At 43.3% G+C, this 84,740-nt stretch carries 83 protein-coding genes; all 83 read left to right on the top strand.

Annotation, left to right across the window (positions count from 1 at the left end; translation table 11 throughout):
• Window positions 1-156: 156 nt before the first annotated feature.
• The 83 genes from smc to J7I80_RS10035 all read left to right on the top strand — a co-directional run bounded on the left by smc (window position 157) and on the right by J7I80_RS10035 (window position 84,582).
• The gene (smc, locus tag J7I80_RS10445; RefSeq protein ID WP_214738217.1) at window positions 157-3,723 is read left to right on the top strand and encodes a chromosome segregation protein SMC; all 3,567 of its coding nucleotides are present in this window, start codon (window positions 157-159) and stop codon (window positions 3,721-3,723) included.
• Between the two features lie 396 nt (window positions 3,724-4,119).
• Entirely contained in the window at window positions 4,120-5,124 is a 1,005-nt protein-coding gene (gene ftsY / locus J7I80_RS10440) for a signal recognition particle-docking protein FtsY (protein WP_214738225.1), read from the top strand.
• 100 nt (window positions 5,125-5,224) lie between these two features.
• Window positions 5,225-5,554, top strand: a complete 330-nt coding sequence (locus J7I80_RS10435; RefSeq protein WP_214738215.1) for a putative DNA-binding protein — start codon at window positions 5,225-5,227, stop codon at window positions 5,552-5,554.
• Between the two features lie 13 nt (window positions 5,555-5,567).
• A complete protein-coding gene (gene ffh / locus J7I80_RS10430) occupies window positions 5,568-6,920 on the top strand; it encodes a signal recognition particle protein (protein ID WP_214738213.1) in 1,353 nt (450 codons plus the stop codon).
• 109 nt (window positions 6,921-7,029) lie between these two features.
• The gene (gene rpsP, locus J7I80_RS10425) at window positions 7,030-7,302 is read left to right on the top strand and encodes a 30S ribosomal protein S16 (protein WP_192470315.1); all 273 of its coding nucleotides are present in this window, start codon (window positions 7,030-7,032) and stop codon (window positions 7,300-7,302) included.
• 14 nt (window positions 7,303-7,316) lie between these two features.
• The gene (locus tag J7I80_RS10420) at window positions 7,317-7,547 is read left to right on the top strand and encodes a KH domain-containing protein (protein WP_023614919.1); all 231 of its coding nucleotides are present in this window, start codon (window positions 7,317-7,319) and stop codon (window positions 7,545-7,547) included.
• Between the two features lie 406 nt (window positions 7,548-7,953).
• Window positions 7,954-8,346: a YlqD family protein gene (locus tag J7I80_RS10415; RefSeq protein WP_214738211.1), complete on the top strand. Its 393-nt coding sequence runs from the start codon at window positions 7,954-7,956 to the stop codon at window positions 8,344-8,346.
• 7 nt (window positions 8,347-8,353) lie between these two features.
• Window positions 8,354-8,872: a ribosome maturation factor RimM gene (gene rimM / locus J7I80_RS10410; protein ID WP_214738209.1), complete on the top strand. Its 519-nt coding sequence runs from the start codon at window positions 8,354-8,356 to the stop codon at window positions 8,870-8,872.
• A complete protein-coding gene (gene trmD / locus J7I80_RS10405) occupies window positions 8,872-9,612 on the top strand; it encodes a tRNA (guanosine(37)-N1)-methyltransferase TrmD (protein ID WP_214738223.1) in 741 nt (246 codons plus the stop codon). Before rimM ends, trmD begins: the two co-directional genes overlap by 1 nt.
• Before the next feature lie 130 nt (window positions 9,613-9,742).
• Window positions 9,743-10,087: a 50S ribosomal protein L19 gene (gene rplS / locus J7I80_RS10400; RefSeq protein WP_041964491.1), complete on the top strand. Its 345-nt coding sequence runs from the start codon at window positions 9,743-9,745 to the stop codon at window positions 10,085-10,087.
• 310 nt (window positions 10,088-10,397) lie between these two features.
• On the top strand, window positions 10,398-10,952 hold the full coding sequence (gene lepB / locus J7I80_RS10395; RefSeq protein WP_214738207.1) for a signal peptidase I: 555 nt from the start codon (window positions 10,398-10,400) through the stop codon (window positions 10,950-10,952).
• 60 nt (window positions 10,953-11,012) lie between these two features.
• Window positions 11,013-11,888: a ribosome biogenesis GTPase YlqF gene (ylqF, locus tag J7I80_RS10390; protein ID WP_214738205.1), complete on the top strand. Its 876-nt coding sequence runs from the start codon at window positions 11,013-11,015 to the stop codon at window positions 11,886-11,888.
• 91 nt (window positions 11,889-11,979) lie between these two features.
• Window positions 11,980-12,750: a ribonuclease HII gene (locus J7I80_RS10385; RefSeq protein ID WP_214738203.1), complete on the top strand. Its 771-nt coding sequence runs from the start codon at window positions 11,980-11,982 to the stop codon at window positions 12,748-12,750.
• A 21-nt stretch (window positions 12,751-12,771) separates the two neighbouring features.
• Window positions 12,772-14,628 (top strand): hypothetical protein, encoded by a 1,857-nt coding sequence (locus tag J7I80_RS10380; protein WP_214738201.1) that lies wholly within the window; start codon window positions 12,772-12,774, stop codon window positions 14,626-14,628.
• Entirely contained in the window at window positions 14,625-14,909 is a 285-nt protein-coding gene (locus J7I80_RS10375; RefSeq protein WP_214738199.1) for an EscU/YscU/HrcU family type III secretion system export apparatus switch protein, read from the top strand. Before J7I80_RS10380 ends, J7I80_RS10375 begins: the two co-directional genes overlap by 4 nt.
• Before the next feature lie 296 nt (window positions 14,910-15,205).
• Window positions 15,206-16,366, top strand: a complete 1,161-nt coding sequence (gene sucC / locus J7I80_RS10370; RefSeq protein WP_192470324.1) for an ADP-forming succinate--CoA ligase subunit beta — start codon at window positions 15,206-15,208, stop codon at window positions 16,364-16,366.
• Window positions 16,367-16,388: 22 nt separating this feature from the next.
• Window positions 16,389-17,291, top strand: a complete 903-nt coding sequence (sucD, locus tag J7I80_RS10365) for a succinate--CoA ligase subunit alpha (RefSeq protein WP_214738197.1) — start codon at window positions 16,389-16,391, stop codon at window positions 17,289-17,291.
• 62 nt (window positions 17,292-17,353) lie between these two features.
• Entirely contained in the window at window positions 17,354-18,208 is an 855-nt protein-coding gene (dprA, locus tag J7I80_RS10360; RefSeq protein ID WP_214738195.1) for a DNA-processing protein DprA, read from the top strand.
• Window positions 18,209-18,578: 370 nt separating this feature from the next.
• Window positions 18,579-20,654 carry a type I DNA topoisomerase gene (topA, locus tag J7I80_RS10355; RefSeq protein WP_214738193.1) on the top strand — a complete coding sequence of 692 codons (2,076 nt, stop codon included), beginning with the start codon at window positions 18,579-18,581 and terminating at the stop codon, window positions 20,652-20,654.
• A gap of 484 nt (window positions 20,655-21,138) precedes the next feature.
• Window positions 21,139-22,446, top strand: a complete 1,308-nt coding sequence (gene trmFO, locus J7I80_RS10350) for an FADH(2)-oxidizing methylenetetrahydrofolate--tRNA-(uracil(54)-C(5))-methyltransferase TrmFO (RefSeq protein ID WP_214738191.1) — start codon at window positions 21,139-21,141, stop codon at window positions 22,444-22,446.
• Window positions 22,447-22,506: 60 nt separating this feature from the next.
• On the top strand, window positions 22,507-23,409 hold the full coding sequence (xerC, locus tag J7I80_RS10345) for a tyrosine recombinase XerC (protein WP_214738189.1): 903 nt from the start codon (window positions 22,507-22,509) through the stop codon (window positions 23,407-23,409).
• Window positions 23,410-23,429: 20 nt separating this feature from the next.
• Window positions 23,430-23,972 (top strand): ATP-dependent protease subunit HslV, encoded by a 543-nt coding sequence (gene hslV / locus J7I80_RS10340; RefSeq protein WP_041964480.1) that lies wholly within the window; start codon window positions 23,430-23,432, stop codon window positions 23,970-23,972.
• A gap of 19 nt (window positions 23,973-23,991) precedes the next feature.
• Window positions 23,992-25,398, top strand: coding sequence for an ATP-dependent protease ATPase subunit HslU (gene hslU, locus J7I80_RS10335; RefSeq protein ID WP_214738187.1), 1,407 nt, complete (start codon window positions 23,992-23,994; stop codon window positions 25,396-25,398).
• A gap of 128 nt (window positions 25,399-25,526) precedes the next feature.
• The gene (gene codY / locus J7I80_RS10330) at window positions 25,527-26,306 is read left to right on the top strand and encodes a GTP-sensing pleiotropic transcriptional regulator CodY (protein WP_167831756.1); all 780 of its coding nucleotides are present in this window, start codon (window positions 25,527-25,529) and stop codon (window positions 26,304-26,306) included.
• A gap of 494 nt (window positions 26,307-26,800) precedes the next feature.
• Window positions 26,801-27,196, top strand: coding sequence for a flagellar basal body rod protein FlgB (gene flgB / locus J7I80_RS10325; protein ID WP_214738185.1), 396 nt, complete (start codon window positions 26,801-26,803; stop codon window positions 27,194-27,196).
• A gap of 2 nt (window positions 27,197-27,198) precedes the next feature.
• Window positions 27,199-27,648 carry a flagellar basal body rod protein FlgC gene (gene flgC / locus J7I80_RS10320; protein ID WP_192470332.1) on the top strand — a complete coding sequence of 150 codons (450 nt, stop codon included), beginning with the start codon at window positions 27,199-27,201 and terminating at the stop codon, window positions 27,646-27,648.
• Window positions 27,649-27,693: 45 nt separating this feature from the next.
• A complete protein-coding gene (gene fliE, locus J7I80_RS10315) occupies window positions 27,694-27,972 on the top strand; it encodes a flagellar hook-basal body complex protein FliE (RefSeq protein ID WP_251027702.1) in 279 nt (92 codons plus the stop codon).
• Between the two features lie 75 nt (window positions 27,973-28,047).
• Window positions 28,048-29,643, top strand: a complete 1,596-nt coding sequence (fliF, locus tag J7I80_RS10310) for a flagellar basal-body MS-ring/collar protein FliF (RefSeq protein WP_214738181.1) — start codon at window positions 28,048-28,050, stop codon at window positions 29,641-29,643.
• Between the two features lie 11 nt (window positions 29,644-29,654).
• Complete coding sequence (gene fliG / locus J7I80_RS10305) at window positions 29,655-30,671, top strand: flagellar motor switch protein FliG (protein WP_192470394.1); 1,017 nt, start codon at window positions 29,655-29,657, stop codon at window positions 30,669-30,671.
• Complete coding sequence (gene fliH / locus J7I80_RS10300; RefSeq protein WP_214738179.1) at window positions 30,655-31,425, top strand: flagellar assembly protein FliH; 771 nt, start codon at window positions 30,655-30,657, stop codon at window positions 31,423-31,425. Before fliG ends, fliH begins: the two co-directional genes overlap by 17 nt.
• Entirely contained in the window at window positions 31,425-32,738 is a 1,314-nt protein-coding gene (gene fliI / locus J7I80_RS10295) for a flagellar protein export ATPase FliI (RefSeq protein ID WP_214738177.1), read from the top strand. Before fliH ends, fliI begins: the two co-directional genes overlap by 1 nt.
• Window positions 32,739-32,745: 7 nt before the next feature.
• The gene (gene fliJ, locus J7I80_RS10290; RefSeq protein WP_214738175.1) at window positions 32,746-33,192 is read left to right on the top strand and encodes a flagellar export protein FliJ; all 447 of its coding nucleotides are present in this window, start codon (window positions 32,746-32,748) and stop codon (window positions 33,190-33,192) included.
• 4 nt (window positions 33,193-33,196) lie between these two features.
• On the top strand, window positions 33,197-33,796 hold the full coding sequence (locus J7I80_RS10285) for a MotE family protein (protein ID WP_214738173.1): 600 nt from the start codon (window positions 33,197-33,199) through the stop codon (window positions 33,794-33,796).
• Window positions 33,797-33,829: 33 nt separating this feature from the next.
• Window positions 33,830-35,068, top strand: a complete 1,239-nt coding sequence (locus J7I80_RS10280) for a flagellar hook-length control protein FliK (RefSeq protein WP_214738171.1) — start codon at window positions 33,830-33,832, stop codon at window positions 35,066-35,068.
• Between the two features lie 10 nt (window positions 35,069-35,078).
• The gene (gene flgD, locus J7I80_RS10275; RefSeq protein WP_214738169.1) at window positions 35,079-35,708 is read left to right on the top strand and encodes a flagellar hook assembly protein FlgD; all 630 of its coding nucleotides are present in this window, start codon (window positions 35,079-35,081) and stop codon (window positions 35,706-35,708) included.
• A 17-nt stretch (window positions 35,709-35,725) separates the two neighbouring features.
• Complete coding sequence (locus J7I80_RS10270) at window positions 35,726-36,115, top strand: TIGR02530 family flagellar biosynthesis protein (protein WP_214738166.1); 390 nt, start codon at window positions 35,726-35,728, stop codon at window positions 36,113-36,115.
• A gap of 80 nt (window positions 36,116-36,195) precedes the next feature.
• Window positions 36,196-37,374, top strand: a complete 1,179-nt coding sequence (locus J7I80_RS10265) for a flagellar hook protein FlgE (RefSeq protein WP_214738164.1) — start codon at window positions 36,196-36,198, stop codon at window positions 37,372-37,374.
• Window positions 37,375-37,428: 54 nt separating this feature from the next.
• The gene (locus J7I80_RS10260) at window positions 37,429-37,650 is read left to right on the top strand and encodes a flagellar FlbD family protein (protein ID WP_214738162.1); all 222 of its coding nucleotides are present in this window, start codon (window positions 37,429-37,431) and stop codon (window positions 37,648-37,650) included.
• A complete protein-coding gene (gene fliL / locus J7I80_RS10255; protein WP_214738159.1) occupies window positions 37,640-38,068 on the top strand; it encodes a flagellar basal body-associated protein FliL in 429 nt (142 codons plus the stop codon). Before J7I80_RS10260 ends, fliL begins: the two co-directional genes overlap by 11 nt.
• Before the next feature lie 42 nt (window positions 38,069-38,110).
• A complete protein-coding gene (fliM, locus tag J7I80_RS10250) occupies window positions 38,111-39,112 on the top strand; it encodes a flagellar motor switch protein FliM (protein WP_214738157.1) in 1,002 nt (333 codons plus the stop codon).
• Window positions 39,099-40,364, top strand: a complete 1,266-nt coding sequence (gene fliY, locus J7I80_RS10245; protein WP_214738221.1) for a flagellar motor switch phosphatase FliY — start codon at window positions 39,099-39,101, stop codon at window positions 40,362-40,364. The genes fliM and fliY overlap by 14 nt, the downstream gene beginning before the upstream one ends.
• Window positions 40,365-40,382: 18 nt before the next feature.
• Window positions 40,383-40,745 (top strand): response regulator, encoded by a 363-nt coding sequence (locus J7I80_RS10240; RefSeq protein WP_041967240.1) that lies wholly within the window; start codon window positions 40,383-40,385, stop codon window positions 40,743-40,745.
• 31 nt (window positions 40,746-40,776) lie between these two features.
• Window positions 40,777-41,433 carry a flagellar biosynthetic protein FliO gene (locus J7I80_RS10235; protein WP_251027698.1) on the top strand — a complete coding sequence of 219 codons (657 nt, stop codon included), beginning with the start codon at window positions 40,777-40,779 and terminating at the stop codon, window positions 41,431-41,433.
• Window positions 41,426-42,091 carry a flagellar type III secretion system pore protein FliP gene (gene fliP / locus J7I80_RS10230; protein ID WP_214738155.1) on the top strand — a complete coding sequence of 222 codons (666 nt, stop codon included), beginning with the start codon at window positions 41,426-41,428 and terminating at the stop codon, window positions 42,089-42,091. The genes J7I80_RS10235 and fliP overlap by 8 nt, the downstream gene beginning before the upstream one ends.
• A gap of 14 nt (window positions 42,092-42,105) precedes the next feature.
• Entirely contained in the window at window positions 42,106-42,375 is a 270-nt protein-coding gene (gene fliQ, locus J7I80_RS10225; RefSeq protein WP_192470346.1) for a flagellar biosynthesis protein FliQ, read from the top strand.
• A gap of 4 nt (window positions 42,376-42,379) precedes the next feature.
• Window positions 42,380-43,156 (top strand): flagellar biosynthetic protein FliR, encoded by a 777-nt coding sequence (gene fliR, locus J7I80_RS10220; RefSeq protein WP_214738154.1) that lies wholly within the window; start codon window positions 42,380-42,382, stop codon window positions 43,154-43,156.
• Entirely contained in the window at window positions 43,157-44,242 is a 1,086-nt protein-coding gene (gene flhB / locus J7I80_RS10215; protein WP_214738151.1) for a flagellar biosynthesis protein FlhB, read from the top strand.
• Between the two features lie 35 nt (window positions 44,243-44,277).
• Window positions 44,278-46,314: a flagellar biosynthesis protein FlhA gene (gene flhA, locus J7I80_RS10210; RefSeq protein ID WP_214738149.1), complete on the top strand. Its 2,037-nt coding sequence runs from the start codon at window positions 44,278-44,280 to the stop codon at window positions 46,312-46,314.
• On the top strand, window positions 46,311-47,489 hold the full coding sequence (gene flhF / locus J7I80_RS10205) for a flagellar biosynthesis GTPase FlhF (protein WP_214738147.1): 1,179 nt from the start codon (window positions 46,311-46,313) through the stop codon (window positions 47,487-47,489). Before flhA ends, flhF begins: the two co-directional genes overlap by 4 nt.
• Entirely contained in the window at window positions 47,482-48,348 is an 867-nt protein-coding gene (locus tag J7I80_RS10200) for a MinD/ParA family protein (protein WP_214738145.1), read from the top strand. The genes flhF and J7I80_RS10200 overlap by 8 nt, the downstream gene beginning before the upstream one ends.
• A gap of 7 nt (window positions 48,349-48,355) precedes the next feature.
• Window positions 48,356-49,441: a protein-glutamate methylesterase/protein-glutamine glutaminase gene (locus J7I80_RS10195; RefSeq protein ID WP_214738143.1), complete on the top strand. Its 1,086-nt coding sequence runs from the start codon at window positions 48,356-48,358 to the stop codon at window positions 49,439-49,441.
• A 19-nt stretch (window positions 49,442-49,460) separates the two neighbouring features.
• Window positions 49,461-51,518 carry a chemotaxis protein CheA gene (locus J7I80_RS10190; protein ID WP_214738141.1) on the top strand — a complete coding sequence of 686 codons (2,058 nt, stop codon included), beginning with the start codon at window positions 49,461-49,463 and terminating at the stop codon, window positions 51,516-51,518.
• 45 nt (window positions 51,519-51,563) lie between these two features.
• The gene (locus tag J7I80_RS10185) at window positions 51,564-52,019 is read left to right on the top strand and encodes a chemotaxis protein CheW (RefSeq protein WP_214738139.1); all 456 of its coding nucleotides are present in this window, start codon (window positions 51,564-51,566) and stop codon (window positions 52,017-52,019) included.
• A gap of 17 nt (window positions 52,020-52,036) precedes the next feature.
• Window positions 52,037-52,678 (top strand): chemotaxis protein CheC, encoded by a 642-nt coding sequence (locus J7I80_RS10180; RefSeq protein WP_214738137.1) that lies wholly within the window; start codon window positions 52,037-52,039, stop codon window positions 52,676-52,678.
• Complete coding sequence (locus J7I80_RS10175) at window positions 52,671-53,168, top strand: chemotaxis protein CheD (protein WP_214738135.1); 498 nt, start codon at window positions 52,671-52,673, stop codon at window positions 53,166-53,168. Before J7I80_RS10180 ends, J7I80_RS10175 begins: the two co-directional genes overlap by 8 nt.
• A 65-nt stretch (window positions 53,169-53,233) precedes the next feature.
• Window positions 53,234-53,995, top strand: a complete 762-nt coding sequence (locus J7I80_RS10170) for a FliA/WhiG family RNA polymerase sigma factor (RefSeq protein WP_214738133.1) — start codon at window positions 53,234-53,236, stop codon at window positions 53,993-53,995.
• 19 nt (window positions 53,996-54,014) lie between these two features.
• A complete protein-coding gene (locus J7I80_RS10165) occupies window positions 54,015-55,397 on the top strand; it encodes a flagellar assembly protein A (RefSeq protein ID WP_214738131.1) in 1,383 nt (460 codons plus the stop codon).
• Between the two features lie 4 nt (window positions 55,398-55,401).
• Window positions 55,402-55,713, top strand: a complete 312-nt coding sequence (locus J7I80_RS10160) for a hypothetical protein (protein WP_214738128.1) — start codon at window positions 55,402-55,404, stop codon at window positions 55,711-55,713.
• 9 nt (window positions 55,714-55,722) lie between these two features.
• A complete protein-coding gene (locus J7I80_RS10155) occupies window positions 55,723-56,292 on the top strand; it encodes a hypothetical protein (RefSeq protein WP_214738126.1) in 570 nt (189 codons plus the stop codon).
• 144 nt (window positions 56,293-56,436) lie between these two features.
• The gene (gene rpsB / locus J7I80_RS10150) at window positions 56,437-57,147 is read left to right on the top strand and encodes a 30S ribosomal protein S2 (RefSeq protein WP_192470361.1); all 711 of its coding nucleotides are present in this window, start codon (window positions 56,437-56,439) and stop codon (window positions 57,145-57,147) included.
• Between the two features lie 149 nt (window positions 57,148-57,296).
• Entirely contained in the window at window positions 57,297-58,181 is an 885-nt protein-coding gene (tsf, locus tag J7I80_RS10145; RefSeq protein ID WP_214738124.1) for a translation elongation factor Ts, read from the top strand.
• Between the two features lie 126 nt (window positions 58,182-58,307).
• Window positions 58,308-59,033, top strand: a complete 726-nt coding sequence (gene pyrH / locus J7I80_RS10140) for a UMP kinase (RefSeq protein ID WP_167831722.1) — start codon at window positions 58,308-58,310, stop codon at window positions 59,031-59,033.
• The gene (gene frr / locus J7I80_RS10135) at window positions 59,033-59,590 is read left to right on the top strand and encodes a ribosome recycling factor (RefSeq protein WP_214738122.1); all 558 of its coding nucleotides are present in this window, start codon (window positions 59,033-59,035) and stop codon (window positions 59,588-59,590) included. The genes pyrH and frr overlap by 1 nt, the downstream gene beginning before the upstream one ends.
• Window positions 59,591-60,332: 742 nt before the next feature.
• Window positions 60,333-61,109 carry an undecaprenyl pyrophosphate synthase gene (locus J7I80_RS10130; RefSeq protein ID WP_214738119.1) on the top strand — a complete coding sequence of 259 codons (777 nt, stop codon included), beginning with the start codon at window positions 60,333-60,335 and terminating at the stop codon, window positions 61,107-61,109.
• Between the two features lie 19 nt (window positions 61,110-61,128).
• Entirely contained in the window at window positions 61,129-61,917 is a 789-nt protein-coding gene (locus J7I80_RS10125) for a phosphatidate cytidylyltransferase (RefSeq protein ID WP_214738117.1), read from the top strand.
• A gap of 98 nt (window positions 61,918-62,015) precedes the next feature.
• Window positions 62,016-63,158: a 1-deoxy-D-xylulose-5-phosphate reductoisomerase gene (gene dxr / locus J7I80_RS10120; protein WP_214738115.1), complete on the top strand. Its 1,143-nt coding sequence runs from the start codon at window positions 62,016-62,018 to the stop codon at window positions 63,156-63,158.
• A 51-nt stretch (window positions 63,159-63,209) separates the two neighbouring features.
• Window positions 63,210-64,472: an RIP metalloprotease RseP gene (gene rseP, locus J7I80_RS10115; RefSeq protein WP_214738113.1), complete on the top strand. Its 1,263-nt coding sequence runs from the start codon at window positions 63,210-63,212 to the stop codon at window positions 64,470-64,472.
• A gap of 87 nt (window positions 64,473-64,559) precedes the next feature.
• Window positions 64,560-66,263: a proline--tRNA ligase gene (locus J7I80_RS10110; RefSeq protein WP_214738111.1), complete on the top strand. Its 1,704-nt coding sequence runs from the start codon at window positions 64,560-64,562 to the stop codon at window positions 66,261-66,263.
• A 648-nt stretch (window positions 66,264-66,911) separates the two neighbouring features.
• Complete coding sequence (locus tag J7I80_RS10105; RefSeq protein ID WP_214738109.1) at window positions 66,912-71,237, top strand: PolC-type DNA polymerase III; 4,326 nt, start codon at window positions 66,912-66,914, stop codon at window positions 71,235-71,237.
• A 213-nt stretch (window positions 71,238-71,450) separates the two neighbouring features.
• A complete protein-coding gene (gene rimP, locus J7I80_RS10100; protein ID WP_214738106.1) occupies window positions 71,451-71,921 on the top strand; it encodes a ribosome maturation factor RimP in 471 nt (156 codons plus the stop codon).
• 204 nt (window positions 71,922-72,125) lie between these two features.
• Window positions 72,126-73,235 carry a transcription termination factor NusA gene (gene nusA / locus J7I80_RS10095; protein WP_192470370.1) on the top strand — a complete coding sequence of 370 codons (1,110 nt, stop codon included), beginning with the start codon at window positions 72,126-72,128 and terminating at the stop codon, window positions 73,233-73,235.
• Window positions 73,236-73,251: 16 nt separating this feature from the next.
• Window positions 73,252-73,533 carry an RNase P modulator RnpM gene (rnpM, locus tag J7I80_RS10090; RefSeq protein ID WP_102265029.1) on the top strand — a complete coding sequence of 94 codons (282 nt, stop codon included), beginning with the start codon at window positions 73,252-73,254 and terminating at the stop codon, window positions 73,531-73,533.
• Window positions 73,533-73,835 (top strand): YlxQ family RNA-binding protein, encoded by a 303-nt coding sequence (locus J7I80_RS10085; protein WP_041967213.1) that lies wholly within the window; start codon window positions 73,533-73,535, stop codon window positions 73,833-73,835. The genes rnpM and J7I80_RS10085 overlap by 1 nt, the downstream gene beginning before the upstream one ends.
• Window positions 73,836-73,854: 19 nt before the next feature.
• Window positions 73,855-76,134, top strand: coding sequence for a translation initiation factor IF-2 (gene infB, locus J7I80_RS10080; RefSeq protein WP_214738104.1), 2,280 nt, complete (start codon window positions 73,855-73,857; stop codon window positions 76,132-76,134).
• A complete protein-coding gene (locus J7I80_RS10075) occupies window positions 76,134-76,415 on the top strand; it encodes a DUF503 domain-containing protein (RefSeq protein ID WP_192470372.1) in 282 nt (93 codons plus the stop codon). The genes infB and J7I80_RS10075 overlap by 1 nt, the downstream gene beginning before the upstream one ends.
• 19 nt (window positions 76,416-76,434) lie before the next feature.
• Entirely contained in the window at window positions 76,435-76,815 is a 381-nt protein-coding gene (gene rbfA, locus J7I80_RS10070; protein WP_214738102.1) for a 30S ribosome-binding factor RbfA, read from the top strand.
• A gap of 128 nt (window positions 76,816-76,943) precedes the next feature.
• A complete protein-coding gene (gene truB, locus J7I80_RS10065) occupies window positions 76,944-77,861 on the top strand; it encodes a tRNA pseudouridine(55) synthase TruB (RefSeq protein ID WP_214738100.1) in 918 nt (305 codons plus the stop codon).
• 97 nt (window positions 77,862-77,958) lie between these two features.
• Window positions 77,959-78,912 (top strand): bifunctional riboflavin kinase/FAD synthetase, encoded by a 954-nt coding sequence (gene ribF / locus J7I80_RS10060; protein ID WP_214738098.1) that lies wholly within the window; start codon window positions 77,959-77,961, stop codon window positions 78,910-78,912.
• A 122-nt stretch (window positions 78,913-79,034) separates the two neighbouring features.
• Window positions 79,035-79,304 (top strand): 30S ribosomal protein S15, encoded by a 270-nt coding sequence (gene rpsO / locus J7I80_RS10055; RefSeq protein ID WP_023614845.1) that lies wholly within the window; start codon window positions 79,035-79,037, stop codon window positions 79,302-79,304.
• Between the two features lie 352 nt (window positions 79,305-79,656).
• A complete protein-coding gene (locus J7I80_RS10050) occupies window positions 79,657-79,854 on the top strand; it encodes a hypothetical protein (protein WP_214738096.1) in 198 nt (65 codons plus the stop codon).
• 80 nt (window positions 79,855-79,934) lie between these two features.
• The gene (gene pnp / locus J7I80_RS10045) at window positions 79,935-82,052 is read left to right on the top strand and encodes a polyribonucleotide nucleotidyltransferase (RefSeq protein ID WP_214738094.1); all 2,118 of its coding nucleotides are present in this window, start codon (window positions 79,935-79,937) and stop codon (window positions 82,050-82,052) included.
• A gap of 247 nt (window positions 82,053-82,299) precedes the next feature.
• On the top strand, window positions 82,300-83,265 hold the full coding sequence (locus J7I80_RS10040; protein WP_214738092.1) for a polysaccharide deacetylase family protein: 966 nt from the start codon (window positions 82,300-82,302) through the stop codon (window positions 83,263-83,265).
• An 84-nt stretch (window positions 83,266-83,349) separates the two neighbouring features.
• Window positions 83,350-84,582: a M16 family metallopeptidase gene (locus tag J7I80_RS10035; RefSeq protein ID WP_192470378.1), complete on the top strand. Its 1,233-nt coding sequence runs from the start codon at window positions 83,350-83,352 to the stop codon at window positions 84,580-84,582.
• Window positions 84,583-84,740 lie beyond the last annotated feature (158 nt).

Here is an 84,740-nt window from a genome sequence, read left to right as displayed (position 1 = left end):
GGCAGTCGGCTATACTTTTCGATTTCGGTCCGCCCATTGAAGTCAAAGAACGACTTCACTGGTCGGCCCTCCAGCGCTTTTCGGGGCTGGACAAGGCGCTTGCGCTTTTCGAATGTCATCTTAGAGAAATAATTTAACTGGAAAGGGAGAGCCATATTGTTTTTAAAACGATTAGATGTGGTCGGATTTAAATCGTTTGCCGAGAGGATTTCGGTAGAATTCGTTCCAGGCGTGACTGCTGTCGTAGGGCCTAATGGAAGCGGGAAAAGTAATATTACTGATTCCATCCGCTGGGTTCTGGGGGAACAATCAGCCAAGTCGCTCCGCGGTGCAAAAATGGAAGATATCATATTTGCCGGGAGCGATTCGCGCAAGCCGCTGAATTTTGCAGAAGTAACATTAACCCTCGATAACGAAGATCAATCCTTGCCGCTGGATTACAATGAAGTGAGCGTAACCCGTCGTGTCTACCGTTCTGGTGACAGTGAATATTTAATCAACAAACAGAATTGCCGACTTAAGGATATTGTTGATTTGTTCATGGATTCCGGCCTTGGCCGCGAAGCTTTCTCCATTATCAGCCAGGGCAGGGTTGAGGAAATACTCAACAGCAAACCTGAGGACCGCAGGACGATATTTGAGGAAGCTGCGGGTGTTCTTAAATATAAATCCCGCAAGAAGAAAGCGGAAAGCAAGCTTTTTGAAACGCAGGAGAATTTAAATCGGGTAACGGACATCATCCACGAATTAGAAGGTCAGGTAGAGCCGCTGAAAATCCAGGCTTCAATCGCAAAGGATTATCTGCAGCAAAAAGAAGAGCTAGAGCAGATAGAAGTAGCGCTGACTGCTTATGAAATTGAAGATCTGCATGTCCGATGGGAACAGCTGTCCAGGCAGCTTGAACAGCATAAAGAAGATGAAATCAAACAATCTGCCGTCCTTCAGAAAAAAGAAGCGGAAATAGAAAAAATGAGGGACCAGCTAGCCGCGCTGGATGAATCGGTGAGCGATTTGCAGAACGTGCTCCTGCATGCCAGCGAGGAGCTTGAAAAGCTGGAAGGCAGAAGAGAGGTTCTCAAGGAACGAAAAAAGAATGCTTCACAAAACAAAGGGCAACTCGAAAAGAATATTGAGGAACTGACCTCTTCTGTTTCATTGCTGGAAAACCAGAAGGCTGAGTATGAAAAATCTGTCTCTGTATTAACGGCAGAAGCTTCTGCACTCCAGAAAGAGCTTCATCAGAAGCAGGAGCAGTTAAAACTTTACAGCGAAGATGTTGAGCATAAAATCGATTCAATAAAAAGTGACTACATCGAGGTGCTGAACGAACAGGCCGGGGCCAAAAATGAGAAAATTTATATTGAACAGCAGCTGCAGCAGCAAGCAGCCAAAGGTTCGAGGCTGGACAATGACAATGACCGCTTTGTCTCAATTCGTGATGAAATCAATGAGAGGAAGGCGGAAATAGAGAAAAAGGTCGCCTCTTCACAGCAGGAGTTGGAGGAGCAGGCTAGAATCTTTTTTGAAGAGCAGAAGAAGCTTGAATCTTTAAGGAATAATTACGAGAAGCAAGAGAAAACACTGTATCAGGCATATCAGTACCTGCAGCAAGCTAAATCAAAAAAAGAAATGCTTGAAGAAATGGAAGAGGATTATTCAGGCTTTTTCCAAGGCGTAAAGGAAGTGCTGAAGGCCAGGGATACCCGTCTTCACGGTATAGAAGGTGCGATTGCTGAATTAATCCATGTTCCTAAACAATATGAAACGGCGATTGAAACAGCTCTTGGCGGCGCGATGCAGCATATTGTTGTCCAGAATGAAGAAAATGCGCGGGCTGCAATTCAGTTCCTGAAGCAAAAATCATTCGGCAGGGCAACATTCCTCCCGCTAAGCATTATCAAAGGGAAATATCTGGCTTCTTCACAGCTCGCACTTCTTGCGGGTAACAGTGCGTATATCGGCACTGCTGCCGATTTGATTCAGTTTGATCAAAAGTATGCTGAAGTCGTAAAAAACTTGCTTGGCAATGTAGTGATTGCCAGGGATTTAAAGGGCGCAAATGAAATGGCCAAAATGCTGCAATACCGCAGCCGAATCGTCACGCTTGATGGCGATGTGGTGAACCCTGGTGGGTCGATGACTGGGGGAGCAGTAAAACAGAAATCGAGTTCATTGCTCAGCCGTAAGGGCGAATTAGAAGATTTAACGAATAAGCTAGCCGACATGGAAGGAAAGACTAGCTTGCTTGAATCGAAAGTGAAATCATTGAAGGCTGAAACGCAAAACAGTGAAATAAGGCTGGAGGAACTTCGAAAAGCAGGGGAAGAGCTTCGCTTTAAGCAGCAGAGCTTGAAGGGTGACCTGCGTGAAGTGGAGCTGGAGCAGAAAAATATCAATGAACGTTTATCGGTATACGATTCTGAAAAGACCCAGCTCGACTCAGACAAGGAAAAGCTAGAATCCAGATTGATTGAACTCGATGGGTTATTGGTTAAGTTCCATCAGGACCTTGTTCAATTTGATAAAGAAATAGAACGCTTGACGAAGCTGAAGAACTCTAACTCTACTTCCAAGGATTCGCTGATCTCTGAAATAAGTGATTTGAAAATCAACCTTGCATCGAAGAAAGAACAACTCTCCCATGTGAAGGAAAAGCTGGATTCTGCAGTTTTACAGTCAGAAGAGCAATCCAGAAAATTAGATATCCTGAAAGAAGATTTATCTCTTCTTTCCTCTGAAATGACCGATAGTTCATCCGGGGAAACCCACCTGGAAGAAGCTGCAAAAAGAAAACTGCAGGACAAAAATGAAACGCTTAAGCTGATTTCTTCACGCAGGAATGAGCGTCTTGAGCTTCAAAATAAGCTTGAGGACCAGGAATTGGAATCAAAAGAACTAAGGAGGCTTCTAAAGGGCATCAACGAAGTGCTCAAGGATGAGGAAGTGAAGCTGAACAGGCTTGATGTTGAACTGGATAATAAGCTTGCCCATCTTAGAGAGGAATATCTTCTTTCATATGAAGCGGCGAAGGAACAATATCCGCTGACAATCCCGGCCGATGAGGCAAGGAGAAAAGTAAAGCTGATCAAAATGGCGATTGAGGAACTGGGAACGGTTAACCTTGGTGCAATTGAAGAATACGACCGTGTCTCAGAGCGTTATGAATTCCTTCTGGAGCAGAAGAATGATCTCCAGGAAGCAAAGGATACATTATTCCTTGTCATCGACGAGATGGACCATGAAATGAAAAAGCGCTTTGAACAGACCTTCACTGCGATCCGCTCACACTTTGAGTCTGTGTTCCAGGCTTTATTCGGGGGCGGCCGAGCGGACCTGCGGCTGACACAGCCAGATGACCTGCTGAACACCGGGGTTGAAATAGTTGCCCAGCCACCAGGAAAGAAGCTGCAAAACCTAGGATTATTATCTGGCGGTGAGCGGGCGTTGACCGCGATTGCCCTGCTGTTCTCCATTTTGAAGGTTCGTCCTGTACCATTCTGTATCCTGGATGAAGTGGAAGCTGCATTGGATGAAGCCAATGTATACCGTTTCGCTCAATACCTGAAGAAATACCGTGAAGAAACACAATTTATTGTGATCACTCACCGCAAGGGTACAATGGAAGAAGCAGATGTCCTTTATGGAGTAACCATGCAGGAATCCGGAGTCTCCAAGCTAGTATCCGTCCGGCTTGAAGATTCCAAAGAACTGGTGAAATCATAAAGAAAAAGGAAGCGCTCAAGAGGCGTTGTGATTTTTTTATGAAATAAATCTTTTTGAAATGGCTCTGTTATAGCCCGAATAGGGTTTTTAAAACCTGTTGATTGTAGTGGAAGGCGCGTAGACTCCTCCGAAAATGCTAACGCATTTTCATCGTGCGTGGGCGGGTTCGAGGAAGTGTATTCAATGTCCTGCGGGATGAGCAAGTCATGGGGAGACCCCGCAGGCGCATAGAGCGCCGAGGAGGCTCCCCGACTGCAAGGAAGAATTTGATTTTTGAAAAAGCCGGCAGTTGGGCTTTTTCTTAATTCTTCCCCGCAGAAAGCGAAGCGACTGGAACGAAAATCAACAGTCGAGTTTAACAGAGCCGCTGAAACAATTAAGGAAGGCGATGGAACCATGAGTTTTTTTAAGAAATTAAAAGAAAAGTTCACGACACAAACTGAAACTGTCACAGAGAAATTCAAAGACGGCTTGACCAAAACAAGGGATAACTTCTCCAGTAAAGTGAATGACCTTGTTTCGCGCTATCGTAAAGTAGATGAAGAATTTTTCGAAGAGCTGGAAGAAATTTTGATCCAGGCAGATGTTGGCTTCGAAACGGTAATGGAATTGATTGAAGAGCTGAAAAAAGAGGTCAAACGCCGCAACATCCAGGACACAAAAGATGTTCAGGCTGTTATCTCTGAGAAGCTCGTTGAAATCTATGAGGCAGGATCTGATGATGACTCTTTCCAACTGAACATCCAGGAAGACGAGTTGACGGTCATTTTGTTCGTTGGAGTCAATGGTGTCGGCAAGACAACAACCATCGGTAAATTGGCCCATAAGTTCAAGTCTGAAGGGAAAAATGTCCTGCTTGCCGCAGGAGATACCTTCCGTGCAGGTGCAATCGAGCAGCTTGAAGTTTGGGGAGAGCGCGTTGGTGTCGATGTGATCAAGCAGGCTGAAGGTTCTGATCCGGCAGCTGTCATGTATGATGCCGTCCAATCGGCTAAGTCAAGAAAGGCTGATATCCTGATCTGTGATACAGCCGGCAGATTGCAAAACAAGGTAAACCTGATGAAAGAGCTTGAAAAGGTAAAGCGTGTCATTGAACGTGAGGTTCCGGGAGCTCCTCATGAAGTACTTCTAGTGCTTGATGCTACTACTGGGCAGAACGCGTTGATCCAGGCTAAAACATTCAAAGAAGCAACTGACGTGAGCGGTATTGTTCTTACAAAACTTGATGGAACTGCTAAGGGCGGAATTGTACTCGCAATCCGCAATGAGCTGAACATTCCGGTTAAATTTGTGGGGCTGGGAGAAAAAATGGATGACCTTCAGGAATTTGATGCTGAAAGGTATGTTTATGGATTGTTTGCTGACCTGGTCGAGGAAGAGGAAGCTGCGGAAGAATCTTGATATACCAGCAAATTGGTGTAAAGAACTTTTCTTGACAGAGAAGATGATCGTGTGTAAACTCTTAATGTAAAGGTATTTCACTTAACATGGGGGAATCGAAATGCTTGAGAAAACGAACCGCATGAACTATTTGTATGACTTTTATCAGGCATTGCTTACTCCAAAACAAAGCAGTTATATGGCTCTGTACTATCTTGATGACTATTCGCTCGGGGAGATTGCTGAAGAGTATGATGTTAGCCGGCAGGCTGTATACGACAACATCAAACGCACAGAAGCGATGCTCGAGGAGTATGAAGAAAAGTTGTTGTTGTTCGAAAAATTCCAGAAAAGAAGTGAGCTTATTTCAAAATTGAAAGAGCGTATTGGGGATGGAGAGAACGACCACGATTTGCATGAAATGATAGCCGAGCTTGAGAAATTAGACTAGGGAGGCGCATGATATGGCATTTGAAGGATTGGCCGACCGACTGCAAAATACGATGCAAAAAATCCGCGGAAAAGGCAAGGTCTCGGAAGCGGATGTAAAAGAAATGATGCGAGAGGTCCGTCTGGCGCTTCTAGAGGCTGACGTTAACTTTAAAGTTGTAAAGGACTTCGTCAAGAAAGTCACTGAAAGGGCAGTTGGCCAGGAGGTTGTTAAAAGCCTGACACCGGGCCAGCAGGTCATTAAGGTTGTTAAAGAAGAACTTACCGAGCTGATGGGCGGAGAGCAAAGCAAAATCGCTGCCGCAAATCGTCCTCCGACTGTCATCATGATGGTCGGTCTTCAAGGTGCTGGTAAAACGACAACCACCGGTAAGCTTGCAAATCTCCTTCGTAAAAAATACAATCGAAAACCTTTGCTTGTAGCGGCGGATATCTATCGTCCAGCTGCCATCAAGCAGCTCGAGACGCTCGGCAAGCAATTGAGCATGCCGGTATTCTCGCTGGGAGACCAGGTCAGCCCTGTTGAAATTGCTAAACAGGCGATTGCCAAGGCGAAGGAAGACCATAATGACTATGTCCTGATCGATACTGCGGGTCGTCTTCATGTGGATGAAAATCTGATGGACGAGCTGAAGCAGATCAAAGAGCTTTCGAAACCAGACGAGATTTTCCTTGTCGTCGATGCGATGACAGGTCAGGATGCCGTCAATGTTGCCCAGAGCTTTAATGAACAGCTTGGCTTGACTGGTGTCGTACTGACAAAGCTTGACGGTGATACACGTGGCGGTGCCGCGCTGTCCATCCGCGCTGTTACCAATACTCCGATCAAATTTGTCGGTCTTGGTGAAAAACTTGATGCTCTTGAAGCATTCCACCCAGAGAGGATGGCTTCAAGGATCCTGGGAATGGGTGACGTCCTGACGCTGATCGAGAAGGCACAGGCAAACGTCGATGAAGAGAAAGCGAAAGAGCTTGAAAAGAAAATGCGTACAGCATCATTTACCCTTGATGACTTCCTGGACCAGCTTGGCCAGGTAAAAAAGATGGGCCCACTGGATGAAATCCTGAAGATGATGCCGGGCGCTAATAAAATCAAGGGCATGAACAATCTTCAAATCGATGAAAAGCAAATCTCGCATGTTGAGGCGATCATCCAGTCGATGACTGCCCATGAAAAAACTCATCCTGAAGTCATCAACGCCAACAGGCGGAAACGGATTGCGAAGGGAAGCGGAACCTCCATCCAGGAAGTTAACCGCCTGCTCAAGCAATTCGAAGACATGAAAAAGATGATGAAGCAGATGACGAACATGCAGCAAAAAGGCAAGAAAAAGGGCGGTTTCAAGATGCCGTTTAACCCTTTTTAACTTGTAATTTCAGGTATTTTCAGTCTGTAAAGAAAAAACCCTTTACAAGCTGTTTTCAATTTGGTATTATTCTATCTTGTGTGAAACTATTCGGAGGTGCTTATTTAAAATGGCAGTAAAAATTCGTTTAAAGCGTATGGGAGCTAAAAAGTCTCCTTTCTATCGTATTGTAGTAGCTGATTCACGTTCACCACGTGACGGCCGTTTCATCGAGTCTGTAGGAACTTACAACCCGGTTGCTCAACCAGCAAAGGTTGAACTTAACGAAGAGTTGGTTCTTAAGTGGTTGAACGACGGTGCAAAACCATCTGATACAGTGCGTAACTTGTTCTCTAAGCAAGGTATCATGGAAAAATTCCACAACGCTAAGCACAGCAAGTAATTGTGGACACGCCCATGAAAGAATTAATCGAGACGATCGTGAAGCCACTTGTTGATTTTCCTGAAGATGTCCATGTAAATGAACATGAAGAGGATCAGCGCGTTACCTATAAGCTTTCCGTCAACAAAAGTGATATGGGCAAAGTTATTGGTAAGCAGGGACGCGTTGCAAAGGCGATTCGAACAGTAGTCTATGCAGCAGGTTCATCACAGCAAAAGAAGATTTTCTTGGAAATCGTCGAATAACAATCATCTGCGAACGCAGAATGGAGAAAACTCTATAAATGATTGTCTGTAAAAGGGAGGGGTAACCCTCCTTTTTTCTATTTAAAAAGAAATAAGGTATAATGGATAACCGAAGAGGTATGTGATGTATTGCCGCTGCCGTCAGGGAAGCCCATTTAAATGTATAGTGTCTCCATCGGTCCTATGGAAGCGTCAAACCGGGTGCCGAGGGTAAAAAAGTGTCTCCATCGGGCCAATGGAAGCGCCAAACCGGGTGCAGAGGGTAAAAAAGTGTCTCCATCGGGCCAATAGAAGCGTCAAACCGGGTGCCGAGGGTAAAAAAGTGTCTCCATCGGGCCAATGGAAGCGCCAAACCGGGTGCCGGAAAAAAATTTCTGCGTTAAATTGGCTTTAAGGGGGAAATGCTTTGAAGGTACTGCAAACAATCATTGTCAAACAGGTACTGACAGAAGAAAGCAAGGAAAAAATCCACCAAAAATACCACTTCAGAAAGCTTCAGCTGCAAAAGGAATGCGATCAACTGAGATTTGAACTGAAGAAGCTGGAGAAATCAAAGAAATTTCCGCCTGAGACATTGAAAAAGCATTTTGAACAAGAAATAAAAGTCCATAAAGAAAAAATTAAGCTCCTGGATTTTCAAATAGAACAACTACATATTCTTCCGCTTGGGAGTGAAATTAAAGAAACGGAGCTGCAAGGGATAGTCGACATTAGTGTCGGCGACCAGTGGGATGAGTTTCTTTCAGGAAAGACTATTATTGTGAAAGATGGCATCGTGGCCGAAATACGCGAGAGGTGATAGAGCAATGGAAAAGTATTTTAATGTCGGAAAGATTGTAAATACGCATGGCATTCGCGGTGAAGTCAGAGTGATATCAAGGACTGACTTTCCAGAGGAGCGGTATAAGTTAGGAAATACTCTACTCTTATTCATGCCCGGTTCAAAGGAGCCGGAAGAATTGGTAGTGAAAAGCCACAGGACCCATAAGAATTTCAATCTGCTGACATTTGAAGGTTTCGACAATGTCAATCAGGTAGAAAGAATGAGGGGCGGCATTCTTAAGGTTCCAGAAACACAGCGCGGCAGTCTTGAGGAAGGTGAGTTCTATTTCCAGGATATTCTCGGCTGCACCATGTTTACAACGGAAGGGGAGGAACTCGGCAAGGTCATCGAAATCTTGACTCCGGGTGCCAATGATGTCTGGGTTGTAAAGGGAAGCAATGGCAAGGAACTTCTGATTCCTTATATTGAGGACATCGTGAAAAAAGTAGACGTCAAGGAAAAGGTTATTGAAATTGAGCCAATGGAAGGGCTTCTTTCATGATGAACATCGATGTCCTGTCTATTTTTCCAGAGATGTTTGAGGGTGTGTTTGGCTCTTCCATCCTGAAAAAGGCTGCTGAAAAAGGAGCTGTTGGGTACAATGTCGTTAATTTCCGGGACTTTGCCGATAACAAGCACCAGACAGTTGATGACTATCCATATGGCGGCGGTGCTGGCATGGTGTTAAAGCCTCAGCCGATTTTCGATGCGGTATCCAATTTAAAGGAGCGCGCAAAAAGCACTTCCCCAAGGGTGATCCTCATGTGCCCACAGGGTGAACGGTATACACAGAAGAAAGCGGAAGAGCTGGCAAAAGAGGATCATTTGATTTTTATTTGCGGCCATTATGAGGGGTATGATGAGCGGATCCGTGAGCATGTCATCACTGACGAGATTTCAATCGGAGATTATGTCCTGACCGGCGGGGAGCTTGGCGCGATGGTTGTCATCGACAGTGTCGTGCGCCTGCTTCCAGGTGTACTTGGCAGCGAAGAGTCCCATATCCAGGATTCCTTCAGCACTGGTCTGCTTGAGCACCCCCATTATACAAGACCGGCAGACTTCCGCGGATTGAAGGTCCCGGATGTTCTGGTCTCTGGCAACCATAAGTTGATTGATGAGTGGAGGACAAAGGAGAGTTTAAGAAGAACCCTGCAGCGAAGGCCAGATCTTCTTGATGAGGCAGAGCTGACAGAACAGCAAAGAAAATGGCTTGATGAACTGATAAAAATGAATGAATAATATTGCAGTCAGGCCCTGTTTATGTTAAGATACTTCTTGTGGCTAAAAGCAAACGTGCTGAATGCCACTTATAACAATGTTCCGCTGCAATGAAAGTGTGCAAGAGCATTCGTGGGAGGAGTTGAATACGATGCAACAATTAATCGAAGAAATCACAAAAGCACAACTTCGCACTGATCTTCCATCTTTCCGTCCTGGTGACACAGTACGTGTACACGTTAAGGTTGTCGAAGGAACTCGTGAACGTATCCAGTTGTTTGAAGGTGTAGTGATTAAGCGTCGTGGTGGTGGAATCAGCGAAACTTTTACAGTTCGTAAGATTTCTTACGGAGTAGGCGTTGAGCGTACGTTCCCTGTTAACACACCAAAAATTGCGAAGCTTGAAGTTATCCGCCGCGGTAAAGTACGCCGTGCGAAACTTTACTACCTGCGTAACCTGCGTGGTAAGAAAGCTCGTATCAAAGAAATTCGATAAGAATGAATGTCAAAAAGGAGCTTGCCTAGCCAAGCTCCTTTTTCATTCAGATTCTTTTCCTGGCGAAATGCTGATAAAATAAAACCGTATATGGGCTCTTTTCGAGGAGCCGTTTAAATAATGAGGCATACATACTCGTAAAAACCCAGCTGCCGGTTTTTACTATTAGTTGTGGCTAGTACAAAGTTTTCGAAAAGAGCATTATTAATTTATTTTAAAAAATTATCGCCCATCGTGTTTATCTTGTCTGACTTATGTAAAATAAAGTTATGTACTCAAACAACATTTATATCGGAATGGTGGGAAAAGAATGGCCGAGAAAAAGAAGAATGAACTATGGGAATGGACGAAGGCACTCCTGATTGCTGTCGTGCTGGCAGCAGTTATTCGATACTTTTTATTCGCTCCGATAGTGGTGGATGGATTATCCATGATGCCTACGCTCCATGACCAGGACCGGATGATCGTGAATAAGCTCAGCTATAAAATTGGGGAGCCGGAAAGATTCGATATTATCGTCTTTCATGCACCTGAGAACAAAGATTACATAAAAAGAGTAATCGGCCTTCCAGGCGATAAAGTAGAATATAAAAATGATACGCTGTATGTAAATGGGAAAGCATACGAAGAACCATACTTGGAAGAATATAAAAAACAAGTGATAGATGGACCGCTGACAGATCCATTTACGCTGGAAGAGAAGATTGGCAGGGAGACTGTTCCTGAAGGCCATCTTTTCGTCATGGGCGATAATCGCCGTTTCAGCAAGGATAGCCGCCACATTGGCACTGTACCATTTGATGAGGTGCTGGGCAAGACCAGCATTATCTACTGGCCAATTGAGGATATTCGTACGATAGACTAGGGTGTGACAGCACTCCAAAAGACATAAGGAAGATTGCTTAATAGATGGGAGGTGGCTGCTTTGACGATCCAATGGTTTCCAGGCCATATGGCGAAGGCTCGCAGAGAGGTCACGGAAAAATTAAAGCTCGTGGATGTCATTTTTGAATTGGTAGATGCGCGAATCCCGTATTCGTCCAGAAATCCTATGATTGATGAAATCATCCAGCATAAACCAAGAGTCGTTTTACTGAATAAAGCGGATATGGCCGATAAAGCTGTTACAGAACAATGGCTTCGGTATTACCGTGAAAAAGGAATCACTGCTCTGGCAATCAATTCTCAGGCCGGTACCGGACTTAAACAAATCGTCCAGGAGTCCAAGGTCCTCCTGAAGGACAAGTTTGACCGCCTAAAATCAAAAGGGGTCAAGCCGAGGGCAATCCGGGCAATGATTGTCGGAATCCCTAACGCTGGGAAATCGACGCTGATCAACAGACTTGCCGGAAAAAATATTGCCCAGACCGGTAACAGGCCTGGCGTCACAAAATCACAGCAATGGATTAAAGTCGGCAAGGAGCTGGAATTGCTCGATACTCCGGGAATTCTTTGGCCGAAGTTTGAGGACCAGGAAGTAGGTACAAAGCTTGCAGTAACAGGAGCAATCAAGGATACAATCCTTAATCTTCAGGATTTGGCCGTATATGCTTTAAGATTCCTGGAAAAGCATTATCCAGAACGCCTCCAGGAGAGATATAAACTTTCCGAGCTCCCAGAGGAGATTGTGGAGCTCTTTGATCAGATTGGCGATTTTCGCGGCTGCAGAATGCCTGGGGGATATGTTGATTATGACAAAGTCGCTGAGCTCGTGATCAGGGAAATACGAACAGAAAAACTAGGTCCGCTATCCTTTGAACGACCTGAGGATTTAAACTCTAAGGATGAGATAGAAAGTTAAACCCCAAAAATAAAGGTCCTGAGCTCAGGGCCTTTATTTTTGGTTTAAACTGCCGATACATAATAAAGAAGTATTTTAGGAGAAAATTTTCATGGATAAATATACAATTGGTGAAATTGAACAGCAGCTATTCGGGGAAGAGGAAGTAAACAAAGAATTCCTGAAAAGCTTAAAAAAAGACAGCCGCAAAGGCGTGCAAAAACTTGTCTCAAAATGGAAAAGACAGGAAGAATTGAAAAAGCAAGTCCATGAGCAATTCATCAACATGACTTCCTTTGAGAGGAAATACCGATCCGAAGGTTTCCAGAATATTGCAGGGATCGATGAAGCCGGACGGGGACCGTTAGCCGGGCCAGTCGTTGCAGGTGCCGTCATCCTGCCGGAGAATTTTTATCTTCCAGGTCTCAATGATTCTAAAAAACTGTCAGAATCAAAAAGGGATGAATATTTTGAGGTCATCACGGCTGAGGCTCTTGCTGTCGGAGTCGGAATAATCAGCGCCCGGGAGATAGATGAAATCAATATTCTCCAGGCCAGCAAAAAAGCGATGCTTACTGCTGTCAACCAATTAGGGGTCACTCCCGATTATCTTTTGATAGATGCCGTCAAGCTGGACACCCCTTATCCGTATGAAGCATTGATTAAAGGTGATTGCAGAAGCATATCCATCGCGGCAGCTTCCATTATTGCCAAAGTAACAAGGGACAGGCTGATGAAAGAACTCAGTTTGGATTATCCTCAATATGGATTCGGGGCAAATATGGGGTATGGAACCGCTGAACACTTGAATGCCCTCAGAAAGTATGGTGTGACAGAGCACCACAGGAAGACGTTCGCTCCTGTAAGAGAGTGCATTCAGTAAAACTTGCAAAGCAGGTGGACCATGGAAACAGGAGCGCTTCAAGGCTTATTTAACCAGAAAACATCACAACAAATAAAAACAGCTGAATTCCGGCCCGGACAAATTATCAATGGCAAAATTCTGAAGCTGTATCCTGAGCAGGTAGCTGAAGTACAGATCGGGAACCAAAAAATGATTGCCCAATTAGAAGCGCCATTGTCAGCAAATCAACGCTATTGGTTTCAGGTCCAGCCTGGAGAGGGGAAGGTCCATTTAAAGGTGATTGGTTCAGGTACTGAGGAAAAGGGCCAGCCGGGAAGCCTGGCAAAGATGCTTGGAGAATTTTCAATGCAGCCGACAAAGGAAAACATTGAGCTGATACGCTTTTTTATTAAGGAGCAGCTTCCGGTGAACAGTGAACTTCTAAAGCAGGCATCAGAGTGGTTAAGTATGGTGGATTCACGCAGTGCTGGCCAGGATGCAATGAAGATGGTCCTTACCCGGGGCATTCCGGTTACCCAGGCGGCGTTTGAGGCGGTGTATACGACCACAAAAGAACAATCACTTGTCCTGTTGATGGAAAAGCTTGAAAAGGCTTTAGATCCAGCGTTGAATTCAGATGCAGGTGCAAGTCTCAAAAAACTTTTGAATGAAATGCTGCCATCCAATAAAATAATGACCTCTGAAGCAGCACTGGATAATTTAGCAGCAATATGGCTTAAACGGGACGGCAAGGAAAGTCAAGGCGCTCTCGAACTGCTTAAACAGCTTGGTGCGATTAGTTCAAGAGGCAGTGAAATCATTGTTTTGCAACAGATGCTTGCGAAGATTCAAAGTTATGGCACATCCGAAAATGAACTGCCAGAAGGGCTGAATTTTGTTAAAAATATCATTAATCAGATTAGCAATGGCGAAAGTTCCACCGCCAGACAGATGATTTCAAGCTTGATTCCTGAAAAAAAACTTGCTGCCAATGAGCTTGTAGAATCACTTAAAATGCTATTCTACCGGGCATCGGGAAAAGAATCGGAGCTGCAGCAAGGACTCCAGGCTTTCAAACAGGTCATGTCGATGGCGAGTGATGGAGAATCTTTGGCCATCTTGCTGGGAGGAAAGGATGCGTGGAGACAAGCTGGAATGGACTTGCTTAAGGCTGCGGGCCAGCCTCAATCTAACAATTTAACCGGCTTGCATGCACAGCTGCTTTCAGAAGCAGTCAGCAAAGCAGAACAGCCAGCACCACTGCAGGAAGCAGGCACCGCGCTGCTCGCTGATACTCAGATAAAAAAATTCCTGTCAGTTCTTGGCCTGTCTTATGAATACCAGCTTGGCGAAGTTTTAAAAGATGGAGGGACTGGCAGGGCACAAGTATCGGAGACACTTAAATCCCTGGTGCTCCGCCTATTGAACGAGAACCCTCCACCTGCTGTCAAAGAGGCTTCAGAGCTGCTTTTGAACAAACTTACAGGATTCCAGCTGCTTTCGCAGGAAGCTGGACCAATCCAGCAGCTTGTCGTTCAAATCCCCTTTGTATTAGGTGCGAAAACGACAGAGCTTACGATGCAATGGAGCGGGAAGAAAACCAACGATGGGAAAATAGACGCTGATTTTTGCCGTGTACTCTTTTACCTTAAACTTGAACATCTAAATGATCTGATTGTTGATATGCAAGTGCAGAACCGCGTCCTGAGTGTTCAGATTTTTAACGAAAATGCAGAACTGAAAAAAATGTCAGAACAAATGACGCCGGTGTTGAAATCAAAATTAGCGGAAATTAATTATCATCTGTCCTCGGTTCATTTCCATGTCCCTGGACAATTACAGACAGGGAGAAACCAGCGCAGTCTGTCCGACTTTTACAGCCATAAAGAATATAGCGGAGTGGATATTAAAATATGAAACCACCTAAGCATACAAGGAAATCAGCTGTTGCCCTTGGATATAACGCTGGAAGTATGGACGCACCTAAAGTGATGGCGAAGGGGAAAGGACTCCTGGCTGAACAAATCATTGATAAGGCGAAGGACCATGATATTCCCATCCAGGAAGATCCATCACTTGTTGAAGTGTTGAGTCAGCTCGAATTAAATGAGCGGATACCAGAAGAGCTATACCAAGCAGTAGCCGAAGTATTTTCCTTTGTCTATCATTTGGATAAACAAGCAGGAAGACAAAAATAATATTTTCACAAACCAGATTATCCAGTATAGTTTTTTCAGCGTGATTTTTCATTGCAAAAGCCGGGAAATGCAGTCATCCTGGCTTTTTGTCTGGGCAAGTATTTGCAGTGATGTTTTTTTGCAATATTTAAAACGGGGAAATATTTAAATCATAATGGTAGACAATCAATATTTCATTATATAAAATGAAAGCGCAGTCTATTTTTTAAAAATTTAAATGAATTATATTTTCTACTTAGGAAATTGTATTTTCAGGTATCTGGAAGTATTTTTCCTAATAGATAGGAGGATGGGAAATGAATGTCCATGAGTATCAAGGAAAAGAAATCCTCAGAAAATATGGGGTAAAAGTACCGAATGGGAAGGTTGCTTTTACAGTCGATGAAGCTGTTGAAGCAGCTAAAGAGCTTGGGTCATCGGTAGTTGTCGTGAAAGCTCAAATCCATGCTGGCGGAAGGGGTAAAGCTGGCGGTGTCAAGGTTGCAAAGAACCTTGATGAAGTACGTACATATGCATCTGAGATTCTGGGCAAGACACTGGTTACTCACCAGACTGGTCCAGAAGGCAAGGAAGTAAAACGCCTGTTGATTGAGGAAGGCTGTGACATCAAGAAGGAGTACTATGTAGGCCTTGTGCTTGACCGTGCTACTTCACGTGTTGTCCTTATGGCTTCTGAAGAAGGCGGAACAGAGATCGAAGAGGTTGCTGAAGCGACTCCTGAAAAAATCTTCAAAGAAGAAATCGATCCTGTATTAGGGCTTATGCCATACCAGGCTCGCCGTATCGCATTCAACATCAACATCCCTAAGGAACTAGTCAATCAGGCTGTAAAGTTCATGATGGGCTTATATAACGCTTATGTTGAAAAGGATTGCTCAATCGCTGAAATCAACCCGCTGGTTGTTACTGGTGACGGACAGGTAATGGCTCTTGACGCTAAATTGAACTTCGATTCAAATGCGCTTTACCGCCAGAAGGACATTCTTGAGTACCGCGACCTTGAAGAAGAAGATCCAAAGGAAATTGAAGCATCGAAGTATGACTTGAGCTATATTTCTTTGGATGGAAATATCGGCTGCATGGTTAACGGTGCCGGTCTTGCGATGGCAACAATGGACATCGTGAAGCATTATGGCGGAGACCCTGCAAACTTCCTTGATGTTGGGGGCGGCGCTACTGCAGAGAAAGTAACGGAAGCATTCAAAATCATCCTTTCAGATCCTAACGTAAAAGGAATCTTTGTTAATATCTTCGGCGGCATCATGAAGTGTGATGTCATCGCTACTGGTGTAGTGGAAGCTGCCAAGCAGGTTGGACTTGAGGTTCCGCTTGTCGTTCGTCTTGAGGGTACGAACGTTGATCTTGGAAAACAGATTCTTAATGAGTCTGGCTTGAATATCATTGCTGCTGAATCAATGGCAGACGGCGCTGAAAAAATCGTTTCATTAGTTAAGTAGGATCGAAAGGAGAGAATTTGACGTGAGCGTATTCATTAATAAAGATACAAAGGTCATTGTTCAAGGGATTACGGGTTCGACTGCCCTTTTCCATACTAAACAAATGCTTGAATATGGTACAAAAATTGTTGGAGGAACATCTCCAGGCAAAGGCGGTACAGAAGTTGAAGGCGTGCCTGTATTCAATACTGTAAAAGAAGCTGTTGATGCAACAGGTGCAAATGCGTCTGTAATCTATGTGCCTGCTCCATTTGCTGCGGATGCGATTGTTGAAGCTGTTGATGCAGAGCTTGATTTGGCAATCTGTATCACTGAGCATATCCCGGTATTGGATATGGTAAAGGTGAAGCGTTACATGGAAGGCAGGAAGACTCGCCTTGTAGGACCTAACTGCCCGGGTGTCATCACTCCTGAAGAGTGCAAGATTGGTATCATGCCGGGATATATCCATACAAAAGGCCATGTCGGCGTTGTATCACGTTCCGGAACTTTGACTTATGAAGCAGTACATCAATTAACACAAGCTGGAATCGGCCAGTCTACAGCTGTAGGTATCGGCGGAGACCCAGTTAACGGAACAAACTTTATCGATGTCTTGAAGGCATTCAATGAAGATCCGGAAACATATGCGGTCATTATGATCGGTGAAATCGGCGGTACAGCTGAAGAAGAAGCAGCAGAATGGGTCAAGGCAAACATGACTAAGCCTGTTGTCGGCTTCATCGGCGGAAGAACTGCACCTCCTGGAAAGCGCATGGGCCACGCTGGTGCGATCATTTCAGGCGGAAAGGGTACAGCAGACGAAAAGATTCGCGTAATGAACGAGTGCGGCATCCAGGTTGCTGAAACGCCATCCGTAATGGGCGAAACCCTGATCAAGGTTTTGAAGGAACAAGACCTTTACGACCAGTGCAAAACACACTAAAATATACAACCAGACAGTCCCTCCTGACAGAGGGGCTGTTTATTAATCCCAGGGGGAAGCAAATGGATGAATTGAAAAAGAAACTAATCCGTCTTGTCCACAGCAAAAATGCGAGTTGGAAAAGTATTTATTCTGCACTCAAAACAAATTCTGAACTAGCTGATTATAAAACTGCAAAGTATTCCTCTATCAATCCTCAAACGCAACAAGTCAACAGAGACCATCAATTTATTTCCATCGACAAACTGCTAAATGACTACACCTCAAAGAATATTCACCTGATCACTATTTTTGACCCCGAATATCCAATTAAGCTTAAGACAATCTACCAGCCACCCTGGATTCTCTTTGCCAGGGGAGATTTATCTTTGTTAAAGAACCCAGTGAAGCTTGCTGTTGTTGGTTCAAGGAACGCCTCATCATATGGTATAGAAGCGATCGATTATTTATTTCCTTCATTAATTAAGAAGAACATACAGATTGTAAGTGGTCTGGCCAGGGGGATCGATGCCCATGCCCATAAAGCAGCCATTAAACTGGGCGGGAAAACAATAGGTGTAATAGCTGGCGGGTTTAACAATCTTTACCCTAAGGAAAATGTTAAATTGGCAGAGTACATGATGGAAAAACAACTCGTATTGTCAGAATATCCACCAGAAACCAAGCCGGCGAAATGGCAATTTCCGATGCGGAACAGAATTATCAGCGGTCTTTCAGGGGGTACACTTGTTATTGAAGCAAGAAAAAGGAGCGGCTCACTGATTACAGCGGATTTTGCATTGAATGAGGGCAGAGATGTTTTTGCTGTCCCCGGAAGCATTTTGACACCTGATTCCGACGGAGTCCATTATTTAATCCAGCAAGGAGCCAAACTAGTTAAGTGTTCCGAGGATATTTTAGAGGAACTTGGTATGTAATGTGGGATATTCGTATAAAATGCAAAAAAAGCAAATTTAAAATTTCTAAAGTGTGAGGTTTATGAAACAGAGAGCAGGACAAAGAATGATATAGTACTAGGCTGCAGCAATGATTGTAAAGGGTGGATATAATAAAAAAAGTTAGAAAAAAGTTTCGAAAATATACTATTTCAGCAAGTTATTTTTATATTTGAATGAAAATTTACATCAAAAAGGTTGAAATAATTTTCAATCTGTTATACATTTTGCATCAGGTATTTTAAAATTTCTAAAAGAGATGAAACCGTTTACTTTCAACGGGTGATTTGACAACATTATGATAAGTTGATAATAATTAATGTAATTTTATACCTCTAAGGAGGACAATTGGATGTCGGATTTTTTAGTCATCGTTGAATCGCCTGCAAAGGCAAAGACGATTGAGCGTTACCTTGGAAAAAAATATAAAGTGAAAGCCTCTATGGGGCATTTGATAGATTTGCCTAAGAGCCAGATGGGAATCGATACAGAAAATAATTATAATCCTAAGTACATTACGATCAGAGGCAAGGGGCCCGTACTGAAAGAATTGAAAACTGCCGCTAAAAAGGCAAAGAAAGTCTACCTCGCGGCTGACCCCGACAGAGAAGGGGAAGCGATTGCCTGGCATTTGGCCAACAGTCTCGACGTGGATGTCCATTCGGACTGCAGGGTTGTATTCAATGAAATTACAAAGGATGCCATCAAGGAATCTTTTAAACATCCACGGGCGATCAATATGGACCTCGTAGATGCCCAGCAGGCACGCCGTGCTCTGGACAGACTAGTAGGATACAATATCAGCCCGCTGCTTTGGAAGAAGGTCAAGAAGGGACTGAGTGCAGGGCGAGTGCAATCAGTTGCTTTAAGGATGATCATTGACCGTGAGAAGGAAATCGCTGCGTTTGTTCCAGAAGAATATTGGACAATCGGTGCTGAATTCCTGAAAGGCAAAAATTCATTTGAAGCTTCTTTTTACGGAATTGGTAAAGAAAAAGCTGAGTTGAAATCTGAAGAAGATGTCAAAAATATCCTTAAGCAAGTGAAGGGGAATAAATTCACTGTTGAGTCGGTGACGAAGAAAGAACGAAAGCGTAATCCTGCACCGCCTTTCATCACTTCTTCATTGCAGCAGGAGGCAGCCCGAAAGCTCAACTTCAGAGCCAAAAAGACAATGATGCTTGCCCAGCAGCTTTATGAAGGAATCGATCTCGGAAAAGAAGGAACAGTCGGTTTGATTACGTATATGAGAACTGACTCCACGCGAATTTCTGAAGTTGCACAAGGAGAAGCAAGGGAATATATCACAAGTGAGTATGGAGAAAATTTCATACAGACAGAGGCCAGGAAAGAGAAGAAGCAATCCAATGCACAAGATGCTCATGAAGCAATCCGGCCAACCAGCACAATGAAGGTTCCTGAGAAGATAAAGGAATTCCTCTCAAGGGATCAATACAGGCTTTATAAACTTATTTGGGAACGGTTCGTCGCAAGCCAGATGGCTCATGCGATCATGGATACGATGAGCGTGGATTTGAAGAATGGAGAGGTTACTTTCCGCGCGACAGGCTCAAAGGTCAAATTCCCGGGGTTCATGAAGGTTTATGTAGAAGGTTCGGATGACCAGGTGGAAGAAAAGGATAAGTTCCTTCCTGACCTGAGGGAAGGTGACGAGGTCACGAAGAAAGAGATCGAACCGAAACAGCACTTTACACAGCCTCCTCCAAGATATACAGAAGCAAGGCTTGTCAGGACGCTTGAGGAAATGGGGATTGGCCGGCCATCAACATATGCGCCAACATTGGATACAATCCAGAAGAGAGGCTATGTATCACTTGATAATAAGCGGTTCGTGCCGACTGAGCTTGGTGAAGTAATCCATGAGCTGATGCTGGAATTCTTCCCGGAAATCCTGGATCTCGAGTTCACCGCCAAAATGGAGCAGAACCTCGATAATATTGAAGATGGAAAAATCAATTGGGTCAACGTCATTGACGAATTTTACCGTGATTTTGAAAAGCATCTCCAAGTAGCAGAAAAGGAAATGCAGGAAATCGAAATTAAGGATGAACCCGCTGGAGAAGATTGTGATCAATGCGGTTCCGCTATGGTATTTAAAATGGGCCGGTACGGCAAATTCATGGCCTGCAGTAATTTCCCGGAATGCAGGAATACGAAGGCGATCGTTAAGGAAATCGGGGTTAAATGCCCCAAATGTGAAGAAGGCAATATCATTGAGCGCAAGAGCAAAAAACGCCGGATTTTTTACGGCTGCGACCGTTTTCCTGAGTGTGATTTCCTGTCATGGGATAAACCACTTGCAAGGAAATGCCCTAAATGCGAAAATATGCTAGTTGAAAAGAAGCTCAAAAAGGGTGTTCAGGTTCAGTGTACGGAATGCGACTATAAAGAGGAACCACAAAGCTAGAGTGAGCCAATGGCTCACTCTTTATCTTTGTAAAGGTGTTGCCAGGGCTGACCAAGGAGCTTGCGCTTTTCTCTGTCCAGCTCCAGCGCCTAGCCAGTTTTCATCATTGTAAGTGCTTCCTCGAGTATCTTGCGAAAAGCGTTAGCTTTGAGCAGCTCGAGTCGCTTCAGTCCGCCCAATGAAGTCAAAGAACGACTTCAGTGGTCGGCCTTCCAGCGCTTGTCGGGGCTGACCAAGGCACTTGCGCTTTTCTTTTTTGAAACTTTTTTCTTTTCTTTTCGTAAATGTAAGTGCAAAATGATACAAGTATCAGGGTAAAGTAAGTAAGGTTGAGTATATAATAGAAGCTTTATGTCAAGGCAAGTGTTATAATAATTATTTTGAAAAGGCTGATGCTTTTACTTTGCCTTTTGAGATATGTATCAGACAAGGCAATTGGACTTTCAACAAACAAAATTTCTTATAGCTACTGGAGGAAATAGAAATGACTGAAGCTACTGTAAATGTCGTTGGTGCCGGTTTGGCCGGAAGTGAAGCTGCATGGCAGCTTGCTGAAAGAGGCATCAAGGTGAACTTATACGAGATGAGACCGGTTAAACAGACCCCGGCACACCATACTGATAAATTTGCTGAGCTGGTTTGCAGCAACTCTTTGAGAGCCAACACTTTAACTAACGCAGTTGGTGTTTTAAAGGAAGAAATGAGGAACCTGAATTCTGTCATCATCTCGGCAGCGGACGCATGTGCTGTTCCGGCAGGCGGAGCTTTGGCAGTAGACCGGCACGAGTTCGCTGCGCATGTAACCAGCCGTGTGAAGGAACATCCCAATGTTATTGTATTTAATGAAGAAATCACTGAAATTCCACAAGGTCCAACCATCATTGCGACGGGGCCACTGACAAGCCAGGCGCTTTCCCAGCAACTAAAGGAGCTGACAGGGGAAGAATATTTATATTTTTATGATGCGGCAGCCCCAATTATCGAGAAAGACAGCATCGATATGGATAAGGTCTATCTGAAATCCCGATATGACAAAGGCGAAGCAGCTTATCTTAACTGTCCGATGACAGAGGAGGAATTTGACCGTTTTTATGAAGCGTTGATTTCTGCTGAAACAGTTCCTCTTAAGGAATTTGAAAAGGAAATCTTTTTTGAGGGTTGTATGCCAATAGAGGTCATGGGTCAAAGAGGAAGAAAGACAATGCTTTTCGGACCGATGAAGCCGGTTGGGCTCGAGGATCCTAGAACTGGAAAACGACCTTATGCAGTAGTACAGCTTCGCCAGGATGATGCAGCTGGAACACTTTATAATATTGTAGGCTTCCAGACTCATTTGAAATGGGGACCGCAAAAGGAAGTCATTCAATTGATTCCAGGACTGGAAAACGCTGAAATCGTCCGTTACGGTGTTATGCATCGCAATACCTTTATCAACTCACCTAAGGTTTTAAAAGCAACATATCAATTCAGGAATAGAGAAGATTTATTCTTTGCCGGACAAATGACTGGTGTTGAGGGTTATGTTGAATCAGCGGCTAGCGGACTGATTGCTGGAATTAATGCGGCCCGTCTTGTAAAAGGCGATGAGCCGGTGGAATTCCCTCATGAAACAGCAATGGGCAGCATGGCCAGGTATATCACAACTACTAACGCGAAAAACTTCCAGCCTATGAATGCAAACTTCGGGCTTTTCCCTGACCTTCCCGAAAAAATCAAGGCTAAGCAGGAACGCAATGAGAAGCATGCTTCCAGAGCATTGGAAACAATTCAGAAATTTGTGAAAAATTTGTAATTTATATTGCGAGGGCTATATAAATATGATACTATTTAGTAGCCCTTGTGAGGTGACAAGATGGAAGCAAATGTGAACAATTCTTTAAACTTATTTATTGAATATTTACAAATTGAAAAAAATTACTCACAATATACAATTGAACATTATCAACATGATATTAGGGGATTTTTTTTGTTCATGTCTGAACAAGGCCTGACCAGTCTGGATGAAGTTGAGTATGCTGATACAAGGATTTACCTGACAAAATTATTTGACCAGCAGCTTTCCAGGAAGTCAGTCGCCCGAAAGATTTCGTGTATGCGCAGCTTTTATAAGTTCTTGCTTCGTGAAAAAATGGTCGGGGATAACCCATTTTCCCTCGTATCCATCCCGAAACTGGAAAAGCGGCTGCCAGACTTTTTTTATGAAGAGGAGCTTTCCCAGCTATTTAAAGCTTGTGAAACCGAGACCGCGATCGGAAAAAGGAACAAAGCCCTATTGGAATTGCTTTACGCTACAGGAATCCGTGTAGGTGAGTGCTGTAAAATTAATCTGAAGGATATAGATTTATCTCTATCTACAGTTTTAATTCATGGAAAAAGGAAAAAGGATAGATATGTGCCTTTCGGAAGTTTTGCGCAGGATGCGATTGAAGACTACATAAAAAATGGAAGAGCAGAGCTTCTGAAAACGAAAGAAGATCATGGCCATTTATTTGTGAATTTCCGTGGAGGCCCTCTTACGGACAGAGGAATCAGGGAAATCTTGAATAAACTGATTGAAAAGTCTGCCCTGACAGGGAAAATCCATCCCCATAAACTGCGCCATTCTTTCGCTACACATATGATGAGCAATGGAGCAGACATGAGGACAGTACAGGAGCTGATGGGCCATGCATTCCTGTCTTCAACTCAAGTATATACCCATGTAACGAAAGAGCACTTGCGCAATATTTATATGTCACATCATCCGAGGGCCTAAGCCAAAAGGAGGACGAAGGAATGTCAGAGTTCCATGCCACAACGATATTTGCTGTTCAACATAAGGGCCAATGCGCAATGTCAGGCGATGGCCAGGTGACCTTTGGGAATGCTGTAGTGATGAAACACACAGCTAAGAAGGTTCGAAAGTTGTTTAATGGTAAAGTAATTGCAGGATTTGCCGGTTCAGTTGCAGATGCATTCACCCTCTTTGAAATGTTTGAAGGCAAGCTCGAAGAATACAACGGAAATCTCCAAAGAGCTGCAGTCGAACTAGCTAAGCAATGGAGAAGTGATAAAGTCCTCAGGAAGCTTGAGGCAATGTTGATTGTATTGAATGAGACTGATATGCTTCTTATTTCCGGAACAGGTGAAGTCATTGAGCCTGATGATGGCATTCTTGCAATTGGTTCTGGAGGAAATTATGCTTTGTCTGCAGGCCGTGCATTAAAGCAATATGCTGGGGAACATTTAACAGCGAAAGAAATCGCGAAGTCTTCATTGGAAATTGCTGCTGACATTTGTGTTTACACAAACCACAATATTATCGTGGAAGAACTGTAACGGAAAAGGAGTGTTGAGTGTGAAACAAACGACAAGTTTAACTCCAAGGCAGATCGTGGAAAAGCTGGATCAGTATATTATCGGCCAAAAGGATGCAAAAAAAGCTGTTGCAGTTGCTCTCAGAAACAGATACCGCCGCGGCTTGCTCGCTGAAAATATCCGTGATGAAATCATCCCGAAAAATATCCTGATGATTGGTCCAACTGGTGTAGGTAAAACTGAGATTGCCAGAAGAATGGCTAAGCTGGTAGGTGCTCCTTTCGTCAAGGTCGAAGCGACAAAGTTCACTGAAGTCGGCTATGTTGGCCGTGATGTGGAATCAATGGTGAGAGACCTTGTTGAAACATCTATCAGGCTTGTCAAAGAGGAAAAAATGGAGCGAGTAAAGGAACCAGCAGAGGAAAACGCAAATCGTCGTCTTGTTGAACTGCTGGTCCCTTCAGCGAAAAAATCCGTCAATTACAAAAATCCACTGGAAATGTTGTTCGGCGGCAGCCAGCAGCAGCCTGAACAAGAGTCTAATCAATCAGAAGACTTAGGGTTGTTTGAAAAACGTAAAGTCATCAAGCAAAAGCTCGATCAAGGTGAGCTTGAGGATGAGTTGGTAACGGTCGAAGTCGAGGAACAAGCACCTTCCATGTTTGATATGCTCCAGGGCTCTGGAATGGAACAGATGGGAATGAACATGCAGGATGCTTTAAGTGGCTTAGTGCCGAAGAAGCGCAAGAAACGAAAGCTTCCTGTTCGTGAAGCGAGGAAGGTATTAATTAATGAAGAGGCTCAAAAGCTTATTGATATGGATGAGGTAACTCAGGAAGCTACATATCGTGCTGAGCAGGCAGGTATTATATTCATTGATGAGATTGATAAGATTGCCAGCAAGAATTCAGGTGGATCCAGTGCTGATGTTTCGCGCGAGGGTGTTCAGAGGGACATACTGCCTGTTGTGGAAGGGTCGACTGTTAACACGAAATACGGTCCTGTAAAAACAGACCATATCTTATTCGTCGCTGCTGGTGCTTTCCATATGGCAAAGCCTTCAGATTTGATTCCTGAATTGCAAGGGCGATTCCCAATCAGGGTAGAGCTTACCAAGCTGACAGTTGAAGACTTTTACAGGATTCTTGTTGAGCCTGATAACGCGCTTACAAAGCAATACGAAGCTTTATTGGAAACTGAAGGTATACAAATTGAATTTTCTGACGATGCTATTCGTAAGATAGCAGAAGTCGCTTATGATGTGAACCAGAATACGGATAATATTGGAGCCAGAAGGCTGCAGACGATTCTTGAGAAGCTGCTGGAAGACCTCAGCTTTGAAGCTCCAGACATCAATCTGGAGAAGGTAGCGATCACTCCGCAATATGTAGAAGAAAAACTAGGCGCTATCGCAAGAAACAAAGATTTAAGCCAGTTCATATTATAATGGTTTATCGTTTTAATGCATACTCAATAGGGTAGACAAATAAAGGCTGCCTATTGTGCTGAAGTATTGAAACTAGCCAAAATTAAAATAAATGTAATTTTGTTTGAAGCAAATAGGAGGAAGAATCAATGGACTTACTATCAAAAACTAGAAAAATTAATGCCCTGCTCCAAAAAGCTGCCGGCAAACCGGTAAACTTTAAAGAAATGTCAGAGACGCTAAGCGAAGTCATCGAAGCGAACATCTTTGTTGTCAGCCGCAGAGGGAAGCTATTAGGCGTCGGAATCAATCAGCAAATTGAAAACGAGCGCATGGTAAAAATGCTTGAAGACCGCCAATTCCCTGAGGAGTACACAAAGAATCTTTTCAATATCCAGGAGACATCACCTAACCTGGATGTGGACAGTGAGTACACAGCATTTCCTGTTGAAAACAAAGAACTTTTCAAAAACGGATTAACAACAATCGTGCCGATCATCGGCGGCGGTGAGCGCCTTGGAACACTAATCCTTGCTCGTCTTGAAGAACAATTCCACGATGATGACCTTATTCTTGCTGAATATGGCGCAACCGTTGTAGGGATGGAAATCCTTCGTGAAAAGGCTGAAGAGATTGAAGATGAAGCTCGCAGCAAAGCTGTAGTACAAATGGCAATCAGTTCTTTATCCTATAGTGAACTTGAAGCGATTGAGCACATCTTCGAGGAACTTAACGGAAAAGAAGGCTTGCTTGTAGCTTCAAAAATCGCTGATAGAGTCGGCATCACTCGTTCTGTAATCGTCAACGCATTGCGCAAGCTGGAAAGCGCAGGCGTTATCGAGTCCCGTTCCCTTGGTATGAAAGGAACTTATATCAAGGTATTAAATGACAAGTTCCTGTTTGAACTTGAAAAGCTTAAAAGCAACTAAATAAAGAATAAAAAAATCCGCTGAAGTTCAGCGGATTTTTTTATTCATTAATGTATACATAATATACGACCAAAAACGAAAGGAGTTAACAGCATAATGTTACAAATTTATTTCGATTCTTTTACACTCCGCCTTTTATCACAGGAAAACAAATGATTTTAATAAAGAAAATAATGGAAAAAAGATAAAGTAATATAGGTATTTTAACCTTAAAGTAATTTAGAAACCAAGCAAATTTTCGTTCGTTATTCCTATCTTTTTTTTAATACTTTACAAAAAAACTGGGGTTAATTAATAAAAATATAAAAATCAGTAAACTTATAGGTCTTTTAGACCATTTTGAAAAATGAGCATAATGCATGATAAAAATTAACCGAAAGTGCATAGACAGATTATTTCAGATTCTTTACAATTAGGAATATAATGACGAAATTCAGCAAAGAATTACAAAATACAGCAAAATAATCCAGTGTGGCAATTGCGAGGTGCAAAAATTGAAGTTGTTTTCCAATACAGTATCAACCCTCGAGCATGCGTTGAACTATTCTTCTGCAAAGCAGAAAGTCATTTCGCAGAATATCGCGAATGTTGATACACCGAACTATAAAGCGAGGGATGTCTCCTTTAAGGCTGTGTTCCAGGATGTGATGGGACAATCCTTTCAAGCAAATAGATCTGACGCCCGGCATTATGAATTCAGCAGCAGGGCGAACACTTTGCCTGGAGTCGTTAATAATCCGTATGTGAATTATAACGAAAATGGGAACAGCGTTGATTTGGATAAAGAAATGGCCGACCTGGCTACGAACCAAATTTACTATAATGCGCTGACTGAGAGGATTAATGGGAAATTCAACTCTCTCCAAACAGTCATTAGGGGAGGTAAGTAAGAATGAGCATGTTTCATAGCATGAACACAACAGCTTCTGCGTTGACTGCCCAGCGCCTCAGGATGGATGTCATTTCTTCGAACATGGCGAACGTCGATTCGACAAGAGGAGTAAATGGAGAGCCATACCGCAGGAAAATGGTTGTCCTTGAACCTAAGGAGGGAAACTTTTCTTCATTCCTAAATAGGGCAATGGGGAAAACAGAAGGAGCGGGGGCAGGAAATGGGGTTAAAGTATCAAGAATTGTCGAGGACAGAGAAAATCCGCTTAAGATGGTATATGATCCTGAACACCCTGATGCTGATCAAGAAGGGTATGTTGCTTATCCGAATGTAGATCCTTTAAGGGAAATGGTGGATTTAATAAGCGCGACTCGTTCTTATGAAGCCAATGTCACAGTTTTTAACGCTTCCAAGGGTATGATGATGAAAGCCCTTGAGATCGGTAAATAAGGAGATAACTAAATGAACTCAGCTGGGATTAATTCTGTCAGCCAAATGGTCCAACCATTTCAAACAAAAGTGTCTACTCCCACACCTACACCATACGAAGCGCAAAAAAGTTTTTCGTCCGTACTTAAGCAATCTATTGAAAATTTAAATAACACACAGCTTCAGTCAGATGCAATGACAAATAAATTGGCGCGTGGGGAAAATGTTGACCTGCATCAGGTAATGATTGCAAGCCAAAAGGCGAGCATTACATTGCAGGCTACAATGGAAGTCAGGAATAAAGTGGTTGAAGCATATCAGGAAATGATGAGAATGCAAGTTTAATAATTAGCTAAAAACTAAGATTAGATCGGTTATTAGCTGTATAAAAAGAAGAGACTTAATAACCGGGGGATTGAAATGAAAGAAACCGTTCAAAAGTATATACATACAATGAAGGATTTCTGGCAAGGGCGCACCAGAAAGCAAAAAATAGGTCTTGGTGCGTCTATTTTCTTTGTTCTTATAGTTGCCGTCCTTACAGCATATTTCACTACCAGGACATCTCTTGAGCCACTTTACAGCAATCTTTCACCAGCTGAGACAGGGAGTATCAAAGAGAGCCTTGATGCCAGAGGCATACCATCCGAGATTACCGATGGCGGGAAAACGATCCTGGTGCCGGCAGAGTCAGTTGACAGCTTAAAAGTAGAGCTTGCGGCTGAAGGAATTCCTAAGTCAGGCAGCATCGATTATACCTTTTTTAGCCAAAATGCTGGAATGGGCATGACAGACAATGAGTTCTTTGTTCTGAAACTCGAAGCAATGCAGACGGAATTGGCGAATTTGATGAAAGGGATCGATGGAGTAAACGATGCTAAGGTAATGATTAACCTTCCAGAAAAAGGAATTTTTGTTAGCGATAATGAGCAGCCTGCATCGGCTTCCATCGTGCTAAATACAAGCCCAGGCTATCAATTCAAGGAAGACCAAATAAGCGCACTATATCATTTAGTGGCTAAAAGTGTACCGAACCTTCCTACTGATAATATCGTCATCATGAATCAGTTTTTTGAGTATTTTGATTTAAAAAATGAAAATAATTCCAGTGGCGCATCTTTTGCTTCCCAGCATCAGATTAAACAGCAGATTGAAAGAGATGTCCAAAGACAAGTGCAAAATATGCTGGGCACTCTTATGGGTCACGACAAAGTAGTCGTTTCAGTAACTGCCGATATAGACTTTACCCAGGAAAACAGGGAAGAAAACATCGTAGAGCCTGTTGATCAAGAAAATATGGAAGGAATCGCAATCAGCGCCCAGCGGATTACTGAAACTTTCACAGGCAACGCCGACCAGGCCGGTGGAATTCCAGAAGGGGGAAATCCCGGTGAAACGACGGGGTCTCAATACCTCGAGGGTGCAAATGGGAATGGCGATTATGAAAGAGTCGAAGAAACAATAAATAATGAAGTCAGCCGAATCCGCAAGGAAATTATCGAAAGCCCATACAAGGTGAGAGACCTTGGCATCCAGGTCATGGTAGAACCCCCGACACCGGATGACGAAAGTTCACTGCCGCAGGAAAGAGTAGAAGATATTACAAGAATCCTGGGTACGATTGTCAGGACAACGATTGATAAAGATGCTCTTGGAACGGAGCTGACCGATGAGTTAATAGAAGACAAGGTCGTTGTATCCGTGCAGCCGTTCAATGGAAAGATTACATTCGAGAATAACGTTGTAGAAAAACTGCCTTGGTGGATCTATCTTGTAGGAGGTTTGTTGCTCGCCGCAATCATAATCCTGCTGCTTCTATTCATGAGATCCAGGAAGAATGCAGTTGAAGAAGAAGAATATGTAATGGAAGAAAAGTATGAGCAAATCCGTGTTCCTGATGTGAACAAGGAATTTGAGACAGAGGGGACAATGAAGAAAAAGCAGCTGGAAAAAATGGCGAAAGAAAAGCCAGAGGATTTCGCGAAATTATTGCGAACATGGATTTCTGAGGATTAGGAGGAGGACCAATGGTGAGGAAAGACCAAAAAGAATTAACAGGAAAACAGAAGGCTGCAATCCTCCTGATCTCGCTTGGGCCAGATGTTTCGGCTTCGGTTTATAAGCATTTAAGTGAAGAAGAAATCGAGAAGCTTACACTTGAAATCTCTGGTGTTAAGAAGGTTGACTCGATGGCAAAGGAAGAAATTCTGGAAGAGTTCCACAGTATCGCGCTGGCACAGGATTATATCACGCAAGGTGGAATCGGCTATGCGAAAACGGTATTGGAAAAAGCACTGGGAACCGATCAGGCCGCAGTGATCATTAATAGATTGACCTCATCACTGCAAGTTAGGCCATTTGATTTTGCGCGAAAAGCGGATGCCGGGCAAATTCTTAATTTCATTCAAAATGAGCATCCGCAAACAATTGCTCTTATACTTTCTTATTTAGATTCAGCACAAGCAGGCCAGATTTTGTCTGAACTGCCACAGGATGTCCAGGCTGATATCGCGCGGCGCATAGCCGTGATGGACAGCACATCACCAGAAATCATCAATGAGGTGGAGCAGATTCTTGAAAGGAAGCTATCTGCAACTGTTACTCAGGATTATACGCAAACTGGCGGTATTGAAGCTGTTGTTGATGTATTGAACGGGGTGGACCGTGCAACCGAGCGCACGATTCTTGATGCCCTGGAAATCCAGGATCCAGAGCTTGCAGAGGAAATCAAGAAGCGGATGTTCGTGTTTGAAGATATTGTCACACTGGATAACCGTGCAATCCAGCGCGTTATCAGAGATTGTGAAAATGAAGACCTCATGCTTGCTCTTAAAGTTTCAAGTGATGAAGTGAAAGAAATTGTCTTTAAAAATATGTCTAAACGAATGGTTGAAACCTTCCAGGATGAAATGGAATTCATGGGTCCTGTAAGACTTCGGGATGTCGAAGAAGCACAGTCCAGGATTGTAGCTATTATCCGACGTCTGGAAGAAGCCGGTGAAATCGTCATTGCCCGCGGCGGGGGAGATGATATTATTGTCTAGGCTCATCAAATCTCAATACACCAGTATCTTGCCTGCAGAAAAGAAGGTCATTTCCATCCGGATGTTGGAAGCATCAAATCAGCATGATGATCCGCAGGTCTTCACTCATACAGAAGATGAAAGGAGAAGGATCCTGGATAATGCGGCAGCAGAAGCAGATAACATTGTGTCCAGGGCCATTGAGGAAGCTGAGCAGATCCGTCAGCAAATCTACACGGAAAAGCAGGAATGGGAGCAGCAAAGTTCCCTTTTAGCCGAAGAATCCAGACAGCTTGGTTTTGAGCAGGGCTATCAAGAAGGCAAAAACCAGGGTTATGCAGACTATCGTCAAACAATCCTGTTTGCCCAGGAAACAGTTGAAGCGGCGAAACGGGATTACCAGAATCATATAGAATCATCAGAAAAGGTCATACTTGATCTCGGCGTGAAAATTGCAGGGAAGATACTTGGTGAAAAACTGGCAGCGGCTGAAGGTTTTCTTGCCCTTGTGAAAAGAGCATTAAAAAACTCCAGAGATTATAAGGATATTCAGCTGCATGTACATCCAAAACATTACCAGGACCTGCTTGCTCAAAAAGAAGAACTGATTGCCATCTTTCCAAAGGACATTGATTTTTATATCTACCCGGATGATGAGCTTGAGGAGACTTCGTGCATCATAGAATCAGAAAATGGCAGGATTGACGCAAGTGTAGACAGTCAATTGGAGGAAATTAAACTTAAGCTGTTTGAAATGCTGGAGAGTGAACATTAATGAAGGCCGAGGATTTATTGGAACATGTCGATTTTGTGGATAGTTTTAAACGTTATGGACGTGTAAAAAGAGTTGTTGGCTTGATGATTGAATCCCAGGGTCCTGAAAGTTCAATAGGTGATGTGTGCTTTATTCATGTTGGGACTAAGAAAAAGCGGAAAATCCAGGCCGAGGTTGTCGGCTTTCAAGATGAAAATGTCATTTTGATGCCCTATACATCCATTCATGATATATCACCCGGAAGTCTCGTTGAAACCACAATGAAACCGCTGGAAATCAAAGCTGGACCTGGTTTGATCGGGAAAGTAGTTGATTCTCTGGGGGTTCCGCTCGACCAATCCAGCCTGCCAAAAGGATTGGCATCCGTTCCAACTGAACAAGATCCGCCCAACCCTTTAAGCAGGCCGCCAATCTCAGAACCAATCGAAGTTGGAGTCCGGATGATTGACAGTCTGCTCACAGTCGGCAGCGGCCAGCGTGTTGGGATCTTTGCCGGAAGCGGTGTCGGCAAGAGTACTTTGCTGGGAATGATCGCGAGAAATACTACCGCAGACCTGAATGTCATTGGACTTATTGGTGAGCGTGGCCGGGAAGTCAGGGAATTCATAGAACGTGATTTGGGACCGGAAGGGTTAAAACGTTCTATTGTGGTTGTCGCAACTTCTGACCAGCCTGCATTGATGCGGATTAAAGGTGCCTATACGGCAACAGCCATCGCAGAGTATTTTCGAGATAAAGGATTGAATGTCATGCTGATGATGGACTCTGTTACACGGGTAGCGATGGCCCAGCGGGAAGTAGGACTGGCAGTTGGCGAACCTCCTACCACTAAAGGCTATACTCCTTCAGTGTTCGCCATCCTCTCGAGGCTCCTCGAAAGGACAGGCACAAATGAATTTGGATCCATAACAGGCTTTTACACTGTGCTTGTAGATGGTGATGACATGAATGAGCCGATCGCCGACACAGTACGGGGAATTCTTGATGGCCACTTTGTGTTGGACAGGGACTTAGCCAATAAAGGCCAATACCCGGCAGTTAACGTGTTAAAAAGCATTAGCCGAATCATGAACAATATTGTCTCCGATGACCATGTCAAAGCAGCAGAAAGATTGAGGGAATTGCTAAGCACCTATATCAATGCTGAGGACTTGATTAATATCGGCGCATATAAAAAAGGCACATCTGCAGAAATAGACGAAGCAATTATAAGATACCCACAAATCCTTAATTTCTTAAAACAAGGAACTAATGAAAAAGTTTCAATAAATGAGAGTGTCCAGGCTCTATTGCAGCTAGTTAGGAAAGGTTGATGGTTCAATGAGATATCAATTCAAGTTTGATAAGATCCTTTCACTCAAGACGAGAGAAGTGGACGAAGCTCAAGTCGTTTACCAGGATTCAGTCAAAAAATTCGAAGAGGCTGCTGACCGGCTCTATCATCTGCTGAAGAAAAAAGAGGACATTGAGTGTTTTCAATCAGACCGGCTGCTGGATGGTTTACCTGTCCAGGAAATACGACACCATCAACAATTTATCGGAAATCTGGAAAAATCGATTGCTCACTATCAAAAAGTCGTAATGAACGCTAGAAATATCATGAACTATCAACAAGTGAAGCTAATGGAAAAAAATCAAGAAGTAAAAAAGTACGAAAAAATCAAAGAGAAAGACCATCTTCAATTTCTTGCAGCTGAAAAATATGCAGAGAGCAGGATGATGGACGAAGTCTCGATTCAGCAATATATGAACCGGGAAATTAGGTGATCGAATGGCACAGAAAGTGGAGGAAAAGGATAGTCAGGAAGAAAATAAGTTTCATTGGTTTTTGATGGTGGTTGCCATCCCTAGCATGTTTGCAATTGTTATTGCTCTGGTTGCTCTTTCAATTCTAGGGATCAATATTTTTGAAACTGCGAAGGACATTGGCGGAAAAGTACCATTCATTTCTCAGTATGTGAGTGAAGAGAACCAGCCATCCACCGAGGAATTTGAAAAAAATATCATCAGCCTTGAAGCAGAGATTAAAGACCGGGAAGCAAAAATGGAACAACTTCAGTCTAAAATCGACAGCAAAGATACACAGCTGAAACGGATGGACCTGGAAAAAGCACAGCTGCAGGCACAAATAGAGGAATTGACTGCGATCCAGGAAGAAAACAAACGAGCCTTCCGGGAAATCGTCAAAACATATGAAACGATGTCAGCAAAGAGTGCGGCACCGATTATCTCCAATATGGACACGGGTGAAGCAGTTAAGATTCTGACAAATATCAAGCCGGAATCACTTGCAGCCATTATGGAAAAACTTCCAGCTGAAGAAGCAGCTAAATATACAGAATTACTGACGAACGAAACGAACGGTAATTAGTTGGTGTAACAAGACTTGAGAGGAGGTGAAAACATGGAAATAGGAAGTCTTGGGTTTTTTAACACCATTGCCGCGGGAAAGCAGCAAGTACCCGATATGACAGGAAAAGATGGAAGTTTTGCCGGGTTAATGTCAACAGTTTTATCAGGGAAAACTAATCCAGCCGCCGCAACTGAAGCAGCTAAGGATGAAGAAAAGCTAGAGACGCTCAGCTCGCTGGCAGAACTCATTAACGTATCGGCCCTATTAAAGCTGGAAGATGGAATAAAGCTTCTGGATATGCTGAATTCAGATTCTGGAAACCTTTTAAGTAAGGCGCTTTCCCATTTTGGCGTCAATGATGAAGAATTGAAGCTGTTTATCCAAAAATGGTTCGGGCCTAATGTGGGTGAATTGGCAGGTGCTTCTGAAGAGGAACTAATGGCGTCCTTAGCGGTGATAATAGCGGAGATTTCTAATCAGTCAGCGGATGAATTAAAGGTGAAGTTAAACCAGAGTGATGTACAAGTCTTAAAGTCACTCAAACTATATGAACTAATGAGCAAATATGCTGATGGTGAAGGGTTTAAGTACTCTGACTCTGTAAAGGAATCGCTGAAAGACTTTGGTGAAACATTAAAGAATCTGTTAGGAAACAATAAAAACAATTCCCATACGGAGTATTTACATCAACGATTTACCCAGTTAGCTGGCGACCTAAACCTCTCCTCGAAAAAAACTTTTACAGAGGTTAATAGTTCAATAGAACCGAATTCAGGCATAAAAACGGACGGAGCATCAGGAACACTTGGATTTCTTCCGAATATGACCAGGGCTGAACAGCTGATGTTAACGATGAACAGCCCGGAAAGGCCAGTTTCAGCTGAACAATTAATGAAGCAGTTTGAATCGATCCTTTCAAAATCGCATTTTATGAACAGTGGTGGAACACAGAAATTATTCATCAAGTTGTTCCCTGAGCACCTGGGCAGCATCCGGATCGAGCTTTTCCAGAGGGATCAAACGATGATGGCAAGAATCATAACCACCTCTGGTACGGCAAAGGAAACACTAGAATCACAGATTAATGGACTAAAACAGGCATTTGTTGCGCAGAACCTTTCGGTTGACAGGATTGAAGTGACTCAGCAGCAGGCTCAGCAAGAACGATTCCTGAACAAGGATTCCGAGCAGCAGCAAAGACAGTCAGACAGAGGGCAGCAAGAAAAGAAAGACGAAAAAGGGGATTTTAATCTCTCCTTCGAAGAAGCACTGCTAAATACTGAAGCTTAGGAGATAGACAATGGTGAATACGATCAATTCTACTTATCTGCTGTCCAATCTTCAAAAGGACAGGAAAGCTGGTTCAGATATTCTCGGGAAAGATGATTTTTTGAAAATCCTGATGACCCAGCTGCAGAATCAGGATCCTTTGAATCCGATGCAGGATAAAGATTTCATAGCACAAATGGCGACATTCTCGACACTTGAGCAAATCACGAATATGGGAAAATCAATCGACCGTTTTGTTCAGGCTGAACAGCAAAACAAAATGATATCCTATAGCCAGTTTGTGGGCAAGGATATTACCTGGCACAAGATAGAAAGTGCAAATGGAGAGGAAACCGTTAAACAAGGTAATGGAAAGGTTGCCTCAGTCCAGTTCAAGGAAGATACCGTTTCTTTTGTACTTGAGGACGGCACGACCCTGGAACCAGCGAATATCTCGCAGATCAATGAGTTATCCAGCGAAAATCATATGCTGCAGGCGAGCATGTTGATTGGAAAGAACATTACCTATCTTGATGAAAATAACCAAGAGAAATCTGCTAATGTCATGTCTGTTTCATTTAAAAATGGGAAGACATCTTACTTGCTGGATGATGAGAAAAACACAAGCATCATTTCTTCACAGATTACAAAAATTCAATAACAAAAGGAAGTGATGTAATGGATAAAACGCAATTCCGTCCAATTCATTCACTGCCTGTTAACAGGAATCACCAAAAACCTGTGAAAGCCAACAAGTTAACGCAAACACCTTTTTCCTTGCAATTGCAAAGTGCAATCCAATCAAAGAATGGACTGACCATAAGCAAGCATGCAACTGAACGATTGGAGCAGCGAGGAATTAACATATCCCAGGAGCGTTGGAACAGGATTGAGGAAAAAGTTAGTCAGGCTAAAGCCAAAGGCGTGAGTGATTCACTTGTTCTGCTGAAAGACGCGGCGCTGATAGTCAGTGCGAAAAACAACACGGTCATTACAGCCATGGGCAGGCAGGAAGCAGCGGAACAAATATTCACCAATATAAATGGAACGATCGTCATGGAAAATTAAAATAAATAGGCTGGACCTTTACGGAGGCCTGGGCTGTGGACCGATTGAAGCAGCCCCCAAATCGAAAGGAGTTTTAAATAATGCTTCGTTCAATGTACTCAGGAATCAGTGGAATGAAAAACTTCCAAACAAAACTTGACGTAATCGGCAACAATATTGCCAATGTAAATACCTACGGTTTCAAAAAGGGCCGTGTTACTTTTAAGGACACAATGAATCAAACCATTTCCGGTGCTAGTGCTGCACAAAACGGAAAGGGTGGAAAGAATCCTATGCAGGTAGGACTGGGATCCACTATTGCAACAATTGATACTATTGATACACAATCAAGTTTGCAAACTACAGGTCGTTCTCTTGACCTGGCAATTTCAGGTGATGGTTATTTTGTTGTTAAGCAGGGAGATGCCCAGTTTTATACACGGGCAGGGAATTTTTACCTTGATGAGGAAGGGACCTTGGTTAATGGAGATGGATACAAGGTTCAATCCTACAATAATGGGGTTCTTGAGGATATAAAAGTAGATGTGAATTCTATTTTGCCAGCTCAAAAGACAAATCAGTTAACAATTGATGGTAACTTCCCATCTGGTGTTGCGGGTAACACTGAGCAGCTTCAACAAATCAAAGTAGTAGATAGTACTGGTAATGAACATACGGTTGAGTTAAAGGTCGAATCAACTTCTACATCCGGAACATGGAAGATTACCATCCAAGATAAGACTAAAAGCAATTTGGATTCCTTAGTCCTTACTATGACGAATGGTGTGCTTTCACCTACTTCAGGAACATTTGAGGTAAACAAAGGTAATTCAGAAGAAAGTGTTTCATTAAATATTGTCTCAGGAAACGTTACTTCAACTGCTGGGAACCTGAATGCCCTATTCTCACCTAATGGAACCACCCAGGGTGCAATAGAAAGCTTCAGCATTGGTCAAACAGGTGAAATCAGCGGTGTCTTCTCAAACGGGCGAGTAGAAACTCTTGGTGTTCTTGCTCTAGCTAAATTCAGTAACGCAGCTGGTCTTAGCAAGGTAGGAAACAATATGTTTCAGGACTCAGTTAACTCAGGTACAGCAAATATTGGTACTCCAGGGGACGGTTATGGAAGTATAGCGTCCGGAGCACTCGAAATGTCTAACGTAGATCTATCAGAAGAATTCACAGAAATGATCACGGCACAACGTGGTTTCCAGGCAAATACTAGAATTATTACAACCTCTGATGAGATTCTTCAAGAATTGATTAACCTAAAACGATAGACTAGGAGAGGAGCAGGGCTGAAAGGGAGATCCTTTTAGCCCCTGTGAATTATAGTGATTAAAGTAACGAAATTAAACGGTAAATCATTTAGGATTAATTCATTATTTATCGAAGCAGTGGAAGCTTTTCCGGACACAACGATTACCTTGACCAATGGACGAAAGTATGTCGTAAGGGAAAGTGAAGAAGAAGTGAGCAAATTAATCCAGGAATTTTATCAGAGTGTCGGCCTTCTTGGAGGGCGAATGTTGGAGGAACTGAATCATGAAGAATAATAAGCTGGTAATGATTATGTCGGTCATGCTGGTAGCCATATTGCTTGTAGGGACAATCGCAGTTGTAGCGGTTATGAAACTTACAGCTGAAGATGGTGAAAAAGAGCCAAGCATCGATGAGGTGCTGGAGGCTTCCGTAGACATTCCCGAGGTAACGACGAACCTTGCATCAAATGATTTTATAAAAATTTCTTTTAAAATTGAAACAGACGGCAAAAAAGCAAAAGAAGAGTTGGAAAAGAGAGATTTTCAGGTGAAAAACCTGATTATTTATGAACTATCCGAGAAAAAGGCAGAAGAACTGCAAGGCAAGGAAGGCAAGATGAACCTTGAAGAAGTCCTGAAAACGAAGATAAATGACCTGATGCTTGAAGGGAAGGTCGAAAAGGTCTACATAACAGGTTCTCTCCTCCAATAACAGATTGAATTATATTACAGTAACTATATGGAGGTGAGGAGCATGTCGGGAGATGTATTGTCGCAAAGCGAAATTGATGCTTTGTTATCAGCATTATCAACAGGAGAAATGGATGCGGATGAATTAAAGAAAGAACAAGTAGAAAAAAGGGTTAAAGTTTATGATTTTAGAAGAGCTTTGCGTTTCTCGAAAGATCAAATCCGCAGCCTTACCCGAATCCATGAAAACTTTTCCAGGTTATTGACTACTTTTTTCTCCGCCCAGTTAAGGACATATGTAAACATCAGTGTCGCGTCAGCAGACCAGATCCCATACGAGGAATTTATCCGGTCCATTCCCAAAATGACGATATTGAATGTTTTTGATGTAGAACCACTGGAGGGCAGGATCCTGATGGAGGTCAACCCTAACATTGCATACGCAATGATGGACAGGCTGCTTGGAGGAAAAGGCTCAAGCCATAATAAAGTCGATAGCTTGACAGAAATCGAAACCAGGATCATGTCCAGTATGTTTGAGAAAGCTTTTGAAAATTTCAGGGAAGCTTGGGGGTCAATTTCCGATATCGATCCGCAGCTTTCGGAATTTGAAATCAATCCGCAATTTTTGCAAATGGTTTCCCCGAATGAAACCGTAGTGGTGATTTCGTTGAACACTACAATCGGTGAAGCAAGCGGAATGATTAATATATGCATACCGCATGTCGTTCTGGAGCCAATCATTCCTAAATTGTCAGTGAAATATTGGATGCAGTCCGATAAGAAACAAAGCTTGCCAATTGAAAATTCAGTACTGCAGAGTGAAATCCAAAAGGCTGATGTCTCAATTACAGCGGAAATAGGGTCGTCCGAAATCTCGATTCAGGACTTCCTGATGCTTGATATAGGCGATGTAATTGAACTGAATCAGCAAATAGACCAGCCTTTACTGATAAAAGTCGGAGATATCCCTAAATTTGTTGGACAGCCAGGGAAATTGAACAAAAAGTTAGCCATTCAAGTGTTTGATACATTTAAGGGAGGAGACGATGATGGTGAGCGATGACATGTTATCTCAAGATGAAATCGATGCGCTTCTTAGAGGAACCTCTGATGAAGCAGAAGAAACAGAAAGTACAATGAATGTGGATGACTATTTTTCTTTTATGGAAAGAGATGCGTTAGGAGAAATAGGCAATATATCATTTGGCAGTTCAGCTACCGCACTATCAACTTTATTAAACCAGAAGGTAGAAATTAATACCCCTACGGTTACAGTGGTGCACAAGTCGAAATTGGAAGATGCTTTTCCAGATCCTTATGTGGCCGTCCAGGTTCATTACACAGAAGGTTTTACCGGCAGCAATATGCTTGTCATCCAGCAGAATGACGCGGCAATCATCGCCGATTTAATGCTGGGCGGCGATGGATTGAACCCAAGGGATTTACTGGACGAAATCCAGCTGAGTGCCGTACAAGAGGCAATGAACCAGATGATGGGATCTGCGGCTACCTCCATGTCGACAGTCTTTAGCAAAAGAGTTGATATTTCACCTCCCAATATCAATCTGTTGAATGTCATTGAAGGTGAAGGCACTGAATCGATTCCTGAGGATGATATTTTGGTTAAGGTCTCATTCTCGTTAAAAATCGGTAATTTAATAGATTCAAATATTATGCAGCTTTTGCCAGTCACTTTCGCCAAAAGCCTGGTTGACGAACTCTTGAATCCAGGAGCAGCCCAGGAGGCAGTACCGGAAAAACCGTCACCGGCTATCCCGCAAAGTCATCCGGTTGAACATAGCAAAATGAATCCTATTCAGGAAAACCAAAATAATGCCCACTATCAACCAGTGCAACAGCCGGAATATCAAGGGCATCAGGAGCCTGCTTATTATCAGCAGCCAACCTATCAAAATGTTCCACAACAACATGGCTATTCTCAACCGATGCAATCGGGACCACAGCATTTTGGCAATGTGATGACTGGCGCACAGCCTACGGTCCAGCCAGCAGTGTTTTCCAGCTTCGAATCATCACAGCCACAGCAGGCGGAAACAAAGAACCTGGATATGCTGCTAGATATCCCGCTTCAGGTAACTGTTGAACTGGGCAGAACGAAGCGCTCAGTCAGAGACATCCTTGAGCTGGGATCCGGTTCAATCATCGAACTGGACAAACTCGCTGGCGAACCAGTCGATATCCTGGTTAACAATCGATTGATTGCCCAGGGAGAAGTAGTAGTTATTGATGAGAATTTTGGTGTCCGTGTTACTGATATAATCAGCCAGAGCGACCGCATTAAAAAATTAAAATAATCTTCAGGGGGAATTTCAATGGCGAACAAGATTTTAGTCGTAGACGATGCGGCTTTCATGAGAATGATGATTAAGGACATTTTGACAAAAAACGGCTTTGAAGTCGTCGCAGAAGCAGCAGACGGTGCACAGGCACTTGAAAAATATAAAGAATTCCAGCCTGACCTTGTCACAATGGATATTACCATGCCGGAAATGGATGGCATCACTTCATTAAAGGAAATCAAAAAAATCAATCCGAACGCAAAGGTCATCATGTGTTCAGCAATGGGCCAGCAAGCGATGGTCATCGATGCGATCCAGGCAGGAGCTAAAGATTTCATCGTAAAACCATTCCAGGCAGACCGTGTTATTGAAGCGATTTCCAAAACACTAAGCTAGTGAACTTTTATCATTTAGAGGGTGCGGCAAATTGTTAAGATTAATCCGAACTGCCTCGACAATTCTTTTCTTATTAGCTGCTCTGATCAGTCCAATTGGCTTGGTGAGCGCAGAGCAGCTAAATAAAAGCGTGCAGGATTGTATGAATAACCCTGAGTCGTGTGATGATGGACAGGCAGATAAGACAACAAAGCAATCAGACGATAAAAAATCCAAGGTAGGGGTCGGTTTTCTTGATTTTCTCAGGATGATCCTTGCTACTGCCTTTGTGGCAGCATTAATCTACTTCCTCCTCAAATTCATCAATAAAAAGAGCCTGACGTATAAAAGCTCGCAGCTTGTTGAAAATCTTGGAGGTACAAGCTTGGGAGCCAACAGATCGGTTCAGATTGTAAAAGCGGGCAATAAACTTCTCATTGTTGGCGTGGGAGAGAATATACAGCTGTTAAAAGAAATAGACGACCCGGAAGAGTACAGCCAAGTCATCCAGGATTATAACAATAAAATGGAGCAGCTTGTACAGCCAAGCGATATTGTGACAAAGTTGCTTAAAAGAGCGAAAAGAGATGGCGGCAATCAGCGTTCCGAATTTTCCGCATTGCTGAAGAATCAGCTGAATGATATGGCAAGCGGAAGAAAGAAAATGCTTGAGGAGATACAGAAGAAAGGGTCAGAAAAAAATGAATGAGTTTATGGAGTTTTTCAACAGCAGTGCTCCTGAGAGTGTATCAACATCCGTAAAGCTGATGCTCCTGCTGACTGTCCTTTCGATTGCGCCAGGCATCTTGATTTTAATGACAAGTTTTACAAGGATCATCATCGTTCTTTCCTTTGTCAGAACGGCGCTTGCAACACAGCAAATGCCGCCTAACCAGGTGTTGGTCGGGCTTGCGATGTTCCTGTCATTCTTTATCATGGCACCTACTTTTCATGAAGTGAATGAACAAGCTCTGACTCCTTTATTTAATGAAGAAATCAATTTGGAGCAAGCGTATGACAGGGCTTCAATACCTTTCAAGGAATTCATGAGTGCCCATACGAGGCAAAAGGATTTAGCTTTATTTCTTGAATATTCAAAGGCTGAAACTCCTGAATCGGTTCAGGATATCCCTTTGACTGCCCTTGTTCCTGCATTTGCCATCAGTGAAATCAAAACAGCTTTCCAGATTGGATTTATGATTTTCATCCCTTTTCTGGTGATCGACATGGTAGTGGCTAGTGTCCTGATGTCCATGGGTATGATGATGCTTCCGCCGGTTATGATTTCCCTTCCATTTAAGATTTTACTTTTTGTCATGGTAGATGGATGGTATTTAGTCGTGAAATCATTATTACAAAGTTTTTAAGCAGGTGAATGAAAATGACATCAGAAGGTGTTATCTCAATAGCAGAACGAGGAATTTATACAGTTTTAATGATTTCAGGTCCATTGTTGATTCTAGCACTGGTAGTTGGTTTGATCGTCAGTATTTTTCAGGCAACTACGCAGATCCAGGAACAGACACTGGCTTTCGTGCCAAAGATTGTGGCCGTGCTGGTCGGAGTCGTTTTCTTTGGTCCATGGATGCTAAGTTATATGCTGAGCTATGCGACGGAGATTTTTTCGAATCTTACTAGGTTTGTAGGCTGATGAGATGCTAGATTTCATTCCATCGTTTCCGGCATTCCTGCTGATTTTTGTAAGGGTGACATCCTTTTTCTTGATGATGCCATTATTTTCATATCGGACGATTCCCGCGTCTCATAAAGTAGGGCTTGGATTCATGCTTTCTATCATCATGTTTACAGCAATAGGAGCCCCTGAAATCGCAATAGACAGCACGTACTTCCTGCTGGTCATCAAAGAAGCAATGGTTGGTTTATTCATAGGCTTCATTGCAGCATTGATGATGGCTGCCATCCAGATTGCCGGGGGTTTCATAGATTTCCAGATGGGCTTTGCAATTGCAAATGTCATCGATCCGCAGACAGGGGCACAGAGTCCTCTGATGGGTCAGTATTTATATACGATTGCTCTTTTGTTTTTACTGACAGTAAACGGCCATCATCTGTTGATGGATGGCATCTTTTACAGTTATGATTTTATCCCGATCGATCAGGTGGCCATACCGTTTGGGAATGAAAATATCGCGGAATTCATCATCCTGTCTTTCAATAAAATGTTCATTATTGCCTTCCAGATGTCCTTGCCGGTGGTCGGCAGCTTGTTCCTGGTTGATGTTGCCCTTGGAATTGTAGCAAGGACCGTCCCGCAATTGAATATATTCGTTGTCGGACTGCCAGTGAAAATCGGTGTAAGCTTTCTCGTACTTATTGCGGTAATGGGCGTGCTGATCATGGTTATAACGGATCTGTTTTCCACTACTCTTGCGACAATGAGGGGTTTGATGGAATTGATCGGAGGAGCTTAAATGGAGTATTTAAGGTTAGACCTGCAGTATTTTGCCGGTGAAAAAACAGAAAAAGCGACTCCCAAAAAGAGACAGGACGCTCGGAAAAAAGGACAGGTTGCCAAAAGCCAGGACGTCAATACTGCCATTGTCCTTCTTGCTGTGTTTTTGTTTTTGATGTTTTTTGGCAGTGTGATGATGGAGAGACTTATCGGTGTCCTTCGCCATTCCTTGCAAAACTATATGTTAATGGATTTGACTGCGAATAATATCGAATCTATTGTAATTGAAATATTGGCTGAATTGGTCATCTTCCTGGGTCCTGTCATGATCGTCGCTTTGATCGCAGGGGTTGCTGCCAACTACATCCAAGTCGGCTATATGTTTTCGACTGAAGCAATCCAAATGAAACTTGAGAAAATCAATCCGATCAGCGGCTTCAAGAGAATTTTTTCAATGAGGGCAATCGTTGAATTGCTAAAATCGATCCTTAAAATCACCTTCGTAGGCGTGGTCGCTTTCTCAGTCCTGTGGTTGCGGTTGGACGAGGTACTTCTCCTCGCTAATAAGAGTGTTGGTGCTGCATTGGCAACTATTGCAGGGCTGACGCTCCAAATGGGCCTTTTTGCTTCCGGAGCATTGCTATTTTTATCATTATTGGATTATCTGTACCAAAAATATGATTATGAGAAAAGTATCCGCATGTCAAAGCAAGACTTGAAAGATGAGTACAAAAACATCGAAGGGGATCCTCTTATCAAGTCTAAGATTAAGCAGAAGCAAAGAGAGATGGCAATGCGGCGGATGATGCAAGAAGTTCCAAAAGCGGATGTGGTCATTACGAACCCGACTCACTTCGCGATCGCACTAAAGTATGACGAGCAGAAGGCTGATGCCCCGATCGTTGTGGCAAAGGGTGTCGACTTTGTTGCACAGAAGATTAAATTGATTGCCAAGGAAAATGAGATTATGTCTATCGAGAACCGTCCTTTGGCGAGGGCGTTATACAGCCAGGCTGAGATCGGTGATCCCATCCCTGAGGAGTTTTTCAAAGCGGTGGCTGAAATCCTGGCCTTTGTGTATCAAACAAAAAATAAAGTGCTGTAATTCTTCAGGTATGCAGTGTTTAGGAGAGAAGTAGTATGTCAGCAAGAGACCTGTCCGTCCTGCTTAGTGTCATCTTAATCGTAGCCATGTTGATCATTCCTTTTCCCCCATGGCTGTTAAGTGTACTAATCATGGTAAACATCTCAATTGCACTTCTGGTGCTGTTGAACACAATGAATATGACTGAACCGCTCCAGTTTTCTGTTTTTCCTTCACTGCTGCTGTTGTTAACTTTATTCAGACTTGGTTTGAATGTTTCAACAACACGATCCATCCTTTCAAAAGGTGAAGCTGGAGGGGTGGTTGAGACCTTCGGTACATTCGTTGTCGGGGGGAATGTTGTTGTCGGGATGGTAGTGTTCCTGATCTTGATCATCATCCAGTTCATTGTCATCACGAAGGGTTCCGAGCGTGTATCAGAGGTTGCAGCAAGGTTTACCCTTGATGCAATGCCTGGTAAGCAAATGAGTATTGATGCTGATTTGAATGCCGGGATGATTTCTGAACAGCAGGCACGAGAACGTCGTGAAAAAGTAAGTAGAGAAGCAGATTTTTACGGTGCGATGGATGGTGCTAGTAAATTCGTAAAGGGAGATGCCATCGCTGGAATCATCATCGTTCTGATCAACTTGATTTTTGGGATTGTTATCGGTATGACACAGCAAGGTCTTGGGATTGCAGATGCTGCGCAAAAATACTCCCTTTTGACAGTTGGTGACGGAATTGTCAGCCAGATCCCTGCACTTCTGATCTCGACAGCCACGGGTATAGTGGTCACTCGAGCTGCATCTGATGGGAACCTTGGAGTTGACATTACTTCACAGTTGCTGGCTTATCCTAAAATGCTGTATGTCGGTGCAGGAACGATTTTCCTGCTAGGGCTGTTTACGCCCATCCACGATTTGCTGACGATTCCGATTGCGGCATTGATGGCATTTGGCGGGTACTCCTTCTCCCGTGTTCCTGAGCCGGATAAGCAGCAGCTGCAGGAAATGGAAGAAGACATACAGATGGACGAGATGAAGAGTCCTGAGAGTGTGGTCAATCTATTGAATGTTGATCCGATTGAGTTTGAGTTCGGATATGGTTTGATACCTCTGGCCGACGCTAACCAGGGAGGAGATCTTCTGGACCGGATTGTCATGATCAGAAGGCAGCTGGCCATTGAGCTTGGACTAGTCATTCCAGTAGTCAGGATCCGGGACAATATCCAGCTTCAGCCTAATGAATACAGGCTGAAAATCAAAGGGAACGAAATGGCCAGGGGAGAATTGCTTCTCGATCATTATCTGGCAATGAGTCCTGGAATAGATGATGATTCTGTCGAAGGTATCGATACAATTGAACCAAGTTTCGGTTTGCCTGCTAAATGGATTACGGAAGAAATGAAGGAGCAGGCAGAAATATTTGGCTACACAGTAGTCGATCCGCCTTCAGTTGTTTCGACCCATATTACAGAAGTAATAAAGGCTAATGCACATGAACTTCTGGGCAGACAGGAAACGAAGCAGCTGATCGATCACCTTCGTGAAAGCTATCCGATCCTTGTTGAGGAAGCGACACCGAATCCTTTATCAGTTGGTGAAATCCAAAAAGTGCTGGGCAAGCTGCTTAGGGAAAATGTCTCAATCAGGAATTTGCCGATTATATTCGAAACACTTGCTGATTACGGAAAAGTGACAACTGATACAGACATCCTTGCTGAATACGTCCGTCAGGCACTTGCAAGACAAATCACGAACCAATATTCACGAAATGGTGAAACCCTGAAGGTGATTACACTATCGGGAAGGGTAGAAAAGGTGGTTGCGGAAGGTGTTCAGCAAACAGAGCACGGAAACTACCTGTCCCTGGACCCTGCAGTCTCTCAAGGAATACTGGAATCTGTGGCAAACCAGGTAGAGCAATTGAGCATAATGGAGCAAACACCGATTATACTTTGTTCACCTGCGGTCCGGATGTATGTGCGTCAGCTGACAGAAAGGTATTTTGCGCAAATCCCTGTATTGTCTTATAACGAACTTGAAGCAAATGTCGAAGTCCAAAGTGTCGGGGTGGTGAATGTAGAATGAAAGTGAAAAAGTATACAGCTTCATCCATGCCTGAAGCAATGAAACTCGTCAGGGGAGAGCTGGGCAATGAGGCAGTGATTCTTAATTCCCGTGTCGTCCAGACCGGAGGATTCATGGGCTTTTTTAAGAAAAATAGCATTGAGGTTATTGCTGCCATCGATCCAGACACGGACTTAAGTACAAAGGCAGCCAGTGTGGATCAACTAGGTAAATTTACTCGCCCTGTGGTAATGAGAGAAGTATCTAAAAAGGGTTCACCAACTGTTCAGTTGAAACCTGTAATGGAAACACCGCAAAAAGCCGACAAGGAACTTCTGAAAGAAATTTCACAGCTGAAGGAATTGCTAAAGGAATCAGGAAAAATCGAAGGAGTCTCATTACCAGAACCAATCAGCAGGCAAATTCAGTTCCTAAGGGATATGGATATAAATCAAGAGACCATTGATGAATTTGCTGGATTCCTTCTTGAGAAATGGTATCTCGGCGGAGCGGCTGCAAGTGAAGCAGAAATAACCGAATGGTGTGCGCTCGCAATTGAAGAAAAGCTTTCTCCTCTTGCATTCGAAGGAATTTCTTTTAAAAGGAAATTTGTCAATGTCATTGGGCCGACAGGCGTTGGAAAAACGACTACCCTGGCCAAAATCGCTGCTGATTGTGTATTGAAGCACCAGAAGAAAGTTGCTTTTATCACCACAGACACCTATCGAATTGCTGCTATTGAGCAGTTGAAAACATATGCGAAAATTCTCGATGTCCCAATAGAAGTTTGCTACAACATGGAGGATTTCAAGGCTGCCACAGATAAATTCGCAGACTATGACCTTGTCTTCATCGATACAGCAGGACGTAATTTCAGAAATCAAAAGTATGTCAACGACCTAAAAGATGTCATCGATTTCGGAAAGGATATGGAAACTTATCTTGTCCTGGCATTGACGGCAAAACAAAGAGATATGGAGGAAATCCGGCAGCAATTTTCGCTGATCCATATTGATAAATTCATTTTCACAAAACTTGATGAAACTTCGGTATACGGAGCAATGCTCAATATGGCGTTGAAATTTTCAACTGGAGTTGCCTATTTGACCAATGGACAAGATGTGCCAGATGACCTGATCGAGGCAAAGCCAAATATTATTGCAAATACTATTCTTGGAGTCAGCACCTATGAATGACCAGGCAGAAAAATTAAGAAACCGACTTAAAACGAACACTCTCGCCAAGGAAGCGAAAACACTCGCTGTGGTCAGCGGAAAAGGCGGAGTCGGGAAATCGAATTTCTCGCTCAACTTCTCAATTTCCCTCGCCAAAAAAGGCTATAAGGTCTTACTGTTTGATCTGGATATCGGTATGGGGAATATCGAGATTTTGATGGGGAAAAGTTCTTCACTCTCCATTGCCGATTTTCTTTCAGGAAAATCATCGATGGAGGAGGTAATTTTTCAGGGACCGCACGGTGTCGAATATATCTCAGGCGGGACAGGCTTAAGCCAATTAGTCAGGATGGACCGTGCTGGCGTCGATTACTTCATCTCTAGTTTAAGTGAAGTTCTGAGAAAGTATGATTATCTGATTTTTGATATGGGAGCCGGCTTGACCGAGGAGACTTTATCGATCCTTCTGTCTGTCAACGAGATATTCGTCATCACTACGACAGAGCCTACATCCCTGATGGATGCATACGCTACTATGAAATACATCCACCTTGCAGATTCAGAATTGCCTTTCTATTTGGTTGTCAACAGGGCTGGTTCTGTCAAAGAAGGCAACGATACGATGGACAGACTGGACGATGTTCTTGGGAAATTTTTAGGAAGGACACCGATCAAGCTTGGAATGCTGCCGGATGATAAAACTGTACAGGAAGCAGTAAAACGCCAGATTCCATTTACAATGTTCAATGAACGGTCACAAGCTTCTAAAGGAATGGCAGCGATTATCGAAAAATATATCAATAATGCGAGCTACAATGCCGAAAAGAGAGATAACAGGAGTTTTACATCTAGATTGAAGCAATTCCTTTTCGAAAGGTAGTGGTCGAGTGGCAAAAACTAGAGTTCTCATCGTAGATGATTCAGCTTTCATGCGTAAGCTGATCAGCGACTTTCTATCAGAACACCCGGAGATTGAGGTTATTGGCACGGCTCGTAATGGAGAGGATGCCATTAAGAAATGCCGGGAATTCCGTCCTGATGTCATTACACTTGACGTGGAAATGCCGAAACTAAATGGGTTGGAAGTATTGAAGCTGATCATGAAGGAGCACCCGCTGCCGGTTGTTATGCTTTCTAGCACCACGAAAGAAGGCGCGGACACGACGCTGCAGGCGATTCAGGCGGGTGCTGTGGATTTTGTGGCCAAGCCGTCAGGATCCATTTCAATAGATTTACATAAAATCAAAACAGAGTTAATCCAAAAAGTGTTATCGGCAAGCAAAGCTAATCTAACAAAAATAAACTTCCTGGAAGATTCAAATACTGTTGGAAAGAAATTGGAGAGTTCCCTAGATTCAGAGATAAAGCCAGCAAGCAACGTAACAACCAGGGGATTTACCCAATCCAAAAAGATTGTCTGCATTGGAACTTCTACCGGGGGGCCAAGAGCATTGCAGCAAGTTATAACTTCATTGCCAAAAGGTTTGGAGGTACCAATCCTTATCGTCCAGCACATGCCGCCCGGTTTTACCAAGTCACTTGCCAATCGACTGGATTCCTTAAGCCAGATTAGAGTCAAGGAAGCGGAAGATGGCGAGCTTTTACAAAAAGGGACTGCATATATAGCTCCGGGAGGCTTTCACTTAAAGGTTAAAAGTTTAGGTTCATCGCTGGCAATCAGTCTTAGCCAATCACCGCCTCGAAATGGACATCGTCCTTCCGTTGATGTGATGTTCGAGTCTATGAGTACCATCAAGAACTACTCTAAAATTGCTGTCATCATGACAGGAATGGGGGCAGATGGGTCCAAGGGACTGGTTGAAATGAAAAAGTACGGCATAGTAAAAGCAATCGCCGAATCCCAGGAAACGTCAATTGTTTTCGGAATGCCAAAAGCAGCAATAGCAACGAATATGGTTGATGAGGTAGCGGATGTAGAGAACATCGCACAATCGATCATGAATTATATATGAGGCCGGAGGTGCTGTGCACATGGAATTGAATCAATATCTTGAAGTCTTTATTGAAGAAAGTAAAGAACATTTGCAGGCCTGTAATGAACAAGTATTGGAATTAGAGAAAAATCCCCAGGATTTATCAATCATTAATGAAATTTTCAGGTCGGCTCATACTCTTAAAGGGATGTCAGCGACAATGGGTTACGAGGATCTGGCAAGTCTTACACATCAAATGGAAAATGTACTTGATGGGATAAGGAATAACAGATTGGCGACAACACCTGAAATAATTGATGTTATTTTCATGGCTGTTGATCACCTTGAAGACATGGTCCAGGCAATTGCGGCTGGAGGCGATGGTAAAAAGGACGTCACTGAAACAGTTGAAAAGTTAAAACTGATTGAAAAAGGGGAATCGCTGTCAAGTTCCGCTAATAAGGAAGTTGCCGTTGCAGCCGTTTTAGAAGCCAAGCAGCAATCCCATTATGATGAATTTGAACTGACTGTTTTAAAACAGTCCAAAGAACAAGGCTTCGGTGTTTATGAAATTGGGATCGCTTTGCGTGAAGATTGCTTGCTGAAAGCTGCTCGAGTCTATATGGTTTTTGAGGTATTGGAGAAGATCGGTGAAGTAATCAAAGCAAACCCTTCGGTAGAGCAGCTGGAGGAAGAACAATTTGATCATGAATTTTCGATTACGATTGTCTCCAAAGAGGATCCGGAGGATATTAAAAGCAAAATCATGAAAGTTTCAGAGGTTGTCAAAACCGACCTTAAGTCATTAGAGTTTGATGATGAGAATGATGATCCGAAAGGTGAAGTTCTGCCAAAATCAAATGGCCATGAGGTATCTGATTCAACTGCTTCGGACCTAACTCAATCGATTGGATCTGAAGTGGCGCCGGTTCATGATAAAAAAGGCGGTGCCAAACAGCCAGTAAATAGCAGCAAAACAATAAGAGTGAATATTGAACGTCTCGATATTCTAATGAATTTATTTGAAGAGCTTGTCATTGATCGCGGCAGACTCGAGCAAATCTCCAAAGATTTGGATAATGGTGAACTTACTGAAACGGTCGAAAGGATGTCCAGGATATCCGGCGACTTGCAAAATATTATTCTGAATATGAGGATGGTTCAGGTAGAAACGGTATTCAACCGCTTCCCGAGAATGATTCGTCAGTTAGCAAGAGACTTAAACAAAAAGATCAACCTCGAAATCGTTGGTGCTGAGACAGAATTGGATCGGACAGTAATTGACGAAATTGGTGATCCGTTAGTGCATTTGTTGAGAAATTCAGTCGACCATGGAATTGAATCACCTGAAGTGCGCAGGGCAAAGGGCAAGAACGAAGAGGGCACGGTGGTGCTTCGCGCTTTCCACAGCGGCAATCATGTATTCATTGAAATTGAGGATGATGGTGCCGGAATCAGCAGGGATAAAGTTTTACAGAAGGCCATCAGCAAGGGAATCATCACCGAACAATCTGCTGCAGGCTTCACTGATAAACAGGCATATGAATTAATCCTTTCATCTGGCTTCTCTACCGCGGAGAAAATATCTGATATCTCCGGGCGTGGAGTAGGTTTGGATGTTGTCAAGAATACAATCGAATCTTTGGGAGGCTCTATTTCAATTGATTCAAAGGAAAATGAGGGAACTATTTTCTCCATCCAGCTTCCTCTGACATTGTCAATCATTTCGGTGATGTTAGTCGAAATCCAGAAAGAAAAATTCGCGATTCCTTTGTCATCAATCATTGAGACAGCCATAATCAAAGAAACTGATATCATGAATGCACATAATCAAAAGGTGATTGATTTTAGAGGCAAGGTCGTGCCATTGCTGTTCTTAAAGGATATCTTCGAGGTACCGTCAGAACATAATGAAGATCAATTCCACTCGGTCATCATCGTTCGAAAAGGAGATAAAATGGCTGGGTTGATTGTTGACTCATTCATTGGACAGCAAGAAGTAGTCCTTAAATCATTAGGAAATTATTTAACGAATGTTTTTGCGATCTCGGGTGCAACAATCCTTGGAGATGGACAGGTAGCATTGATTGTGGATTGCAATGCCTTAATTAAATAGATTCCTTGTTAATACAATGACGATGATATTTTGGGAGTGAGAAAAGTGGCTGAAAATTTGGTGTCAGACTTAAAAGTAATCGTGTTCCAGTTGAATGATAAAGAATACGGTGTTCCTGTAAGCCAGGTTAAGTCGATTGAAAAGATCATGCATATTACAAGGGTGCCTCATACGAATCCCTTTGTAAAAGGGGTAATGAACCTTCGGGGAGTAGTAACTCCTCTATTAGATTTGAGAGTCAGGTTTGGAATGGGAGAACAAGCATACACAGAAGGAACTCGTGTGATTATTGTTTCTATAGAAGATAAAGAAGTTGGCTTGATTGTAGATGGGGCAAATGATGTCATCGATATCCCGACAAGCAAGATTGAACCTCCTCCTGAGGTCGTTGGTTTAGAGGCAGAAGGCTATATAGATGGAGTGGCCAACTTGGATAAAAGGTTATTGATTTTAATAGATTTGCACAAAATCCTTGAAACCGATGAAGTAAAGGCTTTGTAAGTGAAGGGAATAGAACTATGACTTTTCTAAAAAGCATTTCGGACATCCACCTCGACATTTTAAAAGAGGTTGGAAATATTGGAGCAGGACATGCTGCAACGGCTTTATCAACTTTATTGAATAAAAAAATTGATATGAAGGTGCCCAGAGTCAGGGTCGTATCCTTTGATGAAGTCATGGAACTTGCTGGCGGGGCGGACAATGTCGTGGCGAGTGTATTTCTTCGAATAGAAGGCGATGCCCCGGGAAGCATGTTTTTTATCCTTCCGCTCCCACAGGCAGAGAAGTATATCGGCCAACTAATAAAAAAACAGTCATTCTCTTTTTCAGAAGAACAGGATAATGAGCTGGCACTGTCTGCTCTCCAGGAACTAGGGAATATTTTATCTGGTTCATATCTTTCGTCACTATCAGATTTCACCAAGCTGAGCCTGTATCCATCCGTTCCGGCTTTAAGCATAGATATGGTAGGAGCCGTCATCAGTTTCGGACTATTGGAATTATCCCAGGTGAGTGATTATGCGATCGTAATAGATACGGCGTTGGATGAAGAAGATGCTCAGATGCCTGACAGTGTGAATGGACATTTCTTCCTGTTGCCGGACCCTGATTCATTCCATATCATCTTCTCCGCGCTAGGGGTAAGGCTTGATGTATAAAACCGCTGAAATCATCAAAGTTGGTATTGCTGATATGAACATTGTTAAAGTTCCGGATTTAATACGGACCACAGGTCTTGGTTCCTGTGTCGGCGTGGTTTTGTATGATCAGGCAAGAGAAGTCGCGGGCATGGCGCATATCATGCTGCCTGATTCGTCTTTGTCGCGGGCAGAGCCGCTGAATAAAGCAAAATTTGCTAATACGGCCATCAAGGAACTTTTAGATGGCCTGATGAGAGTCGGTGCTAGACCTTCAGGAATTAAGGCCAAGATTGCTGGAGGTGCACAAATGTTCCAGTTTTCCGGAAGCAGTGACATGATGAGAATCGGGCCAAGGAATGTTGAAGCAGTCTTAAAGGAATTGAAGGAGCTCAGGATTCCGGTTATAGCCCAGGATGTAGGCGGAAATAGCGGAAGGACGATTGAGTTTGATCCAAAAACCGGTTTGATGCAGATCAGGACTGTTAATAAAGGGAATAGTGAGATTTAATTCGTTGAATTTAAATTGTAAGCAGCTTCCAAGAATAATGCGTAATGCGCGTGAGGAGGATGACAATGGTACGAGGATCCACGTCGGAAGAACAGGTAACATGGGATAAATGGGTACAGTTCCGTGATCCGGATGCGGGTAATTTACTGATAAAAAAATATATGCCACTTGTTTCCTACCATGTGCAAAGAATCTCAGTGAGTCTTCCGAAAAGTGTGTCTAGAGATGATTTAAGAAGCCTTGGCATGATTGGTTTATATGATGCTCTGGAAAAATTCGATCCGAACAGGGATTTGAAATTTGATACATATTCTTCTTTCCGGATTCGCGGAGCAATATTAGATGGATTAAGAAAGGAAGACTGGCTGCCTAGAAGTACCAGGGAAAAAGCAAAAAAGATTGATGCAGCCATCGAGAGACTGGAACAGCGATATATGCGCAATGCGACCATCGAAGAAATTGCCAGTGAACTGAACATGGAAGAGACCGAGATTTACACCACAATAAATGAACATTTTTTTGCGAATGTTCTATCGATAGATGAACATCCAATTGAAAATGATGAACGGGACAACCAGTCATTCGTAATAAAGGATGAAAAAGCTGAAATCCCTGAAGATAAACTTTTAAAGTCTGAAATGCTGGAAGAGATAGCTGAAAAAGTCTCGAAATTAAATGACAAAGAACAACTCGTCTTGAGTTTGTTTTACAAAGAGGAATTAACGCTGACTGAGATTGGACAAGTCATGAATCTTTCAACCTCAAGGATCTCTCAGATTCATTCAAAAGCGATCTTTAAACTGAGAAAATGGCTAGAGACAGCTTAACAGAAGGCAGGAGATCAACTTGGCGACTGAGTATAAGATAAGGTTTTCACAGGACAGGCTTACTGCTGAATTGATTCTGGATACCGAAAATAAAGAATTGGCTTTTTCCATAGAGGAATTAATGGATATTTTAGAAGCTGAAAAGATCGTTTTTGGTGTCAAAAGGGATCTGTTAACGCAAATCTCAGAGAACCCTTATTCTTTTGGGTATCCAGTCACCATTGCTGCTGGAGAGCCAAAAGTGGATGGTGCAGATGCGTATTTGCATAACGAACTCCATCATAACAGTCGTCCTGACCATAAAGTTTTTAATTTTCGTTCCGTTATGCATATTCCCTCAGTGAGAAAAGGCCAGTTGTTGGCTTCTGTGGTCCCGCCTATGAATGGAAACCATGGGACAGATGTCTCTGGGAGGATGATTCCTGCAAAGCCAGGGCGTCCCATCCGGGTGAAGCCGGGAAATAATGTAATGTTTGAATCCGGTCAGTTCTTTGCAAATTGCGATGGACAAGTCAGCATTACTGATAAAGCAATCTCGGTCAATCCAGTATTCGAGGTTAATGGTGATCTGGATTTACGGACAGGCAATATTGATTTTGTCGGGAACATTACTATTAGAGGGAATGTACCCAGCGGATATGAGCTGAAAGCTGGCGGAGATATCGTAGTGGACGGTCTTGTTGAAGCAGCCCATCTTCATGCAGAAGGCAATATCATAATTAAAGGCGGCGTGGCCGGAGCCATGAAAGGGAAGGTTACAGCCGGAGGGAATCTGCTGGCGAATTATCTCAACCAGGCCAATGTTAAAGCGGGACAGGATATTATTGTGAAGTCATCCATACTGCACAGTAAACTGACTGCTTCTGGAAATGTAGATTGCCGTACAGGCACAATCATCGGGGGAACCATCTCTGCCGGGCGAAATATTTTCGTCAAGGAATTAGGCAATGAGCTTTTTACGAAAACAGAGTTAGCTGTCGGCTGGGATCCCTTGCTTGAACAAGCGGAAATCGAAACTCTTCAATCCATCGAAACAGCAAAAGACAATATTAGAAAACTCACAGAAATCGAAGTGAAGTTGGTCGAAATCGGCAGCCGGGCAGGCGGTCTTAAGGCAGAACAGCAGCAAATGATCTCGAAGCAGCGCAATACCAGGCGGAATGTTGAAACTGGTTTAGCGGAATTGGTCGCTGAACTTGAGTTCCTAAAAATGGAAAAGCAGGACAGATTATACTCATCCTTGCATGTATTAGAAAGAGTATTCCCCAATACGAAGGTGTTTTTCGGGAAGTATGCGATCCTGACAAACCAGCTTTATAAGAAAGTTAGTTTTCATCTAGAAAATAGCGAGATCTCGATTCATCCAATAGTAGAGAAAGAAAGTTTAATAGTCAGGAAGTGACATGATGAGCCTCAAAGCAATCGAAATGCAGATTGCGCTTCCGAGGACACATGATGCCGGCAAGATTCAGGAACAACTTCAGCAGCGAGGACAGCATCTTCAGGAGCATGCGGCACAAAGTGTGACAAAGGAAGATGACTTAAAGCGCAAAACCGTGGTTAAAAATAATCAAAAACAAGAAGCCCGCCTGAATCAGGAGGGCAGCCCATCAGGCAAGCAGCAGCAAAATGGCCGGCGAGATCAAAAGAATAAGAATGATCAACCCGAACAGCCACACCACCCATATAAAGGGAAGGTGATTGATTACAGCGGATAGAGGGATGTTATGACCACTTTTCTACTACTCTTAAGCCTCATGTTAAACGGTGCAGCAATCTTCGCAATCATCCTATTATATTTACGGCAAAACCGGCTCGCAGAAGCAGAGAAAAAGCAGGGGAAAATCATCAAGGAGATTGAAGAAGTATTTACAGCTTACCTTTTTGAATTGAAAGAAGAAAATGATAAATTTCTTGAATTGATGACTGCAACAAACATTCAAAAGCAATCTGGCGGTAAAAAGGCTGCCCCGATTGAAGCAGCAGAAGAAAAGCAGGAAGCAGTTGCTGAAGAAGTAAGTAAGGAAACGAACCAGCGTCTTGGCAAAGGAATTTCCTACCATGCTGCCAAGAAGGCATACCAGCAGAACCATGTACCAGTTCCATCTGATTCAAATGATAAAATTTATATGGAAATTCCCGAAGATAATAGTGAACCCAGACCATTAAGTTTTGTTGATCAGGTTGTGCACATGAAAAAACAGGGATTGACGATCGAAGAAATTGCTAGGGATTTGGATAAAGGGAAAACCGAAATAGAACTTTTGCTTAAATTTCGCCAAAATACGCAAGAATAACTTGAATGTCCGTTTTATTTATGCTATATTATCTCATGGTGTTAATACACACGTTCATTGATTCGGTCAGATGGTGCTGTTTCGGCAGTTCCTGGCTGAAGATGATTTGGACGGAGGAAATCAAAACCATTAGGAGGAAACACAATGTCAGTAATTTCTATGAAACAACTGCTTGAAGCTGGTGTACACTTCGGTCACCAGACTCGCCGTTGGAACCCTAAGATGAAGAAGTACATCTTCACTGAGCGTAACGGCATCTACATCATCGACCTTCAAAAGACTGTTAAGAAGGTTGAAGAAGCATACAACTACGTGAAGGAACTAGCTGGTAACGGCGGTACTGTTCTTTTCGTAGGTACTAAGAAACAAGCTCAAGATTCTGTTAAAGAAGAAGCAGCTCGTTCTGGTATGTACTATGTTAACCAACGCTGGTTGGGTGGTACTCTAACTAACTTCGAAACAATCCAAAAGCGTATCTCTCGTCTAAAGAACATCGAAAGAATGTCTGAAGACGGAACTTTTGAAGTACTTCCTAAGAAAGAAGTAGTTCAATTGAAGAAAGAGCAAGAGCGTTTAGAAAAGTTCTTGGGCGGAATCAAGGACATGAAGGGCCTTCCAGATGCTCTTTTCATCATTGACCCACGCAAAGAGCGCATCGCTGTTGCTGAAGCACGCAAATTGAACATTCCTATCGTGGGAATTGTTGATACAAACTGTGATCCAGACGAAATCGACGTAGTTATCCCTGCGAACGATGACGCGATCCGCGCTGTTAAATTGCTGACTTCTAAAATGGCTGACGCTATTATCGAAGCTAAGCAAGGCGAAGAAACTACAGAAACTGTAGAAGCTTAATTTAAAATAAGGTGATATAGGGAAGCACCCTTTATCACCTTTTTTTAAGACTTATATTCCATATAACTTCCATTGGGGTTTATATTGGCGAAATCAAGTTAAAATAAAGTATAGTTACATATAACCGAGATTTTAGGAGGAATTTCATTATGGCAATTACTGCACAAATGGTTAAAGAATTGCGTGAAAAAACTGGCGCAGGTATGATGGACTGCAAAAAGGCTCTTCAAGAAACAAATGGTGATATGGATCAAGCGATCGACTTCCTTCGTGAAAAAGGAATCGCTAAAGCTGCGAAAAAAGCTGACCGCATCGCTGCTGAAGGTACAACTTACATCCTTACAGAGGGCAACGAAGCTGTACTCCTTGAAGTGAACTCTGAAACAGACTTCGTAGCAAAGAATGAAGGCTTCCAGGTTCTAGTTAAGGAAATCGCTGAGCACCTTCTTAAGAACAAGCCTGCTTCTGCTGAAGAAGCTAATGCTCAAACAATGGAAAATGGCGATACAGTTGAAACCCGCATCAACAATGCAATCGCTAAAATCGGTGAGAAGCTTTCCCTTCGCCGCTTTGAAGTAAAAACTAAGACTGATAACGATGCATTCGGTGCATACCTTCATATGGGAGGACGCATTGGCGTACTATCTGTTCTTGAAGGAACAACAGACGAAGCAGCTGCTAAAGACGTTTCCATGCACATCGCTGCATTGAACCCTAAATATGTATCACGTGACGAAGTATCTCAAGAAGAAGTTGAACACGAGCGTCAAATCCTTACACAACAAGCTCTTAACGAAGGCAAGCCAGAAAATATCGTTGCGAAAATGGTTGAAGGCCGCTTGAGCAAATATTTCGAAGATGTTTGTGTACTTGACCAGCCATTCGTTAAGAACCCTGACCAAAAAGTACGCCAGTTTGTTGAATCAAAAGGCGGAACACTTCGTGAGTTCACTCGTTATGAAGTAGGCGAAGGAATCGAAAAGCGTGAAGATAACTTTGCTGAAGAAGTAATGAACCAAGTTAACAAGAAATAATTTTTACTAGCCTATGTAATTGCAGGGAACACTCCAGTGTTCCCTGTTTTTGGACATAGCTTTAATTAGGCTTTTTCATCAGCAATTATGCTGCAGTAAGCCTGAAATTACATATGGAGGTACCCTATGACGAGCCCTAAATACAAAAGAGTTGTTTTAAAGTTAAGTGGAGAAGCATTAGCCGGAGAACAAGGATTTGGCATCAATCCGTCGGTAATTAAAAATGTTGCAGACCAGGTGAAGGAGATTGCGGAACTGGATGTTGAGGTCGCTGTTGTAGTAGGCGGAGGAAACATCTGGAGAGGCAAAATCGGAGAAGAAATGGGCATGGACAGAGCGACGGCAGACTATATGGGCATGCTCGCTACCGTCATGAATTCCCTGTCATTGCAAGACAGCCTGGAACAAGCGGGAATTGAGACAAGGGTTCAAACTTCCATCGAAATGCGTCAGGTAGCAGAGCCATACATAAGAAGAAGGGCAATCAGGCACCTGGAGAAAAAGCGCGTGGTCATTTTTGCAGCAGGAACAGGAAATCCGTACTTCTCAACGGATACTACCGCTGCATTGCGCGCAGCTGAGATCGAAGCAGATGTAATCCTTATGGCTAAGAATAACGTTGATGGCGTGTACTCAGCTGACCCGCGTGTTGACAAGAATGCTACTAAGTATGAAGAGCTCTCATACCTGGATGTGCTTAAGGAAGGCCTTGCTGTCATGGATTCAACGGCTTCATCCTTGTGTATGGACAATGATATCCCGTTAATTGTATTCTCTATTATGGAAAAAGGTAATATTAAACGAGCAGTTATGGGTGAAACAATCGGAACAACCGTGAGGGGGAAAAACTAATGCCAAAACAAGCAATTGCCAATGCGAAAGAAAGAATGTCTAAAGCGATCCAAGCTTATTCCCGCGAACTTGCCAGCATTCGTGCAGGGAGAGCAAGTGCCTCTCTTCTAGACAGAGTACAGGTGGAATACTATGGAGCACCAACTCCAGTCAATCAACTTGCTGGCATTTCTGTACCGGAAGCGCGTCTTTTGGTTATCCAGCCGTATGATAAGTCAATCCTTGGTGAGATTGAAAAAGCAATCCTGAAGTCTGATCTTGGCCTGAATCCTGCAAATGATGGATCAATCATCAGGATCGCGATTCCTCAACTGACTGAGGAGCGACGCAAGGACCTTGCAAAGCAAGTTAAAAAGGAAGCGGAAGAAGCAAAAATCGCTATCCGCAATATCCGTCGTGATGGAAATGAAGATCTGAAAAAGCTTGAGAAAAACGGCGAAATTACTGAAGATGACCTTCGTGGATATTCGGACGATATTCAAAAGCTGACAGACGAACACATTGCAAAAATCGATCAGATTACAAAAGACAAAGAAAAAGAAATTATGGAAGTGTAATCACTGCTTTTGCAGTCAACATCGAAAACCCTCTGTTTTCCAGGGGGTTTTTTCTCTATACATATACTGGTTGATAAAATGGAATTATACTTTAATTTGGCTGTGTTAAAGCTAATCGTATTTTAAGTTCTGTTGATTGGAGTGGAGGGCGCGCAGTCTTCTCCGAAAATGCTCCCGCATTTCCATCGTGCGTGGGCAGATTCGAGAAAGCCAATCAATGTCCTGCGGGATAAGCCGGACAGGTGAGACCCCGCAGACGCCAGCGGCGGCGAGGAGGCTCAGCTCCGGCCCCAAGGAAGAATTGCTTATGAAAAAGACGGCAGTTGGTCTTTTTCATATTCTTCCCACGGAAAGCGATGCGCCTGGAACGGAAATCAACAGTTTAATTTAACACAGCTAAAATTAAAACAATGAGTTTACGAAAACAGCCTGAATGATAGAATATAATAATATTGGCTGCAGTATTCTGTTTTACTTCATATGAACATATTCTGTATATAAGGCTCCTTTTGTATAAGGGCAGGCTAGGATTGAAGAATATTAATGTGAGACCATCCGTTTATAGAGATATCTTTTTTCTTTTTTGGTATGATAGTGGCATATGGAATTGAAGAGAGAAAAAAGATTTACTCTAACGCTTTTAATGAGCAGTCCAGCTTCAGCGCCAAATCGGTCCCTGCACAGTCAACGGGGATGAACGACTCATTGGAGCTAAAGATAATCTTTTGGGGGAGCTGTCACAATGTTAAATAAAATGAATCCGTGGAAAAAGGATCAAAATCCTGCCAGTTTCCAAGATCGTGTACTTCATATTAAAGAACATGAAGTCCCTTCTCATGTAGCCATCATAATGGATGGTAACGGACGCTGGGCTAAAAAGCGTGCTTTGCCCCGGGTTGCTGGCCATCATGAAGGCATGAAGGTTGTCCGTAAAATAACCAAGCTGGCCAATGAGCTTGGTGTCAAGACGCTAACTGTTTATGCTTTCTCTACTGAAAACTGGAAAAGGCCCAAAATGGAAGTGGATTTCCTTATGAAGCTACCCGAAGAATTTCTTGGCACTTTCCTTCCAGAATTAATTGAAGAAAATGTCCGTGTCGAAATGATTGGTTATATGGATAAGCTTCCGGAGCATACCAAAAGGGCGGTAGGGAAAGCGATGGAAGACACGAAGAATAACACCGGTCTTGTCTTGAACTTTGCCCTCAACTATGGCAGCCGTGGAGAAATCATTGACAGCGTCAAAAGAGTCATCGATGACGTGAAAAATGGTAAAATGGCTGAAAGTGAGTTGACGGAAGAAGTCTTTTCATCTTACTTGATGACTAAGGATTTGGATGATCCAGACTTGTTAATCAGGACCAGTGGAGAAATCCGCTTGAGCAATTTTATGCTTTGGCAGCTTGCATACACGGAGTTCTGGTTTACAGATGTTCTATGGCCGGACTTTGATGAAGAACACTTTGTCGAAGCAATTGAAGCATTCCAGGGCCGGCAGCGGCGTTTTGGAGGAGTATAAAAAAGGTGTGAATAAATAGATGAAGCAAAGAATCATTACAGCAGTCATAGCAGCAGCTGTTTTTCTTCCAATCGTTATTTTTGGAGGCTGGCCATTTATTGCAATGGTTTACCTAATAGCATCCGTAGCATTATATGAAGCATTAAAGATGAAGCATTTAAAGCTTTTCTCGGTTCCGGGCATTCTATCATTGTTGTTATTGTGGATTTTCCTGATACCCGAACAATATAGCGACCTTCTTGATGGATTTGATTATACAAAACTGGAGCTTTTCTTTCTTGGAGTGCTTTTATTTCTGACTTATACTGTCATAACTAAAAATCGCTTCACTTTTGAAGATGTTGCTTTTTCAATCATGTCAATACTCTATGTCGGGCTCGGCTTCTATTTCTTTATTGAAACTAGAGAAGAAAGCCTGATCTATGTGTTTTATTCACTATTCATTATCTGGGCTACCGATTCAGGAGCCTACTTTATCGGACGGGCAATTGGCAAACATAAGCTTTGGCCCGAAATCAGCCCGAACAAGACAACTGAAGGCTTTTTTGGCGGTGTAATATCTGCACTCGCAGTTGCTGCCCTGTTCAGTGTGTTCGGAGATATGAAAGTTCCGACTGTTATCCTGCTTATGGCGACAGCATTTTTATCAGTGTTCGGCCAAATTGGAGACCTTGTTGAGTCAGCACTGAAGCGACATTACAATGTTAAGGACTCAGGCAACATCCTTCCAGGACATGGAGGCATGCTTGACCGCTTCGACAGCTTGTTGTTTGTCTGGCCGTTAATCCACCTGTTCCATTTGTTATAATGTCTTGATTGCAACGCAAAAAAAGAGAAGAAATTAATGAATTCGATAATACCGGGTGTGTGTACCGTTTCCCGTTGGAGATATTAGGAGTGAAATTTGTGAAAAGAATCAGCTTGTTGGGAGCAACAGGATCAATTGGAATCCAGACGCTCGATGTAATCAGGGAGCATCCCGAAGAGTTCAAGCTAGTATCGATGTCTGCTGGAAGAAACATAGAGCTTACCAGGAAAATCATAACTGAATTTCTGCCAGAACTTGTTTCTGTTCAGAAGAAAGACGATGCTGAACGGTTAAAATCAGACTTCCCGCAGGTGAGGATTATATTTGGACAAGAAGGCCTAGTGGAAGCTGCTGTTTTTCATAAGGCGGATATACTTGTCAATGCTGTACTCGGAAGTGTTGGTTTAGGGCCTACATTGGAGGCGATCAGAGCAGGCAAGACGATTGCGATCGCGAATAAGGAAACGCTTGTGACTGCTGGCCATATCGTGATGGATGAGGCAAAGCGGCATAACGTATCCATCCTCCCTGTAGACAGTGAGCATTCTGCCATTTTTCAGGCATTACAAGGTGAAAGGGAAAAGAATATTGAGAGACTGATCCTCACAGCATCGGGAGGCAGCTTCAGAGACCGGAAGAGGGAAGAGCTGCAAGGTGTAACAAAAGCAGATGCCTTGAACCATCCAAACTGGTCGATGGGTGCAAAAATCACAATTGATTCCGCCACGATGATGAATAAGGGGCTGGAAGTCATTGAAGCTCATTGGCTTTTCTCTCTTCCGTATGACGATATTTCGGTACTCCTCCATCGGGAGAGCATCATCCATTCGATGGTAGAGTTCCATGACACAAGTATTATGGCACAGCTCGGAACACCTGATATGAAAGTGCCCATTCAATACGCCCTTACATATCCAGACAGGCTGCCATTGGTAACAGGGAAAAGGTTGAACCTTGCGGAAATTGGAAAGCTCCACTTTTCGGAAATGGACTTTGACCGGTTCCGCTGCCTGAAGTTTGCTTATGACGCCGGACGGGCGGGAGGCACTTTGCCTGCAGTCATGAATGCTGCGAATGAAGCAGCGGTAGCTGCCTTTTTGGACGACAGAATCACATTCCTTCAAATTGAGGACTTGATAGAGAGAGCAATGGAAAACCATAACATCATAGAAAAACCGGATCTTGAATCAATTCAAGAGGTTGACAAAGAGACTAGAAGGTATGTAAAGTCACTACTATAAAATTTAGTCTCAATAGTGGATTCTTATCCTATTAAAAGGTGGTTAGAAAATTTGAATACAGTTATTGCCTTTATCGTCATTTTTGGCGCCCTGGTGTTCTTCCATGAACTTGGGCACTTGATTTTCGCCAAACGTGCAGGTATCCTCTGCCGTGAGTTTGCAATTGGATTCGGTCCTAAGGTCTTTTCTTTTAAAAAAAATGAAACGACTTATACGATCCGCCTTCTTCCCATCGGAGGGTTTGTCAGGATGGCTGGCGAAGATCCGGAAATGATTGAGATCAAGCCAGGGCATAGAGTAGGTTTACTTTTTAACAAGAGTGAAGAAGTTCAAAAAATCATTCTAAATAATAAGGAAAAGTATCCTGACGCAAGAATTATCGAAGTGGAAAAAGCCGATATCGAACGCGAGCTTTTCATTAAAGGTTATGAAGAAGGGGAGGATGACAGCCAGCTGACATCTTTCCCAATAAGCAAAACAGCCGTTCTTGTCGAGAATGGAGTGGAAACTCAAATTGCTCCATATGACAGGCAGTTCGGTTCAAAAACGCTTGGACAGAGAACAATGGCAATCTTCGCTGGACCTATGATGAATTTTATCCTGGCGATGGTTATTTTCATCATCCTTGCCATTTTTCAGGGAATCCCGTCAAATGAACCTGTTTTAGGCAAGCTGACCCCTGATGGAAGTGCTCTTAAGGCAGGACTGCAGGAAGGGGACGTCGTTAACAGTATTGAGGGATCTGAAGTTTCAAGCTGGCAGGATGTTGTTGAAATTATCCGCAAGAATCCGGGGAATGAACTGGATTTCTCGATCGTTCGTGAAGGACAGAATATCGAGCTGCCTGTAACACCTGAAGTGAAGGATGTAGAGGGCGAAAAAATCGGATTGATTGGCGTCTACAGCCCGGTAGAAAAATCGCCATTGAAATCGATATCCTATGGTGTGAAAGAAACATACTTCTGGACAAAAGAGATCTTTTCCATGCTTGGAAAACTGCTGACTGGGCAATTCTCGATTGACGCTTTATCGGGACCTGTGGGCATTTATGTCTCAACTGATACCGTTGCAAAGTCCGGAATCTTCTACCTAATGAAATGGGCGGCAATCCTAAGCATCAACCTGGGAATCATGAACCTTCTCCCATTCCCGGCACTCGACGGGGGCAGGCTGACCTTCTTTGCTGTTGAAGCGCTGAGAGGAAAACCAATCGACAAGCAAAAAGAGGGTATGGTCCACTTCATCGGCTTTGCATTGTTGATGCTGTTGATGCTGGTTGTCACTTGGAACGATATTCAAAGATTCTTCCTGTAAAATTAATACATTTCACTTCCTGCCCGGGGCACACCGGGCAGAAACATTTTTCAAAAACTTGAACTAATCCTAATGAGGTGTAAATCAATGAAGCAAAGTATGTCGCTTATTCCTACTTTAAGAGAAGTACCATCAGATGCAGAAGTCAAAAGTCATCAGTTATTGCTCAGGGCTGGATTCATCCGCCAAAACGCGAGCGGTGTTTATACATATATGCCTCTAGGACGCAAGGTCCTTCAAAAAGTCGAGGCAATCATCAGAGAAGAAATGAATAATGCTGGTGCAGCTGAATTATTCATGCCAGCTCTGCAGCAGGCTGAACTATGGCAGGAATCAGGCCGCTGGTATTCCTATGGTCCAGAACTTATGAGGCTTAGAGACCGGCATGACCGCGAGTTCGCTCTTGGCGCGACACATGAAGAGGTCATCACAAGCATTGTCCGTGACGAAGTAAAATCTTATAAACGCCTTCCACTGACACTTTACCAGATCCAGACAAAATTCCGTGACGAAAAGCGTCCAAGATTCGGCCTTCTGCGCGGCCGTGAATTCATCATGAAGGATGCGTATTCCTTCCATGCTACACAAGAGAGCCTTGATGAGGTTTATGAGCGTATTTTCCAGGCTTATTCGAATGTATTCAGACGCTGCGGCTTGAACTTCCGCGCTGTTATTGCTGATTCAGGAGCAATGGGAGGAAAGGATACACATGAATTCATGGTCCTTTCTGATATCGGGGAAGATACAATTGCCTATTCCGATACATCTGAATATGCGGCTAATATCGAAATGGCGCCAGTAACTGCTGTTTATGAGAAGAGCAGTGAACCTGCCAGGGAATTAGAAAAAGTGCACACTGAAAACAAGAAGACAATTGATGAAGTCTCTTCCTTCCTTAACGTTGAAGCAAAAGATTGCATCAAGTCTTTGCTGTTCAAAGTGGACGATCGCTATGTGCTTGTCTTAGTCCGTGGTGACCATGATGTGAACGATATTAAATTGAAAAATTACTTTGAGGCTTCCGTTGTTGAACTGGCCGATACAGCGACAACTAAGGAGGTACTTGGATGCTCAGTCGGCTCTCTTGGACCGGTCGGAGTAGATAGTGTTGAGGTAATCGCCGACAATGCTGTGCAGGCAATCGTTAATGGTGTTTGCGGAGCAAATGAGGAAGATTATCATTTTACAAATGTTAATCCTGAACGTGACTTCAAGGTTGCAGCATTTACTGACCTGCGCTTCATTAAAGAAGGCGATCCTTCACCAGATGGTCAGGGAACAATCGTCTTCGCAAAAGGCATTGAAGTCGGACATGTATTCAAGCTTGGCACAAGATACAGTGAAGCAATGAATGCTGAGATCCTTGACGAGAATGGAAGAACAAAGCCAATGATCATGGGATGCTACGGTATTGGCGTTTCCCGTACAATGGCGGCAGTCGCTGAACAATTCAATGATGAAAACGGCCTCGTTTGGCCAACCACTATTTCACCATTCGATGTCCATCTCATTGCAGTGAACATGAAGGACAGCGCCCAGGCAGAATTGGCTGAAGAGTTATACTCCAACCTGAAGGCAGCAGGTATGGAGGTACTCCTTGACGATCGCCAGGAAAGGCCTGGAGTGAAATTCGCAGACTCGGATTTAATTGGTTTGCCTGTAAGAGTCACAGTCGGCAAAAAAGCCGGCGAAGGCATCGTCGAAGTGAAAATCCGTAAAAACGGTGAAATGCAGGAAGTACAAAAAGACGACTTGGCAGGTGTCTTGAAAAATATTTTGCAAGAACTATAAACCGGTTGCGGATCCATTCTAGGGTCCGCTCTTTTTATTTGGGTGCGGTTTTTTAACAAGGTAACTTTTTAGAGGAAAATGATTTTCCATAAATAGGGATACGGCACGATTATTTTCGTTTTTGGATTAATTAATGCTGTTATTCGGGAGATTAACGCAGACGTTCAGGCAAATGTGGAGTTGTTTTCGGAAATTATCAACCTGGATTGAGAGAATAATTTTTCCAGTTCGTGTATTCCCCATGATCATAACCAATTTTTCTGCAAAACGTACCCTTATGCAGCTATACCTCTTCCTATAAGGGTACCATTAGGGTCTAAACGCACCATTATGCAGAGATATCTTTTCCTATAAGGGGAGAATTAATGTCTAAACACACACCGTTAAGCGACATCTTCACTTCCCTTAACGGTACACATCAGAACAAAATTTATGTTGGTACAAGCTGAGTTGTCTGCACTCTGGATAAAAAATATTTTTATTGAAGCATTGAAATGGTAATATCAAACACAGGTAACGATACAAGCATTTTATGTTATAATAACCTTTGCTATTAAACACGAAATACATGCAACCAGAGTTGTTTTCAAACGGGCAATTCCGTCCGATAGATAGAATTTAAGCTTTTCAGATGGGAGAGAAATAACCATGGGTGATCTTTCTTCGGGAAAAAAAGAAAGGTTTCAGCTCCTGCTGCAGCAGCTGCAGCTAACAGAAGATGCAATTGTCACTCATTTTCAAAACGCTGAAATTGACAGGGTAGTGATTGAGAAACAAGCAAGGAAATGGCATTTCTTTTTCCAGTTTGAAAGAATCATTCCTTGTCAGCTGTATAACACTTTCATTGGCAAGCTGGAGCAGACTTTCTCACATATTGCGAAAATATCATACTCGGTAAAAGTGCTTGAACAGGCAATCAGTGACAAGGAAATCCTGGATTATTGGAAGTCATGCATTAAAGAAATAGATGGCATCGCTCCTCCGTTGTTAAAGCTCCTGAATGAGCAAGTCCCGCAAATCCAGGGAACAAAACTCATTTTAACAGCCAGGAATGAAGCTGAAGGACTTGCACTTAAGCGTAAATATGGGGGCATTATAGCCGAGATTTACCAGAGTTTTGGTTTCCCTTTACTGACGATTGATACGGTTGTAAGTGAAGAAAGTTCTTCAGACGAATATGAAAAATTTATGAAGGCTAAAGAGAAGGAAGACCAGGAACGCGGTCTATTGGCGATGATCGAGATGCAGAAGAAAGAAGCTGAACAAGCTAAGGGAGATGGCGCGCCGCAGGAAGGCCCGGTTACCATTGGACTTACGATCAAGGATGATGCTGACTTCCGCAAGCTTGAAGACATCGTTGATGAAGAGCGCCGCGTAGCCGTCGAAGGCTATGTATTCTTTGCCGAAACGAAAGAGCTTCGAAGCGGCAGGACGCTTTTGACATTTAAAATTACAGACTATACAAGCTCCATCATGGTAAAAATGTTCTCTCGCGATAAGGAAGACGCCGCGATTTACCAGCGTATTTCAAAAGGGATGTGGCTAAAGGTCAGAGGAAGCATCCAGAACGACACCTTTGTCCGCGACCTTGTCATGATTGGTAATGACGTAAATGAAATCAAACCTAAAGGAAGAATTGATTCTGCGCCAGAAGGCGAAAAAAGAGTCGAACTTCACCTTCATACACCAATGAGCCAGATGGACGCGGTGTCACCTGTAAGCGCACTGGTTGCCCAGGCAGCGAAATGGGGGCACAAAGCCGTGGCCATCACGGACCATGCAGTTGCGCAATCCTATCCGGAAGCTTTCGGGGCCGGCAAGAAAAATGATATTAAGATTCTTTACGGTGTGGAAATAAACCTCGTTGATGATGGGGTGCCAATCGCCTATAATGACTCACACAGATTGCTGGCGGACGATACGTATGTCGTTTTTGACGTGGAAACAACAGGTCTGTCAGCGGTATACGATACAATCATTGAACTTGCGGCTGTCAAAATCCGCGGTGGTGAAATTATCGACCGGTTCGAGTCATTCGCGAATCCGCACCACCGTTTATCGGCAACGACCATCAACCTGACTGGCATTACCGATGATATGGTCCGCAATGCGCCAGAAGTCAGTGAAGTCCTGCAAAAGTTTCATGAATGGACAGGCGACAGTGTCCTGGTTGCCCACAATGCTTCTTTCGATATGGGTTTCCTGAATGTCGGCTATAAAAAGATCGGCATTGGCAAAGCGCCGAATCCGGTTATCGATACATTGGAGCTTGGCCGCTTCCTGTATCCTGATATGAAAAATCATAGATTGAATACACTGGCGAAGAAATTCGATATCGAATTGACCCAGCACCACCGTGCGATCTATGATGCCGAAGCAACAGGGTACCTGTTGTTGAAAATGCTTAAGGATGCAGCGGAAAAGGGACTGGAATACCATGACCAGCTCAATGACAATATGGGCCAGGGGAAAGCCTACCAGAGAGCGCGTCCATATCATGCTACCCTTCTGGCTAAAAACGAAGCCGGCATGAAAAATATCTTCAAGCTTGTTTCTATTTCTCATATTGATTACTTTTACAGAGTGCCGAGGATACCACGATCCGTCCTGAATAAGCATCGTGAAGGGATCCTGATTGGTTCCGGATGCGACAAGGGCGAGGTTTTTGAAGGCATGATGCAAAAAGGACCGGAAGAGGTCGAAGAATCAGCTCAGTTTTATGATTACCTGGAAGTTCATCCTAAGGCTGTTTATGCCCACCTGCTGGAGCTGGAATTAGTGCGTGACCAGAAGGCACTTGAAGATATCATCAACAATATCGTCAAGCTCGGTGAGAAATTAAATTTGCCAGTAGTTGCGACTGGGAATGTCCATTACTTAAATGAAAATGACAAGATCTATCGTAAAATCCTGATCAATTCCCAGGGTGGAGCTAACCCGCTTAACCGCCATCAGCTTCCTGACGTTCATTTCAGGACAACGAATGAGATGCTGGATGCTTTTAAGTTTTTAGGAGAGGCAAAGGCGAAAGAGATTGTTGTGGAAAACACGAACAAGATCGCTGACATGATTGATGTCATCAAGCCAATAAAAGATGACCTTTACACGCCGAAAATCGAAGGCGCTGATGAAGAAATGCGAAGCATGAGCTACGGTATGGCCCGCAGCATCTACGGAGATGACCTTCCTGAAATCGTTGAAGCTCGTCTTGAAAAAGAATTGAAGAGTATCATTGACAACGGATTTGCCGTTATCTATTTGATTTCTCATAAACTTGTTAAAAAGTCGCTTGATGATGGCTATCTGGTAGGTTCACGTGGTTCGGTCGGATCCTCTTTTGTAGCGACGATGACGGAGATCACCGAGGTTAATCCACTTCCGCCGCACTATGTATGTCCAAAGTGCAAAAAATCAGAGTTCTTCAATGATGGATCAGTCGGTTCAGGTTTTGACCTTCCCGACAAGGACTGCCCGGATTGCGGAATTAAATATAAAAAAGACGGACATGACATACCGTTTGAAACCTTCCTTGGTTTCAAAGGGGACAAGGTACCCGATATCGACTTGAACTTCTCGGGTGAATACCAGCCGCGTGCCCACAATTACACAAAAGTGCTGTTTGGTGAGGATTATGTTTATCGCGCGGGAACAATCGGTACTGTTGCGGATAAGACGGCCTATGGTTATGTAAAAGGATACCAGGGCGACAATAACTTGCAGCTGCGCGGTGCGGAAATCGACCGTCTTGCATCTGGCTGTACCGGTGTAAAACGGACAACTGGCCAGCACCCGGGCGGCATCATCGTAGTTCCCGATTACATGGATATTTTTGATTTTTCGCCAATCCAATTCCCTGCAGACAGCAGCACGTCCGAATGGAAAACAACTCACTTTGATTTCCATTCGATTCACGATAATTTGTTGAAGCTGGATATTCTGGGGCATGATGACCCGACAGTGATCAGGATGCTTCAGGATTTAAGCGGAATTGACCCTAAGACAATTCCAACCGATGACCCAGAAGTCATGAAGATTTTCAGCGGAACAGAATCCCTGGGTGTGACTGAGCAACAAATAATGTCCAAGACCGGTTCACTTGGTATTCCGGAATTCGGTACTCGCTTTGTTCGCCAGATGCTTGAGGACACGAAGCCGACGACATTCTCTGAACTTGTACAGATTTCCGGCCTTTCCCACGGTACGGATGTATGGCTAGGCAATGCCCAGGAATTGATCCATAACAATATCTGTAACCTTAGCGAAGTAATCGGCTGCCGTGATGATATCATGGTCTACCTGATCTACCAGGGGCTGGAGCCGGCATTTGCGTTTAAGATCATGGAATCGGTTCGTAAGGGTAAAGGCCTGACGGATGAAATGGAAGAAGAAATGCGCAAGAATAAAGTGCCTGAATGGTACATCGATTCTTGCAAAAAGATCAAGTACATGTTTCCGAAAGCCCACGCCGCTGCATACGTTTTGATGGCCGTGAGGATTGCATATTTCAAAGTCCACCACCCGCTCATGTATTATGCAGCATACTTCACAGTCAGGGCAGATGACTTCGATGTCGACGCAATGGTCCGAGGATCTGAGAGCATCCGGGCGGTGATTGAAGAAATTAACGCCAAGGGGCTTGACGCTTCGACAAAAGAGAAGAACCTGATGACTGTAATGGAACTCGCACTTGAAATGAATGAGCGAGGCTTTGGATTTTCAAAAGTAGATCTGTACAAATCCAGTGCGTCTGAGTTCATCATTGAAGGCGATAAGCTGATACCGCCATTCAATGCGATACCTGGGCTCGGTACGAACGCGGCGATTAATATCGTCAAAGCACGTGAAGAAGGAGAATTCCTGTCCAAGGAAGACCTGCAGCAGCGAGGAAAAATCTCCAAGACGATTCTGGAGTACCTCGACAACCATGGCTGCCTGGAGGGCATGCCTGATCAGAACCAATTGTCGTTATTCTAATTGTTTTCGCGACAGGCTTCTGGAAAGGCAAGCTATAACTGCCGTTTGTTTGCAATAAATATCTGGTTATGTTATATTTTTATTGGAAATACTAAGGATATCTCTGGCAGATGAGAGTGGGGCAACCCGCTCTTTCTTGTTTGTTAGGCACTTTTACGGGGATAAAAACCAAATAGTGATTAAGTAATGAGGTTGTGTCAAAGGAGGGATTTTATGAGCAAGGTTACCGAAGTTGTGGAAGAGCTAGTAACTCCCATCTTAAATGAAAACGAACTAGAATTGGTAGACATCGAATATGTCAAAGAAGGAAAGAACTGGTTCCTGCGCGTATACATTGATAAGGACAACGGAATTGATATCGAAGAATGCGGCATCGTCAGTGAGCGCCTTAGCGAAAAGCTCGATGCCATTGATCCAATCCCGCATAACTACTTTTTGGAAGTCTCCTCACCGGGTGCAGAACGTCCGCTGAAAAAGGAAAAGGATTATCAGAAAGCAATCGGCAAGAATGTCTTCATTAAAACCTATGAACCAATTGATGGGGAAAAGGCTTTTGAAGGAGTATTGACTGACTACAATGGCGAAACCATCACTGTTGAAGTGAAGATCAAAACTCGCAAAAAGACAGTCGTCATCCCATTCGATAAGATTGCCAGCGCAAGACTCGCTGTCACTTTTTCATAATCTGTCCAGAAATTATCTTCAGTTAATTAATTAAAGGATCGTTTCGAATCTTTTGTTTTTAGGCAAAAGTTCATAATGCTTAAACGTTTGTCTCCTATACAGGATGTTGAAAACGTTTTTTGAGGTGTGAACTGGCGGGCAAAGGGCGGAGTTTCGAAAAGAGCCTTACTAAGCAGGGTAGTAAAAAAGGGGGATTTATATCTCATGAGCAGCGAATTGTTGGATGCTCTTACGATTCTTGAAAAAGAAAAAGGAATTTCCAGGGACATTTTAATTGATGCGATCGAGGCAGCGCTTATTTCTGCATACCGCCGCAACTTTAACCAGGCACAAAACGTGCGTATTGATTTGAACCTTGGCAATGGTTCAATGCGTGTTTTTGCAAGGAAGGAAGTTGTCGATGAAGTATTCGATCCACGTCTGGAGATTTCATTGGAAGATGCACAAAAAATCAATCCCAATTACGTGGTTGAAGATGTCGTTGAACTGGAAGTAACACCTAAGGATTTCGGAAGGATTGCTGCGCAGACTGCCAAGCAGGTAGTTACCCAGCGTGTCCGTGAAGCTGAAAGAGGAATCATCTATTCTGAGTTCATCGATCGTGAAGAAGATATCATGACAGGTATTGTCCAGCGCCAGGATCCTAAGTTCATCTATGTAAGCCTGGGGAAAATCGAGGCGATCCTGCCAGCGAATGAACAGATGCCGAACGAACACTATAAGCCTCACGACCGCATCAAAGTATTTATCACCAAGGTTGAAAAAACCACTAAAGGTCCACAAATCTTCGTTTCCAGAACCCATCCGGGACTGTTAAAGAGACTATTCGAGATTGAAGTTCCTGAAATCTATGATGGAACAGTTGAAATTAAGTCAGTTGCGCGTGAAGCAGGCGACCGTTCAAAGATTTCTGTTCACTCAGACAATCAAGAAGTGGATCCGGTTGGTTCATGTGTCGGTCCTCGTGGAACTCGTGTCCAGGCTGTCGTCAATGAGCTTAAGGGTGAGAAAATCGATATTGTAAAATGGTCTGAAGACCCAGTCGTATTTGTGGCCAATGCACTGAGCCCATCAAAGGTTCTTGATGTCATTGTAAACGAAGAAGAAAAAGCGACAACCGTCATTGTTCCTGATTATCAGTTATCACTTGCAATCGGAAAGCGCGGGCAAAATGCACGTCTTGCTGCTAAATTGACTGGTTGGAAGATTGACATCAAAGCAGAAACAGAGGCAAGGGAGTCCGGGATTTATCCTCGTGACAATGAACCGCTGTTGACTGCTGATAACGACTTTGAAGATGAAGACATCGATTGATGAGAGGTGAATGATCGTGAACAGCCGCAAAAAGGTTCCTATGCGAAAATGTGTCGCAACCGGTGAAATGAGACCGAAAAAAGAACTAGTTCGCATCGTTCGCTCAAAGGAAGGAGAAGTATCCATTGATCTGACTGGCAAGAAATCAGGCCGTGGTGCTTATCTTTCTAAAGATAAAGAAGCAGTGCAATTAGCAAAGAAACGGAATATATTGTCCAAACAGCTTGAAACTCAAGTGGACGATGCAATATACGATGAGCTGAATGATCTCATCGAAAAGGAGAGCAGACTATCCTGATGAACTCAAATCAATGGATGTCATTGCTTGGCTTAGCCAATCGAGCACGGAAAATTATTTCAGGGGAAGAGCTTTCCGTCAAAGAAATCAGAAGCGGGAAGGCGAAGCTCATTTTGCTTTCTGCGGATGCATCCGCGAATACTACAAAAAAGATTACCGACAAGTGCAAATCCTATAATGTGCCATACAAAGTGGTCCCGGACCGGTATCAGCTCGGCCAGGCGATCGGCAAGGAAGCACGTGTTGTAGTAGCCCTGTTGGACGAGGGTTTTGCAAAAAAACTGTTGACGTTGCTCGATTAATTCTAGCGGGGGTGAAGATATGAGTAAAACACGCGTTTATGAATATGCAAAGAAGCATAATTTATCGAGTAAAGACGTGATTATAAAATTAAAAGAAATGAACATTGAGGTTTCTAACCACATGACTGCCATGGAAGATGAAACCGTGAAGAAGCTTGACGCTGTCTATAATAAAAAAGAAGATAAGCCGCAGCAGCAGAGCCAGCAAAAGGCTTCACAGGGCCAGAAACAAGTCCAGAACCGTAACCAAGGCCAAAAGCCAAACCAGGGACAGAATCGCAATCAATCCCAAAATCAGCAAAAAAACAACCAGGCGCAGCCAAAAGCTCAGCTTAAGACAACTGCCAGCGCTTTTTCAGACGACGAGCGTCGTGCAACAACTCCTGAGAAGGTGAAAACTTCAGCAGCTGCTAAAAAGCCTGGGAACTCCCAGCCTTTCAACAAAAACAATAAGAACAAACAAAATAAGAATAGAAACCAGCAAAACCAGAATAAGGGCAGACAGAATCAGCAGCAGGCTCCACAACAGCCTAAGAAGGTTAAAGAGCTTCCTTCAAAGATTACTTTCAGTGAATCTTTGACAGTAGCTGAATTAGCCAAGAAGCTTAACCGTGAGCCGTCTGAGATCATCAAGAAGCTCTTTATGCTTGGTGTCATGGCTACCATCAACCAGGACCTTGATAAGGATGCAATTGAACTGATTGCAACTGATTATGGGGTTGAGGTTGAAGAAGAAATCAAGATTGATACAACTGACCTTGAAGTTTACTTCACAGAAGATGATGATGCATCTATGGTTGAAAGACCATCAGTTGTAACGATTATGGGTCACGTTGACCATGGTAAAACAACCTTGCTTGATTCAATCCGCAACACGAAAGTGACTGCAGGAGAAGCAGGCGGCATCACTCAGCACATTGGTGCATACCAGGTTGAAGAAAACGGCAAAAAAATCACATTCCTTGATACACCTGGTCACGCAGCGTTCACAACAATGCGTGCTCGTGGCGCAAAGATTACCGATATCACAATCCTTGTTGTAGCTGCTGATGACGGTGTTAAGCCACAGACTGTAGAAGCATTGAACCATGCAAAAGCTGCCAATGTACCTATCATCGTAGCTGTTAATAAAATGGACAAACCGACTGCAAACCCTGATCGTGTTATGCAGGAGCTAACTGAATACGGACTTGTTCCAGAGGCGTGGGGCGGCGAAACAGTCTTTGTTCCGATTTCTGCCTTAACAGGAGAAGGGCTCGATAACCTGCTGGAAATGATCTTGCTTGTCGGTGAAGTTGAAGAATATAAAGCAAATCCTAATCGAAATGCTATCGGTACTGTAATCGAAGCGCAGCTTGATAAAGGCCGCGGATCTGTTGCTACTTTGCTTGTCCAAAACGGTACACTGAAGATTGGTGATCCAATAGTAGTGGGCAATACCTTTGGACGTGTTCGTGCAATGGTAAATGATGTAGGACGCCGTGTTAAAGAAGCAGGCCCTTCAGCCCCTGTAGAAATCACAGGTTTGAACGATGTTCCGCAAGCAGGCGATCGTTTTGTAGTATTCGATGATGAAAAGACTGCCCGCCAGGTTGGAGAGATCCGTTCACAGCAGGCTGTTCAGGCGCAGAGAAGCGAAAAAGCGCGCGTCAGCCTTGATACTTTGTTTGAACATATGAAACAAGGGGAAATGAAAGACCTAAATCTAATTATTAAAGCCGACGTCCAAGGTTCAGTTGAAGCACTTGCAGCAGCATTGCAAAAACTGGATGTGGAAGGTGTAAATGTAAGAATCATTCACACTGGTGTTGGTGCGATCAATGAGTCTGACATCACACTTGCTGCAGCTTCTAACGGTATCGTCATCGGTTTCAACGTACGTCCGGACAATAATGCTAAGCGCGCTGCAGAGTCAGAGAGCGTAGATATCCGACTTCACCGCATTATTTACAAAGTGATTGAAGAAATCGAATCAGCGATGAAGGGTATGCTTGATCCGGTTTATGCCGAAAAGATCATCGGCCAGGCTGAAGTCCGCCAAACTTTCAAGGTATCGAAAATCGGAACGATTGCCGGATCATATGTTACTGATGGTAAAATCACCCGTGACAGCGGCGTTCGTTTGATCCGTGACGGAGTCGTCATCTTTGAAGGAGAAGTCGATGCACTGAAACGCTTTAAGGATGATGCTAAGGAAGTAGCGCAGGGATATGAATGCGGTATTACCATTAAAAACTTCAAAGACGTCAAGGAAGGCGACGTTATTGAAGCATATATCATGGAAGAAGTGGAACGTTAATGGTAGTAGGCTTAGCAGCCTGTGAATGCATCATCTATGATGCTCATTCTCTTAAGGAAAAGAGGGCTGTCCTCCAGCGGATCATCACAAGGCTGAAGCAAAAGTTCAATGTATCAGTATCTGAAGTGGACCATCACGATGTTTGGCAGCGGACAACAATTGCGGTTGCAGCCGTATCAGCATCGAAGGTGTCAACCGAAAGAGAGCTGCAGAATGCCTTGAAAATGATTGACTCTTTTCCAGAGATCGAACGTACCATCACCGAAATAGAATGGCTTTGATAGAACGAGGTGATTGAAAATGGGTCATAGAGTAAATCGTGTTGGCGAACAAATGAAGAAAGAAATAGGCGATATCATCAGCCGTAAAATCAAGGATCCGCGAGTAGGTTTCGTAACAGTAACGGATGTCGAGGTTACAGGGGATCTTCAGCAGGCAAAAGTGTATATTTCTGTTTTAGGCGACGAACAACAGAGGGAAGACACTCTTAAAGGATTAGCGAAGGCCAAGGGCTTCATCAGGACAGAAATCGGTCAGCGAATCCGCCTAAGAAAGACTCCTGAACTGATCTTTGAATTTGATGAAACGATGGCTTATGGTAATCGTATCAATTCGCTAATCCATGAGCTGCATAGGGATGAGCAGCCTGGAGATGAAGAGCAAGAAAAGGACAATGATTAAACGGATGGACATAATTGTCTGAACCTTTGATCTTGATATGAAAAATGGATAGACACTTTTGTCTATCCATTTTTTTCGATAAGCGCCGTATAAAAGAATAATACATAAAAGAATCGAGGTAAAAGAAAATGGAAGGGATTCTGCCTCTATTTAAACCAGCGGGAATGACTTCGCATGATTGTGTGTTTAAACTCAGGAAACTGTTAAGAACAAAGAAGGTCGGGCATACAGGTACACTCGATCCTGATGTAACTGGTGTATTGCCAATTTGCGTTGGCAAGGCGACAAAAATTGCCGAATACATTACAGATGCAGGAAAGGCATATGAGGGGGAAGTCACGCTTGGATTCACGACCACTACAGAAGATGCTTCAGGTGAGAAGGTTGATGAAAAACAAGTGGACAGGGTCATAGCAAGAGAAGAGATCCTACAGGTCCTGCAGTCGCTGGAGGGTGAAATTGAACAGACACCACCAATGTATTCTGCTGTAAAAGTAAATGGAAAAAAATTATACGAATACGCGAGACAAGGGATTGAAGTTGAAAGGCCAACCAGGAAGGTCACTATTTATGGCATAGAGCTACTTGATGGCAGAGATTCATTTGAAGGTGAGACGGTTAGCTTTAAATTCCGGGTATCATGTAGCAAGGGGACGTACATTAGGACATTGGCAGTGACGATTGGGAAAAAATTAGGCTTTCCTGCACATATGTCTTCCCTTGTGAGAATTCAATCCGCTGACTTCACTATTGATGACTGCTATACGTTCGAACAGCTCGAGGAATTGGCTGAAGAAGGCAATCTGGCAGCTTCCCTGCACCCATTGGAGGCTGGTATTTCTTATTTGCCGAAATATCGCATTAATGATAAAGTAGCAGAGAAAGTGAAAAATGGAGCATTGCTCCCTATCCCGGTGGAATATGCGGGGAATAGCGGTCCCATTATAGTAGAAACAGAAGACGGAAAAGCGCTCGCCATTTACAGGGCACATCCAACAAAAATAGGGATGATGAAACCTGATAAAGTTTTGAGAAATGATCAATAGATCATCACTGTATAATTTGTTTGTTTTACAAATTAGCGATGTGAACTCTAAAGTCTTGATTAAGAGAGCAGCTGGGTCAGAAAAGGTGAGTAATATCGTGGAAATGATTATGCTAAACCATCCTCATGAATATAACAAAGCAGATTTTCCTCCAATGGCCATGGCACTGGGCTATTTTGACGGAGTTCATCTAGGCCACCAGCAGGTCATCGAGGAAGCAAAAAAAGAGGCAGAAGCAAAAGGGTTGAAAAGTGCGGTCATGACATTTGACCCCCATCCCTCTGTCGTTCTTGGCAAAAGTGTTCAGCACATGGAATATATCACCCCATTAAATGATAAAGCTCGAACGATCGAAGCAATGGGAGTGGACTACCTATTTGTTGTTCATTTCACAACCGAATTTTCGAGTCTCTTGCCCCAGGAATTTATCGATCAATACATCATTGGTTTGAATGTGCACCATGTCGTTGCAGGATTCGACTATTCATACGGAAAAATGGGAAAAGGAAATATGGAGACGATCCAGTTCCATTCAAGAGGCAAGTTCGATTTCACTGTGGTATCCAAGCTGTCTACCAGTGAAGAAGAAAAGGTCAGCTCTACATTGATTCGGACGTTTTTACGTGACGGCAAGGTAGAAAAGATGCCAGGCTTGCTAGGGAGATTTTATACCACTGCGGGTACAGTTGTCCATGGAGATCGCCGAGGGCGTACAATCGGTTTCCCGACAGCGAATGTAAGCATTGATGAGCAGTACATTCTCCCTCCTACTGGAGTATACGCTGTTAAGATTCAGGTTGAGGGAGCATGCCATGAAGGTGTTTGCAATGTTGGTTATAAACCAACCTTCCACAAGGAGAAAAAGGACAAACCTACTGTCGAAGTCCACATCTTCAACTTTAATAAAGAGATTTACGGCGAATCCGCAACCATAGAGTGGCATCTGCGCCTCAGAAGTGAACGGAAATTCGAGGGAATCCAGGAGCTTATTGCCCAAATCGAAAAAGATAAGCAAGAAGCCGTTCTATACTTTGAAAAAAACAAGGGTTAGACTTGCTTTTTGTCGTAAAAAGATGTATTCTTATTAACGTATCAAAAAAGAACCTTTGCTTGGCAAGTCGAGTCACCGACGCTTGCTCGGTAACAGGGGATTATTAAATGGAGGTGAAACGGATGGCAATCACAAAAGAACGTAAAAACGAACTTATCAACGAATTCAAGACTCACGAAAGTGATACTGGATCTCCAGAAGTTCAAATCGCTGTCCTTACTGCAGAAATCAACACATTGAACGATCACTTGCGCGTTCACAAGAAGGACCACCATTCACGTCGCGGTCTTTTGAAAATGGTAGGTAAGCGTCGTAATCTTTTGACTTACCTTCGTAACAAGGACGTTGCTCGCTACCGCGAGTTAATCAACAAGCTTGGTCTACGTAGATAGTCTGTAAAAGCGGGATTTTTCCCGCTTTTTTATTAGGCAAATTTTTTGCAGGTACATAACGATTGATTGATATGAAGCGCTCCTTTTTGGAGCATAATATAACATAAAAGACATTTTAACATGGCACACCCATTTGCTCTGTTGGGACAAACTTTGTAAAACATGCTGGTGGGGCAGTTCATGGGTTTTATCATTCATTATAAAGGTATATTTGTTATATAAGACATGCGTTTGTGCTGTTTTAAATAAAAAGCTCAAGCGCCTTGGTCAGCCCTGACAAGCGCTGCCCGACAAAAACGCCACGTCCTGTGGCTGTCGGGTCTGCACGTCCTGTGCCTCAGAGGGCCGAGCAGTGAAGTCGTTCTTTGACTTCATTGGGCGGTCCGAAATCGAAAGGTATAGCCGACTGTCCAGAAACGCAGAAACTGGAGACTCCGACAAAGAAGCGCTTTTTGCTTCTGCCGGCGAAGTTGAAGTTTCGGAGTTTCTAGGAGGCGAAACTGGACAAGCGTCTCGAAGGGCTAGGCGCTGGAGCTGGACACTGATCTAAGTGTGAAAGTCTATACTTGGAAATTACAAATGCCCGGGCAGAGCCAGGGTGTACTTAGTGGTAGAGAGGGGCTAAAAAGCATGGAACAAGAAAAACAAAGTTTTTCCTTCGACTGGGCTGGACGCAAGCTTACAGTTGAAATTGGACAGCTTGCAAAGCAAGCAAGTGGTGCAGTCCTTGTCCGTTACGGAGATACGGCTGTATTAAGTACAGCAACTGCGTCAAAAGAACCGAAGAATTTAGATTTCTTCCCTTTGACAGTCAATTATGAAGAAAGACTATATGCTGTCGGAAAAATTCCAGGCGGCTTCATTAAGCGTGAAGGACGTCCAAGTGAAAAGGCGATTCTTGCGAGCCGATTAATTGACCGTCCGATCCGTCCATTATTCCCGGATGGGTTCCGCAACGATGTTCAGGTAATCAGCATTGTCATGAGTGTTGACCAGGACTGTTCGTCAGAAATGGCCGCTATGTTTGGATCTTCTTTAGCACTTTCCGTTTCCGATATCCCATTTGGAGGACCAATCGCTGGTGTCACTGTGGGAAGAATTGAAGGGAAGTTTGTAATCAATCCTTCTGTAGAAGAAACAGAAAAGAGTGATATGCATCTGGTTGTAGCAGGTACAATGGATGCAATCAACATGGTTGAAGCAGGTGCGGAAGAGGTTCCTGAAGAGGTCATGCTTGAAGCAATCATGTTTGGACATGATGAAATCAAGCGTTTGATTGCCTTCCAACAGGAAATCGTTGCGCAGGTTGGTAAAGAAAAAAGAGAAATTAAACTTTTTGAATTAGATAAAGAACTTGAAGCTGAAGTTCGCGGAATTTGTGAGCAGGATATGATTACGGCTATCCAGGTACAGGAAAAGCATGCTCGTGAAGATGCGATCAAAGAAGTGAAAAATGTCGTCATCGCCCGCTATGAAGAGCAGGAAGCGGATGAAGACAAGCTTAAGCAAGTGAAACAAATCCTTGATAAGATTGTCAAAGGTGAGGTTCGCCGCTTGATTACGGAAGAAAAAGTACGTCCAGACGGCCGTGGAGTCGATGAAATCCGACCGCTTTCTTCTGAGGTAGGCTTGCTTCCTAGAACACATGGTTCTGGATTGTTCACAAGGGGACAAACCCAGGCACTAAGCATCTGTACACTTGGCGCAATGGGCGATGTTCAGATTCTTGACGGTCTTGGAATCGAAGAAGAAAAACGATTCATGCACCATTATAATTTCCCATTATTCTCTGTTGGTGAAACAGGTCCGATTCGTGGGCCGGGACGACGTGAAATCGGTCACGGTGCACTTGGTGAAAGAGCCCTTGAACCTGTGATTCCGAATGAGAAAGACTTCCCATACACTGTCCGACTTGTATCCGAAGTGCTTGAATCAAATGGTTCTACTTCACAGGCAAGTATTTGTGCTAGTACATTAGCACTTATGGATGCAGGTGTGCCAATTAAAGCACCGGTTGCCGGTATTGCAATGGGACTGATCAAATCAGGAGAACACTATTCAATTCTTTCTGATATCCAGGGTATGGAAGACCACCTTGGCGACATGGACTTCAAAGTAGCTGGAACTGCAAAAGGTGTTACAGCCCTGCAGATGGATATCAAGATCGAAGGATTATCCCGTGAGATTCTTGAAGAAGCTTTACAACAGGCGAAAAAAGGCCGTATGCATATTCTTGATTCCATGCTGGCGACAATAAAAGAACCACGTGAACAGCTTTCAAAATATGCACCAAAAATCATCACGATGTGGATCAAACCTGATAAAATCCGTGACGTCATTGGGCCAAGCGGAAAACAAATCAATAAAATCATTGAAGAAACTGGCGTAAAAATCGATATCGAACAAGATGGTACGGTATTTATTGGTTCAGTAGATGAAGATATGATCCAAAGAGCAAAGAAAATTATCGAAGACATTGTCCGTGAAGTCGAAGTTGGAGAAATGTACCTTGGAAAAGTCCGCCGCATTGAAAAATTTGGTGCGTTCGTTGAAATCTTCCCTGGTAAAGATGGCTTGGTCCATATCTCCGAGCTTGCTGAAGAGCGAGTAGGTAAGGTAGAAGATGTCCTGAAGCTGGGAGATGAACTCCTGGTCAAGGTAACTGAAATCGACAAGCAAGGCAGAGTCAACCTTTCACGTAAGGCAGTATTGAAAGAACAACGTGAAAAAGCTGAAAAACAATCATAATCATTAAAGGCCGGGTGCAATCCCGGCCTTTTTATTTTTTCACTGTGCCTCCATCCTAACATCCCAAAACTCTGCTCCATCAGCTGCAGGTTTCACAAATGACAGAGCCAAGATCCTCTCTTTTCTTGTTCTTTCACTGTTGTCTTTCGTTCTACCTTGTCCTTCTGTTTCATAAAGTAAAATAAGGCCCTTTTTGTATATCAAGCAATATTTTCGAGTGGCTTTAACAGAAGAGGAGGCAAATTAAATGCGAAAGTTTGTATTAATTTCTGTTTTATTGATTGCTGCGTGGATCATGGTGAATAATCCATTCTCCCATACATATGTTTCAGGACTTAAAACCGGGCCACTTGAAGTGGCTGGCAATAAGAATTCCTTAATGTCAGAAATTGAATTGAAAGCAAAAGAATATGAAATTGAACCATCTGATGCCAGGAAAGACCCTGTTTGGAAGGTAGTTCCCGGCTACAATGGGCTTAAAGTAGATATCAAAAAGTCTTTTAGCAAGATGGAGAAGGAAGGCGCATTCGATCCGGAAAAGCTAGTCTTCAAGCAGGTTCCACCTCAAGTACATTTAAATGATTTGCCGCCGACGGCCATCTATAAAGGACATCCTGAAAAGCCGATGGTAAGCTTTATTATTAATGTAGCATGGGGAAATGAGTACCTGACAGGGATGCTTGCGACTTTAAAGAAGCATAATGTGACGGCAAGTTTTTTTCTTGAGGGCAGATGGGTAAAGAATAACCCAGGCATGGCGAAAATGATTGCTGATGCAGGTCATGAGATAGGGAATCATTCATTTACACACCCCAACATGAAGCAGCTTTCTGCGGCTAAAATCAATGAAGAGATCCGCAAGACAAATGAGGTTATAGAAGCAGTGACCGGTGTAAAAAGTAAGTGGTTTGCTCCCCCAAGTGGGTACTACAAAGATGAAGTGGTTGAAATTGCTGCCGCTCATAAATTAGGGACGGTCATGTGGAGTGTAGATACGATTGATTGGCAGAAGCCCTCTCCAGATAAACTGATCAATAGGGTGATGGGGAAGGTTCATAATGGCGCAATGATTCTAATGCATCCAACAGAGTCGACGTCTGCCTCGCTCGATCAATTGATCACTCAAATAAAAGCCAAAGATTTACAAATTGGGACTGTTTCCAATTTATTAAGTGAAAACCGGATAGTAACGACAAAAAAAATGAAAGAATAGCATTGTATTTGGAAAAAGTAAGTTAAATGGACTATACTAAGTAAATGCAGTAGTTTTAGCAGCTGGTTCCAGAGGAGGAATATAATGATAAAGAAATATACATGCCAAAACGGTGTAAGAATTGTACTAGAACAAATCCCAACTGTCCGTTCGGTAGCAATCGGAGTATGGATCGGAACAGGCTCCCGTAATGAGAACCCAGAGAACAATGGGATTTCCCATTTTCTTGAGCATATGTTCTTTAAAGGCACCAAAACAAGGACCGCCAGAGAAATCGCAGAGTCCTTTGACAGCATTGGCGGCCAGGTGAATGCATTCACTTCCAAGGAATATACGTGCTATTACGCGAAGGTATTAGATAATCATGCCCCTTACGCGCTAGAGGTTTTAGCTGATATGTTCTTTAATTCTACTTTTGATTCTGAGGAATTGAATAAAGAGAAGAACGTTGTGAACGAAGAAATCAAGATGTACGAAGATACTCCTGATGATATCGTCCACGATTTGCTTAGCCAGGCAGTTTACGGCGACCATCCGCTTGCGTATCCTATCCTTGGAACGGAGGAAACGCTTCAAAGTTTTACAGGAGAAAAGCTGGAGCAGTATATGCATGATACTTACAGACCGGAAAATGTAGTCATATCCATTGCCGGTAATGTTCCAGAATCATTCATTAAAAATGCAGAAGATTTCTTTGGCTCCTATGAAGCAAGCAAGGAAAAGATGGATAATGCGAAACCCGAATTCCATGCAACACATGCTTCCCGGAAAAAAGAAACTGAACAAGCACACCTTTGCCTTGGTTTCGAAGGATTGCAGATTGGACACTCTGACGTCTATAGCCTGATCGTCTTGAACAATGTACTCGGGGGCAGCATGAGCAGCAGACTGTTCCAGGAAGTACGTGAACAGCGCGGCCTTGCTTACTCTGTATTTTCCTATCATTCCGCTTACCAGGATAGCGGTATGGTGACAATTTATGGCGGGACTGGCGCAAATCAACTGAACGTTCTATATGAAACAATTCAGGACACTCTTGCGAAGCTGCGAGCAGAAGGCATTACGGAAAAAGAACTCAACAACAGCAAAGAACAGCTTAAAGGCAGCCTGATGTTGAGCCTTGAAAGCACAAACAGCCGTATGAGCAGGAACGGAAAAAATGAACTTCTGCTTGGAAGACATCGCTCCCTTGATGAAATCGTCGAACAAATCGATCAGGTGACCAAGGATAGCGTTGATGGAATGGCCAATAAGATTTTCACAGACAAATATTCTGTTTCCTTGATCAGTCCAAATGGCGAACTGCCAAATTTATAATGTCTTCTCAGAAACAGCAGTTTCCTCGTGAAACTGCTGTTTTTATTTCAAGTACATAACGCCTCTCCAGTCACTGCCTCAAGAAATCCAAAAGACGAGCGGGTTCGTGACAGGTTTGGACTCTGCTGCTTGAAAGTTGTCAAGAAAACGAGGGAATC

It is taken from the genome of Bacillus sp. ISL-41, assembly GCF_018613235.1.
GTDB lineage: Bacteria > Bacillota > Bacilli > Bacillales > Cytobacillaceae > Mesobacillus.
This window is presented reverse-complemented; position numbering and strand designations above follow the sequence as displayed.

What these genes read in the sequence shown, in the direction of transcription:
- trmD (WP_214738223.1), top strand. Translation starts at nt 8,872, where the DNA reads ATGAACATCGATGTCCTGTCTATTTTTCCAGAGATGTTTGAGGGTGTG.
- J7I80_RS10125 (WP_214738117.1), top strand. Translation starts at nt 61,129, where the DNA reads ATGAAGCAAAGAATCATTACAGCAGTCATAGCAGCAGCTGTTTTTCTT.
- fliG (WP_192470394.1), top strand. Translation starts at nt 29,655, where the DNA reads ATGGTGAGGAAAGACCAAAAAGAATTAACAGGAAAACAGAAGGCTGCA.
- trmFO (WP_214738191.1), top strand. Translation starts at nt 21,139, where the DNA reads ATGACTGAAGCTACTGTAAATGTCGTTGGTGCCGGTTTGGCCGGAAGT.
- xerC (WP_214738189.1), top strand. Translation starts at nt 22,507, where the DNA reads ATGGAAGCAAATGTGAACAATTCTTTAAACTTATTTATTGAATATTTA.
- fliQ (WP_192470346.1), top strand. Translation starts at nt 42,106, where the DNA reads ATGACATCAGAAGGTGTTATCTCAATAGCAGAACGAGGAATTTATACA.
- J7I80_RS10085 (WP_041967213.1), top strand. Translation starts at nt 73,533, where the DNA reads ATGAACTCAAATCAATGGATGTCATTGCTTGGCTTAGCCAATCGAGCA.
- fliY (WP_214738221.1), top strand. Translation starts at nt 39,099, where the DNA reads ATGGTGAGCGATGACATGTTATCTCAAGATGAAATCGATGCGCTTCTT.
- flhA (WP_214738149.1), top strand. Translation starts at nt 44,278, where the DNA reads ATGTCAGCAAGAGACCTGTCCGTCCTGCTTAGTGTCATCTTAATCGTA.
- J7I80_RS10155 (WP_214738126.1), top strand. Translation starts at nt 55,723, where the DNA reads ATGACCACTTTTCTACTACTCTTAAGCCTCATGTTAAACGGTGCAGCA.
- pnp (WP_214738094.1), top strand. Translation starts at nt 79,935, where the DNA reads ATGGAACAAGAAAAACAAAGTTTTTCCTTCGACTGGGCTGGACGCAAG.
- J7I80_RS10035 (WP_192470378.1), top strand. Translation starts at nt 83,350, where the DNA reads ATGATAAAGAAATATACATGCCAAAACGGTGTAAGAATTGTACTAGAA.
- fliM (WP_214738157.1), top strand. Translation starts at nt 38,111, where the DNA reads ATGTCGGGAGATGTATTGTCGCAAAGCGAAATTGATGCTTTGTTATCA.
- hslV (WP_041964480.1), top strand. Translation starts at nt 23,430, where the DNA reads ATGTCAGAGTTCCATGCCACAACGATATTTGCTGTTCAACATAAGGGC.
- rpsO (WP_023614845.1), top strand. Translation starts at nt 79,035, where the DNA reads ATGGCAATCACAAAAGAACGTAAAAACGAACTTATCAACGAATTCAAG.
- rplS (WP_041964491.1), top strand. Translation starts at nt 9,743, where the DNA reads ATGCAACAATTAATCGAAGAAATCACAAAAGCACAACTTCGCACTGAT.
- topA (WP_214738193.1), top strand. Translation starts at nt 18,579, where the DNA reads ATGTCGGATTTTTTAGTCATCGTTGAATCGCCTGCAAAGGCAAAGACG.
- flgC (WP_192470332.1), top strand. Translation starts at nt 27,199, where the DNA reads ATGAGCATGTTTCATAGCATGAACACAACAGCTTCTGCGTTGACTGCC.
- J7I80_RS10420 (WP_023614919.1), top strand. Translation starts at nt 7,317, where the DNA reads ATGAAAGAATTAATCGAGACGATCGTGAAGCCACTTGTTGATTTTCCT.
- tsf (WP_214738124.1), top strand. Translation starts at nt 57,297, where the DNA reads ATGGCAATTACTGCACAAATGGTTAAAGAATTGCGTGAAAAAACTGGC.
- J7I80_RS10160 (WP_214738128.1), top strand. Translation starts at nt 55,402, where the DNA reads ATGAGCCTCAAAGCAATCGAAATGCAGATTGCGCTTCCGAGGACACAT.
- J7I80_RS10110 (WP_214738111.1), top strand. Translation starts at nt 64,560, where the DNA reads ATGAAGCAAAGTATGTCGCTTATTCCTACTTTAAGAGAAGTACCATCA.
- truB (WP_214738100.1), top strand. Translation starts at nt 76,944, where the DNA reads ATGGAAGGGATTCTGCCTCTATTTAAACCAGCGGGAATGACTTCGCAT.
- rimM (WP_214738209.1), top strand. Translation starts at nt 8,354, where the DNA reads ATGGAAAAGTATTTTAATGTCGGAAAGATTGTAAATACGCATGGCATT.
- lepB (WP_214738207.1), top strand. Translation starts at nt 10,398, where the DNA reads ATGGCCGAGAAAAAGAAGAATGAACTATGGGAATGGACGAAGGCACTC.
- fliI (WP_214738177.1), top strand. Translation starts at nt 31,425, where the DNA reads ATGAAGGCCGAGGATTTATTGGAACATGTCGATTTTGTGGATAGTTTT.
- rpsP (WP_192470315.1), top strand. Translation starts at nt 7,030, where the DNA reads ATGGCAGTAAAAATTCGTTTAAAGCGTATGGGAGCTAAAAAGTCTCCT.
- J7I80_RS10285 (WP_214738173.1), top strand. Translation starts at nt 33,197, where the DNA reads ATGGCACAGAAAGTGGAGGAAAAGGATAGTCAGGAAGAAAATAAGTTT.
- J7I80_RS10175 (WP_214738135.1), top strand. Translation starts at nt 52,671, where the DNA reads ATGTATAAAACCGCTGAAATCATCAAAGTTGGTATTGCTGATATGAAC.
- nusA (WP_192470370.1), top strand. Translation starts at nt 72,126, where the DNA reads ATGAGCAGCGAATTGTTGGATGCTCTTACGATTCTTGAAAAAGAAAAA.
- flgD (WP_214738169.1), top strand. Translation starts at nt 35,079, where the DNA reads ATGGTGAATACGATCAATTCTACTTATCTGCTGTCCAATCTTCAAAAG.
- J7I80_RS10170 (WP_214738133.1), top strand. Translation starts at nt 53,234, where the DNA reads ATGGTACGAGGATCCACGTCGGAAGAACAGGTAACATGGGATAAATGG.
- fliF (WP_214738181.1), top strand. Translation starts at nt 28,048, where the DNA reads ATGAAAGAAACCGTTCAAAAGTATATACATACAATGAAGGATTTCTGG.
- fliL (WP_214738159.1), top strand. Translation starts at nt 37,640, where the DNA reads ATGAAGAATAATAAGCTGGTAATGATTATGTCGGTCATGCTGGTAGCC.
- fliP (WP_214738155.1), top strand. Translation starts at nt 41,426, where the DNA reads ATGAATGAGTTTATGGAGTTTTTCAACAGCAGTGCTCCTGAGAGTGTA.
- codY (WP_167831756.1), top strand. Translation starts at nt 25,527, where the DNA reads ATGGACTTACTATCAAAAACTAGAAAAATTAATGCCCTGCTCCAAAAA.
- frr (WP_214738122.1), top strand. Translation starts at nt 59,033, where the DNA reads ATGCCAAAACAAGCAATTGCCAATGCGAAAGAAAGAATGTCTAAAGCG.
- J7I80_RS10200 (WP_214738145.1), top strand. Translation starts at nt 47,482, where the DNA reads ATGAATGACCAGGCAGAAAAATTAAGAAACCGACTTAAAACGAACACT.
- J7I80_RS10270 (WP_214738166.1), top strand. Translation starts at nt 35,726, where the DNA reads ATGGATAAAACGCAATTCCGTCCAATTCATTCACTGCCTGTTAACAGG.
- J7I80_RS10075 (WP_192470372.1), top strand. Translation starts at nt 76,134, where the DNA reads ATGGTAGTAGGCTTAGCAGCCTGTGAATGCATCATCTATGATGCTCAT.
- flhB (WP_214738151.1), top strand. Translation starts at nt 43,157, where the DNA reads ATGGAGTATTTAAGGTTAGACCTGCAGTATTTTGCCGGTGAAAAAACA.
- J7I80_RS10280 (WP_214738171.1), top strand. Translation starts at nt 33,830, where the DNA reads ATGGAAATAGGAAGTCTTGGGTTTTTTAACACCATTGCCGCGGGAAAG.
- pyrH (WP_167831722.1), top strand. Translation starts at nt 58,308, where the DNA reads ATGACGAGCCCTAAATACAAAAGAGTTGTTTTAAAGTTAAGTGGAGAA.
- dprA (WP_214738195.1), top strand. Translation starts at nt 17,354, where the DNA reads ATGGATGAATTGAAAAAGAAACTAATCCGTCTTGTCCACAGCAAAAAT.
- rbfA (WP_214738102.1), top strand. Translation starts at nt 76,435, where the DNA reads ATGGGTCATAGAGTAAATCGTGTTGGCGAACAAATGAAGAAAGAAATA.
- J7I80_RS10385 (WP_214738203.1), top strand. Translation starts at nt 11,980, where the DNA reads ATGGATAAATATACAATTGGTGAAATTGAACAGCAGCTATTCGGGGAA.
- J7I80_RS10180 (WP_214738137.1), top strand. Translation starts at nt 52,037, where the DNA reads ATGACTTTTCTAAAAAGCATTTCGGACATCCACCTCGACATTTTAAAA.
- J7I80_RS10265 (WP_214738164.1), top strand. Translation starts at nt 36,196, where the DNA reads ATGCTTCGTTCAATGTACTCAGGAATCAGTGGAATGAAAAACTTCCAA.
- J7I80_RS10040 (WP_214738092.1), top strand. Translation starts at nt 82,300, where the DNA reads ATGCGAAAGTTTGTATTAATTTCTGTTTTATTGATTGCTGCGTGGATC.
- J7I80_RS10105 (WP_214738109.1), top strand. Translation starts at nt 66,912, where the DNA reads ATGGGTGATCTTTCTTCGGGAAAAAAAGAAAGGTTTCAGCTCCTGCTG.
- infB (WP_214738104.1), top strand. Translation starts at nt 73,855, where the DNA reads ATGAGTAAAACACGCGTTTATGAATATGCAAAGAAGCATAATTTATCG.
- sucC (WP_192470324.1), top strand. Translation starts at nt 15,206, where the DNA reads ATGAATGTCCATGAGTATCAAGGAAAAGAAATCCTCAGAAAATATGGG.
- ftsY (WP_214738225.1), top strand. Translation starts at nt 4,120, where the DNA reads ATGAGTTTTTTTAAGAAATTAAAAGAAAAGTTCACGACACAAACTGAA.
- J7I80_RS10190 (WP_214738141.1), top strand. Translation starts at nt 49,461, where the DNA reads ATGGAATTGAATCAATATCTTGAAGTCTTTATTGAAGAAAGTAAAGAA.
- J7I80_RS10240 (WP_041967240.1), top strand. Translation starts at nt 40,383, where the DNA reads ATGGCGAACAAGATTTTAGTCGTAGACGATGCGGCTTTCATGAGAATG.
- fliH (WP_214738179.1), top strand. Translation starts at nt 30,655, where the DNA reads ATGATATTATTGTCTAGGCTCATCAAATCTCAATACACCAGTATCTTG.
- fliE (WP_251027702.1), top strand. Translation starts at nt 27,694, where the DNA reads ATGGTCCAACCATTTCAAACAAAAGTGTCTACTCCCACACCTACACCA.
- J7I80_RS10380 (WP_214738201.1), top strand. Translation starts at nt 12,772, where the DNA reads ATGGAAACAGGAGCGCTTCAAGGCTTATTTAACCAGAAAACATCACAA.
- flhF (WP_214738147.1), top strand. Translation starts at nt 46,311, where the DNA reads ATGAAAGTGAAAAAGTATACAGCTTCATCCATGCCTGAAGCAATGAAA.
- ffh (WP_214738213.1), top strand. Translation starts at nt 5,568, where the DNA reads ATGGCATTTGAAGGATTGGCCGACCGACTGCAAAATACGATGCAAAAA.
- J7I80_RS10375 (WP_214738199.1), top strand. Translation starts at nt 14,625, where the DNA reads ATGAAACCACCTAAGCATACAAGGAAATCAGCTGTTGCCCTTGGATAT.
- fliR (WP_214738154.1), top strand. Translation starts at nt 42,380, where the DNA reads ATGCTAGATTTCATTCCATCGTTTCCGGCATTCCTGCTGATTTTTGTA.
- J7I80_RS10130 (WP_214738119.1), top strand. Translation starts at nt 60,333, where the DNA reads ATGTTAAATAAAATGAATCCGTGGAAAAAGGATCAAAATCCTGCCAGT.
- rimP (WP_214738106.1), top strand. Translation starts at nt 71,451, where the DNA reads ATGAGCAAGGTTACCGAAGTTGTGGAAGAGCTAGTAACTCCCATCTTA.
- J7I80_RS10435 (WP_214738215.1), top strand. Translation starts at nt 5,225, where the DNA reads ATGCTTGAGAAAACGAACCGCATGAACTATTTGTATGACTTTTATCAG.
- fliJ (WP_214738175.1), top strand. Translation starts at nt 32,746, where the DNA reads ATGAGATATCAATTCAAGTTTGATAAGATCCTTTCACTCAAGACGAGA.
- rpsB (WP_192470361.1), top strand. Translation starts at nt 56,437, where the DNA reads ATGTCAGTAATTTCTATGAAACAACTGCTTGAAGCTGGTGTACACTTC.